Raw genomic sequence first — 114,195 nt, forward strand, 5'->3', positions numbered from 1 at the left:
CGAACTCGGCCGTCAAACGCACCAGCGCCCATGGTACTGTGTCTCAAGACACGGGAGAGTCGGTCGCCGCCAGGCCTGCCCAGCGCACGACGCGTCACACCTCACCGCCCATAGCGGTGCCCCCCACATTCCCTCGATCGATCCGATCCGGCCCCGACGCTCACGCCGACCCGGCCCGACCCTACACATACCTTCCGCGGGGTGGAGCAGCCCGGTAGCTCGTCAGGCTCATAACCTGAAGGTCGCTGGTTCAAATCCAGCCCCCGCAACCAAACACATCACAACCACCGAACCGATCCGCCAAGGCCCGCGCCCCCAACAGCGCGGGCCTTGGCGCGTTCAGGGGCATGGATCGTCATGCCAGGGCGTTAAGGTGCTGTGGTGAGCAGTTCGGCGGGCTTTCGCCGATCCAGCGCCGGCGATGCGGTGCGGCGATCCGAGAGGGCAGGGGAGGGCGCTCGGCGGCCCACGAACGACTCCGTTCGCTTGCAGACGCCCGGGTTGTCAGATCATGTTCGGCGACCGGCCTCGTTCCCACCGCCCCTGTGGCCACCGAAGGCAGGGCCGCACCGAGATGAGCCCGGATGGGCTGCTTCGCTTCGTCAGGATACGGACCGGCATCGCGTCGACATGAGAAAGCCCTGCCAACATGTCGGCAGGGCTCGAAGCATTCCAGTTTCCATCGAAACGGGCCGTGATGGTACTGAACCACTGCCCGCTGTGCCGCGGAGCGACGGAACCCGGAGCGGCTCGACCGCTCCGGGCGATCTCCGTCAGCGGGCTCGAGCCAGCCACGTCATCATCGGGCGGGATTGCCAGCGCATCGCCGCCGCGAGGTAGATGAGCGAGGCGATATGGCCGGCGGTGACGGCCGCGGCCGCGCCCGTGACGCCGGCATGGTTCATCAGCGGCACCACGACGGCGAGCGAAACCACCATGCTCACCCCGAGGGATTCGAAGATGACGCGGGTGTTGTGTTTGGCTCGGAAGTAATGGGCCGCGAGGTCTCGCACGAGGATCACCAGCACCCCGACCGAGAGGATCCGCAGGCAACCGGCATAGGCCGCGAATTCCGATCCGAAGATCAGGGTCAGCCACAACTCGGCGGGGCCAGCGAGAAGCGCCAGGATGGCCACGATCGGTGCGCCGAGACGGATGCCGGCGCTCACCAGATAGGAACGCAGCGCTTCCTCACCGCCGTCGCTGTGCGCACGGGCGGCGCGGACCGGCAGGACGTTCTCGGTGGCGCTGAGCAGGATCAGCACCGTGCCGACGAGGTACTGCGCCGCCCGCAAACCCCCGAGGGCGTCGAGGCCGAGGGTGGAGCCCGCCACCATCCACACCACCTGCTCCTGGGCGAAGGTGACGAACACGATCGGCAGAAGCCAGCGCGCGATGGGAGTGTGGCGCCGGCTGACCGCTCCGAGTTGCACCGAGGACGGCGCGCGCAGGAGGGGGCGCCCGACCGCGATGATGAAGGGCAGGCTCGTGACGAGCGAGGTGAGCGCCAGCATCCCGACATAGCCGTTGACCCCGACGGCTCCGTGCTGGAGCCAGATGAACCCGGCCGCGAGCGGGAAACTCGCCGCCCGGGCGAGATCCATGAACAGCGCCCGCACGCCCTTGCCCCGTGCGAACAGGAGACGGCGCAGGGTGAATTGCAGGTTCTGCGTGAACATCAGCGCGCAGGCGGCGGTCAGGGCCGCGGGGGCCATCTGACCGCTCAGCATCAGGGCGAAGACCACGAAGACCGCGCCGGGAACCGAGAGCAGAAAGGCGGCGATCAGGATATTGGCGCCGTAGACGCGGGAGATCGAACCGCGGGCACCGGCCAGCGTCATCATCGGTGCCGTGATGAGGGCGTTGTGCAGCCCCTGGGCAAAGGAGATCACGATCAGGATCATCGCGAAATGCCCGAACTCGACGATGCCGAGAAGGCGCGCGGCGGCGATGCCGCTGATGAATCCGAAGCCGCTGACGAGGCCTTGATCGGCGAGCGAGACGAGGGCGGCCGGCGGTCGGCGGGCGAATTGGGCGGCGCGTTGGCGCAGGCGCAGACTGAGCGGAAGGATCGCGGTGTCGTGCATGGGATGCGCCCCGCTCAGAGGGAAACTGGGGGGGATGCGGCCGTGACGGTTGAGACCCTTGGCCATCCGGCTGTCCGTGGCCGGGTCGGTCTGTGCCATCCGGGTTCGACGCCCGGGGGCGAGATCGTCCAATGACCCGTCATGAACATCGCTTCTCTTCGCCTGTCCCGGTGAGGGACAGATGCTGCGTACGTGGCCGATCCGGGGCAATCTACGGGCCAACGGATACAATCATCCAGAGCCAAAGAGATCAATGCAGACGTTTATTGCTGAGTTAACCACTCGAGGTTAAACCGGCTTGCGGCTGTCTGCAGAAATGAACCGAAACAATGTAAGGGAGATGGTACGGCGAGGTGAGCATGTATCACTGGGTCAAAACCACATTGCGCGATACGCCGGGCCTGCGTGAATTGGCCCTCCGTGGCGGCTCTCTACTGCGGTCGCTCGCTTGCGCGGAGCCTGGACTCTATACGCTCTGCTATCATCAGATACCGGCATCGCTTCAGGGGCGTTTCGCCGATCAACTCCGTCACCTCTCCGCGCACGGCGATTTCATCGATGCCGATACGGCTTGCGAGCGGCTTGCTGCCGGTTGGCCCGCCCGCGACCGGGCCTTCCTGATCTCGTTCGACGACGGCTATGCCGACAATCGCGATGTGGCGATGCCGGTGCTGACCGCCTTGGGCGTGCCGGCCATCGTCTTCCTCGTCAGCGACTGGATCGATGCGCCGCCTCAGCAGCCCGGCGAGCGTCTTTATATGAATCGCGCCGACGTGGCGGCGTGGCTGGAAGCTGGGCTCCAGATCGGCTCGCACGGTTCGCGTCATCTGCGCCTGAGTGGCCTCAATGCGGAGGAGATTGCCGCCGACCTGGCCCGCTCCCGCCACCAACTCTCCGCCTTGGCCGGTCGGCCGATCGATCACTTCGCCTGCCCATGGGGCGTGGCGGTGCATGATTTCGATCCCTCGCGCGATCCGGCCCTGGTGCGGGAGGCGGGTTTCCGCACCTTCTTCACCACCCGCCGGGGCCATACCCGCAGCGCCGAGGATCTTTTCCTGATGCCGCGCCACGTCGTGGAGCCGCATTGGTCGCTGTTCGAGTTCGAAGCCCTGCTGGGCGGGGCGAAATGGGGAAGGTCGATCGATGGGACGGCCTGAGCGCGTGCCCGTTCTTCCGCCGGCAGGAGCGCGCGACGGACGACCCGTCGTGATCGTGACCGGGGCGCTCGCGCCCTATACCCATGTCCTCTACGAGCGTCTGGCCGAACGGCTCGACCGGCCGCTCCATGTCCTGTCCTGCACCAAGCGGGAAAGTGCCCGGCAATGGGTGGTGGAGGCGCCGCGCCTGTTCCGGCACGAGGTGCTGCCGGGCCTGCGCTGGCACCGGGACGCGGTGCGCAACCTCTATGTGAACCCCGCCGTAGTGACGCGGCTCGCCGCGCTTCGCCCGGCGGCGCTGGTGCTCAACGATTTCTCGCCGACGATGCTGATGGCGGCGGGCTTCGCCCGGCTCCGGCGCATCCCGTATCTGATCCGGACCGACGGCGTGCCGGAGACCGATCCGGGGCAGCGCTCGGCTCCGCATCGCTGGCTGCGCCGGGCCATCGTGGCCGGCGCCCGCGCCGGCATCGGCCCGAGCCTGGGCAGCGCCCGGCTCCTCGCCCTCTACGGCGTTGCGCCGGAGCGTTTTGCCACGAGCCCGCTCTTTCCGGCCTGGTCGCCGGCGGGGCCGCCGCCGCCGGATGCCGAGCGGCCCTACGATGTCCTGTTCTGCGGCATCCTCAACGAAGAGGTGAAGGGCGCGCGCTTCTTCACCGACGTCATCCTCGCTTGCGCCGCGCGGGGCCGACGCCTTCGGGTGCGGGTGGCCGGAGACGGCCCCCTGCGGGCGGAGATGGAAGCGCGCTTGGCCGCAGCCGAGATCGAGGCGCAGTTCGACGGCTACCTGACGCAGGCCGCGCTGCCGGCGGTCTACGCCTCGTCCCGCCTGTTCCTGTTTCCGAGCCGCGGCGATGTCTGGGGCATCGTCGTGCACGAGGCTTTGCAGAGTGGAACGCCGGTGCTGGCCTCGCCCCATTCCGGCATCGCCCGCGAGCTTCTGGAAGGACATCTTTGCGGCGAGGTGCGCCCCCTCGATATCGAGGCCTGGGTCACGGGCACCCTCGACCTGCTCGATAACACCGAACGACGCGCGGCCCTGCGCGAGGCGGCCCGCAGCGCGCTGCCGCGCTTTACCGCGGATGTGGCGGCGCAGGGATATGTTGAAGCTTTGGGCGCCATCCTGAAAGCCTGACGCCGTCTCGACGCGACCGCCTCGGCCGTCAGTCGCGCGTCGGCTGAGACGGCTGGGTGGGGCCGGACGCGCGGGCCATCGCCTCGATCGACAGGGGAACGGACACCCGACGCGCCTTGAGGAAGGCAGCCAGTGTGCGCGGGTCGCCCGTGACCGCCCGCGTCAGATCGGGTTGGGTGGCCTCGCTGTTGAGCATGATCGTCTGCCGGCGCGGATCGGCTTCCTGCTCGGTGAAGAGCGGCCGGCTGTTGAGAGAGACATTGCCGACGATCTGATTGTCGCGGGCCACCGTGGGTTCGTTGGTCAAAAGAGGCGCGAGGCGCGGAAAGCGCTCGCGCCAGCGCGGTGAGGTGACGGGCATCGCCGCGTAGGCCGTGCGGATCTCCGATTGCGGATCGTTGACCGCGACTTCCATCCACGTTTGACCCCGCGAGTCGAGGCTGATCGCGGGGCTCGAATTCACGAACACATTATTGGACACGATGTTGTCGCTGCCGCCGCCGATGAAGATCGGCTTCTGAACGTTGACGAACAGGTTGCGCTCCACCGTGAAGCCGCTCGCCATGTCGTCGAGATAGACACCCTTCACCTCGAAACCGGGTGCGGGTTCGATGTCGTGGACGTAATTGTCTCGGATTGAAGTCCCGCGGGCCGTCCAGTCACGCCCCGCATAGATTGCGCCGGAATCGCTCAGGCCGTTCATCAGGCGGGCGACTTCGTTTCGCGCGAAGAGATGATCGTTGCCGCGGAAATGGATCGCGTAGCCGATCGCATCGTGGAACAGGTTGCCGGTCACCTGAACACCGACGCCCTCCGCCTGCACCGCCGGGTTTTGGGTCTGCGACAGGCGGGCGAAGCGCGTGAGTTGGGTGTTGCGCAGGAACAGTCCGCTGGGCAGGAGCCGGACCCGGTCCCCCCCGGACAAGCGCACAGCCGTCGCGCCGATATCGCGGATCACGCTCTCCGTGATGCCACCTCCGGCCACGTTCTCGAAGACGGCGGCCCGTCCTGCGCCCCAGGCGAAGGTGCTGCGGCTGATCGTGATGTCGGAACCGCCGGTCACCGTCACGAGGTCGCGCCGTGCCCGCTCGAATTGCAGGTTCTCCACGCGCAGATGTCGCGCGTTCTCGATCCGCAGCAGCGTCTCGGCCAGGCCGATTTCGAGATCGACCTTGCCCTCGCGGGGCCATACGAGCAGCAGGCCCCGCTTGCGATCCCGCCACCACTCGCCCGGTGCATCGAGTTCGCACAGGGCATGCAGCAAGGCCGCGCGACCGCCGGGGCGCTCGCCCTCGTAGGGAATTTGGGCGAGCCCGATCCGGCCACCGCGTGGGCCCGCTCGCTCGACCGGGATCGTCTCCAGCAACCAGTCCCATTGCCAGAAGCCCTCGGCCCAGAGCTCGGGCTCCTGGTCCCAGGCGCATCCGGACGGGGCCTTGAAGACGAAGCCGGTGCGGTCCGAACGGCCGCCGAGCATGACATCGGCATAGCCCTGGTTCGGCCATCGCGCCGGCTGCAGGGCCCCGATCCCATCGAACACCTCGGTCACCAGGGGGGCCGGATCGTTCAGCATCTTCGGTTCGCGGAACTGCGGTTCGCCGGCGATCCGGTCGGGCAGTCGATAGGCCCGCACCTTGTCGCGGGCGGCCGGCGGGAGGCGGGCCAGAAGATCCTGCGGAAGTGACGCGGAACGCAGCGCGCGACTGCCGGTGAGCCGGGACGAGCCGTCGGCGGCGCCGCGGATCACGAGCGGTCGGTCGGCCGTCCCGGACAATTCGGGGCCGATCCGAACCGGTTGATCGAGCCGATGGAGGCCGGACTCGAGTTCGACCACGATCGTCGAGCCGTCCCGACGCCGCCATTCGGCGGCCTTGGCGAGGGCTGCGGCCAAGGTCGAGAAGCGGCCTTCGCCGGTTGCCGGAGCACCGTCCGGGACGACCTTGAGGATGCGGGTTCGCGCGGCGTCATCGGTCGATGCCGCTTCTGCCGGCCATGCGAGACTGGCCAAGCCGACGAGAAGACTGACGCGCATCACGTCAATGCCGGCGCTCCATTTGGCCCGCATGAACCCGTTCCGAAACGATGGCTCGACAATGCGAGGCTTCATGCGATGAGCATTAGGCCGAAAGGTTGCCGCTGGCTTTCAATGAAAGCCGATACAGCACAGTCCCGTCCGGAAATTCCAGGGCCGCGTCCGGATACCGCATCCAAAAGGCGTGCGGTCTAAAAGGAGTGGAGAACACCCGTAATCCACAACTTGCGGCGAAGTCAGATTTGCGGATTTATGAGACACGTAATTGGGCTCCGCTATCCGTAGAAAGACACGAGTCCGTGCGCGCAACGGGAAGGACATTCTCTCCGCTGGTTCGGCTCTTGCTGCCATTCCGGTCGAGAAGGCCCGATCGGAGGCCGATGTCGCGAAACGGGACGCCTTCGTGCGGATCCTGGGACGAACGACACGGAAGCCGGTTCCATTCCTCTCTTTCTGGACGGCGGAGACGATAGTGACAGCGCATACTCCGAGACCGATGTTTCATCAGAGCTCGGGTTCGTTCGAGGCGACTGCGCCGTTCGGTCCCTCCGCCCCCGTGCTCGATCTGCGCGCCCTGTTCACCAATCTCAGGCGGCAGAAAGTCTGGATCCTGCTGCCGGCGATCTCGGCCGTCCTGCTCGTCCTGATGGTCTACCCGCTCATCCCCCTGCGCTTCCAGGCGAGCACGCAGCTGCTGATCGATCCGCGCGGGCTCCAGATCATCGACAAGGAACTTTCGCCGGGCGCGCAGAGCGGCGAGGCGAGCCTCCCGCTCGTCGAGAGCCAGTTGCGGGTCATCACCTCCGAGCGGGTCCTGCGCGATCTGATCGCCCGGGAGAACCTGCAGAACGATCCGGAATTCATCGAGCCGTCCGGCCTCGTCTCTCAGGTCCTCGGCGGCATCAATCGGATGCTCGGCGTCACCGAGACCCGCGAGGATCCGATGCTGCGCGCCTTGCGGACCGTTCAGCGCCGCGTCAGCGTCCGCCGCACGGAGCGTTCCTACATCATCGATATCTTCTTCGAGGCCTCGACGGCGGCGAAGGCGGCTCATCTCGCCAACGCCCTCGCCACCGCGTATCTCGAGAGCGACCTGGCCGCCCGCAACGACGTCGCCAAGCGCGTCGAGCAGTCCCTGTCGGGCCGCCTCGCCGAACTGCGCAATCAGGTTCGCGGCGCGGAAGAGAAGGTCGAGACCTACAAGGCCGAGAACAACATCATCGGCGCGTCCGGCCGTCTCATCAACGAGCAGCAGCTTCTCGAACTGAACACGCAGCTCGGCGCCGCCCGCGGCCGTTCGGCCGAGCTGAAGGCCCGCACCGATCTCATCGAGAGCGCCCGCCGCAGAGGCGCCGATCCGGCGGCGATCAGCGAGGCGGTTCAATCGCCGACGATCGGCCAGATGCGGGGTCAGTATCTCGAGCTCAAGCGTCGCCAATCCGACGTGATGACGCTGCTCGGCGCACGCCATCCCGACGTCATCACCCTGGAGGCGCAGGCCCGCACGGTCCGCACCCAGATCAAGGAGGAACTCGACCGGATCGCCCGCGCCGCATGGGTCGATTACCAGCGATCCAAGTCGAAGGAGATCGCGCTGGCGCGCGATGTCGAGTCCCTGAAGGGCGAAGCCCTCACGACGAACCGGGCCTTCGTGCGGTTGCGCGAATTGGAGCGCGAGGCGGAAAGCAGCCGCGGCGTCTACGAATCCTTCCTGCGTCGGACCAAGGAGGTCGGCGAACAGCAGGCGATCGACAGCGCCAACCTGCGCGTCATCTCCCGCGCGGTCCCGCCCCGCGAGGCCATGAACCTGCCCCTGGCCTTCCTCCTGGTCGGTGCGATCGTGGCCGGCCTCGGCCTCGGTGTCCTGTTCGTCTGGCTGCGGGACATGCTCTCTACCCCCGCACTGCTGAGAGAGCCCAACCGTCGGGCGTCGACGTTCCAGTCGGCCTGAGAACAGGGTGCCCGCGTGAGCGCAATTCAGAATCCGGCCCTTCAAAATCGGGCCCTGCCCGACGACCCTCGGATCGGTTTCTGGACCGCGCTCCTCATCGCGGTCGTTCTCGTGGTGTGGCGGTTCAGCAGCATCGACGCCGAGGGCGGCGGTCAGATGAAGTACATCCTCTACCTGCTGCCGTTCTTCTGCATCGCGTTTCAGGCGCTGCTGCGGAACCTCGTCGTGCCGTTCCATCCGCCCGGCGCGCAGGCCGTCGGCCTGTACGTGCTGGCTGCGGGCGCCGCGATCCTGGCCGGCCGCAGCAGCAATCCCTTCCTCGTCCGCGACCTCCTGATCATCGGCACGTACCTGATGATGTTCTCGGTGGCGTGGTCCGCCACGCATCGTGAGGTGATGATCGTCGCCGCCACCTGCTTCGCCTGCATGCTGATCGAGGCCCTTCAAGAAGGGATTAGCCTGAACGTCGATATCCTCGCCTCCGACGGCATTCTCGAATCGGTAATGGCGTTCCCGCTCGGGGTCATCGTCCTCTACGCCTTCCGCACGCGGCGTCTCGTCTTCGGGCTGGTGACGGGGATCCTGTTCTTCGCGGCCTACAAGCGCATCGCGATCATGGCGGTGATCGCCGTGCTGGCCTTCGAGTGGGCGATCGTCACCTTCGGACTCGCCCGGCGGCGTCGGGCGCTGGCGATCCTACTGGTGATCCTGCTCTCGCTCAGCTCCCTGTTCTCGATGCAGCTGTTCGAGTACGGCGCAAAATTCGTCGGCGGCGAGAATGTCTCCGCCAACAGCCTGTCGCTCGGGCGGTTCGAGTTCTCCGTCGCGATCTGGCGCGAGGTCGAGGCCGCGCCGATGGCCAAGCTGCTGTTCGGGCACGGGCCCGGCTCGGCCGATACCATCGTGCAGACCGCTGACGACCATGCGAGCAATCCGCACAACGACTGGCTCAAGATCTTCGTCGATTACGGCGCGTTCGGCTTCGTGCTGTTCCACCTCATCCTGCTGCGGATGTTTGCGGGTAGCCCGTTCGGGATTCTGATCTACCTCTACACCGCCATCGTGATGACCACGGACAACTCGCTGATCTACACCTTCCACCACGTCATCGTGTTGGTCGTGCTGCGCGCCGCCGCGTCCATGCCGCTTGCGGCCACCGCGCCGCCGCGCTGGTCCACCCGGCGCCACGCGCCTGTCGCGGCACCGAATTAGGGAATCGACGCTTACCGGAGGCGATCCCTCCGCGCCTCATGCGCGGCGACTTCTCTCGGCATTCGAGCAGCCGCCCCCGGTGGAACGAGGCGTCGATGGCGAGCGCAGGGGCGCCCGTCGCGTCCCTTCTCGCCGCAGCCCGGTTCGACGAAAAACCCCTCCCTCGCCGAGCGAAGGAGGGGTTCGAGCCGATCGAGCAGAGGGCGCTCCGCCTCATGCCCCGAACAGAACGATCTCCGTGTAGGACAGGTCGCCCGCCACCGGCGGGTTGGGGCCTCGGGCGAATTTCGGGGCGCGGCCGGGGAAGTAGCGGCCGGGAATGTCGGCGCACCGCTCCAGCGCGTCGAGGACGAACCACGGCATGGCCCGGCGCAGCAACAGGTGCCGACCGACCGCCCCGAGGCAGGCGGCGAGATCGAGGTTCGGCGAGTGGTAGACGAGCTGAAGCCCGGGGAAGCGCAGCCACGCGAACCGGCCCGGCAGCACCTTGATGGCGCGTCGCTGGAACAGCAGCGCGCCGGCCACCGACCCGTGCGACCAGACGAGTCCGAGGCATCCGTAAGACACGTGATCGGCGACGAGCCGCGCCTCCGCCGGGGGGAGCAGCGCCAGGGTCGCGGGCGAGACGGCGCGTGCCCGGCCCCGGTGCCGGCCGAGCAGCGGCAGGGCCAGCATCTGGCCGGCGCAGATCGTCTTGAATCCGCGCGCCTTGTGCATCGCCCAGGTCTGCGGAGCGGGCGAAACGTTGACGTAGGTCACCGAGCGGTCGCGCATGGCGAAGCCGTCGAGCAGGGTGCCGAGCGATCGGTATTCCGGCTTCACGTACCAGCTCGACAGATTGCAGCGCAGATGCGTCCCGGCTTCGTCCTCGATCACCCGATAGAGCGCGAGCAGCACGCCGACGGCCTCGCCGTCCCGTTCCATCAGGTAGCCGTAGCGCGGCACGCCGTCCGGCAGGGGCTGGGCGCGGTGATGGGCGAGCCCGTTGCGCCAGTAAGCCTCCGAGCGGTCGGGGAAGCCGGCCCGCAGCAGCCCGATCACCGCATCGAGATCGCTCTCCTCGATGATCCGGCAGCGGGTCTTGGCGCGTTCGGGCTTCGGCGCGGCCGGGGCCGGATCGGATCCAGAGAAGACGGGGACTTCGTGGGATTCGGACAGGGCTAACATCGGCGACACTCTCGGAGCTTCGCTGAGCTTGGGACCCAGGGCCGGATGCGGGGCGGCGTCCGTTCGGATCGGGGGTCAGGTCGGCGGGTGGGCTGGGTCTTGGCGAAGGGCGGGAGAGGGGGGATCGGACCGGATCAAGCCGTGCTGCCGGCGTCGATCGTCAGCACGGTGCCGGTGATGTTGCGGGCCTTGTCCGACATCAGATACGCGACGGCGTCGGCCACATCCTGCGGTTCGGCGAGGCGCTTGAGGGCGCTGCGATTGGCCACCCGGCCGCGCTCGGCCTCGTCCATGCCGTCGGTCAGGGCCGTCTCGATGAAGCCCGGCGCCACCGCGTTCACCGTGACGCCGAGACGTCCGACCTCGCGGGCGAGGGATTTCGTGAAGCCGATCATCGACGCCTTGGTGGCGGCGTAGACCGAGAGCGCGTTGTAGCCGGTGAAGGCGATGATCGAGCTCACATTCACGATGCGGCCCGCGCCCGCCGTCATCATCCCGCGGGCGAGGTACTTGGTCAGCACCATCGGGGCCACGGTGTTAAGGTGGACGAGTTCGGTGATCTTGCTCGCCGGCATGGTGGTCAGCAGGCCGGGCGTGCCGATGGCGGCGTTGTTCACGAGGCCGTAGACCGGTCCGTGCTCCGCCTTGATCCGCTGGACGAGGGCCTGGAGCGCGTCGATCTCGCCGAGATCGGCGGGCATGAATTGGATCGCGCCGAACGGGGCGGCCTCGCAGGCTGCTTCCAGAGCTTCGCTCGGGCGCCGGGCCAAACCGACCACGCGATAGCCTTCCGCCGCGAGCGTCGAGGCCATGGCGAGCCCCAATCCCCGGCTCGCCCCGGTGACGACGACGAGGCGGCCTTCTCGGATCTCGCTCACGGCATCCTCCGCACCAGCTTGCCGCCCGAGGTGAGCGGCAGATCGTCGACGAAGCGCACGCTCGCCGGCACCTTGTGGCCGGAGAGGCGCGGGCGGCAATGGGCGATGATCGCCTTCTTCAGGGCGGCCGGGTCGGCGGCGTCGGTGCCGGCGCGCAGAACCACTTCGGCCTCGACCACCGCCCCCAGGATGGGGTTGGGCCGCGCCCGCACCCGGGACATCGACACGCTGGCATGCAGGTTGACGACGGCCTCGACCTCTTCGGGCTGCACCTTGGCACCGCCGACATTGATGACGCCGCTGCGCCGTCCGAGGAAGTGGAAGCGGTCGCCCCGCCGCTCGACGAGGTCGCCGGTATCCACGAATCCGTCCTCGGCCATCAGGGGCTCGGGCGCGGCGCCGAGATAGCGCCGGCCGGTGCGGCTCGAGCGCACGTAGAGGGCGTCGTCCCGCACCGCGATCTCGATGCCGGCGCGCGTGCCGATCAGCGAGGCCGGGAAGCCTTCGCATCCGTCCTCGACGGTGAATCCGACGCCGCCCTCGGTCGAGGCATAGGCGTGGGCCATCCGCGCGTCGGGGAAAGCGGCGCGCAGGAGGTCGAGAACGGTCTGGTCGGCGATTTCGCCGGAGAGGCGCACGTAGCGCGGCGAGAGCCGGCTCAGGGCGTTGCTCATCAGGGCGAGCCGCCAGTGCGAGGGCGTACCCAGGATGTGGGTGACGCCCGCATCCCCTGCGCGAACCAGAAAGTCGCGCACGGTCTCGTGCCGGTCGGACAGCACGAGCGAGGCCGGAGCCAGCATCGCGCGCAGGAAGACTTGGAGGCCGCCGTAGCGGCGGATGTCGTAGAAGGTCGACCAGACCGTGCCCGGCTCCGGCGTGGCGGCGGTGTTGATGCCGCCGGCCAGCCCTTCAAGGGTGTGGGCGACGAGCTTCGGGGCGCCGGTGGTGCCGGAGGTGGCGAGCGCCCACTCCGTCTCCCGTCCCGTCCCGACCGTAGCCTCGAAGGAGGCCCTGGACGCGGTCTCGACGTCGATGCGGGGCAGACCCGGCAGGGCGTCGTCGGGCAGTCCCTCGGCATCGCAGACGGCGATCTCGGCGTCCGAATCCGTCGCGATGCGCGCGACGTGTTCCGGCGCGAGGCCCGGGGGCACCAGGGCGAGGCGCGCGACGAGGCCGTCGAGGGCCAGCATGGCGCGGGCCGCCGCCATCTGCCCACCGACCGCGAGCAGCACGCGCTTGCCGGCGAGCGGCTCGCTCACCGATGTGTCCCGCGGGCCGCCGATGATCCCGGCGAGATGTCTGTGCTCGTGATGGTCGGACAGGAACAGGCCTTCCAGCCCGCCACTCCGAAAGAGTCTCTCGCGCAGGATCATGGCGGTCAGGCCGCCAGCTTGGCCGCCGCGCGGTCGTAGAGGGCGACGAGGTCGCCGACCGTCACGGGCAGGTCGTCCGCCTCCATCTCGGAGAACGGATCGGCGCCTGTCAGGTCCTCCATCCGGGCGACCAGGAGGGCGAAGCAGAGCGAATCGAACTCGGTCTCCAGCATCACGAGATCGTCGGTGATCGGCGGCATCCGCTTCTCCTGCTCGGCAGCGACGGCGGCGATCTCGGCGTGGATGGTGGAACGCAGGGACATGGGGAACTCCACGGGTCGAACGGTCAGGTGTTTGGAAGGGGCGCGCGCAGCACATCCGAAAAACCGCGCGCGATGTCGGAGAGGATCGGCCGGGAGCGGGGTACGAGGCGCCCGAGGCCGTAGAAGAAGTGGATCATGCCGTCATGCCGGGCATGGACGACGGGCACGCCCGCGCGGGTCAGGCGCTCGGCGTACGCTTCGCCGTCGTCGCGCACCGGATCGTACTCGGCGGTGTGGAGATGAGCCGGCGGCAGGCCCGTCAGATCCGCTTCGCGCAGCGGGCAGAATCGCGCGTTCGGCAGGGCCTCCGGTCCGCAGGCGAGGAGATCGCCCTGGATTGTCGCCTCGTCGAGAAAATAGCCGCGGGCGAAATCCCGGCGCGAGGCGCCCATGCCGTGCACGTCGAGGACCGGGCAGATCAGCAGCTGCGCCGCCGGACGTTGCCCGGTTTCGCGCAGCTCCTGACAGATGCGGGCGGCGAGTCCCGCCCCGGCGGATTCACCGCCGACGGCGAGCTGGGCCGGATCGATGCCGACCTCCTCCGCATGCTCCGTCACCCAGCGGGTCGCGGCGAGCGCGTCGTCGAGCGCCGCCGGAAACGGGTGTTCCGGGGCGAGCCGATAATCGACGGCCACCACCCGCATCCGGCCGGCATCGCACAGGGTACGGCACAGGGCGTCGTGGGTGTCGAGATCGCCGGTGACGAGGCCGCCGCCGTGCAGGAAGACGAGGCCGGGGCCCGGCTTCTCGCCCTCCGGCGTGTAGAGGCGAAGGGACAGGGCGCCGCCGGGACCCGGCATGGTGAGGTTGCGGGTCGCAATCGGCCCCGTCGCGAGGCCTGCGGCGGCGAGCCGCGAGAGCCCGCGCAGGCCCTCGCGACGGGCGGCGAGATCGATGCCGTTCGAGCCCCCGAGCGCCATCATGTCGAGGAAACGGCTGACATGGGGGTCGAGGGCCATCGCGATCGCTCAGAGCTTCAGCGCGGCACGAATCGAGGCCGGCCACTCGGCAATAGTCTCGCCATGGGTGGCGAACATCGCGACCGCCAAGCGGTCCATGCCGAAGGCGACGCAGCCGGTATGGGCGGGCTCGCCGTCGGCGAGATGGAGGCCCCAAGTCGTGCCGAAATGCTCGCGGTGATAGTTGAAGCTCATGCAGGCGGTGCCGGCGGCGGCACCCCGCAGCGGAATCAGCAGCTCGAACTTGAGCGCCTGCTCCAGCTGGCTGAAGGCCATGATCTGGCCGAGGCGTCCGAAGAACGGATCGCTCGCGGTCTCGACCGTGTAGGTCAGGCCGAGTTCGTCGGCCATGGCGGTGGCGGTCTTGATCCAACTCTCGCGGAAGGCGACGATCTGCTCCGGCGTGCCGATGCGGACGTATTCGCGCATCCGGAAGGATTGCAGCCGGTCGAGATGGCGCGAGGGCTCGCGGCGGAAGCAGTCGCAGGCGACGTCGAAGCGGTAGCCGCCCTCCGGCACCGGTCCGCGCGCGGCGGCGATCGGGTAGACGGGATAGCAGGCGGCCGGCGTCAGCACGAGATCGGCGGTCTCGAGACCTTCGGTCCAGTCGCCACCCGCGAGATGACGGTCGGCATAGCCGCGGATCTCGGTTTCCGAGCCTTCCAGGCAGGAGACGCAGCCCAGGAGATTCGGAAAGCTCTTGAGGTAGCCGTGGCGCTCGAGATGGGCGCGGCTCATCACCGGCGGGAAGCGGAACACCTCCGTGCCCTCGTCGCGGCGGGCCGAGATGAAGGCGGCGAGCGCCTCGACCACCGACTCGTAGGCGCCGGTGCGGGCATAGACGCCCAGCGCGTTCATCGGCTTGAACATCGCGTCGAACAGGGAATCGAGCGGATCGGTCGCGGGCGGGGCGGCCGGCGCGTTCATCACGGGCATGTTCATGGCGGGAAACTCTCGGGCAGAGGGCGAGGGTGGCGGGTTCAGGCGCTGAGCGAGGCGGCGACCGGGGACATCAGGGTCGCGGTGGCGAGGTTGGCCACGATCCGGTCGTTGTGGATCATGATCGGCGCCGAGAGAATGTCGCGCAGCGCGCGACCGATGCTGAAGGCGCCGTCCTGGCGGTAGCCCGCGAGCCCGTTGGCCCGCATCGCACTCGACACCGTGGCGACCGCGAGTTCCGAGACCTCGACCTTCAGCATCGTGATCGCGGTCTGGAAATCGAGGGCGGCGAGCGCCGCCGCGTCGTCGCCCGCGGCCTCGAACCGGTCGAGCCCCTGCACGATCAGGGCGCGGGCCTGCTTCAGGCTGGAGACCGCGCGGGCATAGTGGAGCGCACCGGGCGGTGCGACGCCGCCGGCCCCGCGCATGGCGGTGCGGGTGAAGGCCTGGGCCCGATCCACGGCCGAGGCCGCGATGCCGGCCCAGGCACTCGACCAGAGGATGTGGGAGACCGGCGTCATGGTCTGGTTGTGGACGTCGCCGTAGCGGGCGGAGAGCACCTGTTCGGGGCGCCCCTTCGCCACGAGGCGGAAGCCGCTGCTGCAGGTGCCGCGCATCCCCAGCGTTTCCCAGCCGCTCAGGCGTTCCAGGGTGTAGTCCTCCTTCAGGAAGACGCAGAGCACCTGATCGGAGGCGGCGGCCTCGGCGTTGCGGCGGGCCACGGTGACGACACCGTCGGCCTGGGCGCCGTACGAGATCACGGTGGCTGCCCGCTCCAGGCTCACACTCTCGCCGTCGCTCTCTACCGCGGCCGCCGAGGAGCGGACATTGCCGCCGCCCTGACCTTCCGTGGTCGAGGACGCCATGAGCAACTGCTCGTCGGCGATGCGCCGGATCAGGCCGTCCCGCCACGGGTCGCCGCGGCCGTGCCGGATCAGGCAGGCGACCTTGGTCTGATGCATGGCGAAGATCATGGCGGTCGAGGCGCAGGCCCGGCCGAGTGCGTAGGCGATGTCGGCGAGCGCCCGGATCGCGGCGCTTTCCCCGCCGAGTTCGATCGGCACCATCGCGCCCAGCAGGCGCTGCGACTTGAGGGCGGCCAAAGCCTCCTCCGGGAAGCGCCCGTCGCGATCCACCGCCTCGGCGTGGAGGGCGGCGATCGCGGCGACCGCCGCCGCGCGGGCAGCGAGGTCGGTGGCCTCGGCGGTCTCATCGGGACCGGACATCGACTGCATGGTCATGGCTGGGCTCGGCGTGTGAGGCCGGCCATGCCGGCGGTCGGGCTGGGGTGAGATCAGGCGGACGGCGCCGCGCGCACGGTCTCGACCATGTGGGCGATGGTTTCGATCGAGTAGAAGTTCTTCGGCGTCAGCGCCGTCGGCGGAATCATGATGTCGAACTCTGCCTCGACGGCGATCATCAGATCGACCAAGTCCAGGGAGGATAGGCCGACATCGACCAATGCATCGCCCGGTCCGAATTCTGGTTTGATCGCGTGCCGACTGGCGATCTCGTAGGCTAGGCCCATCGTGCGGTTCGCTACGGTCTGCGTCATCGTCTCTGACATGGTGGCTCGCGCTGGTTCGACTGTTCTAGGTTGTCTGATTTGCGCTGCGATCTGATGGGTCGCAATATCATCATGATCTCAATAAATACCCTTCTTAGTTTTCGAATCAATTCGTTTGAGATCATTAATGACTTGATAGGTTAATCGAGTGGTGACGGTACGTATTGAAAAATCTTAAGGTTCGGCTCGTCCGTCGGGGCTGGGCAAATCATGAAATCTGCCGCGACCGTAGACCAGTGCGCCGGACTCCGCGCCGAGCCGCACCTCGCGCACGGCACCGAGCAGGATGGCGTGACTGTGCCGCTCGATGACCTCTTCCAGGTCGCAATCGATGATCGCCTGTGCGCCGGTCAGGCCGGACGCGCCCGAGGCCATGGTGGTCCATTCGGAGCCAAGGTAGCGGGCCGGACCGCGCAGGGAGCCGATTCCGGCAAAGCGCTCGGCGATGGAACGGTGCCCGTCGGCCAGGATGCTGACGCAGAAATGTCGGCGCTGGACGATCACCGGCCAGGTCGCGGAGGCGCGATTGACGCAGACCAGCATGGTCGGGGGATCGACGGAGAGCGACACGGCCGAGGTAGCGGTGAGCCCGACCCGATCCTCGCCGCTGCCCGCCGTCACCACGACGACGCCGCCGACGAGGCGGCGCATCGCCTGCTTCAGGAGGCCGGCATCGGCGATCGGCGGGGGGACGCGATCGGCGGCCAGGCTCATCGCCCCCTCGGGCGGGGTGAGCCGGAGATTCGCTGCGAGGGAACTCCGAACCGCATCCATGGCATCGACCACTCGAAGGGCAGTGAATTCAGATCAATCCGGATCGATCGAGGCCCGCCGCGATCCGTTTCGAAACCGGACGTTATGGGTTCTGGCCTATGACGGCTCCGGTCTTCGGAGGCTCTTCTGCAAGTGAAGGGCCCAGCCAGAAGGGCCGATTTCTGTCCGGACGTGGCACGATTCCCATCCGAGGCGGGGGGACGTCCTGATCCGGGACAATGTGTTGAGTGGATCTTCCCGAAGAGGTTCGAGTGATGTCTGAAGAGGCCGCGAGACCGCTCCCCCGAACCGCCGCCCAGGCCCTGGTCGATCAACTGGTCGCCAATGGCGTCGAGCATGTCTTCGCGGTGCCCGGCGAGAGCTACCTGCCGGTGCTCGATGCCCTCCACGATTCCGGCATCGCCATCACCGTCTGCCGTCAGGAAGGCGGCGCGGCGATGATGGCGGAGGCGCATGGCAAGGCGACGGGCCGGCCCGGCATCTGCTTCGTGACCCGCGGTCCTGGCGCCACCAACGCCTCGGCCGGCATCCACATCGCCCAGCAGGATTCGACGCCGATGATCCTGTTCGTCGGTCAGATCGAGCGGGGCTTGCGCGACCGCGAAGCGTGGCAGGAGGTCGATTACCGCGCCGCCTTCGGGCCGATCTCGAAATGGGCGACCGAAATCGAGACGGGCGTGCGGGTGCCCGAATACGTCTCACGCGCCTTCCACACCGCCTGCGGGGGGCGGCCCGGTCCGGTGGTGATGGCGCTGCCGAAGGACATGCTGAAGGATCCGGCGCCGGGGCCTATCGCGCCGGCCTTCGCGCCGGTCGAGGCCGCGCCCGGGATCGAGGACATGGAGCGCTTGGCCGCCCTCCTTTCGGAGGCCCAAAACCCCTTCCTGCTGCTCGGCGGCAGCCGCTGGGACGAGCGGGCCTACGCCGATCTGCGCGCCTTCGCGGAACGCTTCGATCTGCCGGTCGCCACCAGCTATCGCCGCCTGCCCCTGTTCGACCCGCTCCACCCGAATTACGCGGGCGATCTCGGCCTTGCCGCCAATCTCAAGCTGGTGGCACGGGTCAAGGCGGCCGATCTGTTGATCGTGCTCGGCGGGCGCCTCGGCGAGGTGGCGAGCCAGATGTACGCGCTCCTCGATATTCCGGCGCCGCGCACGCGCCTCGTCCACATCCATCCGGGGCCGGAGGAACTCGGCCGGGTCTACGTCCCGCATCTCGCGATCAACGCTGCGCCAACGCGCATGGCCGCCGCCCTCGCACGGCTGCCCGCGCCCGCGTCGACGCCCTGGTCGGAAGCAACGCGTGCGGGTCACGCCGAGTATCTGGCCTGGAGCGAGACGGCCACGCCGCAGCCCGGCGCGGTCAATTTCGGCGCGGTGATGATCCAGCTGCGCGAGGCGCTGCCCACGGACGCGATCCTGTGCAACGGCGCGGGCAATTACGCCGCCTGGATCCACCGCTTCTACCGCTTCCGCCGGCTCGCCACCCACATGGCGCCGACCTCCGGCTCGATGGGCTACGGCGTGCCGTCCGCGGTGGCGATGAAGCGTCTTTATCCCGAGCGGATCGTCATCTCGCTCAACGGCGACGGTGATTTCCTGATGAACGGCCAGGAATTCGCGACGGCCGTGCAGTACGGACTGAACATCGTCTGCATCGTTGCCGACAATGCCAGCTACGGCACGATCCGGATGCATCAGGAGCGCGATTTTCCAGGCCGCGTCTGTGCCACCGACCTCGTGAATCCGGATTTTGCCGCCTATGCCCGCGCCTTCGGCGGCGTCGGCTTCACGGTCGAGCGGACCGAGGATTTCCCGGCGGCGCTCGACGCGGCGCTCGCGGCCCATCGGCCGGCGATCATCCACGTGAAGATCGCCGTCGACGCGATCGCGCCGGGCGCGACGCTGACGGCCATCCGCGAGAAGGCGCTGGCGGGACAGTAAGAAGATCCTCCGCCCCTGCGGAGGGCAGGGGACCCGCGAGTACGACGCGGGGGGAAGGCCGAGCGCTCAGCTAAGCCATCCGCCCGTGCGCGAAGTCCCAGTACAATTGCCGCGCCATGCGGAACATCGGACCCGGCTCGAACCGCACGTCGTCGAGCCCCGTCACCGGTGCCACCTTGGCGAAGTTACCGGCGGTGAACACCTCGTCGGCCTTGAGGAAATCGTCGTAGCGCAGCGTCTTCTCGATCACTGCGACGCCGGCCTTCCGCAGAAGCGCGATGACCCGCGCGCGGGTGATGCCGGCCAGGAACACCCCGTTCGGCACCGGCGTGTAGACGATTCCGTCGCGGGCGAGGAACGCGTTGGCATTGGCGAATTCGGCGACGTTGCCGAGGCCGTCGAGCATCAGGCAATTGCCGAAGCCGCGCGAGAGCGCCTCCGTCAGCGCGCGGGCGCCGTTCGGGTAGAGGCAGCCCGCCTTGGCATCGACCGGGGCGACCTCGATCGAGGGGCGGCGGAAGGGGGAGAGCGTCGCCCGCACGCCGGACGGCAGCGGCATCGGCGCGTGATAGATCGAGAGGCACCAATTGGTGGAGGCGGGATCGAAACGCACGCCGCCGGCGAAGCCGCTCTCCGCCCAGTACATCGGTCGGATGTAGAGTTCGGCGTCGGGCGCGAAGCGCGACAGGCCCTGCGCGACGAGATCGCTCCAGGCTTCGACCGTCACTTTCGGTTCCAGGCCCAATGCGACGGCCGACCGGTTGACCCGGGCGAGATGAAGATCGAGGTCGGGCGTCACGCCCTCGAAGGCGCGGGCGCCGTCGAACACCGTGGAGCCGAGCCACGCGCCGTGGCTGCGCGGCCCCATGATCCGGACGTTTCCGGGGTGCCATGCACCCTCGAAGAACGTCCAAGTGTCGATCGTCGCGTCGATCTCCGGCGTCGTCATGGCGTGTGCCTCGAAGAGGAGATGCCTCGAAGGGGGAGAAGCGGGGCCGGCGTGGCGGCCCCGAGGCTGGGCGTGCCGATCAGGCCGCTTCGAACAGGCCGCCGCCGACGGTCGGCGAGGACTTGCGGCGCAGCATCTTCTTGACCTTGTTGAGCGCCCGCAGCGCCAGTGCGAGATATTTCGGCTGGGTCTGGCGGCAGAAGGCGACCTTCCGCACGTAGTTCTCGACATGCCAGTGGCACACGGCGCCGCGGGGAATGAACAGCACGTCGCCCGCCACGAAGGTCTTGGCCGGATTGATGCCGTCGCTGATCGTGGCCGATCCCTCGAGGAAGTGGATCGTCTCGTCGATGTCGTAGTGCCACTCGAACTTGCCGGCGGTGCAGTCCCAGACGAGCGTCCAGGCCAGCCGGTCGGCGCTGCGCGACAGCATGGTGTTGCGCGCGATCGGCATCCCCTCGTGAATCCAGCTCGGCTCGATCGGAGCCGACCGCAGATCGCCCGTCGTCACGGACGGAATCATCGGGGTGGTAGACACGTCTTCCTCGCTTCGGGTCGTCGGGCGTCCAGGACCACTCCGGAGGCGCCTCAATCAAGCAGCACCACAAACGTCTTGTTCTTGCAAGAAACTCTATCTGATATGGCTAACGCCGATACGGTGAAGATTGAAATTGAGGCTCAACGGTGACTTGGCTCTGAAGTAGAGTGATCGAAACGGCACGGTTGCTTCACGGAGAGACGCTGAATCTACGCAGAATTCCGCAACCATGCGGCTCGAAAATGCCTCGATGACCAGTGCGTTCAGAGGCCATCTCACTGATCTTTCGGAAAAATCAACCGGCGAGCGGGACAGTATCGGCCTCGCCGGGCGCCGCGGATCGCGTGCCGTTTCGGCACATCTCGGCGTGGTCCCGGCCTTGCGGCTGGCCCGCCGACCCTCGGGTTCCAGGGACGACACGTCACCATGCGCAGCGAAACGATCGCGGTCCACGCCGGCTTCGAGCACGATCCGACCACCCACGCGGTCGCCGTGCCGATCTATCAGAGCGTCGCCTACGCCTTCGACAGCGCCGATCACGGCGCCGCCCTGTTCAACCTTGAGGAGGAGGGCTTCCGCTACAGCCGCATCGCGAATCCGACCGTCGCGGTTCTGGAGCGGCGCGTGGCGGAACTGGAAGGCGGCCATGCGGCGCTCGCCGTCGCCACCGGTCAGGCCGCGCTCCACTACGCCATCGCGACGCTCGCCGATCACGGCGGCAACATCGTCTGCGTGCCCCAGCTCTACGGCACGACCCACACGCTGCTCGCCCACGTGCTGCCGCGCCAGGGCATCACCACCCGCTTCGCCGCGAGCGACCGCCCCGAGGACATCGAGAAGCTGATCGATCGCCAGACCCGCGCGGTCTACTGCGAGTCGATCGGCAACCCGGCCGGCAACATCTGCGATATCGAGGCTCTGGCGAAAGTGGCGCACGCCCACGGTGTGCCGCTCGTCGTCGACAACACCGTTCCGACCCCGATCCTGATGCGGCCGATCGATTACGGGGCCGACATCGTCATCGCCTCGCTCACCAAGTTCATGGGCGGGCACGGCACCACGCTCGGCGGCATCATCGTCGATTCCGGTCGTTTCGACTGGAAGGCCGAGCCCGAGCGCTTCCCGCAATTCTCGACGCCGGACGTGTCCTATCACGGCCTCGTCTACGCCGATCATTTCGGCCGCGGCGCCTTCGCCGCCCGGGCCCGCAGCGTCTACCAGCGCACCACCGGTGCAGTGCTTCCGGCGATGTCCGCCTTCCTGCTGCTTCAGGGCATCGAGACGGTGGCGCTCCGCGTCGAGCGCCACGTCCAGAACGCCCGCAAGGTCGCCGAGTACCTCCGCGCCCATCCCGGCATCGACTGGGTGAACTATGCCGGCTTTCCCGACAGCCCCCACCACGCCATGGCGACCAAGTATCTCGGCGGCGAGGGCTCCTCGCTTCTCACCTTCGGCGTGAAGGGTGGGTTCGAGGCCGGCAAGACCTTCTACGATGCGCTCAAGCTGGTGAAGCGCTTGGTCAATATCGGCGACGCCAAGTCGCTCGCCTGCCACCCGGCCTCGACCACCCATCGCCAGATGACGCCCGACGAGCAACGGGTGGCGGGCGTGCTGCCCGAGACCATCCGCATCAGCGTCGGCATCGAGCATATCGACGACATTGTCGCCGATCTCGATCAGGCGCTGGCCGCCGCCCGGCCCCTCGCCCGCGCCGCCTGAGGCGTCAGCCGGGCGCGCCCGGTCCATCCCGTCCCGTTTCGAGAGGAGAGACCCATGCTGGAACACGGTGGCTCCGGTGCGGCCTACGGCGAAACCGGTCTCGTCGACACCGTTCCGCCATTTCTGAGCGAGGCGGCGGCCCCGGCGCCGCGCCTGCGGATCGGCCTCCTCAACAACATGCCGGACACCGCCCTGGTCCAGACCGAGCGTCAATTCCGGCGCCTGATCGGTCCCGAGGTCGAGTTGCGCTTCTTCAGCCTCGCCTCGGTGCCGCGCGGACCGCTCGCCCGCGCGCATCTCGATCGGTTCTACGCACCGCACACCGCCCTGCCGACGGCGGGCCTCGACGCCCTCGTGATCACCGGCTCCGAACCGAAGGCCGCCCGCCTCGATGCCGAGCCCTATTACGCGGATTTCACCGCCGTGGTGGACTGGGCCGCCCAGGCCACCACCTCGACGCTGTTCTCCTGCCTCGCGGCGCATGCCGCCGTGTTGCATCTCGACGGAATCGAGCGTCGTCCGCTGCCGGCCAAGCATTCGGGCGTCTATCCCTGCGCGGCGTCCCAGCCTCACCCGCTGCTCTCCGGCATGGCGCCGGTGATGCCGGTGCCGCATTCCCGCTGGAACGATCTGCCCGAGGGCGAACTCGCGGCGAAGGGCTATACGGTGCTGCGCCGCTCGGAGGCCGTGGGCGTCGATCTGTTCGTGCGTGAGGGCGCGAGCCTGATGGTGTTCCTCCAGGGGCATCCGGAATACGAGATCGATACCCTCGCCCGCGAATACCGCCGGGACATCGGCCGCTTCCTCGAGGGTAGCCGCGACACCTGCCCGGGAATTCCTGAGAATTACTACAGCGACGACGCGATCGAGCGCCTCGAAACCTTCGCGGAACTCGCCCGGATCAAGCGTGCGCTCTCGCTTCACGCCGATTTCCCCGACATGGCGGCGACGCCGCCCCGCCCCGCCGCCTGGCAGGACGGGGCCGCGCGCCTCTTCCGCAACTGGCTGTCCCTGGTCGCCGCAAACCGCGCCCTGCGCGCGACCGCCGAGGCGGTCGCCTGAGGCGGGCAATATCCCCGCGAGGGGAGAAGCGCGGCCGCCTTCGGCGCGATCGATTGGACATCGCATGACGACCCTGCAGACCGATCTCTCCCCCACCGCGATCCCGCCGCGTGTCTCCTCCACGGCGGGTTGGATCGGGGCGCTGGCGCGCACCGCCCGCATCGACGCGCATCCGGAGCGGATCTTCCCCCTCGTCCTCGATGCCATTGCCGCCGAGCGGGCGGGCGCGCCCGCCCTGATCGGCACCGACGAGACATTGTCCCACGGCGATCTCGCGGCGCGGCGGCATCGCTACGCCCGCTGGGCCCTGGCGCAGGGGTTCTCCAAGGGCGACACGGTCGCGCTGCTGATGCCAAACCGGCCCGATTATCTCGCGATCTGGCTCGGCCTGACCCGCATCGGCCTGCGCGTGGCGTTGCTCAACATCCATCTGCGCGAGCGGGGCCTTGCCCATTGCATCGATGCGGCCGCGCCGCGCCTCGTCATCGCGGCGACCGATCTCGCCGAGGCGCTCGAGGGCGCGTGGCCGCACCTCGTCTCGCAGCCTGCCTTGTGCTGGCAGGGCGAGGGGGCCGAGACCTCGCTCGCGACCCAGAGCGCCGGTTTCAGCGGCGAGCCGCTCGGCCCCGAGGAAGCGCCGACGGTGACCCTGCGCGATCCCGCGCTCCTGATCTACACCTCCGGCACCACCGGCCTGCCGAAGGCCGCCCATGTGAGCCACCACCGCATCATGATGTGGACCCACTGGTTCGCCGGCCTCGTCGATCCGGGGCCGGACGACCGGATGTACGATTGTCTGCCGCTCTATCACAGCGTCGGCGGTGTCGTGGCCCCCGGCAGCGTGCTCCTGGGCGGCGGCTCCGTCGTCATCCGCGAAAAATTCTCGGCGCGCCGGTTCTGGTCGGATGTCGCCGAAACCGGCGCGACCCTTTTCCAGTATATCGGCGAGCTGTGCCGCTACCTGACCCTGGCCCCGCCCGACCCGCAGGAGCGGGCGCATTCCCTCCGCCTCTGCACCGGCAACGGCCTGCGCCCGGAGGTCTGGGAACGCTTCCAGGCGCGGTTCGCCATTCCCCGCATCCTCGAATTCTACGCGGCGACCGAGGGCACGCTCTCGCTCTACAATGTCGAGGGTCGGGTCGGGGCGGTCGGCCGGGTGCCGAGCTTTATGGCCCGCCGCTCGCCCGCCCTCATCGTCCGGCACGACGTGACGACCGGCCTGCCCCTGCGCGACGCCGAGGGCCGCTGCGTCCCGGCCGCGTTCGGCGAGGCCGGCGAATTGCTCGGCCGTTTGTCGGACAAGGCCGAGTACACGTTCGAGGGCTACACCAACGCCGCCGAGAGCGACCGCAAGGTGCTGCGCGACGTGCTGAAGCCGGGCGATGCCTGGATGCGCACCGGCGACCTGATGCGGCGCGACGCGCAGGGCTATTTCTACTTCGTCGACCGCATCGGCGACACCTTCCGCTGGAAGGGCGAGAACGTCGCCACCACCGAGGTCGCGGAGGCGCTGGCCCGCAGCGAGGGCGTCGCGGAGGCCTGCGTCTACGGCGTCGCGGTGCCGGGCGCCGACGGGCGCGCCGGCATGGCCGCCCTCACGGTCGGGCCCGGCTTCGATCTCGAACGGCTCCACGCGGACTTGGTCGAACGGCTGCCGTCCTACGCCCGGCCGCTGTTCCTCCGCCTTACGGAAGAGCTCGGCCATACCGAGACCTTCAAGCAGAAGAAGGCGGTCCTTGCCGAGGAGGGCTACGATCCCGCCCGCACCGGCGATCCGCTCTTCCTCGATCGCGACGGTGCTTACTGCGCGATCGATCCGGCCCTCTACGCTCGGATCGCGGCCGGCACCCTGCGGCTCTAGGCTTGGGGGGCGCCCATAACGCTGTCGTCAATCCGCCACATCTCCACCGCTTCCTGAGTCCCGGACGCCCGCGGCACCGCCAGCAAGCTGGACGGGCCGCGCACGTTCGCGCTTCTTGGATCGGCCGGGCGCCTCAGCGCCAAAGCGGAAAGCGACAGTGCAGGCAGGGGCGCACAGCACGGACGAGGGCGGGGGTGGCGACCTCCTCGCCTTCCTGCGCGCCCGCCACGGCGCCGAATCCGGTGAGGCGAGGGGCACGCGGGCCGGTGCGGGCGCGGCGGAAGCGATCTGGCGCGAGGGCCGGCTGCCGCCGGGCGATCTGGCCGACGCCATCGCGGCCTTTCACCGTCTGACGCGGGCGGACGCCCGGCGCATCGCCGAATGGCCCCATCTGCTCGACGGGCTGTCGCGGCGCTTCCTGCGCGAGGCCTTCCTCTACCCGGTTTCGGAAGCCGGCCGCCCCCTCCTATGCGTGGCCGATCCGTCGCTCGTCGAGCCGATCCAGGCGGCCAGCCTCGCCCTCGGCGGATCGGTGGCGCTGGCCGTCCTCTCCTTCGAGGAGATCGAAGCTCTGTTCGAGCGCGGCGGCGGAGAGGCCGCGGCCGAGCCGGAGGAGATCCCGGCCGAGATCGCCTTCTCCGACGATGTCGAGACGCTTCAGGACCTCGCCCGCGGCGCCCCGATCGTGCGCGCCATCGACGCGATGCTGGAGCGCGCCGTCGAGCAGGGTGCCACCGATATCCATATCGAGACCGGCCGCGAGGATTTGCGCGTCCGCTTCCGCATCGACGGCCACCTGCGGGCGCAGCAGACCCTGGCCAAGCACATGGCCCCGGCCATCCTGTCGCGCGTGAAGATTCTGGCGGGGCTCGACATCGCCGAGCGGCGCCTGCCGCAGGACGGGCGCACCAACGTCAAGGTCGGCTCGCAGGAGGCCGATCTGCGCGTCGCGGTGATGCCGACGCTCTACGGCGAGACCGCCGTCCTGCGCATCCTGCTCAAGGACACGCGGCTCCTCGAATTCAAGCGCATCGGCATGTCCGGGCGCGACCAGTGCGCGATGGAGAGCCTGCTCGCCGAGCCGCACGGCATCCTGATCGTCACGGGTCCGACCGGGTCGGGCAAGACGACGACTTTGGCTACCGCCATCTCGATGCTGAACGATCCCTCGCGCAAGATCGTCACCGTCGAGGATCCGGTCGAGTACCAGTTGCCGGGCATCCATCAGACCCAGGTGAAGCCGCAGATCGGCCTGACCTTCGCGACCGCGCTGCGCTCGTTCCTGCGCCACGACCCCGACGTCATCATGGTCGGCGAGATGCGCGATCGCGAGACCGCGGCGATCGGCATCCAGGCCGCGCTCACCGGCCACCTCGTGCTGACCACGTTGCACACCAACACCGCCGCCGACGCCGTGGTGCGGCTCGCCGATATGGGCGTCGAACCGTACCTGATCGCCGCCTCGCTCCGCGGGGTGCTCGGTCAGCGGCTGGTCCGCCGGCTGTGCGAGAAGTGCAAGGTGCCCGACCCCCGCGCCGCGGAGGCGGCCGTCGAGATCTGCGCCCGGCGGGGCACGCCGGCACCGGAGCGGCGCGACTTCTTCAAGGCGGCCGGCTGCCCGCATTGCGGCGGCACCGGCTATCGCGGCCGGGTCGGCGTGTTCGAGGTTCTGACGATCGACGCCGAGATCGAGCCGCTGGTGCGGCGCGAGCCCGACCCCTCGCGCATCGTCGAGGCGGCGCGGGCGCGCGGCATGACCACCATGCTGGACGACGGCATCACCAAGGCGGGGCAGGGTCTCACCTCCCTCGACGAGGTGATGCGGATCACCGGTTAGCGGGGTGGCGATGGCGGCCTCGGCCCGAACGGCGGCACGAATCACCGCGCAGATGGCGGCCGTGCGAGGGCGCCTCGGTGCCTCTGCGCCCATCGCGCGGATCGGCGGCGTCGTCTCGCTCCTGCTCGACGCCTTCGTGGCCACCGTCGAGCCGCGGCTCGGCCGCTTCCTCGATCGCAGCCGCCGCATCGCCGTGGCCGAGGGGGACGGGCTCGTCCTCTACGAAGTGCGCGACGGGCGGATCGACCCGCGTGGGCGTTTCGATGGTACGGCGCCGCAGAATTTCGCTGGGCGCGGCCTTGAGCTCCGCCTGCCGCCTGAAGTGTTTCTTTCCCGCACCCTGCGCCTGCCGGATGCCGGCCGCGACTATCTCGGCCCGATCCTGTCCCATCGCCTGGAGCGCCTGACGCCCTGGAGGCCCGATCGGGTGCTTTACGGCTACGACGTGCCCGAACCGGCCGGGGCCGACGGCACCATCGCGGTCGATCTTCTGGCGACCTCCGCCGACCTCGTCGCTCCCCATCTCGACGCACTCGCTTCTGCCGGGCTCAAGGTCACGGCCCTCGGCAGCTCGGCCGCTCCTCTCGAGGCACCGCTGGCGATCGACCTCTACCGGGGCCGCCCCGGCACCGGCGGGACGAGCCCGTTGCGCCGGCCGGTCGCCCTCGCCGCCGCGCTCGCGCTCGGCATCCTCGCCCCGGCTTGCCTCGCGAGCGCGCTGCTGGCCGCTTCCGCCGAGACGGAGCAGGTCGAGACCGAGGCGCACCTGTCCGCCCTCCGCTCCCGACTTGCCGCCCGTACCGGGATGGGCGGAACGCGGGAGGCGGGCCTGCTCGCCGCCAAACGCCCGGAGGCGAGCGCTCTCGTGCTGATCGATCGCCTCAGCGCGGCGCTTCCCGACGGAACCGTCCTGCGCGAACTCGATGCCGACGGCGCGAAGGTGCGCCTCGTCGGCCGCTCGGACGACGCCGCCGCCCTGATCGGGCTGCTCGAAGGGCAGGGCGGCCTGAGCGCGGTGCGCTTCGCCGCCCCGGTCATCCGCGATGCCGAGCGCCGAGAGGCCTTCGACATCGTGGCGAGCCGGGCTCCAGGCCCGCGCGCGGAGGCCGGGCGATGAGCGCCGATCCGCAGCCTCTCGCGCCCCTGCCGCCGAGCTTGCGTCGCTGGCTCGGTCCGATCTCCGTCGCGGTCTTCGTCGGGCTGCCGCTGCTGCTCGCCGCTCTCACCTTCGACCGCCTCGCCGCATGGTGGGAGGCGGGATCGACCGCGGACGACCATCGCGTCCGCATCGGCCAGATCGAGGCGCGGATCCGCCGCCTCGCGGCAGAGCAGGCCAAGGCGCGCGCGGGCGACGCGTCCGAGGGCGGGGAAGCGCCGGCCCGCTCGGTCTTCCTCGACGCCGTCGCGCCGGGCCTTGCCCGCGCCGAGATGCAGCGCCGTCTGAGCGCCATGGTCGATGCCGCCGGTGGCCGGCTCATCGAGGTCCGCGGCGAGGACGAGGCCGATGACGGCCGCAGCGTTCTCCTGCGGGCGAGCCTCGACATCGCCAATGACGGCCTGTTCGACCTGCTCGCCGCCATCGAGGCCGGGATGCCGCTCCTCACGGTCGAGTCGATCAACATCCGCACACAGGCCGGCCGGGGCGCGGTGGTGGACGATCCGCAGCCGACCCTGCGGGTTGCCCTCGCGATCCGTGGGCATCGCCGGGAGGGCCGCTCGTGACCGTCCCGGGATTGGCGCGCGCGCTGCTCGTGCTCATTGGGCTGGCGGGCCCCTGCCTGGCCGGCAGCCCGTTCGGTTCGCCTGCCTGGGTCCGTGAGCAGGAGGCCCTGCGGCAGGCTGAGGACGCGCGCCAGCGGGCACGCAAGACCGGGCCGCTTCCGGCGGCCGGATCGGTCCCGTCCGATTCGTCCAGAGCCGTGCCGGCACCGGAAACGGGGGCGCCGGGGCTCGTCGAAGCCATACCGGCCGAAGCGCCCGAGCTTCCGATCCCCTCGCTCGTACCCTCCGCCAATCCCCTGAGCCGGATGGCGTTCAAGGATCTCGGCGCCTTCCGGCAGCGCCCGCTCTTTGCGCCCTCGCGCCGCCGCCCGGATCAACCCCTGGCGATCACGGCCCCACCGCCCGCCGACATACCCGCGAGTCCGCCGCCCGAATTGCGCCTCGTCGGTATCGTCGCCGGCGTCGACCGGGCCGTGGCTTTGGTCAGCCGGCAGGAGGGCGGCTCGTTGAGTCTGCGGGTGGGCGATCAAGTCGATTCCTGGCGGGTCGACCGAATCGCGCCCGACCGGGTCGTGCTGCGCGAGGGCGAACGGGAGCAGACCTACCGCCTTTTCGCGCTGCCCCACGGTTCGACGCCCGGCGCGCAGCTCCCCGCCGGAGCCATCGTTCGCGTCCCTTGAGCGAAGTGCTCGCGATTCCGTGACTGCATTGGCCGCCGGCCTTTCTGGAATACGCTGCGGTTAACGAGTGCTTTAAGGCCTCGCCGAGCTTTGCCGAATTGTGTGTCATATCGAGCACTCGGTGATTGAAACCGGTGATCTGGACGAATGCCGTCTTGGGTAGGAGCGGGCCCCGCCGGTAAGCTTCGCGTCGGCTTCATCAAGAGAACCCGATGCATCCGCTCCGGCGCGCCTTGATTCCCTCCCTACTGCTCGTGCTGGCCTCGCTCGCGCCGGCTCTGGGTCAGACCATGCCGCGCACGGGCCTGACCGGGCCGGAGGTCGGCATGGATCTCTCTGCCAAGCCGATGCGCGGAGGCGGTGCCGCCCGCCCGGCGTCCGACGCCGTCACCCGCCCGGCCAAGGGCGTGGGGCGCAGCCGCTATTTCGGGCCCGACGATGTCGACGGCACGGCGGGGACCGGCCTCGGCGGCCTGTCCGAGCAGGCCGAGGCGATCGAGATCGGCGGCGGTCCGGCGCAGGATGCCACCAATGGCGGCGGCTTCCGGCTCAATTTCGAGCGGGCCGAGATCAAGGACGTCGTCCACGCCATTCTCTCCGATACCCTCGGACTCAACTACACCATGGGTGCGGACGTCTCGGGGCAGATCACGATCTCCTCGCCCCGTCCGCTCTCGCGCACCGAACTTCTCGCCTCGCTGGAGAGCGTGCTCGCCGGCCAGGGTTTCTCGATGAGCAAGGCCGGCACCGGCTACCGCATCGTGCCGGCGGCGGCGGGCCTCGGCACGGTCAATCTCGGCGCGGGTGGCCCCGGCTACGGCGTCTCGGTCGTTCCCCTGCGCTACGTGTCCGCCGCGACGATGTCGAAGCTCGTCTCCGGCTTCGTCGCCGATGCCGATGGCCTGCGGTTCGATGCGACCCGTAACACCATGATCGTCAAGGGGCCCGGCCCCAAGCGTCAGGAGGCGGTCAGCGCGATCCTTGCCTTTGATGCCGACTGGATGCGCGGCCAGACGGTGAGCCTGTTCGAGCTGAAGCGGGCGCGGCCCGAAGCGGTGGTGGCGGAACTGACCCAGCTGTTCGACACCGGGGAGAACGGGTCGGGCCAGGGGCTGATCCAGTTCAAGCCGATCGGGCGGCTGCGCGCGGTGCTGGCGACCTCGAAGAACGCGGGCCTCCTGCGCCGCGCGGAAGGGTTCGTGCGCGAGCTCGACGGCACGGCGGAGGCCGCCGAGGAAACGGTGTTCGTCTACAAGGCGCGCTACCGCAATGCGGTGGAGCTCGCCCGCGTCGTCAACGGCCTGTTCGGTGGTGGCGGTTCCGGGCTGATGAGCGGCCTCGGTTCCGGACTGCCCGGCGGCGGCGGCCTCGGCGGCGCGCGGTCCGGCCTGTCGAACCAGGCCGGTTCCGGGCTCGGCGGGACCGATGGCGGAATGGCCTCGGGCGGGATGTCCTCGGGCAATTCGGGTCTCGGCGGCACGAGCGGCGGCGGTCTCGGGGCGGGATCCGGCGGCGGGCTGAACCAGAACGGCGGCAACGGTGCCGACCTGCTCAAGGCCCGCTTCGCCTCGGCCTTCGGCGATCAGGCGGGGCAGGGCGGCCAGGGAGGCGGCGCCTACGGCGAGAGCGGCGCAATGATGGGCGGGGGCAGCCTCGACCTGACGCAGCGGTCAAGCGCCAAGCGCGTCAACATCAGCGCCGACCCGGCCCAGAACGCGGTCGTGACCTATACCGACGGCGAGACCTACCGGAAGATCCACGCGGCGCTCCAGCGCCTCGACGCGACCCCGGTTCAGGTCGCCATCAACGTCACCATCGCCGAGGTGCGGCTGACCGATCAGCTGAAATACGGTGTGCAGTACTTCCTCGATTCGACCCGTGTCGGTATCGGTAGCAACAAGGGCTCGATCGGCTTGCTCAGCGCCGCAGCGGGCGCCTCCGGCGGCGTGGTGAACAAGCTGACGCCGGGCGGGGCCGGCTTCAACTTCCTCGTCGGCGGCTATTCGGGGCCCGATATCGTGATCTCGGCGCTCGACGGCTTCACCGATGTGAAGATCCTGTCCTCGCCCTCGCTCGTCGTGCTGGAGAACCAGCCGGCGACCCTGCAGGTAGGTGATTCCGTGCCGATCACCACGACTCAGGCGACCAGCGTCACCGTGCCCGGTGCGCCGCTCGTCAATCAGGTCGAGATGCGTGACACCGGCATCATCCTCAACGTCATCCCGCGCATCGGCCAGAACGGCGCCGTGACGATGCAGATCGAGCAGGAGATCTCCGCGGTCGTCGATGCGCAGAAGACGCTCACGCCGACGATCTCCAAGCGGCGGGTCGCCAGCATGATCTCGGTGCCCAACGGCCAGACCGTGCTGCTCGCGGGCCTGATCCAGGAAAAGAACCTGCGCGGGCGCGACGGCATTCCGTTCCTGAGCCGACTGGCGAATGTCGGCGAGCTGTTCTCCTCCACCGACAACGCCGCCGACCGGACCGAGCTCGTCGTGTTCATCCGCCCCGTCGTCGTGCGCTCGGGCCGGGATGCGCAGCGCGTGGCCGAGGATTACCGGGGCCAGCTCTACGACGCCGCCGCCCGCCGGGGCGGTCGCGTCCCTGCCGCGGCGCGGCCCGTGGTCGTGAAGCCGTGAGGCCCGGATGGCTCGGCCCGTCACCGCCGACGATTACGGACCGGCCTGCCTGCTCCTGACGGGCGTAGGCGCGCTCGCCGTCCAAGTTTGGGGAACAGGATCCCTCGGGCTCACGGCGGCCGGGACGGTGCTCGCCCTGCTGGTCGCCCGCATCGCGTGGCAGGATCTGACCGATTTCACCATTCCCGACAGCGCCACGTTGGCGCTCGCAATCCTCGGGGCGATCTGGCGGATGGCGACCGCTGGCGCGTCCGGGGAGAGCGTGACGGAGGAACTCACGCTCCTCGCCCTCGACGGGCCCCTCTGCTTCGGTGCGCTCCTGATCCTGCGGGAGGTGTACTTCCGCCGGCGCGGATATGACGGGATCGGGCTCGGTGACGTGAAGCTCGCCGCCGCCGGAGGCATTCTCGTCGGAACCGGTGGCTTCGCGTGGTGCCTGTTCGGCGCGAGCCTCGTCGGCATCGGTCTGCTCGTGGGACGCCGGGCCCTGGCCGTGTCCGGGGGCGGAGGCTCTGAGGAACGCTTGGCCTTCGGTGCGGTCCTGGCGCCGGCCCTGGCGCTGGGCTGGCTCGCCGCCGCGATCCCGGCCGGCTGATGCCCGCCTTCGAGTATCAGGCGCTGGACGCGGCCGGGAAGCTGCTGTCCGGGACCATGGAGGCGGAGACGCGCGCCGAGGTGATGGCGCAGCTCGACCGCAGCGGTTGGACGCCGATCGCCGCGAAGCCGAAGGCCGTGAGCGCCGGCCGGTCCTGGCGCGACCTCCTCACCCCGGAGCCGCGGCCGGAGGACATCACCGCCATGACTCTCGATCTCGCCATGCTGCTGAAGGGCGGCGTGGCGCTGAACGAGGCGCTGGCGATCCTGATCCAGATGGAGGGCAAGGGCTGGCTCGTGGCGGTTCTGCGCGAACTCAACGTCGCCCTCTCCCACGGCAAGAGCTTCTCCCAGGCGCTCGGGGGGCACCCGAGGCTGTTCCCGCCGATCTACGTGAAGATGGTGGAGGTCGCCGAGACGGCGGGCCGTCTAGAAGAGGCGTTGACGGCCCTCGCCGCCGAGCGCCAGCGCGGCGAGCGGCTGAAGAAGCGCTTCGTCTCGGCGATCTCCTACCCGCTCTTCCTCGTCGGCGCCGCGATCGCCGTGCTGTTCTTCGTCCTGATCTACCTGATCCCGAAATTCGAGGTGGCGCTTCAGGGCTTCCGTGAGCGGATCGAGCCGAGCGCGCTCGTCGTGTTCAACATGTCGGCCTTCCTCAACCGCAACCTCGACGCGGTGGTGATCGGCATGGCGGCGCTCCTCGGCGCCGCGATGGTGGCGAACCGGCTCGGGCGCGAGCGGGGCCTGTGGCTGCGGCTCGTGGCGGCTCTGCCGCTCTCCCGCTCGGTGCTGGCGCACGAACTCACCGTCACCTTCTGCCGCACGCTCGCCATCCTGGTGCGCAACGGAGTCGACATCTCGACGGCGTTGCGCCTCATCCGCGGGGTCGTGCGTCTGCCGGGTGCGGCCGTCGAGATCGACCGGGTGACCGCCGACGTCCGCCAGGGCAAGCGCCTGTCCGAAGCGTTGACGCGGGGCAAGCTGTTCCCCCGCCACGTCGTGCAGATGCTGCGCGTCGGGGAGGAGGCGGGCGACCTGGCCGACAGCGCCGGCCGGGTCGCGGTGTTCTACGAGGCCAAGCTCGACACCGCCCTCGGCCGGGTGATCGCGGTGGTGGGCCCGGCGGTGATGGTGGTGGTGAGCGTGCTGATCGCGTGGCTGATCATCTCGGTGATGACCGCGCTGATGAGCATCAACGACATGCTGATGTGATGAGTGATCGCCCGATGCCCCTCTCCCGCTTCCTCACGGCGCTCCGTCGCGACCGGTGCGGCGCCCGCGATGTCCGCGGCGGCTTCACCCTCGTCGAGCTGCTGGTCGTGCTGGTCATCCTCGGCCTCGTCATGGGGCTCGCGGGACCTCGGGTGCTCGGCTATCTCGGCAGCTCGCGGGAGAAGACCGCGCGGCTCCAGATCGAGTCGTTCTCCTCGGCGCTCGACCTCTACTTCCTCGACAACGGTCGCTACCCCTCCACCAGCGAGGGGCTCGACGCTCTGGTCAAGCGTCCCCCCGCCGCGGAGGCCTGGAGCGGGCCCTATCTCAAGCAGAGCAACGTCCCGGCCGATCCCTGGGGCCGCCCCTACGAGTACCGTGCCCCGGGCAAGGCCGGCCCCTACGCCATCGTCTCCCTGGGGGCCGACGGTCAGCGCGGCGCCGGGATGATCGGCAAGGAATAGGGTTTCGGAAGGGAGGGCGGCTGCGGCATGAGACGCGCCGGCCGCGAGGGTTTCACCCTGATCGAGGCGCTCGTCGCCTTCGCGATCGTGGCGGCGCTGAGCCTCGTGGTGCAGCGCGGTCTTATTCAGTCGCGGGTCGGCTGGGCTGCGGTGGAGGATCGCACCGGTGCCGAACGGCTCGCCCGCTCCTTGCTGGAAGAACCGCTGACGCCAGTGGCCGTCGCCGCCGGCGGTCGCGAGGGCGTCACCGACGGACGCCGCTGGCGCATCGGCCTGCAGAGTCTCGACCTGCCGAGCCCGCCCGCTCCGGAGAACGGCGTCGGCGGAGCGCCGCAGACGGCGCAGGACGGCCCCCGCTGGCTGCCCCTGCGCCTGCGGATCGAGGTCGCGACCGCGCGCGGCCGGCCGGTCGAGGTCGAGACGGTGCGGCTCGCCCCGTTCCCGGCTCAGGCACCCTGACGCTTCGGCTCCCGGCGGAAACGTCGGACGATGCGTGGGCCGCTCGGGTCAGCCCGACAGCCGGGCATGGGCGATGCCGATCTCGTGCTGGGTATGCGAGAGAAGGTAGGCCACGCGCTCCGCATCGAGATTGGCATCCATCAGCTTGCGGCGCAGTTCGCTGTCGTAGACATGCGCCTCGCCGCGCAGCGGCGCGGGCAGAAGACGCTGCAGCATCGGGCTGGTGATTTCCTTGCGGACGAGGCCGCGATGGTTGGCGAGCCGCTTGAGCTGGATCGCGAGATCTTCCAGCTTCGCCTCGGGTAAATAATGACGGGCCGCGCTGCGCTCACCGGTGCGAGACATGGGGTCGGCTTTCCTGCGATCGAAGGCTGCAGGATGCGCGAAATGCGTCAGCACTTCGTTTCGCAAATTTGGAATCCGCGTAATTCTTGCCCGACGCGCCGAACACTTTCTCGATAGGCTCAGGCGCGAGGGTATTGGGTGGGCCATGCGCCGGAGTCGCGGTTCCTGTTCCCCGCGCTTCCGACACGCCTGCAGCCGCTCGGCCCACTAAGCCTCACAGGTTTGGTGCAGAGAACTGGTCCGCCCCACCCCGTCACTGCCGGCCCCGCTGCCACGCCGGCCCGAGAGGGCTCGCGAAACCATCGGGCGCATCGGCCGCGGGGACGGCCGATGTAGAGGGCCGCGCCGCCGTGGGCAACCGCCCGCGCGGCGACGTTTCGCCCATCGCCGGATAGGGAACACAGCACAGGATGAGCCGTGGGCCTGTTGCGAGCGCGGCCCTTCGGTCGTTGCTCCCGCTCTCACCCTCATCCTGGGGCGCGGAGCGAAGCGAAGCCTCGAAGGAGGCCTTCAGTCGCCGTTGTGGTCCCTGGAGCCCTCCTTCGAGGCCGCTGCCGTGGGATCTCAGGATGAGGGAATCGGTGGGTACAAGCCGGTTAGCCGGCTTCGATCATGCGTGTCGCGGGCGCTTCTCGCGCCCGCGACGAAGCGATTTACCGGAGCGAGCCGCAGAAGCGCTGGATGCGCCGGCAGGCCTCTTCCAAAGCCTTGTTGGAGGTGGCGTAGGAGATGCGCAGGTTGGGGCCGAGGCCGAAGGCCGAACCGTGGACCGCCGCGACCCCTTCCGCCTGAAGCAGTTCGGTCACGAAGTCCTCGTCGGTCTCGATGGTTTTGCCGGTCTCGGTCTTGCGGCCGATCAGCTCGGCGCAGGACGGGTAGACGTAGAAGGCGCCCTCCGGGGTCGGGCATTTCAGGCCGCTCGTCTGGTTCAGCATCGAGACGACGAGATCGCGCCGCTCTTGGAATGCCGCCTTGAACCGGGCGAGGTGCTCCTGGGTGCCGTCGAGCGCGGCCACCGCCGCCCATTGCGAGATCGAGGAGGCGCCCGAGGTCTGCTGGCCCTGGACGAAATCCATCGCCTTGATCAGCTGCTCAGGGCCTGCGGCGTAGCCGATCCGCCAGCCGGTCATGGCATAGGCCTTCGAGACACCGTTCATGGTGAGCGTGCGCTCGTACAGGCCGGGCTCGACCTGGGCCGGGGTGACGAATTCGAAATCGCCGTAGGTCAGGTGCTCGTACATGTCGTCGGTCAGCACCCAGACATGCGGGTGCCGCATCAGCACGTCGGTGACCTTCTTCAACTCGTCACGGCTATAGGCCGCGCCCGAGGGGTTCGAGGGCGAGTTGAGGATGATCCACTTGGTCTTCGGGGTGATCGCCCGCTCGAGATCCTCGGGCTGGAGCTTGAAGTCGTGGGCCATGTCGGTCTCGACGAAGACCGGGGTGCCGCCGCACAGGACCACCATCTCCGGGTAGGACACCCAGTAGGGGCGGGGGATCACCACCTCGTCGCCGGGATTCAGGGTGGCGAGCAGGGCGTTGTAGATGACGTGCTTGCCGCCGGTGCCGACGATGGTCTGCGAGGCCTTGTAGTCGAGGCCGTTCTCGCGCTTGAACTTCGTCACGATCGCCTCGCGCAGCGGCACGATGCCGGAGACGGGCGGGTACTTGGTCTCACCACGGCGGATCGCCTCGATCGCCGCTTCCTTGATGTGGTCGGGCGTGTCGAAATCCGGCTCGCCGACGGACAGGCTGATCACGTCGACGCCCTTGGCTTTCAGCTCGCGGGCCTTCTGCGTCATCGCGATGGTCGCGGAGGGTTTGACGCGCGAGAGGGCGTCGGCGAGAAAGCCCATGGGAATGCTCCGAAAAATCTGAATCTGCGTGCCGGGGCCCAGGTGTCGGCTTGGAGGTGTCGGCTTGGAACCCGCGGCCCTCGTAATCCCGCCCTGCCGGAGCGACAAGACCGGGGAGGGGGTACCCGTCCCACGAATCTGGCATTCATCACACCAGCCTGTCGGCATCGGCCGCCGCATCCGATCGAGACCGGACACGATAAAAGCCGACTTCCCACCGCATCCCGAGCTTCCGCAATTTTTCTGATCGGTGGCAGAAGAGTTTTTCAGGCGTGCGCCAACAGAGTTTTGCGGTATTGTCCTAAGCAAGCAGTGCATTTTCTTGCAGCGCCGAAGTTCTTCGATGCGCCGCAACAGCGAATGCATTCAAAATCCAGCCGATCGCGCGGGCCGGAAGCTTCCGGGTCGCGGGGTCGGCCTGCATCGTTTCGGGTGGAACGGCGAGAGGTGGAGAACCACCCGCCGGGCCGGAAGACGCGGAGGAATGCGGTTTCCATGAAGAAGAACAAGGTCATCACGGCGGAGGAGGCGATCGCGCTGATCCGCGAGAACGACGTCGTGACCACCACGGGCTTCGTCCAGAGCTGCATCCCGGAGGCGTTGCACGCCGCCCTGGAAAAGCGTTTCGTCGAAACCGGCTCGCCGCGGGGGCTGACCCTGATCATGACCGCGGGGGCGGGCGATTCGAAGGGACTCGGCACCGGGCGCCTGCACCATGACGGGCTCCTGTCGCGCGTCATCGCCGCCAATTTCGGGCGCATGCCCAAGGTCGCCCAGGCCGCGCAGAACAACTTGATCCGCGGCTACAACCTGCCGCAAGGCGTCATCTCGCAACTCTACCGCGCCTGCGCCGCGGGCCAGCCCGGTCTGTTCTCGAAGGTCGGCCTCAAGACCTATGTCGATCCGCGCCACGGCGGCGCCAAGGTCAACGATCTGACCACCGAGGATATCGTCAAGCTCGTCGAGGTCGATGGCGAGGAATGGCTGTTCTACACCGCGACCAAGATCGACGTGGCCTTCATCCGCGCCACCTCCGCCGACCCGTCGGGCAACCTTTCCTTCGAGAAGGAAGCGCTCACGCTCGACTGTCTCGCCCAGGCGATGGCGGCCCGCAACAACGGCGGCATCGTCATCGCCCAGGTCGAGCGCATCGTCGATGACGGCTACCTGCTGCCCAAGGACGTCCGCGTCCCCGGCATCCTCGTCGATTGCGTCGTGGTCGCCGAGCCCGAGATGCACCGCATGAATTACGGCGTCGTGTACGACGCCGCGCTCGCGGGCGAGATCCGCGTGCCCGTCACCGGCATCAAGCGGATGGCGCTCAACGAGCGCAAGATCATCGCCCGCCGTGCCGCGTTCGAGCTGCCGCCCAACGGCGTGGTCAATCTCGGCGTCGGCGCGCCGGAGGGCATTTCCTCCGTCGCGAACGAGGAGAAGATCACCCCCTACATCACCTTGACGACGGAAGCGGGCGCCGTCGGCGGCGTGCTGGCCTCGGGATCGAGCTTCGGCGCGGCGACCAACGCCGATTGCATCATCGACCAGAACCAGATGTTCGATTTCTACGACGGCGGCGGCCTCGACATGACCTGTCTCGGCATGGCCGAGTGCGACGAGGCCGGCAACGTCAACACCTCGAAGTTCGGCGGCAAGCTCAACGGCTGCGGCGGCTTCATCAACATCTCGCAGAATGCCCGCTCCGTCGTCTTCGCCGGGACCTTCACCGCGGGCGGGCTGGAGATCGCCGTGCAGGACGGCGTCGTGAAGATCATCAAGGAGGGCAAGGCCCGCAAATTCGTCACCGCGGTCCAGCAGAACACCTTCTCGGGACCCTACGCGGTCGAGCGCTCGCAGCCGGTCATCTACGTGACCGAGCGCTGCGTGTTCCAGCTGACCCGGGAGGGGTTGGAGCTGATCGAGGTGGCGCCCGGCATCGACATCGAGCGCGACATCCTCGCTCATATGGATTTCGCGCCGGTGGTGCGGAATCCCGTGCCGATGGATGCCCGCATCTTCCGCGAGGAGCCGATGGAGCTAATCTCCGATCTGCTCAACCTCGATCTAAAGTCCCGCGTCAGCTACGACGGCGAACGCAACATTCTCTTCATCAACTTGGAAGGCTGGTATTGCCGGGTGAAGAGCGACATGGACGAGTTGCGCATGACCATCGTCGAGGCCTGCCGCAAGGCCGGGCAGCGGGTCAATGCAGTGATCAACCACGACGGGTTCCGCCTCAACGAGAACCTCTACGATGATTACGCCGGGATGGTGCAGTATCTCCAGGCGAACTACTACGCGACGACCACCCGCTACGCGACCAGCGCCTTCCTGCGTCTCAAAATGGAGGAGGCCCTGACCAAGCGTGGCGTCGCCCCCCACGTCTTCGAGCGCAAGGAGGAAGCGCAGGCCTTCGTCGGCACCACCGAAGACAAGCGCGCCCGCAAGAAGATCTCGCCGGCGGTGGCCTCCGCCGCCTGAGCGCCATGGATGTCGCCCCCGTCCCCAGGGGCGGCGATCCCAGGATGCGTGAAGACGGCTGTCACCTCAAAAGGTCGCATCTCCGCCCGTATAGACCCTGTCGGCGCGTTCGAGCCGCTCGCGCAGCAGGGTGAGCAGCTTGCGCGTCGCTTGGATGTCGTCCGGATTCAGTCCGTCCGACAGCGCGTTCACCCACGGCGCCTGTAGACGCATCGCATCGTCGTAAGCCTGCTGCCCGTGCTCCGTCAGAACGACGAGATGCGCCCGCCGGTGATGAGGTTGGGCGAGAACTGCAGGTGACCGTCCGGCTCTAGATCATGGACGATGTGCCGTACGTTCGGGCGGTTCGCTCCCACGTCGCGGGCGAGCCAGGCGAGGGGGCTGGGCGTCCACCATCGTGCCGAGCACCTGTCATCGCGCGCTCGTCAGGCCGATCCCGGCCACAAGCCTGTCGCCTGCAGCGAGCAAACGGCTGTTGAGTCCAGTGAGGGAGACCAATGCGGCCTTCCGCGTCGCTTTCGAGCGTCCCGAGTTTCGCGCCAAAATAGGGAGATGCCCGTCCTCCTGCGTGGTCCGGCCCTACCTGTTCGAGAAGCTCGCCGTCGCCGAATCTGCACGGCCTGATCGGCGGATCGTCTCCAGGCCATCGGTGCCGCGTACGCCGTCCGAACGCGCGCCGGCCGGATCAAGGGAGCGGTCGGAGCTTTCGCCCCGCCTTGCGCTTCCCGCCCACCTCTGGTAACGCCCCCGCCCATTCCACACGCGGAGCCGGCCTCATGCCTGAATGAGGCGTTTCCGGTGGCCGGTCACGAGCCGGCTGCACCCTCCGCGGCGGTATAACCGGAGAGTACAAAGATCATGGCCGTCGATTTCTCTATGCGTCAGCTCCTCGAAGCCGGCGCCCATTTCGGACACCAGTCGCACCGCTGGAACCCGAAGATGCAGCCCTACATCTTCGGCACCCGCAACAACATCCACATCATCGACCTCGCCCAGACGGTGCCGGCGCTCCACGCCGCCCTCCAGGCGGTGAGCGACACCGTCGCCCGCGGCGGTCGCGTGCTGTTCGTCGGCACCAAGCGCCAGGCGGCCGATTCCATCGCCGAAGCCGCCAAGCGCTCGGCCCAGTACTACGTCAATTCCCGCTGGCTCGGCGGCATGCTGACCAACTGGAAGACCATCTCCGGCTCGATCCAGCGCCTGCGCAAGGTCGATGAGACGCTCGAGGGCGGGGCCGTCGGCCTCACCAAGAAGGAGCGCCTCATGCTGACCCGCGAGAAGGACAAGCTCGAGAAGGCGCTGGGCGGCATCAAGGATATGGGCGGCGTGCCCGACCTCCTGTTCGTGATCGACACCAACAAGGAGCAGCTCGCCATCAAGGAGGCCCAGCGCCTCGGCATCCCGGTCGCCGCCATTGTCGACACGAACTGCAACCCGGACGGCATCTCCTACATCGTCCCGGCCAACGACGATGCCGGCCGCGCCATCGCGCTCTACTGTGACCTGATCGCCCGTGCGGCGATCGAGGGCATCGGCCGCGGCCAGGGCGCGCTCGGCATCGATGCCGGCGCCTCCGAGGAGCCGACCGCCGAGGAGCTCCCGGCCAACGACGACGTCGCCGCTTCCGTGGCGTCCGACGCGATCGCCCCGGCGGACGTGGCGGCGCTGGCCGAGTCGACCGAGCATTTCGAGCAGCTCGCCGCCCCCCGCGGCGCGCCGGACGACCTCACCAAGCTCAGCGGCGTCGGCCCGCAGCTTGTGCAGAAGCTCAACGATGCCGGCGTGTGGCATTACTGGCAGATCGCCGCCATGCAGCCCGAGGACGTGTCCAAGCTCGACGCGGACCTGAAGCTCAACGGCCGCATCGCCCGCGATGGCTGGATCGAGCAGTCCCGCGCCTTCGTCGACGCCGCTGCGGCGTAAGCCCCATCGCTCGGCCGCCGGGCTCTGTCCCGGCGGCGCGATCGTCATCGTCCTGCAAAGCCCGGTGCTTTCAACGAGCGCCGGGCTCGCTCACTTCAAGACCTGCACTTCAGCCTCAAGAGGATCGCCATGGCCAACATCACCGCCGCTCTCGTGAAGGAGCTTCGCGAAAAGACCGGCGCCGGCATGATGGATTGCAAGGGCGCGCTCAACGAGACGAACGGCGACCTTGAGGCTGCGGTCGACTGGCTGCGCAAGAAGGGTCTTGCCAAGGCCGCCAAGAAGGCCGGCCGTGTCGCCGCCGAAGGCCTCGTCGCCGTCGAGTCCGCCGGCCGCCATGCCGCGATCGTCGAGGTGAATTCCGAGACCGACTTCGTCGCCCGCAACGATGGCTTCCAGTCCTTCGCCCGCGAAGCCGCCAAGCTCGCCCTCAACACCGACGGCACCCTGGAGGGCCTGGAGGCTGCGACCTTCCCCGGCTCGTCCGCGACCGTGAAGGACACGCTTTCGAACCTCATCGCTACCATCGGCGAGAACATGACGCTGCGCCGCGTCGCCAAGCTCGAGGTGAGCAAGGGCGTGATCGCCTCCTACGTCCACGGTCAGATCAGCGAAGGCCTCGGCAAGATCGGCGTGCTCGTCGCGCTCGAGTCCGAGGGCGACGTGGAGGCCCTCTCCACCCTCGGCCGCCAGATCGCCATGCACATCGCCGCGACCAACCCGGTGGCGCTCGATGCCTCGGGCATCGATCAGGCCGTGGTGGAGCGCGAGAGCAACATCCTGCGCGAGAAGAACGCCGGCAAGCCGGACCACGTGATGGCCAAGATCGTCGAGAGCGGTCTGAAGAGCTACTACAAGGAGGTCACCCTCCTGGAGCAGCCCTTCGTCCATGATGGCTCCAAGACCATCAGCCAGGTGCTCAAGGAAGCCGCCGGCAAGGCCGGTGGCGAGGTGACGATCAAGAGCTTCGTCCGCTACGCCCTCGGCGAGGGCATCGAGAAGGAAGAGGCCCCGGACTTCGCCGCGGAAGTGGCCAGCATGTCGCGCTGAGCGCGGCAGAGACGCGACGGACGGAACAGGGGGCGGTGGCAGCGATGCCGCCGCCCCTCGACGTTTGGCCCCCCGTCTTGCTAGAAGCCGGCGCCGCACCCCCGAGCCGAGCGAGGATCCGATGCCGGAGACGACGCCCTACCGCCGTGTCCTCGTCAAATTGTCGGGTGAGGCGCTGGCCGCCCCCGACGGCTACTGGCTGCATCCACCGATGCTGGCCGCGCTTGCCGAAGATATCCGCGAGGCCATCGCCCACGGAATCGAGATCGCGATCGTCGTCGGCGGCGGCAACCTGATCCGTGGGGCACGCATCTCGCAGGCCGGCTGGATCGACCGGGCGACCGGCGATTCGCTCGGCATGATGGCGACGGTGATGAATTCCCTCGCGATCGAGACGGCGCTCAACGCCGCGGGCGTGCAGGCCCGGACCATGTCGGCGGTGTCCATGCCGACGATCTGCGAAACCTATGCCCGCCAGCCGGCCCTGCATCACCTCGACAAGGGGCAGGTGGTGGTTCTCGCGGGCGGTACCGGCAATCCCTACTTCACCACCGACACCGCCGCAGTGCTGCGCGCGGCGGAATTGCGCTGCGACGCCGTCCTCAAGGCGACGCAGGTCGACGGGGTCTACTCGGCCGATCCGAAGCGCGATCCGGAGGCGATCCGCTACGACAGCATCACCCATGACGAGGCCATCGCCCGCGATCTCAAGGTGATGGACACCGCCGCTTTCGCGCTCGCCCGCGAGAGCCGCCTGACCATCGTCGTCGGCTCGGTCCATGCCCCGAGTTCGGTCACGGCGATTCTCACCGGTCGATCGGTCTCGACCCGCGTGGTGCCGTAGGCGGAACGCACGCGGCCTCTATTTGCGGCCCCAGGATTTTTCGTTCATGTAGCGCCACCGCGACGGGGGCCCCGCGCCCTCGTGCCGATCTGCCACCCGAACGCGTCGGGATTTTTGCACCTATGGCCACACCGGATTTCGATCTCGGCGACATCAAGCGCCGCATGCAGGGCGCCGTCTCCTCGCTCAGCAAGGATCTCGGCTCGCTGCGCACGGGGCGCGCGACGCCGAGCCTCGTCGAACCGATCAATGTCGAGGCCTACGGCGCGTCGATGCCGATGGCGCAGGTCGCGACCGTGAGCGTGCCCGAACCGCGGCTGCTGTCGATCTCGGTCTGGGACCGCTCGATGGTCACCGCCGTCGAGAAGGCGATCCGCGAGTCCGATCTCGGCCTCAACCCGATGACGGAGGGTCAGACCATCCGCCTGCGCGTGCCGGAGATGAACGAGCAGCGCCGCAAGGAGATGGTCAAGGTCGCCCATAAATACGCCGAGGAGGCTCGGGTCGCCGTGCGCCACGTGCGCCGTGACGGCCTCGACATCCTCAAGAAGCTCGAGAAGGACGGGGCCATCAGCCAGGACGACGAGAAGCGTCAGGCCGGCGATGTGCAGAAGGCCACCGACGACGCCATCGCCGAGGTGGATCAGGTGCTGGCGTCCAAGGAAAAGGAAATCATGCAGGTCTGAGAACCTGTTCGATCGCTGGGACGGGGTTCCCGAAGGGCAAATCCTTCGGAGATGTGCCGGGGCGGAGCCCCGGCTGGACGGGGGAGAGACGAGTGGTTCGCTCGGAAGGCGCGCGGCAGATCGGGGAGGCCGCGGACGCCGCCCCCGCCGGGACGGCGCGTTCCGCAGCGCCTCCTGCGCCCCGTCACGTCGCCATCATCATGGACGGCAACGGGCGCTGGGCCGCCCGCAAGGGGCTGCCCCGCTTCGAGGGGCATCGCCGCGGCGTCGAGGCGGTGCGCCGCGCGGTCCGTTCGGCGATCAGCCTGGGCATCCAGTACCTCACCGTCTACAGCTTCTCCTCCGAGAATTGGCGCCGCCCGCCCGCTGAGGTCACCGAGCTGATGGGCCTGCTGCGCCTGTTCGTGCGCGGCGATCTGGCCGATCTCCACGCCGCCAATGTGCGCGTGAAGGTGATCGGGGCCCGCGACGATCTCTCCCACGACATCGCGGCCCTGCTCGACGAGGCCGAGGCGCGCACCCGTGGCAACACCGGCCTGACGCTCGTCGTCGCCTTCAATTACGGCGGTCGCCAGGAAATACTTCGTGCGGTTCGCAGGATCGCCGATGCGGTCGCGGAGGGCCGGTTGCGGCCGGAGGAGATCGACCTCCCGACAATCACGGAGGCCCTCGACACCGCCGGGATCCCCGATCCCGATCTCGTGATTCGCACGTCCGGTGAGCAGCGCCTGTCGAACTTCCTGACATGGCAGACGGCCTACGCCGAATACGTGATCGAGCCAGGCTTCTGGCCGGATTTCGATCACGATGCCTTCGCGGCGGCGCTCGCCGAATATCACCGCCGCGACCGTCGCTTCGGCGGCCTCGGTCCTGGAGCCGGCCCATGAGCGCTCCCGACCTCGCCCGCCCGGCGCGCTCGCCCTTCGCCACCCGCGAGTTCCGGCTGCGTACGGTCTCCGCTCTGGTCCTCGGCACGGCGGTGATCGGCACGCTGGTGATCGGCGGCTGGGCCTTCGCCCTGGTCTGGCTGATCGCCGGCATCGTCGGCGCCGCCGAATGGCTCGCCATGACGCGCTCGGAGCCGCTGGTGCCGCTCCTCGGCGTCACCGGCGTCACGCTCGCGGCGTTGGCCGCCGCCGCACTTCTCGATGCGCCGGCCTATGTCTTCCTCCTCGTGCTGCTCGTCGGTATCGCCGGTCTGGTCGCCCTCGGTCGCGGGATCACCCGTCGCAAGGCGGTGTGCGGCCTCCTCGGGGGCGCCGTGGTCGCGCTCGTGCCGACGCTGCTGCGGATCGACCCCGCCATCGGCCTCGTCGGACCGGCCTGGATGTTCGCCGTGGTCTGGTCCACCGACATCCTCGCCTACATCACCGGCCGCCTCGTCGGGGGCCCCAAGCTGATGCCGCGGGTCAGCCCGAACAAGACGTGGTCGGGAGCGCTCGGCGGCCTGACCGCCGGTATCGTCGCCGGTACCCTGACCGCCTATACCGCCCGCCATCACGGCTGGGACGCCCTGCCCGCCGTCTCGCTGCCCGTGGTCGCCCTGTTCAGCGGCATCGCCTCGATCCTGTCCCAGGGCGGCGATCTCGTCGAATCCTCTCTGAAGCGCCGCTACGGCGTGAAGGATTCCGGCCGCTCGATCCCCGGTCATGGCGGTGTCATGGACCGGCTCGACGGCTTCTTCGCCGTCGCGCTGCTGGCCGGCTTCTGTCTCGCCCTGCTGCGGCTCACCGCCTGATTGCCGGACGCCTGTAAGGAACTTTCGTCGTGAGCCTCACCGTCACCGTCCTCGGCGCCACCGGATCGATCGGTTGCTCGACCACCGACCTGCTCGCCCAGCATGCCGGCCGCTTCCGTGTCGGTGCGCTGGTCGGCGGTAAGGATGCGGCGGCGCTCGCCAAGCTCGCCCTGGAAATGCGGCCCGACTTCGCCGCGCTCGCCGACGCGAGCGCCGGGCCGGCTCTGGCCGAGGCTCTGTCCGGCTCCGGCATTCCCAACGGGGCGGGGGAGGGCGCTGTCCTGGAGGCGGTGGCCCGCGAGGCCGACATCGTCGTCGCCGCGGTGAGCGGGGCGGCGGGCCTCAAGCCCACCCATGCGGCGCTCCGCCTCGGCCGCACCATCGCGCTCGCCAACAAGGAGAGCCTCGTCTGCGCCGGCGACGCCTTCATGCGCGATGCCGCCCGCTACGGTGCCAAGATCCTGCCGGTCGATTCCGAGCACAACGCGTTGGCTCAGGCCATGGGCGACGGGCGTGTCTCCGACATCGCCAAGATGACGCTGACGGCGTCGGGCGGTCCGTTCCGCACCTGGGCGCGGGAGCGCATCGCCGCCGCGAGCCCGGCCGAGGCCGCCGCCCATCCGACTTGGTCGATGGGAATGAAGATCAACATCGATTCCGCCTCCCTGATGAACAAGGGGCTGGAACTGATCGAGGCCCATCACCTCTTCGCCATCGAGGCGGAGAGACTCGACGTGATCGTCCATCCGCAATCGATCGTGCACGGGCTGATCGCGTGGCGCGACGGGGCGGTGACCGCCGGCCTCGCCATGCCGGACATGCGGGTGCCGATCGCCCATTGCCTCGGTCTGGGCGACCGGCTGGAGATCGCCCGCGGTCGCCCGCTCGATCTGGCCGCCACCGGAAGCCTCACCTTCGAGCCGGCCGACGAGGCGCGCTTCCCGTGCCTGCGCGTCGCCCGCGCGGCGCTCCGGGAGGGCGGGGCGGCCCCGACGGTGATGAACGCCGCCAACGAGATCGCGGTGGCGGCCTTCATCCGCGGCGCCATCCCGTTCTACGGCATCGCCGACCTCGTCGAGCGGGCTTGCGAGCGGTTCGCGACGGTCCATACCCGCGCCCCCGAAGATGTGGAGGAAGCCCTCGCCATCGACGCCGAGGTGCGGGCCTGGAGCCTCGAGGCCGTGCCGGCCGCCCGGGCGGTGGGCTGATCCTCGGCATTAACCCTGGCACGGGCTTGCCGGGGACCGGCTGGACCGACACGAATCGGATTTGTCGAAAAGTCTCGCGCCGAGGCCCGCGGCATGCGACGATCCGCGGCTTGCGGCTCGTGGGGTCGCCCTGTCAGGGCGAGGGTGAGTCGATCGCGGCCAGAAAGGTGCCGGAATGGATTTCCTCAGCAGCATGGGCGGTAACGCGGCCGGTTTCTTCGGCGCGGTGATCCCGTTCCTGTTCGTGCTGACCATCGTGGTCTTCGTCCACGAGATGGGGCACTTTCTCGTCGGTCGCTGGTGCGGCGTCGGCGTCAACGCCTTCTCGATCGGCTTCGGTCCGGAACTCATCGGGTTCAACGATCGGCGCGGCACGCGCTGGAAGCTCTGCGCGATCCCGCTCGGCGGATACGTGAAGTTCGTCGGCGATGCCAACGGCGCCAGCGTTCCCGATCCCGAGGCGGTCGCCCGGATGAACCCGCAGGAGCGGGCGATCAGCTTCCCGGCCCAGCCGGTGGCCAAGCGCGCGGCCATCGTGGCCGCGGGCCCCATCGCCAACTTCATCCTGGCCATCGCGGTGTTCGCCGGCGCGATCTATGTCAGCGGCCGCTACGAAACCCCCGCCCGCGTCGAGGCGGTGCAGCCCGGCAGCGCCGCCGAGCGCGCGGGATTCCAGTCCGGCGACGTGATCCGCTCGATCGACGGGCAGACCATCGCGACCTTCGGCGAGATGCAGCGCGTGGTCTCGGGGGCGGCCGGCTCCTCCCTCTCGATCGTCGTCGATCGCGGCGGCGAGGCGAAGACGTTGACCGCGGTGCCCGACCGCATCGAGGATCGCACCCCGTTCGGCCGCCATCGCTTCGGACGGCTCGGCATCAACGGTCCGCGTGCCGACGCGGCCAAGCTCGTGCATTACGGTCCCTACGAGTCGCTCAAGCTCGGCGTCCACGAGACCTATTTCGTGGTCGAGCGCACCTTCGACTACATCGGCAAGCTGGTGACGGGCCGCGAATCCGCCGACCAGCTCTCGGGGCCGATCGGTATCGCCCGGGTCTCCGGCGAGGTTGCCCGTGTCGGCGGTGTCGGTGGATTGATCGGGCTCATCGCGCTCCTGTCGGTCTCGATCGGTTTGCTCAACCTCTTCCCGATCCCGCTTCTCGATGGGGGGCACCTGCTGTTCTACGCCTTCGAGGTGATCCGTGGGCGGCCCTTGAGCGAACGGGCGCAGGAGATCGGGTTCCGTATCGGCTTGGCCTTCGTGCTGATGTTGATGTTGTTCGCGGCCTGGAACGATATCCTCAATCTCGGTGCTTCGTTGAGCCGAGGGACCTGAAAACGGTTAGCCTGACGTGCCTCGAGGCCCGGCCCTTCGGCCGGGCCTTTTGCGTGGATGAGGGCCATGATTTCGATTCGAAGACATGGTTAACGAGGCCTTAGGACGATCGAGTCCCGTTCCGAAAAACCCTTCTGTGGGCCGCATTTACGCCTCATTCACCTTAATTTGCGATCCTGTGGGCAAGCGCTGCGCCGTTAAGTGGCGCGAAGGCCACGACCCCCCAAAATCCCTTAACGACGAACCTCCCCCGCGTTGCGTCGCAGGGGAATCCCGATACAAGCGTGGCTGGGACCAGAGGGCGGTCCGTCTCACAAGGACGGCTGCCTGCGGGTGCGAACCCGTGCTGAGATAAAAAGAGACGGGCGATTACATGATGTCGATGACGGGTAAGCGCCGGCGTAAGTCGGCGGAGCGGGCCATCGTTCTGGTCGCGACCGCCGCCGGCGTGATCCTCGGCGGCGAGGTCGCGCAGGCCCAGCAGATCGTCGTTGAAGGCAACAAGCGCGTCGATGCGGGCACAATCCGCTCCTACGTCACTGGCACCGCCTCCGGCTCGCCCGAAGAAGCGCGCCGCAATCTCCTCTCCACCGGCCTCTTCTCCGACGTGCAGGTTTCGGCGCGCGGCGGCACCACCGTGGTGCGCGTGCGCGAGAACAGCGTGGTCGGCCGCGTCTTCTTCGAGGGCAACAAGAAGGTCGAGAAGGCGACGCTCGAAGGCATCGTCGAGTCGAAGGAGCGCGGCGCTCTGAGCCAGGCGGTGATCGCTGCGGACGTCGAGCGCATCCGCGACGTCTACAAGCGCTCCGGCCGCGGCACCGCCAAGGTCAGCTACCGTCTCGTCGACCTGCCGAACGGCCGCTCCGACGTGGTCTTCACCATCGACGAGGGTGACAAGACCGGCATTCGCGCCATCAACTTCGTCGGCAACCGCGCCTACTCGGAATCGACCCTGCGCGGTCTGATGACCTCGACGGAGATGAACTTCCTCTCCTTCATCAAGACGTCCGACGTCTACGATCCGGATCGCATCGCGGCGGATGTGGACCTCGTACGCCGCTACTACCTCAAGAACGGCTACGCCGATTTCCGCGTCGTCAACGCCGATGCCCGCTACGTCGAGAGCGGTGACGACAACACCGGCTGGGTCGTCACCATCACGGTGGACGAGGGTGAGCAATACACCGTCGGCGCCGTGGCGGTGGATCCGCGCATTCCCGGTGTCGATCGCGAGGCCCTCGACGGCCAGATCCGCGCCCGCGTCGGCGACGTGTACAACGCCGAGGATGTGGAGAAGTCCCTCGTCGGCGTGACCAACGAGGTCAATCGCCAGGGCCATCCCTTTGCCCAGGTCCGCCCGACCGGTCAGCGCGACCGCGCCTCCCGCCAGGTCTCCCTCGGTTTCGTGGTCGAGGACGGCCCCCGCGTCTACGTCGAGCGCATCAACATCCGCGGCAACACCCGCACCCGCGACTACGTCATCCGCCGCGAGCTCGACCTCACCGAGGGCGACGCCTACAACCGCGTGCTGGTGGACCGCGCCGAGCGCCGCCTCAACGGTCTCGGCTTCTTCAAGAAGGTGCGCTTCTCCAACGAGCCCGGCTCGTCGCCGGACCGCGTGGTCGTGAACATCGACGTTGAGGATCAGCCCACGGGCTCGTTCTCGGTGGCGGGCGGCTACTCCACCCAGGACGGCATCATCGGCGAAGTCTCGGTCTCCGAGTCCAACTTCCTCGGCCGCGGCCAGTACGTGCGCGTCGCCGCCCAGGGTGGCCAGTACGCCAAGGGCTTCGACTTCTCGTTCACCGAGCCGTACTTCCTCGGCTACCGCATGGCGGCCGGCTTCGACGCCTTCTACAAGTACTCGGATCTGACCCGCTACTCGCGTTACGAGACGACCGTCTATGGCGGCCAGCTCCGCGTCGGCCTGCCGATCACCGAGGATTTCGGCGTCACGTTCCGCTACTCGCTGTACAACACCGAGCTGACGATCCCGAACAACATCAAGCGGCCGTACAACGACTGCTCGGCACCGATCCCCGGCTATACGCTCGGTCAGGACGGCAAGCCGATCACGCAGCCGGGTCAGTTGGCGCTCTATCCGAACTGCGCCTATGACGGCGAAGCGTCGATCGCGCTCAAGGGCTCGACGGGCTCGACCCTCACCTCGCTCGCGGGTGTGACCCTGGCCTACTCGACCCTCGACAATCTGCAGCGCCCGACCAACGGCTTCTACGGTGAAGTGAAGCCCGACGTAGCCGGTCTCGGCGGCGACTCCAAGTTCTTCCGCGTGACGGGCGATGCCCGCTACTACAAGGAATTGTTCTTCGAGGACGTGATCGGGTTCGTCCGCCTCCAGGGCGGTCACATCTCGGCGCTCGACGGCAACCCGCTGCGCATCACCGACCAGTTCTTCCTCGGCCCATCGCTGGTCCGCGGCTTCGCCCCGAACGGTCTCGGCCCACGCGACGTCGGCATCGCCGATGCCCGCTCCAACGCCATCGGCGGCACGACCTATATCGGCGGTACGCTCGAAGTTCAGTTCCCGATCCCGGGCATCCCGAAGGATCTCGGTCTGAAGGGCGCCGTGTTCGCCGATGCCGGTACGCTGTTCGGCTATTCGGGGCGTCGCAACTTCGACGTGAACCGCGACGGTTTCATCAACGGTACGCCTGACGGCCGCGGCGCGACCTGCAACTACAACAGCTTCGGCGCCGGCGCGATCACCGTCGAGCCGGAATGCGTGAACGTCCGCGACAGCGCCAAGATCCGGTCCTCGGTCGGTGCCTCGATCCTGTGGAACTCGCCGCTCGGTCCGATCCGCTTCGACTACGCCTATGCCCTCACCAAGGACGAGGGTGTGAACAACGGCTTCGGCCGGGTCGGCAAGGATCAGCTCCAGGCCTTCCGCTTCTCCGGCGGCTCGCGCTTCTGACCCTATGACGCGCCGACCCTTCGCGGGTCGGCGCGTTGTTGCCTCATGTCCGATCCCGTTTTCATCACACCGCAGACTGGCCTGAGCCTCGGCGATATCGCCGAGGCTTGCGGCGTTTCCCTGCCCGAGGGCGCCGATCCGGCCCGCCCCGTCACCGGCGCGGCCCCCCTCGAATCGGCGGGGCCGACCGAAATCGCCTATATGGACAACGCCCGCTACGCCGAGGCGCTCTCCACCACCCGCGCGCTCGCCTGCCTCGTCTCGCCGCGCTTCGCCGCCCGCGTCCCGGAAGGGACGGTCGCTCTGGTGCTGCGCGACCCCTACCGCTTCTATGCCGGATTGCTCGCGCGCCTCTACGGCGAGGCGATGCGGCCGGGATCGCTGTTCGCGGCGAGCGGTGTCTCCCCCGGCGCCCACGTTCATCCGCAGGCCCGGCTTGAGGACGGCGTGCGGATCGATCCCGGTGCCGTGGTCGGGCCGGGTGCCGAGATCGGCTCAGGTACGGTGATCGGCCCGAATGCCGTGATCGGACCGAATGTGCGGATCGGGCGCGACTGCTCGATCGGCGCGGGCTCAACCTTGACCCATGCCCTGGTGGGTAATCGCGTGATCGTTCATCCCGGTGCCCGTCTCGGGCAGGACGGGTTCGGCTTCGCCATGGGGCCCGGCGGCCATCTCAAGGTTCCGCAGATCGGCCGCGTCATCGTTCAGGACGATGTCGAGATCGGCGCCAACACCACGATCGACCGGGGCGCGTCCCGCGACACGGTGATCGGGGAGGGGACCAAGATCGACAACCTCGTGCAGATTGCCCACAACGTGGTGATCGGCCGCCACTGCGTCATCGTCTCGGGCGTCGGCATCTCCGGATCGACCACGCTGGAGGACTACGTCGTCCTGGGCGGTCAGGTCGGCGTCGTGGGACACCTGCGCATCGGGATGGGATCGCAGATCGCCGGTTCGTCCAACGTCAATCGTGACGTACCGCCCGGATCGCGCTGGGGCGGTACCCCGGCAAAGCCGGTGCGGGCATGGTTCCGCGAATTGACGACGCTCGCCCGTCTGGCCGAACGCTCCGGCAGCGATCCGAAAAGCGACGGTTAGGGTTCCTCGAAGGGCGAGCCCCTCGGTAGGAAAACGCGGCGGGGTCCCTGCTCACTCCCGCCGCAACAGCCGATCGACCGCGAGATCGGACCAGAAGCCCGCCCGAAAATCCCGCTTCAGCGCCTCCGGGTCGTAGCTCGTCTCGACCCATTCCGTGAAGCTCTGGCCGCGCGGTTCGCCCTCGCGCAGATAGGTCGCGAAGAACGCGTCGAGGATGCCGGTCTTGGCGAAGCGGAAATGGCCGTAGCGCGGCGAGAGCTGGCGCAGGGCTTCCCGCACCGGCCGGCCCTCGTGCAGGATCAGGAACAGGGTGGCGGCCAATCCGGCCCGGTCCGCGCCGGACTTGCAATGCATCACCGCCGGGTACTCGATCCCGCCGAAGAAATCCTTGGCAGCCAGGAGCGTCTCCCGCGACGGGGCCTCGCGGGAGCGCAGCACGAATTCCACGAGGCGCAATCCCTGCCGCTCGCAGGCTTCCCGCTGCAGCGGCCACGACCCGTGCTCGCGCCCGCCGCGGAGCGAGACCACGGTGCGCACGCCCTGGCGCTTGAACCACGCCAATTGATGCGGACTCGGCTGGGCCGAACGCCAGACCAGTCCGGTGCCGATGCGATGGCGGTTGAGATACGCGAGCCGGAACACGCCGTGATCCACGAGCAGCATGTTCGCCCAGGCTTGGGCGCGCGCGACGGGCCCGGCGATCGGCTGCTCGAACTTCGCGAGGCGGGCCCTGCGTCGGGCGAGGCGCGTCTCGGGGGAAAAGAGGCGGTTGAACACGGGGCGCCGGAATGGCCGGAGGGAACGCTCCTCTAACAGCCGGTGATTTGAGCGACAACGCGCGCCGCTCCCGCTCCCCTTTCGTCGTTGCCGAAGTGCGGCCTTTGCCGGCATCATGGCCGGCGATCCCCTCAGCGGAGCCGGCTATGGCGACGAACACGGTGAGCATCCGTCGAGCCCGAATGGCGGATGCGGCGGGGCTCGCGGACGTGTTCGACGCGTCCTGGCGGGAAGCCTATCAGGGCGTGATTCCCGGCGTGGCCCTGGAGCGCTTCCTGGCACGGCGCGGGGGCGCTGTTTGGCGGGGCATGATCGGGGGCGGGCGGGGGCTCGCGGTGGTCGAGTTCGGGGAGCGGATCGCGGGCTACGCCGCCTATGGTCGCGCGCGCGAGCGGACGATGCGGGCCGAGGGCGAGATCGATGAGCTCTACATCGCCCCCGAGTTTCAGGGGCTCGGCTTCGGCACACGTCTGTTCCGGGCGGTGCGCAACGATCTGATCGACCGCGGGATGAGCCGCATCGGCGTCTGGGCGCTTGCCGACAACGCCCGCGCCTGCGCCTTCTACGAGGGACTCGGGGGCGTTCCGGGGCCGGAGGGATTCGAGCGTGTCTCGGGCTTCAGCCTGCCCAAGATCGTCTACCTTTTCACCTGAAAGTCCATGCGCGGCAGCAACACTCGCGGCTTCCTGTCCGAACGGCCGATTTTCTTTCGCCGCGTCGCGCCCTAAGACAGCGACCGGGTGCCGCGCCCCGACAGGATCGGTCTCGCGCGGCCAAACTCAAGAAAGCGGACGCCATGGACATCAACGCCATCTCGATCGGCAAGACACCGCCGCACGACGTCAATGTCATCGTCGAGGTGCCGATCGGCGGTGAGCCGATCAAGTACGAGATGGACAAGGAGGCCGGCGCCCTCGTCGTCGACCGGTTCCTCTATACGGCGATGCATTACCCGGGCAATTACGGCTTCATCCCGCACACCCTGTCCGGTGACGGCGATCCCTGCGACGTGCTGGTGGCCAATACGCGCGCCATCGCGCCGGGCGCGATCATCAGCGTACGCCCGGTCGGCGTGCTGGTGATGGAGGACAATGCCGGTGAGGACGAGAAGATTATCGCCGTCCCCTCGCGTCACCTGACCAAGCGCTACGACCGGATCGAGAACTACACCGATCTGCCGGACATCACGCTGCATCAGATTCAGCACTTCTTCGAGCACTACAAGGATCTGGAGCCCGGCAAGTGGGTCAAGGTCGTCCGCTGGGGCGACAAGGAGGAGGCCCACCGCCTGATCCTCGAAGGAATCGAGCGCGAGAAGGCCAACAAGGCCAAGGCGTAAGTCCAGGTTTCGAAAGGACGAAGTCCATTCGCGGGTCCAGGGCGGGGCCCTGAAGAGATGCCGGGGCCTCGCCCCGGCACCCCGCCAGAGGGATGATCCCTTCGGGAGCCCGATCTCAGAGCGCTTCGCCGCGGAGCAGGCGCGGGCCTTGTGCCCGCCGGCCCGCGGCCTGGCCGATGAAGAAGGTCTTCAACCCCGGCAGCCGATCGACCAGGCCGAGCCCCAAATCGCGGCTGAGGCGCAGGGTCATGCTGCCGTTCGAGAACAGCCTATTGAGCCCATCCGTCGCGGCGGCCATCGCCACCGTGTCGAAGCGGCGCGCCCGCTCATAGGTCTTCAGCACATCGTCCGTGCCGGGATCGAGGCCGAGCCGCAGGGCCTCCGTGACCGCCTCGGCGAGCGCCGCCGCACCGGCAAGCCCGAGATTGAGCCCCTGTCCCGCCACCGGATGGATGACGTGGGCGGCATCGCCCAGCAGGGCGAGGCGCTGCGCCCTGAAGCTGCGCGCGATGCCGAAGGCGAGCGGATGGGCCGAGGGGCCGTGCTCGAGGTCGATCCGGCCGAGTTCCGCCCCGAAACGCCGCTCGATCTCGCCGAGCGTCTCGGCCGCATCCCCTCCCAACAAGGCCGGCACATCGGCGCTGCGCTCGGTCCAGACGATCGAGGAGCGATGGCCAAGCTCACCCCCCGCCCGGAGCGGGAGGATCGCGAAAGGGCCGCTCGGCAGGAAATGTTCGAAGGCCCGGCCCTCATGGTCGCGGCTATGCCGAACCGTCGCGACGATGCCGGATTGCGGGTAGGACCAGCCGACCCAGCCGATTTGCGCCGCCTCGCGCAGGGCCGAGCGCGCCCCGTCCGCGGCCACCACGAGCGATACCTTCTCGGACGTCTCGTCGCCGAACATCGCGCGGATGCCCCCGGCTTCCGGCACCGCCGCGCGCAGGCCCTTCGGTACGAGCCGCACGCCGGCGTCGCGGGCGGCATCGAGCAGGGCCGCCGCCATGGGCTCCGCCTCGACCATATGGGCGAAGGGTTCGCCCTCGATGGGGGCCGCGTCGGTGCCGTCGCCGAAGGTGAGGAAGACCGGTCGCACCGGATCGCCGACCCGGCTGTCGGTGATGACGAGGCGGCGCATCGGCTCCGCCGCGGGGGCAATGCGCGCCCAGAGGCCGAGCCGTTCCAGCATCCGCCGCGGGCCTGCCGCGACCGCGTAGGCCCGCCCGCGGTGGCGCGTCGCACCGGCGGGAAGGCCGGGGTCGCAGACCGCGAGGTCGAGGGCCGGTCCATGCGCCTGCTTGAGGGCCACCGCGAGCGTCAGGCCCGGCAAGCCCGCACCGGCGACCACCAACCTGCGGCTTCCGGAACGGCGATCCATCTCGCCCATCGGCGACTTCTCCCTGGCGGCGTTCCGGTCTCATGCCCTTGCCGTGCGCCCGCGTCGAGTGATAGCCGCGCCGCGGCCCATCCCCCGCGCGTCGTTCCACCGCTTGAGAGCCGCCATGTCCGATCCCGTCGACACCCTCCTCGCGATCCTCGACCTGGAACGACTGGAGACCGACCTGTTCCGCGGTGTCAGCCCGCCGATCGGCTGGCCGCGGGTGTTCGGCGGGCAGGTGGTGGCTCAGAGCTTGGTGGCGGCCTCACGCACCGTGGTCTCCACGCGCGCGCCCCACTCGTTGCACGCCTATTTCCTGCTCGGCGGCGATCCCGCGGTGCCGATCGTCTACGAGGTGGAGCGCATCCGTGACGGCGGCAGCTTCACCACACGCCGGGTCAAGGCGATCCAGAAGGGCCGCGCGATCTTCGCGATGTCGGTCTCGTTCCACCAGATGGAGGCCGGCTTCGATCACGCCGCCGAGCGTCCGGACGTTCCCGGACCCGAGGCGCTCCGCGACGCCCGCACCCTCGCGCGGAGCGAGGGCAGCATCGTTCCTCCGCCGATGCTCGCCTACTTCACCCAGGCTTGGCCGATCGAGTTGCGCCCGGTCGAGACGGACAGGTACCGCGACCGCACGCCGAAGCCGGGCCGCTATCATGTCTGGATGCGGACAACGAAGGCGCTGCCGGAGGATCCGGCGATCCACCGGGCCGTGCTGGCCTACGCCTCGGACATGACGCTGCTCGATGCCGCCCTGATTCCGCACGGGCGCACCGTGTTCGATTCCGACATTCAATCGGCGAGCCTCGACCACGCTTTGTGGTTCCACCGACCGTTCCGGGCCGATACGTGGCTGCTCTATTCGCAGGATACCCCGACGGCCGTGGGCGCCCGGGGTTTCACCCGTGGAACCCTGCACAACGAGGCCGGCGAGCTCATCGCCTCGGTCGCCCAGGAAGGGCTGATCCGCGCCCGTCACTAGGTGATCATTCGGACGCCAATCTTCGAGCTGTTACAGTCTCAGATGCAGCTTGGCAGCAAAATTAAGCAGAAATCTGCTGCTAAAGTCAGCTTATTGCATATTTTATGATCATTTTGTCCGTCGGTGCTGCCCGTCTTGCGCGCGGCCGACGCTTACCCCTTGGGCAGAAACGCGGCTCCGCAAAAGGTTCCGCTTGGCATGGTCCTTGAATGAGGGCGCTCGGTCGCAGGGTCATTCCGATCCTCGCGAGCCGCTGGGTCTCGGCCGGTGCGCGGCCGGATGAACGAACAATCAGGGGGCGCCGCCCATGAAAATCGTGATGGCGATCATCAAGCCGTTCAAATTGGAGGAGGTTCGCGACGCCCTGACCGGCATCGGCGTCCACGGTCTGACCGTGACGGAGGTCAAGGGTTATGGCCGGCAGAAGGGGCATACCGAGATCTATCGCGGTGCCGAATATGCCGTGAGCTTCCTGCCCAAGCTGAAGATCGAGGTGGCGGTCGCGGCCGACCTCGTCACCAGCGTCATCGACGCCATCGCGGGTGCCGCCCGCACGGGCCAGATCGGCGACGGGAAGATCTTCGTCATGCCGTTGGAGAAGGCCGTCCGCATCCGCACCGGCGAGACCGACGTCGACGCTCTCTAACGCCACACCGTTTCGGCGGCCGGGTTCGGCTGCACGATTTCATTTCGCAACGCTCTCGCACAACGCGATCAGGAGCTTCCCGTCCCATGAAACTTCGTAACCTTCTCGCGCTCGGGCTGGGAGGTGCCGCACTCGGCCTCCTCCTGGTCGAGCCGTCGCTGGCCCAGACCCCCGCACCCGAAGCCGCGCCGGCCGCCGCAGCCGCCGCGCCCGTCCCGAACAAGGGCGATACCGCCTGGATGCTGCTCTCCTCGGTGCTGGTCCTGCTGATGACGGTGCCGGGCCTCGCCCTGTTCTACGGTGGCCTCGTGCGCACCAAGAACATGCTCTCGGTCCTGACCCAAGTCTTCGCCATCGCCTCCATCGTGTGCCTGCTGTGGGTCACCTACGGCTACAGCCTCGCCTTCACCAACGGCGGCGGCCTCAACGATTTCATCGGCGGTTTCGGCAAGGCCTTCCTCAAAGGCGTCGACGCCAATTCGGTGGCCGCGACCTTCTCCAACGGCGTCGTGATCCCCGAATACGTCTATATCTGCTTCCAGATGACGTTCGCGATGATCACGCCCGGTCTCATCGTCGGCGCCTTCGCCGAGCGGATGAAGTTCTCGGCCCTGATCGTGTTCTCCATCCTGTGGGTCACGCTGATCTACTTCCCGATGGCCCACATGGTTTGGTACTGGGGCGGCCCGGACGTCTTCGCCGACGCGGCGCGCAAGCTCGCGGATGCCACCGACAAGGCTGCGGCCCAGGGTGATTACGACGCCGTGCTGGGTGATGCCGGCATGCTGTTCAAGTGGGGCGCTCTCGACTTCGCGGGCGGCACCGTCGTGCACATCAACGCGGGTATCGCCGGCCTCGTCGGCTGCCTGATGCTCGGCAAGCGCATCGGCTACGGCCGCGATCTGCTCGCCCCGCACTCGCTGACCATGACCACGATCGGCGCCTCGCTGCTCTGGGTCGGCTGGTTCGGCTTCAACGCCGGCTCGAACCTCGAAGCCAACGGCACCACCACCCTCGCCATGATCAACACCTTCGTGGCCACCGCCGCGGCGGCCGTGTCCTGGCTCTTCGTCGAGTGGGCCGCCAAGGGTAAGCCGTCGCTCCTCGGCATGCTGTCGGGCGCCATCGCCGGTCTCGTCGCCGTGACGCCGGCCGCGGGCTTCGCCGGCCCGATGGGCTCGATCGTGCTCGGCCTCGTCGCGGGCGCCGCCTGCTTCGTGATGTGCTCGACCGTCAAGAACGCCCTCGGCTACGACGACTCGCTCGACGTGTTCGGCGTCCACTGCGTCGGCGGCATCATCGGCGCGCTGGCCACCGGCATCCTGGTCTCCCCCGATCTCGGCGGCGCCGGCATCCCGGACTATACCACGAAGCCCGGCGAGCTGGTTCTCGGCGCCTATGACATGACCGCCCAGCTCATCACCCAGGCCAAGGCGGTCGGCTTCACCATCCTGTGGTCGGGTATCGGCTCGGCGATCCTCTACAAGCTCGTCGATCTGACGATCGGCCTGCGCGTCACGCAGGAAGAGGAGCGCGAGGGTCTGGACATCGCTGATCACGGCGAGCGCGCCTACAACTACTGATCTGACGATCGAACATATCACCCTGGATCATGCATCCAGGGTGATATTCTGATGATACAACAAGGGTCCCGGTGCATTGCGCCGGGACCCTTGTTGATTCGGTCAGTCTGAATTCATGACCAGTGATAGCAGGGGACGGCTCCTCTACGTCACCCTGAGCCCCGTTGGAACGCAGTATAGGCTCGGACCTGCAGTCCCGGAGGTGAGTGCGAATGTGGTGGTTCGGCAACAGTTCCATGTGATCGCCCAAGCTCGGCCGTATTTGCCTATGTTTTAGGCTATTGCCTCAAACTTCATTTTGCGATGCGGGGCGCTCTTCGGCACCTTGGCCGTATCAACGAACTTGGGGCTCGACCGATGACCATCCGACTGAATCTGAAGGCCTCTGTGGCCGCTTTGGCCGCCGTGGCGGCGGGCCCGGCGCTCGCCGCCGACCTTCCGATGAAAGCGGCTCCGATCATTGCCGTCGAGCACTGCAAGGCCGCGATCTCCACCCCGGCCTTCGGTGGCCTGATCAAGGCGAACCCGAACCCGGCCTGCTTCACCACCGGCATCGGCGACATCTATGTCGGCGGCGCGGTCACGGGCTTCGCCTACACCCAGACCAACGCCTTCGGCATCCTCTCCCCCGGTGGTGAGGTGGACCGCTACGGACGGGTCGACTTCACGAACCTCCAGGCGTGGATCCAGAAGGCGGACGGCCCGTTCCAGTTCTACGTCCATACCGGCCTGTACTCGATCCCGGCGCTCGGCCTGCCGCTCTACTCGTCCTTCGAGCAGACGGAATCGCTCTTCGGCCCGGTGCCGGTCGCCTACGGCAAGTGGCAGATCAACGATGAGTGGTCGTTCCAGGCCGGCCGTATGTTCACCAATATCGGCTCCGAGCTCCTGTTCTCGTACCAGAACCTGAACATCTCCCGCGGCCTGGTGTTCAACCAGGAGAACTTCATCAACCAGGGCGTCCAGGTGAACTACGCCAGCGGTCCGTGGGCGGCCTCGCTGTCAGTCAACGACGGCTTCTATTCCGGCCAGCTCAACTGGGTCACGGGCCTCATCACCTACAAGCTCGACGACTTCAACACGATCGGTGTCAACGGCGGCACGCATTTCAGCGACTTCGACGCCTCGACCCGCAGCCCGCGGTTCCAGTTCGCGACGATCAACTCGCTTCAGAACAGCAGCATCATCAGCGTCAACTATACTTACGCCAACGGTCCGTGGATCGTGACGCCGTACTTCCAGTACACCAACGTCGCGACCAAAGCGAACTACGCCACCCCGATCGTCGGCGCCGAGACCTACGGCGGCGCGCTGCTCGCCGGTTACTCGTTCACCGAGAACTTCGGCCTCGCCGGCCGCGTCGAGTACATCAAGCAGTCGGGCACCCGCGGCGACTTCGCCGGCCTGAGCGCCACCAACGTGCTCTACGGCCCGGGCAGCTCGGCCTTCTCGTTCGCCATCACCCCGACCTTCACCTGGGACCGCTACTTCATCCGCGGCGAGTTCGCGACGGTGCAGGCCTACGACGTCGCCAAGGATTTCGGGCTCGGCGTCGGCGCGGGCTTCGGCCGCACGGGTCTCAAAAATTCGCAGGAGCGCTACCTGCTCGAGACCGGCTTCACCTTCTGAGGAAGCCCTGCACGACACCCCGCGCCGCCCGGCGCGGGGATGGTGTCACGAAAGAAGCCCCGGATGGTCTCCGGGGCTTCTTTCGTTTCAGAGCCCCGATGCTTAGCCCCCCGTTAACGGGGTCGCGTTAGCCTTACCGCACCGTTGCCATCGGTCCGGTATCCCATGCGTTCCCTTCGCCGCTCCGCGTCGCCCTACGACACGTTCGTCGACAGCCTGCGGCCATTTCTGGCCAAACGGCTGACGGAATGTGGCGGCCTCATTCTCTTTGCCGGCGCGATCGCGCTCACCGTCGCGCTGGCAACGTGGTCGATCGACGATCCGAGTCTCAATCACGCCACCGACCACCGGGCGCACAACGTGCTCGGGCGGCCCGGCGCGGTGGTGGCCGATCTCGCCATGCAGCTCTTCGGCCTCGGCTCGATCGCGCTCGCCCTGCCGCCGGCCCTCTGGGGTATGCGCCTCATGCGGGAACGCGACCTGCCGCATGGGGGGCTTCGCCTCGTGCTGTGGATCGTCGGCGTCCTCTGCGTCTCTGCGGTGGCCAGCGCCCTGCCGCCGACGGCACGTTGGCCCCTGCCGACCGGGCTCGGTGGTGTCACGGGTGACGCCTTGCTGGCGGGCACGCGGAGGGTCATCGGCCCGTTCGCGGCTTTGGCCGGTTTCGTCTTCGCCGGGATCGCGATCCTGAGCCTCACCGCCGCTTGCCGCGTCGCCAAGCCGGAACCTGAGGACGAGGAGGAGGTGTCCTACACCCCTTCACGGGCATCGGCGGGGCCCTCGCGTGCTTACGACGAGCGGCACGATGCCGACGAGCCGAGCCTCGGCATCCTGTCGCTCGGCGCGCTCGCCCATGCGGTGATGCGCGGCCGTGCTTCGCTGCGCGACCGGGTCGAGGCCTGGAAGTCGCCCGCCGACGAGCGGGACGGCCTCGCCTATGCCGGCGCTTCGCCCGCGCTCGCCGCCCGCCGCGCCTTCGAGGCCGAAGAGGCCCCCTGGGCGTCGCATGCCCCGGCCCAGACCCCCGGCCATTCCCATGCCGGCCGCCGCGAACCGGTCTTCGAGAGCGGAGAATCCGACGAGGACGAGGAGCGCCTCGCGCCCCGTACCGCCGCGGCACCGCCGCGCCCGGCCGCTCCGATCGAGGACGATGAGGCGGACGACGACGCGATGCCGGTTTCCCGCGTTGCACGGCCCGCGCCCCAGGCGCCGCCGGCCCGGCCGCGTCCGATGCCGGAGTTTCGCCCCGAGCCCGGCGCCTATCAGCCCCCGGCCCTCGAATTGCTCGCCCGACCGCGCGAGGCGGCGCCGGGCTCCGAGGTCTCGGCCGAGGCCCTGGAGCAGAACGCCACCATGCTGGAAGCGACGCTGCAGGATTTCGGCGTTCGCGGCGACATCCTCGCCGTCCGCCCCGGCCCGGTCGTTACCCTCTACGAACTGGAGCCCGCGCCCGGCACCAAATCGAGCCGCGTCATCGCGCTCGCCGACGACATCGCCCGCTCGATGGCGGCCGTCTCCGCCCGCGTCGCCGTCGTCCCCGGCCGCAACGCCATCGGCATCGAGCTGCCCAACATGAAGCGGGAAACGGTGTTCCTGCGCGAACTTCTGGCCTCGGCGGATTTCGTCGAGACCAAGCACAAGCTCGCCCTGTGCCTGGGCAAGAATATCGGCGGCGAGCCGATCATCGCCGACCTCGCCCGCATGCCGCATCTGCTGGTGGCCGGCACCACCGGCTCGGGCAAGTCGGTCGCCATCAACACCATGATCCTGTCGCTGCTCTACCGGCTGAAGCCGGAGGAGTGCCGCCTGATCATGGTCGATCCCAAGATGCTGGAACTGTCCGTCTATGACGGCATCCCGCACTTGCTCTCCCCCGTCGTCACCGACCCGAAGAAGGCGGTCATCGCCCTCAAATGGGCTGTGCGCGAGATGGAGGAGCGCTACAAGAAGATGTCCAAGGTCGGTGTGCGCAACATCGACGGCTTCAATGCCCGCCTCGAAGAGGCTCGTACCCGCGGCGAGACCCTGACCCGGACCGTGCAGACCGGCTTCGACCGCTCGACCGGCGAGGCGGTCTACGAGGATGAGGTCATGGACCTTAATCCGCTGCCCTACATCGTGATCGTGGTCGACGAGATGGCCGACCTGATGATGGTGGCGGGCAAGGACATCGAGGGGGCGATCCAGCGTCTGGCGCAGATGGCGCGGGCGGCGGGCATCCACCTGATCATGGCGACGCAGCGTCCGAGCGTGGACGTGATCACCGGCACGATCAAGGCGAACTTCCCGACCCGGATCTCCTTCCAGGTGACGAGCAAGATCGACAGCCGCACGATCCTGGGCGAGATGGGCGCGGAGCAGCTGCTGGGCCAGGGCGACATGCTGTTCATGGCCGGCGGTGGGCGCACGACCCGCGTGCACGGGCCGTTCTGCTCGGACAGCGAGGTCGAGAGCGTGGTGGCGCATCTGAAGCGCCAGGGCCGGCCCGCCTATCTCGAGGCGGTCACGGCGGAGGAGGGCGAGTTGCCCTCCGGCGGCGCTCCGGCCGGCGATGGCCCGGTCTTCGATGCCGGCCAGTTCGGCGGTGGCGAGAGCGGCGATCTCTACGAGCAGGCGGTCGCCGTCGTCATGCGGGACAAGAAGGCGTCCACCTCCTACATCCAGCGGCGCCTGCAGATCGGCTACAACCGGGCCGCCTCGCTGATGGAGCGCATGGAGACCGAAGGTCTCGTCGGCCCTGCCAACCACGCGGGCAAGCGCGAGATCTTGGTGGAGGCGGAGGCGCAGGCCTACTGAAACCCGATCATCGGGGGCTCCGGCCGCCCCTGGCCGCGGCGATCAGGAACACCAGGGCAACCCCGCAGGCGGTGACGGTCGGGGTCGCCCAGCGCTCGACGAGGCCGGCCATCGATGCGCCGGCCACGTCCCCGAGATTCATCGCGGCCATGAAGATCTGGAACTGCGTGGCCGACACGCCCTCTGCGCGACTCGCCAGCACGACAGCCGGCAGCAGCGCGACGTAGAGCAGGGCCGGGACGACATTCGCGAGGCCGAGAATCACCGGGCCGCCCCGCGCGTCCAATCCGCCGAGGATGAGCAGCGCGATGAGGGCGAAGGCGGCTGCGCAGGCGAGGCAGAGCCGTTGCAGGGCACGGGCCGGTCCGATCCGGTCGACGGCGAAGCCGACGAGCCCAGCGCCCACGGTGCCGCTGAGGAAGGCCAGCAGCGCCTGCAACTGCGACAGCGCTCCGGCCTCCCAGCCATGATCCCGCACCATCGCCACCGCGATGGGGACCTGGAACAGCGCCAGGGCGAAATCGATCCCGAAGCACATCGCCAGCAGCAGGGCCGCGTCCCGATGGCGGAACGAGGCGAGGACGCTCACGACGCCGCTCCAATGGGATGCGAGCGCCGCCGGCGCTGCGGAGACGAGATCCGACGCCGATGGCGGACGCGGCCCGATTCGCAGCAGCGCGTCGGTGGGTCGCTCGCGCACGAGGAGCGCGACCATCGCGAGGAGGGTGGTTGCGGCGAGCAGCATCGATGCGGCGCCGGGAAGTCCGATGACCGGGATCAGCCAGCCGAATGACGCGGCGCCGAGCGCGGAGCCGGTGACGAATCCGGCGCGGGTGCAGGCACTGACGCGGCCGAGTTCCTCCTCCGGCACGCTCGCCACGATCATGCGATCCGTCGCCGTGTCCGCGAGGGAGGCGCAGAGGCTGTGCAGCAGGAGGACAGCCCCGATCGTCACCGGCTCCGGCCGGAGGCCGAGGAGCGGGAGGAGGCACAGGGCGATCTGACCCCCGAGCAAGGCGCGCACGAGCCAGACCCGGCGAGCGCCCATCGGATGAGGCGCCGCACCGTCGAGGAGCGGCCCCCACAAGAGCGGCTGCAACACCCAGGGCAGGCCGATCAGGGCGAGGAGCGAGCCGACCGCGCCCGTATCGTGCCCGGTCGCAGCGAGGTGGTTGGCGAGCGCGAGGGTCGCGAAGCCCGCGATCAATCCCTGATAGAGATAGAGCCCCGTGAACAGCCCGACGCGCCAGCGCCGGGACAACAGGCTGGGCGGGCCCGCCTCCGCGCGCGCAGGATCGTCGGGCGCTTCACGGGACGACATCCGGTACCTCCACCCGACCAGGGTGGCGCCCGCCCGAACGGCCCGCAATGGGGCAGGTTCGCCCAAGACGAGGCCAAGGAGGATCGTCGGCGATTTCAGATCCCGGACGAGCTTCCGTCTTCTCGTATCACGTCGGCTTTGTTCGAAAGCGGGTGACCCACCGTTCGGGCCGAAGCGCTAGGCGGCGAGCGCTGCCAGCACATCCAGCCCGGCCTCGCTCGCGACGTAGCGGCTGCGCTGCGTGCGCGGATCCCGGGCGGTCACCCCGATGAGCGCTGCGCCCGAGAGGCTGTCCACTGCCCGCAGCACCAGGGCATGCTCGATGCCGAAGACGCGGGCGAAGCTGCGGCTGTCGGCGGCGAGCCCGAGATGAAGACCGGCGAGAATGCCGGCCTCCAGCAGGCTCAGTTCGGGCCGCAACGCCGCGATGGTGTCGGTCGTCGCCAGGAAGGTTTCCGCATCGGCGGGCGGCTCGCTCATGCCGCCTTCGCTGCGGCCCCGCGGGCGCGCACCTGAACCAGAACCGATTTCGAGGTCGGCGTTTCCGAGAATTCACCGAAGGCCGAGAGCGGCACCAGCACGTTGAGTTCGGGGTAGTAGCCGGCCAGCGAACCGCGCGGCATGTCGAACGGCACGAGACGGAAATCTTCCGCCACCCGCTCGATCCCGTCCTCGGTGCCCACGCCGACGAGATCTACCCACTCGCCGAACTGCGCCTTCAGAACCGCGAGATCGTCCGGATGGGCGAAGACCACGCGGCGCTCGCCGTAGACGCCGCGATAGCGGTCGTCGAGGCCGTAGATGGTGGTGTTGTACTGATCGTGACTGCGGAAGGTCTGGAGCACGAAGGTCTCGCCGAGCGCCGTCGCGCGCTGGTGTGCCGTCGCCACGGGCAGCGGCCCGCTGGAGAAATTGGCCCGTCCCGTCGCCGTGGCGAACACGCGTTCCGAAGCGAGATTGCGCAGCATGAAGCCACGGGGGCGCCGCACCCGGTTGTTGAAGCCGGAAAAGCCCGGAATCGTGCGCTCGATCAGGTCGCGGATCCGGTCGTGGTCGTCGGCGAGACCGGCCCAGTCGATCCGCTCGGAGCCGACGGTCGCCGCCGCCATGCCGGCGATGATGGCGACCTCGGAGCGCAGATGCGCCGAGGCCGGCTTGTTGATGCCGCCGGATCCGTGGACCATGCTCATCGAATCTTCGACGGTCACGATCTGGACCTTACCCCGGCTGTTGCGGTCGACCTCGGTGCGGCCGAGGCAGGGCAGAACATAGGAGACCCGCCCCGGCACGAGATGGGAGTGGTTGAGCTTCGTGGCGATGTGGACGGTGAGTTCGCAGCCGGCGAGCGCCTTCGCGACCAGCGGCGTGTCCGGCGTCGCCCGCAGGAAGTTTCCGCCGAGGCCGATGAAGGCCTTCGACGCGCCGTCGAGCATGGCGCCGATGGCGCCGAGGACGTTGTGGCCGTGCTTGCGCGGGGCGCTGAAGCCGAACTCGCGCTCCAGCGCTTCGAGCAGGGCGAGGGGCGGCTTCTCGTTGATGCCGACGGTGCGGTCGCCCTGGACGTTCGAGTGGCCGCGCACCGGGCACAGGCCGGCGCCGGGCCGCCCGATATGACCACGGAGGAACAGCACGTTGGCGATCTCGCGGATCGTCGCCACCGAGTGGCGGTGCTGGGTCACCCCCATCGCCCAGGTGGCGATGACCTTGTCGGCGCCGAGATAGACCTCCGCGGCCGCCTCGATCTCCTCGCGCGTCAGCCCCGATTGATCGAGGATCGCGGACCATTCCGTCGCCTCGACGGCGGCACGGTAATCCTCGAGCGCCAGCGTGTGGGTCGTCAGGAAGGCGTGGTCGAGGAGCGAGGGACGCCCCTCCGCAAGGGCCGCCGCGTCGCGGGCGAACACGACCTTGGCGATGCCGCGGAAGGCGGCCATGTCGCCGCCGGGCTTCGGCTGGAGATAATGGCTGGCGATGGGATGGCTCGCCCCGCGCAGCATCTCCACGCTGTTCTGCGGATCGGCGAAGCGCTCCAGGCCGCGCTCCCGCACGGGATTGAGCACGACGATGCGCGCGCCCCGCTCGGCGGCACGACGCAGGTCGCCCAGCATGCGGGGATGGTTGGTGCCGGGATTCTGGCCGACGACGAAGACCGCGTCCGCCTTCTCGAAATCCTCGAGCAGCACCGTCCCCTTGCCGATGCCGATGGCCTGGATCAGCGCGATGCCGCTGGCCTCGTGGCACATATTCGAGCAATCGGGGAAATTGTTGGTGCCGTAGGCCCGGGCGAACAGCTGGTAGAGATAGGCGGCCTCGTTCGAGGCACGGCCGGAAGTGTAGAATTCGGCGCGATCCGCATGGTCGAGGCCGCGCAGGACCGTACCGATCTCGGCGAAGGCCTCGTCCCACGTCACCGGGCGATAGGTGTCGGTGCCCGCGTCGTAGCGCATCGGATGCGTCAGACGGCCCTCGCTCTCCAGGGCGTAATCGGTCCAGCCGCGCAATTCGGTGACCGTGTGCTTGGCGAAGAAGCGCGGCGCGGCGCGCTTGTCGGTGGCTTCCCAGGAGACCGCCTTCACGCCGTTCTCGCAAAACTCGAACGAGGAACCGTGGGCCGGGTCGCCCCAGGCGCAGCCGGGGCAGTCGAAGCCGTCGGGCTGGTTGGCCGACAGCAGCGCCCGGGCGTTGGAGAACGGGGCGCGGCTGCCGAGCAGGTGCTTGCCGCAACTCTTCAACGCCCCCCAGCCGCCCGCGGCGGAGGAGCGCTTGGGGAGGGATTGCGAACGGTCCATCGAGAGCCCGGTCTTCGCGGTGTCAGGAGGTTGCATCGCCCATCCCGGTCCGCCGCCTCCTCGTACGGGGCAGGGCGATTCCGGTTGTCGATAACCTCAAGCTATCATCTCGCAACTGCGACGGGATGAGCGTCGGATGCCGGGGGAGGCATTCCTTGTACGCGGTCTCATCCGGCTTGCGTGGCTGGTATATTCCTAATTCGAATAGCTAAAGAGTATGCGGCGCCGGAAGAAGGCCGAAAACTCGGCACTTTGCTGCAATGCAGGAAATTGCCGGCGATCCTCGCAGAGGGGAACGGCATTGCGCGACGCGTTCGGCGCAGGGCAAACACCACCAAGCGACGGTTGCATCGGCTCGCTCGCCGCCCTCCTCACCGCGATCCGAGGTCCCGCGCGATCACCGCCGCATCGCGGCCGACGACCGGCGCAAGGTTCGTCAGGCCCTCGGCCCGAACCCGCTCGATGAGCCCCCGCTTGATCGTCCCGACGAGCCCCGGTCCCTCGTAGACGAGGGCGGAATAGAGCTGGAGCAGTCGGGCGCCGGCGCGGATCTTGGTCCAGGCGGTCTCGGCCGAATCAATACCGCCGACCCCGATGAGCGGGATGCGATCCCCCACCCGCAGGAAGGTCTCGGCCAGGAGCCGCGTCGATGCAGCGAAGAGCGGTCGTCCCGAGAGGCCGCCGGTTTCGGCCGCCAGCGCGGATTCGGTGAGCGTGACGGGGCGCGCCACCGTCGTGTTCGAGACGACGAGGCCGTCGATGCCGCGCCGCAGGGCCGTGCCCGTCATGGCATCGAGGCCGTCGAGGGCGATGTCGGGGGCGATCTTGAGCAGCACCGCCGGCCGGGCGCCGGACGCGTCGCGGGCCGCGACGACGCGTGCCAGCAGATCGTCGAGGAAGGCCTCGCCCTGCAGATCGCGCAGGCCCGGCGTGTTGGGCGAGGAGACGTTGACGGTCAGGAAGGCGACATGCGGGGCCAGCCGTTCGGTGCAGGCGACGTAATCGGCGAGCCGATCCTGCGAATCCTTGTTGGCCCCGATATTGACGCCGACGATGCCGGACCGTCCGCTCCGGGCCTTCAGCCGGTCGGCGACGGGGTCGAGACCCTCGCTGTTGAGGCCGAAGCGGTTGATGACCGCTCGGTCGCGGGTGAGCCGGAACACCCGCGGCCGCGGATTGCCGGGCTGCGGCCGAGGCACCACGCCGCCGACCTCGACGAAACCGAAGCCGAGGCCGAGCATCGCGTCCGCGACCCGCGCGCCCTTGTCGAACCCCGCGGCGAGCCCGACCGGGTTGGGAAAACGCTGCCCGAACAGATCGACCGCCAGGGCCGGATCGTCCGGCTCCGGGCGGCGTGGGGGCAGCACGCTCAGGCCGCGCAAGGTCACATCGTGGGCGGTCTCGGCATCGAGGCCGTGCAGGATCGGCCGCGCCAGGGGGAAGGCGGCCTGAATCAGGGTCTCAATCATGCGCGAGCGATCCCCGTCGGGAAGACGTGGCGCCCGTCGGCGCCCAGAGGCAATTCGGCGACCGAGCGCACGGCGTTCAGGGGCAGGGCGCCGTAGAGATGCGGAAACAGGGCGCCGCCCCGGGACGGCTCGAAGCGCAGGGCCTCGCCGAGATCGTCGGCCTCGACCGCGATCAGGAGCAGATCGTCCTGGGCCGCGAAATGGCGCGCGGCGGTCTCGGCCACCTGATCGGCCGTCGAGAAGTGGATGAATCCGTCGGCGAGATCGACCGGAGCGCCGAGGAAGCGACCTTGGGTCTCCGCCTCCCGCCAGAGCGGGCGCGGACAGATCTTGTAGACGAGGGGCATGCGGCTCCTGCCGAACTCTGACGGACGCGTGCGATCGATAGGGCTGGCCTCGGCCTGCTGCAACCGCGGGGCTTCGCTCGCACCGATCGCTTACCCGGCGACCCGGCGCAGATTCGGTGCCGATGCCGCACGGAGGCCGCCGCCGCGGGGAGCTGCTCCGGCGCGGAAGGCGCCCCCTTCGGTGGCAATCTTCCGCCGAAGGTCAGGCGATGCGACAGTGCCGGGCGTTCGGCGCCATGTTTGCATTCGTCTCGTTTGCATTCGCCTGGGGCTGGTTCTAGTTTCCTAGCACTAGGCGGCTTGTCCCATCGGCGGGCGCGCCGGGCCGAGGCCGTCATGCTGTCGCACGAGCAGATCTGGGCTGCCATCGATCGTCTGGCCGAGCGCTACGGCTACTCCGCCTCGGGGCTCGCCCGCCGCGCGGGCCTCGACGCCACGAGCTTCAACCGCTCAAAGCGGATCGGGCCGGACGGGCGCAAGCGCTGGCCCTCCACCGAATCGGTCTCGAAAGTTCTGGCCGCCACGGGGGCCAGCCTCGACGACTTCCTGCGCCTGGTCGAATCCCGCGAGGGGCCGGCGCGCACGATGGTGCCGTTGATCGGACTGACGCAGGCCGGCGCCGGCCGCTTGTTCACCGACGAGGGCATGCCGGCAGGCGGCCCCGGCTGGGATGAGATCGAGTTTCCCGATCTCGGCGGGGAGCGAGCCTTCGCCCTGGAAGTCCAGGGCGATTCGATGAAGCCGCTCTACCGGGACGGCGACGTGCTGATCGTGTCGCCGACCGCGAGCATCCGCAAGGGCGACCGCGTGGTGGCGCGCCTCGCCAACGGCGAAGTCGTCGCCAAGGAACTGCGCCGCCGTACCGCCCGCACCGTCGAGCTCATCTCGCTGAACCCGGACCACGAGGATCGCACGGTGCCGCTCGCCGAAATCGCCTGGATGGCGCGGGTGATGTGGGTTCGCCAGTAGGACCGCGATTCCGTCATCGCCACCGTTCGCGTCGGTTCGGAGGGATCTGCGCCTCGCTGCCCCGCTCGGGCGCCGTTTCAGATGCCCGCGATCCGGTGCGCCACATCGAGGGCCACGTGGCCCGAGAGCAGGCCCCAGCCGCAGGCGATCATCGTGGCGATCATCACGAAGGGGATCGGTCGGCGCTCCAGTTTCCGTCCGCGCAGGGTGTTGCGCAGGATGATGAAGGGCGCGACGAACGCGATCATCGGCAGGGCCGCGAGGGTCGAAACGCCGCCGGCCTCCAACAGCCGGAAACTCGCCCGGCGGTTGGTGGCGCACTCGAAGGCGCTCGCCAGAAGGCCCGACAGTGCCAGACCGATGATCAGCGCCTGAAGGGATTCGAGGGAGGAAGGGCTCAGGGCCATGACGCGACGCTCCTTTTCAGGATGAGACGCGCAGTCTGACCGATCGTTTACGCCTTGTTAAGGAAGACCTTTCCTCAACGTTAACGCCGCCCACAGGGATCGCGGCGGCAGGGCCGCGGGCCGTGAAGGGCCGAGGCCGGTAGGCGCGAGGAGCCCTCTCGCCGGCCCCTCCCTCGGCGGCCCATCGAACCGATCCTAGCGTGGTGCAGGATCGGCGTTGTTCGAGATCAGGCGTCTTCTTCCAGGTCGATGTCGAGGATCGCCATCCGGAACGTGAAGGAATCGTCGCCGTCTTCCTTGTCGTCGGCCAGCACACCGATCGACTCGTCACCGATGAACACCTCGGCGGAATCGCCGGTCTTCATCGCCACCACGCGGATATTGGTGTTGGCGAACTTGCGGCGCAGATAGCCCTGCAGCTTGGTGACCTCAGTCTTGTTCACGCGGGTTTCCCTTTTGGTGCGATGCCACGCATCCAGACCTTCACGGCCTCGGAAACGTCGGCGACAACGGTTTATTCGGTGGTCGTGGGCGGCTTGCCATGCCACGCAGGCCCAAGCAAGCGCCCGAAGCTCCGGCGAGGATCCGTTCAGATCCCGCCGGCGATGTCGACGAATTCGCTCATCGCGACGAGCTGATCCATGGAGCGGGCGGGCTCGGCACAGCCGGCGGCGCCGACCACGCGGGCCGGAACGCCGACGACGGTGGTGTGGGGCGGCACCGGGCGCAGGACCACCGAGCCGGCGGCGACCCGCGCGCAGGCGCCCACCTCGATATTGCCGAGGATCTTGGCGCCCGCGCCGATCATGACCCCGCGGCGGATCTTCGGGTGACGGTCGCCGCCATGCTTGCCGGTGCCACCGAGGGTCACGGCATGCAGGATCGACACATCGTCCTCGATCACGGCGGTCGATCCCACCACGACACCCGTGGCGTGATCGAAGAACACGCCGCGCCCGATGCGGGCTGCGGGATGGATGTCGGTCTGGAACACCTCCGACGACCGGCTTTGCAGGTAGAGGGCGAGATCGCGCCGTCCCTGATGCCAGTACCAATGGGCGAGGCGATGCGCCTGCAGGGCGTGGAAGCCCTTGAAATAGAGCAGTGGCTCGATTGCCCGCGTGGTCGCGGGGTCGCGATCCATCACGGCGAGGATGTCGGCGCGCATGCTCTGGCCGATGGTGGGATCGTCGTTCACCGCCTCGTAGAAGCCGTGCGCCACGAGGTCGGTGGGCAGCGAGGCATGACCGAGGCGCGCGGCGACGCGATGGCCCACCGCCGCCTCGAGGGTCGGATGGTTGAGGATGGTCGCCACGAAGAAGGAGGCGAGCTGCGGCTCGTCCCGCAAGACCGTCTCGGCCTCGCCCCGTATCCGCGTCCAAAGCGGATCGACGATGCCGGCGATCGCCTCGCGCCCGATCGGGCTGAGCGAAGGACTGGCGGACATGCATTCCTCCTCGACGGAAACGCTCCCGACCGCATATCGCGGTGGTCCGTAGGGCGAGATGAATTCGGCTGCTCGATGGCCTGCGCGGGAACGACCGATCTCGTCCAAGCGGCGCCGGCGCGAGAACCATCCCTACCGCGGCGCGGCATGGCCGTACAGCTTGGGTCCGAACCCGCCCGCATCAAGGGGGCGGCGTGGGGACCGCGCACCCATGGCGCGTCAATCGCCGACGATCGTCACTGGCTTCAGGACCGAAGAGACCGGGATATCGGTCCCTCCGACGTGAGATCGACGGGGCGATCAGGCCGCCGGGCGCCTGCCGCCGTTATCGGTACCGTTGAACCGATCTTCGATGACGCCGATCACCCGCTCGGCCATGACCTCGACCGGAACGTCGGACGTGTCGACCACCGCCGAGGCGCGGGCGTAGAGCGGCTCGCGGCTCAGCAGAACGGCGCGCAGATCCTCCAGCACCGAGGTCGGATCGCCCTTGCCCTCGACATGCCCCTGATCGCGCACCCGCTGCAGGTGCTCCTCCGGCCGTGCCCGCAGCCAGATCGTGTAGAACGAGGACAGGAGCAGGTCGTAGGTCAGCGGCTCGGCGACGATGGAGCCGCCGGTGGCGAGAACCATCGGCCCCGGATGTTCCGCGAGTTGGCGCAGGGCCTTCTGTTCCAGGCGGCGATAGCCCTCCTGCCCGTAGATCGCGAAGATCTCGCCCACGGACAAGCCGTTCTCGCGCTCGATTTCAGTGTTGAGCTCAACGAATCGCCAGCCGAGATGGGCTGCCGCCATGCGTCCGAGCGTCGACTTGCCGGCGCCGCGCAGACCCACGACCGCCACGCGGCGACGAACCACACGACTTTCGGCGGTGGCCGATCCCGCCAGCGCCGATTTCGCGAGGGCGATCTGCTCGGGGTTCGCCTGCTCGACGAGATCGCGGACGACCCGCCAATCCGATGAGGTTTCCTGTGCGGCCACGAGGTCGTCAAGGCGCATGCCCATGGCATTGGCCACGCGGCGCAGCAGGATGATGGACACATTGCCCTGGCCACCTTCGAGCTGGGCGATGTAGCGCTCCGACAGGCCGGATGCCTGCGAGAGCAGCTTGCGCGAGAGTCCGCGAACGGTCCGGGCGTGCCGCACGCGCCGGCCCAGCTCGTTCAGGAAATCCGCTTCTTGTTGGGCCGCGTCGGTCATGGCCTCAACTCACCTCTCGTCCGGTTCCGACGCACGTTCCGCATCACTTGTCCAAAGGCCGTTACCCGTTCAGCTCGGCCTGCTGCAACGCACGGGCCACATCTCGCGACTGCGAGAGAACGGGATTCGTCATCTGGCGCGTGAATGGCTCACGCGCAACCCATAGCGCGGGCGCGGCATCCATGCGATCTCGGCGGTGGATAAAATATTTGTTGTTTTCCTTTTTGAGTTCTGTTGCGCTCAACAAGACATCTTCTGGTTGTTAGAGCGTTCGGTTGATCGCTCTGCGAAAGAGGCCCGTTCAACAGGGAGCGCCTCAGGGGCGGTCCAAAGGCCGATGAAGCTACGCTGGCTCGCCCCTCGACCACGGTATGGGTGAGGGGCGCCGAGGGCAACGCCGCACGATAGCGATCCGACGTTTCGCGGAAAGAGCTGTAAGCCCATGTCCGAATCATCGGTTCGCGAGGCCGCTCGGGCGGCCGCGTCGTCGGCGCTGCCGCACCGGCGGGCGGGGCCGGACGTCTCACGGGGCGGCTCCCGCCGTCGCCCGCGCCATCGGCCGATCGCCGCCCGCAGGCTCGCGGGGGAACTCGACCCGCACGGTGGTGCCCATGCCGGGTTCGCTCTCCACGGCGATGCGCCCCTGGAGTTTCACCGTGACGAGGTTGTGGACGATGTGCATGCCGAGCCCGGTGCTGCCGCGGGATCGGGCGGTGGTGAAGAACGGATCGAAGATCCGGGCGAGATTCTCGGATACGATGCCGGCACCGTCATCGGCGACCTCGATTCGTGCATAGGCACCCGAGGATTGGACCCGCACCACGATGGTTCCGTGGCTGCCCTGCGGCCGCTGGGCGAAGCCGTGCACCACCGCGTTGGTGATCAGGTTGGTGACGACCTGCGCCAGCACCCCCGGATAGGTGTCGACGGTGATCCCCGGAGGACAATCCGGTTGAATTCGGTGCCCGCCCTTGCGCAGCATCGGCTGGAGGCTCGCCAGGAGCTCGTCGAGCCACACATCGAGCGTGAAGCTGCGGCGCTCATCACTCGCCCGATCGACCGCGACTTGCTTGAAACCGTGGACGAGGTCCGCCGCCCGGGTCAGGTTGGACGCGAGCAGATGCGCGCCCTCGCCGACGCGATCGACGAAGTGATTCAGGCGCGACCGTGACAGCTGGCCCGAGGCCACCACCGATTGGAAGGTTCGCGTCTCGTCGCGCACCAGCGTTGCGGTGGTCAGGGCGATGCCGAGCGGCGTGTTGATCTCGTGGGCCACGCCCGCCACCAACTGACCCAGGGAAGCGAGTTTTTCCGCGCGGATCAGGTCGTCCTGGGCTTGGCGCAGATCGTGGAGCGCCGCATCGGCCTGATCCTTGGCCCGGCGCAGGGCGCGCTCGCGGCGTCCGATCTCCGTGACGAAGAAGCTCGTGGCCCGGGCAATGTCGCCCAGTTCGTCCGTCCGTTGCGTGCCCGAGAGCCCGGTCGCTCTTGGGTCGGCGGCGAGCGCGATCATATCGCCCTGAAGCTGGCGCAGCGGCACCAGAATCGAGCGGGCGACGGCGAGCGCCGCGAGGGCGCCGAGCAGCAGGCCGCCCGCCGCTCCGACGAGAAGGAGTTGGCGAAGGAATGCGCCGAAGCGATCGGCATCTTCCAAGGCGGCGTCGTTGAGGGCATTGGCGCTCTGGCCCATCGCGGCGGCGAGCGTGTCCATCTCGGCGATCATCGCGTTCTGGCGCTTCAGGCCCTCGATGGTCGTGGCGAGGCGGTGACGCCAACCGTCGATGGCGTCGATCATGTCGCCCTGGATCAGCGGCGCGATCGGCAGCTCCGCCGTGGTGGCCGAGAGCTGTTCACCCTCCGTCAGCATCGCGCTCGCTCCTACAGGATCACGGCGCGCCAGGGCGTCGGCGGTGCGCTGTCCGAGTTTGAGGGCCGTGATGCTGATGTTCTGGGTCGCCTGCTGCGTTTCGTTGGCGGTGATTGCGTAGGCGAGAAGCTGCGTCACCTCGTCGTGCAGGGCGCGCTGTTCCGAGGAAACGAGCTTGAGCAGCCGCTCGAGTGCCTCGGCGAGTCGCCCGTTCTCATCCGGTCCGGTCCGGCGAGCGGCGAGCAGGGGGGCGAGTTCTGCGGCCTGCCTGTCCCGGCCCGAGCCGCGCAGGGACGCGGCAAGGTTGTCGCCGGCCTCTGACAGGCCCGCAGAGTCAGGAGAGGGTGCGCTGGCCGAATCGCTCGCTGCGGGCCGCGCCTCGGCCAGATCGAGACGGGCGAGAGCGGCCGATAAGGCGTTGATGCGGGCCACCACGTCGCGGGTGGTGCGGAGCCGTTCCACCTTCAGGGCCAGCGTCCGGGCGATGTCGGCGTTCGACCCCTGCTGGCGCAAGCGCGCCTGATCCGCCAGTTCGATCAGCCGGCTCGCCCGCCGGTTCATTTCGGCGACGAGTCCGTCGTTCTCGCGGGTCAGCGCCGACAGTGCACGCATCCGCTCGATCGAACGGTCGAGCGTCCGCAGCGCCGAGGCGACGCGCTCGGCCTGGCCCTTGGTGCGGACATCGATCTGCAGGGCATCGAGGCCGCGACGGGCATCGCCGGTGAGCGTCAGGAAGCGCTCCTCGCGCGCCGCGCGGTCGGCTGGATGCGCCGCGATAAAGGCTTCGCGCTCGGTCCGGGCGACGGTCAGATCGTGAAAGACGCGGGCAGCGAGCAGGGCGCCGGAGCGGGCGCGCTGCTCCTGGGCCAGCAAGACCCAGCCCGCCGCCGCGATGGCCGCAGCCACCAGGATCGGGACGCCGCCGACGAGGGCAATCTTTCGCCCGACCCGCATCCTCAACCCGCGCCGCGCTCCGGAGAGCAGAAGTGGCCAACGGGGCCGATCGTCGCCGGAATTCCCCGGGGCGACAAGGCTTTCACGCACCGTGTCCCGGCTGTCCTTCATCAACGGACGCGTCCGCCCGGATTCACGCTCCGATCAGTGAGGCGGGTCGACGCCGCCGGACCGGTGCCGTGCGGCCGGGATTGCCACCGACCGTGCTGCCGCTCGTATTGGTGACCGAATCGCCCATGCGACGTCCGAGGAGGCGTTCCTCCCTGGTAACCGTCATCGCGGCTGGTTGGCTGCTCCGCCCACGCTTCGTCGATTGGCCCGAGCCGGAGCCGTGCAGAACTTCGCGCAGGAAGTCGAGGCTCTCGGGCGCGGCGTCGAGGAGCTCCTTCGAGAAATGCGGCATCGCCCCCTCCTCAACGCTGGGTCAGGGCGATGATGCGCACCGGGCGGCCCCGGGCGTCGCAGCCCGACGGCAGCGGAGCCCAAGCCTGGGCCGTGCAGGCCGGTGCGGGGCGCGCCTCGGTTCGACGCTCGACGGCGACCGGCGCCGTGACGGCGGACCGGGCCGGCGGGTCGCTCCAGGTCGCCGTCGAGGGGGGCGCGGCCGGGGCCGCCGTCGCATCCGCGGCCGCGCGTCCGGCCACGAGACCGGCCGAGAGCACCGCACTCACGGCCACGATCGAAATCCATCCCTGCATGACATCCCCCGCGGCTTCGCCGTCGTCGATGGGAGCCTTGTAGGGAGACCGCATGTCCGGGGTTTTGCGTCGCCCGTCACAGGATCACCGGATCCGGGGCTTCTGTTACGTCGGCTCAGCAAGCGACGAAACAATTGGGTCATCCGCCCTGCGGCCGAACGCGATCAGTCCCCGTCGGGGCGGAAGACGTAGCCCAGGCCGCGCACCGTGCGGATGAATCGCGGATGGGCCGGGTCGGGTTCGACCTTCTTGCGGATACGGTTGATCCGCACGTCGATCGCCCGATCGAAGGCATCGGGATCGCGGGCATCGGCGAGGTCGAGCAGGCGCTCGCGCGAGAGCGCCCGCTTGGGATGATCGGCGAAGGCTTTGAGCAGCTCGAATTCCGAGCGTGTCAGCGGCTGCTCCACGCCCTGGTCGTCGCGCAGGCGCACGGCGTCGAGTTCGAGCCATTTCGTCCCGAACCGGATCCGGCGCGCGGGCACGTCCGGCGTCTCGGGCTTGGCCTGCACCGGGGCGGGCGCGCCCTGCGCCCGACGCAGCACCGAGCGCACACGGGCGACCAGTTCGCGCAGCTCGCAGGGCTTGGGCAGGTAATCGTCGGCACCGAGTTCGAGCCCGACCACCCGGTCGATCGGACTGGCGGTCGCCGTGAGCATGATGATCGGAATCCGGCTGCGCGCCTTCAGATCGCGGACGATCGACAGGCCGTCTTCCTGCGGCATGTTGAGGTCGAGCACGATCAGGTCGGGTGCGCGTCCGGCGAGATGCGCCCGAAGCGCCTGTCCACCGTCGCAGAGCGCCACGTCGAAGCCGTGCAAGCGAAGATAATCACCGACCATCGCTCGGGCATCGGGCTCGTCGTCCACGACGACGATATGAGGGCCGGAGCCGGATGATTCCGTCATCGCGGCACGATCCCGCATGGTGAAGCGATGTCGCGCGTCATCGGGCTGAAGGTTTCCCTGCTCGCAATGCTTCGCATGCTCGGTCTCGGTGTGGATAGACCATTTGCTTTTCGAACGATGCCCGAACCCTCACCGTATGGCGACCTGTTCGGTTCCGCATTGCACAGAAGATCGTTGTTTCTTCGATGCATCGTCTGGAGCCGCTGTCAGTGATCGAGCACGCTACGTACACAGGAAACGGATCAACACGGCCTATCTTTCACCACGATTTCTTCGCCTGTTCGAACTCTCCCGCTGCATGCGGTATCGAACTGCATGGAAGACGCGCATCGATCAAGACACGGCCGATGTCCGGGGGGCTCACGAGGCTGAAAGCAACGATGGACGACGATCTGCTCCACCTCGTGCCTGACGAGGACCCCGCCGTCGGGCCCCGCGTCGGTGCATGGACCATCGCTCTGGTCGACGACGATCCGGCGGTGCACGAGGGCACCCGCTACGCGCTGTCGGGCTACGAACTCGATGGGCGGGGGCTCGAGATCCTGTCCGCCTATTCCGCCGCGGAGGCGCGCCTCCTGCTGGCCGAGCGGCGGGACGTCGCCATCGTCCTGCTCGATGTGGTGATGGAGACCGACGATGCGGGTCTGAAGCTCGTCGATTACATCCGCCGGGAATTACGGGAGGAGACGACCCGCATCATCCTGCGCACCGGGCAGCCGGGACAGGCCCCGGAGCGGCGGGTGATCGTCGATTACGACATCAACGACTACAAGGCGAAGACCGAACTGACCGCCGACCGGCTGTTCACCAGTCTGACGGCGGCCTTGCGGGCCTATCAGCAGCTGAAGCGCCTCGATGAGACGAGGCGCGGGCTCGAAATCATCATCGATGCCGCCCCGATGCTGCTCGATCAGAAATCGATGCAGCGCTTGGCCGAGGGCGTGCTGACCCAGGTCGCCTCGCTGCTCAATGCCGATTGCGCGGGTATCCTGGTGCTGCGCGAGGGCAATGAGGCGGATCATTCCGCGAGCCGCTTCAGTGTGCTGGCCGGATCCGGCCTCTATGGCGGCTATGTCGGGCGGGCGCCGGACGCGCTCGCACCCGATATCCGGCCGGTGGTCGAAGAGGCATTCGCCGCCCGCCGTCACAGCTTCGGCGAGCATTGGTCGACGCTCTATGTCCATACCGCGAGCGGCAGCGAGATCGTGGCGCTGATCGACACCGATCGCCCGCTCTCCGACACCGACCGGGCCCTGATCACGCTCCTGACCGGCCGGCTGTCGATCGCCTTCGACAACGTGATCCTCTACGAGCGGCTGCAGCGGGCCAACGTCACCCTGGAGCAGCGGGTGCTGGAACGGACCGCGGAGCTGATCCGGGCCAACCGGCGCCTCGCCCTGCAACGCTCGGACCTGCGCCGCGCCAACAATCTCAAGACCGAGATTCTCGGCACCATCGCCCACGATCTCAAGAACCCGCTCGCGGTGATCCTGGGACGGTCCGAGATGCTGACCGACCTGATCGGGATGGAGCCCGAAGCGGGCCAGCCGGCTCCGCCCCCGGCGCGGGCCGCGATGGCGACCCAGGTCGAGCATGTGCGCGCCTCCGCGACCCGGCTGATCGACATGATCGACAGCTTGATGGCGGACGCGATGAACGATGCCCTCGACATCACCCTGCGGCGTGAGCCCGTGGACCTCGCCGGCCTGGCGCGGGAGGTCTGCGAAGCCAACCGTCCGCTGGCCGAAGCCAAGGGGCAGTGCCTGACCACCGCGTTGCCGGCCGAATTGTTCGTGTGCGGCGATGCCGAGCGCCTCCGGGAGGCCGTCGACAATCTCGTGTCCAACGCGATCAAGTATTCGCATCCCGGCGGCGCCATCGCGGTCGCGGTGCGCCAGGAGACCGGGGCGACCGTCTGCGCCGTCACCGACGAGGGGCCCGGCCTGTCCCCGGAGGACGCCGCCCGCCTGTTCGGCCGCTTCCAGCGCTTGTCCGCGAAGCCCACCGGCGGCGAGGGCTCGACCGGCCTGGGCCTCTCCATCGTCAAGCGCATCGCCGAACTGCATGGGGGCCGAGCCGAGGCGTTCTCGGACGGGCCAGGCCAGGGGGCGACGTTCCTGGTGCGGCTGCCGGACGAGGCAATGTGATGTTATAAGTCGGGCTTCAGCAAGAATTTTTATTTTTGCAAATACACTTAGAATTGCTATATCCTCTATTAAGTGCGGAACGAATGTGTATTGGCGGAAAAATTTTCACGATCGCATCAAGCTTCCCGGTCGTTTCTCGACAAATGTATTTCTGATTGCTCAATGGCACGAGGCGCGAAGTCCCTCACTGGCCACACCGACGCTTTCCCGACGACGATGCAAGAGCGACGCATTCGGAGTCGCTGAGAAGTCGTGCACGCGTTGGATGCGACCGGATCGTTGCGGTGCCATCGAGCGAACCGTGGTCCATCGCTGTGCGGAACTCGTCGAGGGCTTCGCCGACCCGATCCAGTTCAGCCCGGGCGCAGCTTTCTGCCATCGATCGGGCGACGTGCAGAATTGATGGAGCGGCGAAAGCCTTTGACCGCCGCATGCTCCAGCGTGCGATCGAGCACGCCCCATGCGCGCCGACGGGATCGGCGTGCGCCATCCCGTCTTTGTCATTCGAGACGCCAATCCGGCGCGAACGATCGGAGAGAGGGATGCGGGGAGCGGCGCGGATCATCGACGGAATCCGGAGGGGAGGTCTCAGGGGCCTCGTCCTGGGGAGTCTTGCGCTCGCGCCCGCCGGGGCGGTGGCGGCACCTTATACCGGGACCGGCGGCGGGCCGGAGACCACGGTCAATGCGCCCTATCGCGCGGGCACGGGACAGACCGTGCCCCCCGGCCGTGCCGCCGCGCCCGAGGCCGATCCGACCGAGCGCACGGCGCGCCAGAAGCGTCTCGACGGCGTGCTGGACAGCATCTGTCAAGACTGCCGCGACGCGCGCTGAAGCCAGCGGCGATGCACAAGGTTGGACGGTCCTTGGGAGACCTGGGGCGCGAGTCCCCCATCCTGCCGAGGGCCGCAGCCCCCTCGAAGAATGCCCGACAATCCGAAGGCCGTCGGCCGTGAACGGTATGGTCGGGCATCGCTCTAGCGGTGGGCGCGCTCGCGGGTTAGACCGTGCGGGGACCGCCCTGAGAGCGCGAGACGGGGCGAGAGCAGGAATCCGAGATGGCCGACAAGGGCGTTCCGCACTTCCACAATCAACCCGGCTTGCGGGTGGTCGCGGTGGGCTCGAAGGAATTCATGTGCATCGGTGCGCTGCCGCCGTTCGACCATCCGCACGTCTTCCTCGATATGGGGGCGGACACGGAGATCATCTGCCAGTACTGCTCCACCCTGTTCCGTTACGACGCTCAATTGAAGCCCGGCACGGCGGAGCCCGCCTCCTGCGTCTGGACCGAGGCGGCGGACGGGATCGGCAAGAGAGAGAAGGTGGCCTGAGCGGGCCGTGACGGGCCGTACCATCGCCATCGTCGGGGCCGGCATTGGCGGGTTGACCGCGGCGCTGGCACTCGCCGGTGCGGGACACACGGTCACGCTGATCGAGCGCCGCACCGGCTTTTCCGAGGTGGGGGCGGGGCTGCAACTCTCGCCCAATGCCAGCGCTGTCCTGATCGGGCTCGGTCTCGGCGCCGCCTTGCGACGGGCGGCCGACGAGCCGCCGGGGGTGCGGGTGCGATCGCTCGCGACGGGGCGGACCATTGGCGGGATCCGCCTCGGCGCCTCGATCCGGCAACGGCACGGCGCGCCCTACTACGTCATCCACCGGGCCGACCTGCAGACGCTGCTTCTCGATGCCGTGCGCGGGCGCCCCGGCATCCGACTCTGCGTCGGTCGCGAGGTGACCGCCCTGAGCGAGACGGCGGATGGGGTCGCGCTCACCATGTCGGGGATCGACGGCGGCAAGAGCGAATCCTGGCGCGCCGATCTGCTGATCGGCGCCGACGGGGTCCGTTCGTCGCTCCGCGCCCGGTTCGACGCGCGTCCCCTACGGCTGCACCGGCAGGCGGCGTGGCGCGCCCTGATCCCGCGAGAAGCCGCACCCGAGGCGTTCCAGGGGGAAGAGACGGGTCTGTGGCTCGGCCCGGGCCGGCACGTGGTCCATTATCCCGTCGGCGGCGGCAAGCGGCTCAATGTCGTCGCCATCGCCCCGGAGCGCGACGGCGACGAGGATTGGGGCCGCATCGGCGATCCGGCAGCCCTGCGCGACCATTTCCCCGACGCCGCCGCCCCCTTGGCGGAGTTGCTCGGCACCCCCGATGCCTGGGTGGTATGGTCCCTCGTCGACCGTCCCGCCGCCCGGCCCATGGCACGGGGCCGGATCGCGCTTTTGGGCGATGCCGCTCATCCGGTCCTGCCGTTCCTGGCTCAGGGCGCGGCGCTCGCCATTGAGGATGCGGCGGTGCTGACCGCGCAACTCTCCGCCCATGCGGAGGTGCCCGCCGCGCTGGACGCCTACGCCGCCGCCCGGTCGGACCGCGTCGCGGCGGTGCAGCGAGCGGCCCGCGGCAATGGCCGTGTCTACCATGCCGGTCGCCTGGTGGGGTTCGCCCGCGACAGGGTGATGGCCCGCCTCGGCCCCGAAGGCATGGCTGCTCGCTATGCGTGGCTCTACGGCTGGAACCCCTCTGCCGCTTGATCTGACCCCGGTGCCCCGCTACCGCTAAGCCGGCGCGGACGTGGCGGAACCGGTAGACGCACGAGACTTAAAATCTTGCGGCCCCACGGCCATGCGGGTTCGAGTCCCGCCGTCCGCACCAATCCCTCGAAGATGCAAGAAGCTGTCCTGAGGCGCGTCCCATGTGGCGCTTGTCGCGCTCGTCAGGGCATCCAGGAGGAACATGCGCGAGACCGAACACGCGGCCTTTTGCGACTTAGGAGCCCGTATATCCCAATGCGGCAGCGGCATCCCTCAGGCGCGGCATGGACGCGGCGTAACGTGCCGTTAGCCCCTCTTTGTTCGAAAGCGCGCGCTCGATGCTCGCGTTGTCCTCATTGTCGGATAATTTGATAAGAATGGCCCCGAGGCTTCTCGTTTCGATGAGGGCACTGATACGCTCGGCGTAGTTCATGGGTTCGTCCGTCTTCGTGAGGAGGCGAACCATCTCGATCACGGCGGGGGCATAGCCTGCACGGACCAAATCATCGGCTGATGTCGGTGTATCTTCGAGCACGTCGTGAAGGTAGGCCGCCTGTAGCACGTGCTCAGGATTGATCCTGAGGCCATCGACTTCGAGGGCATGGCGAGCGCGCTTGTCAGCAGCGGCAGCGACGCGATTGATGTGCCTTATGTAGGGTTTGCCGCGTTTGTCCACTTGGCCAGCGTGCGCCTGAGCCGCGAACTGATGTGTGTCGAAATTCGTCGGCGGCACTGAACCTCTCCGCTTACGATGGCAGGTCTCTCTCCCATCCGTTGGCTGCCAACGTACCCTGATAATTACTTATTTTCTGTGCGCACTCGGGCGCATACATCCATGTCACCAAGGATAGCGCGTAGACAGCGGCACTCTGCTCTCGAATAATTGATGATGACGCTGGTGCACGGTGAGCATCACCAGAGTGATGCTTCGCGCTGAGGGGCGGCCAACGCGTTTCCCGTCCTCCGCCAGCCGCTCCGAGACCCCCGGTTTGAGGTCTTGCGGGTATTTCGAACGACGCTTCGAGCGATACCAACCGCTTGCGATGTATCCCCCGCGCCCTGCGACGGTTTGGGGACGCGTTGTCCCGTTCACCCGAAGGGCGTGCAAGCCGTTGGAATTGCACGCCCTGCCTTGCCTTTCTCCACAACCTGTCCACATACTGGAACGAAACACGAACACTTATCTCGGTCGATTCGGTGAGGAGGGACAGGCTCGCAATGGCTCGCTACCGTTTTCATGCGACGAACGGCACCGAATGCGTCTTCGATTCCACGGGGAAGGACATTCGTCTTCCCGAGCGCGTGGTGCGGCGCGCCGATGAAGTGGCGCGCGAGGTCATGCGGAGCCTCGACGACCGGGAAGATTGGGAGGAATGGCACGTCAGCGTCCATGATCTCACTGGCCGACGCGTCTTGGTGCAGCCTTTCCTGAGAGCCACGGAAGACCGCGTCTGACGGGATTGGCCGGAGATCTGGCTGTCTGCGGGTTTTCGCTCGGCAGATCGCGGTAGCCGCACCGGCCAATCGCAGCCGCCGAAGTTTTCGGGGGCGCCCGGATCCGTCCTGCTGTCACCGAAATCAGAACGTTTGGTCCTTTGCTGAACGGATCCCGCCCGGTTTCGTTGAACCGGTGGAGATCTCAGCATGAAGAACCCTGCGCTCGGCCTATGGCTGTCGTCGGTCAATCAGGTGGCCGGCTTCTGGATGGGGCACGGCGCCAACACGCTCCGGCGCCAGCAGCGCCTGATGCTCGCCGAGATGACGAAGGCTGCGGCTGGCCAGGCTGCGAAGCCCAAACGAACGAAACGGCGTTCGACGGCCAAGCGCAAAATTTCCTGAAGTCAGTTCAGGGGATGCGGAACGATGTGCGGCCAATCTGCCGCACGGCACAGACCATGGTATGGCACTGTTGACCTCCAAACAGCCATCCGAAGCGTCTCGCGAGCCTTTCGGGCAAGGCGCCGTCTTCAACGATGAACGGCGCGACCCCACGAGGACAGCGTGTTCGGCGCTCCGGCTGCCGTGCGGAGGGGAGCTGACGTGACGCTTGCCGCTGTCATCATGATCACCGGTGCGATCGGCGCGATCGCCCTGACGATTGCGGCACGCCCGAGTGCCGACCGTTTCATCAAATGGTGAGGGGCCCGCCTGAACTTATGGCGCCCTGCGACGTTCAGTCTGCCGAGACTGTAGAGGAGTGTCGCGTGGCGGTGGCGGTGATGATGGCGGGCCTTGTCGGGGCCGCGGCGACCCTGGCGTGCCTGTTGCCCGGTCTCGACTCGTTCTTCGAGTGGTAGCCGCCCTGACGTGACGGCTTCGGCCGTGATCGTGAAACCGCTGGGGCGCCCGTGGTTTGGGACCAACCGCGCGTCACGCACTTACGTTGCTCTACCGGAATAGACCCTTGATTGCCGACTCTGGTGAGGCCGTTTCAGCCGCTCGCCGATATCTGGATCAGGCATGTTCGGGGACACGGTACTCTGAATGCCCGAAAGCCCGGCCGCATCTTAGTTCGATGCGAGGGCCGGATCGGTGAAGGGCCGGCAGCACGCGTATCGCGCATCGATCCCTCGCCTGTGATGACAAGTCCAGGATTCGAGGCAACTGATTTATAAAAAAACGGAAAGATGATCGATGCGCCTCGGTTTCGAGGCTGCGTCCCCATCGTATCGGTCGTCGAGCCAATATCCCCTGGGGCGGGACAATTTTAGCCAAAACAGCGGCCCGGACCCTCATTTTAATCGAGCGTCCGGACGGGAGCGGCAACCAACGCTGAGCCCTCCTCGTCCCGTGCTGGGGACCGGGAAGATGGTGTCCTCCCGGTCCGCTCGATTACATGCGGTGCATCATGCGATGGCGCATCATCCGGTGGTGGTGATGGCGGTGCATCATCCGCTTCCGCATCATATGCCGACGCATCATCATCCGCTCACCGGGGCTCATCCGCACGGGCGTCACACCGGTCTCAGCCTGAAGGCCAGCCGGGGCGAGGGGAGCCGCCGAAGCCGAACCGGAAGCGAAAGCGAGGCCGCCCAGCAGGACCGCCAGCGCGAGCGTGGTCTTCTTCATCTCTGTCTCCCAGGGAACGTATTGCCGTCCCAGGCCCGATAGGAAGATGGATTTTGCGGTCAAGGTTCCCGGTAGAGCGTAGAATTCTTCTGTCGGCGCCGGCCTCGGCGAACGATCTATTCCCCGAACCGCTCGGTGCGGATCGTGGCCGGCCGCACGCCGGCATCGACCAGCAGATCGGCCACGGTGCCGACGAAGGCGTTGCTGCCACAAACGAAGCTGTGGCGCGGCATCCCGAGACACTCGATCGCCGTATCAATCATCACGCGGTCGATGCGTCGGCCCGTCGTCGGGCCCTCGCGGGTCAGGAGGAGCGTCAGGTCGAACCCGGTCTCGTCGCGGGAGCGTGCGGTCAACTCGCCGCGGGCGATGGCCTCGGCCGCCGTTCGTACCGAATAGAGCAACAGCATCGGCACCTGCGGTGCGCGCAGCGCCCGCTCACGCACCATGGCCAGCAACGGCACCACGCCCGAACCGCCGCCGATCAGCAGCACCGGGCCACCGTCACCGGCCTCCCAGGCAAAGGACCCGATGGGACCACGGATCTCGATTGTGTCGCCGACCTCCGCGATTGCGTCGAAGAAGCCGGAGACCTCACCGCCTTCGAGCCGTTCGATCATCAGCTCCAGGCCGCGCGGATCGCCCGGTGCGGAGGCAATGGAGTAGCTCCGCTGCGCTTGGTAGCCATCCGGCGCTGTCAGCCGAACGTCGACATGCTGACCGGCGCGGTGCGGCGCACCGAGGGCGTCGAACCGGAAGCTCTTGACCCGCGGCGTCGCGGGCGTGATCGCCCGGATCGTCGCGTCGCGCCAGCGGGACGGGGCGGCCTCGGCCACGGGATCCTCTAATCGTCGGTGAAGCGCTGCTCGCGCCAGGGATCGCCGTACATATGGTAGCCGCGCAATTCCCAGAAGCCGGCCTCGTCGCGCTCGGTGAATCGCAGGCCCTTCACCCACTTCGCGCTCTTCCAGAAATACAGGTGCGGCACCAGCAGGCGCGCCGGGCCGCCATGTTCGGGCTCGATCGGCTTGCCGTCGTAGAGCGTCGCCACCATCGCCTTGCCGCCGACGAGATCCGCCACCGGCACGTTAGTGGTGTAATCGTCGTGGCCCTCGGCCAGGACGAAGCCGGTCGGCGCATCGAGTCCGGCAGCGGCCAGCAGGTCGTCGATGCTGACGCCCTCCCAAGCGGTGTCGAACTTGGACCACTTGGTGACGCAATGGATGTCGCCGCCCCAGCGGGTGCGGGGCAGGGCCTGAAACTCCTCCCAGGTCCAGCTCACCAGGGGCCGGGATCCGTGACGCAGGGTGAAGCGCCAGCCATCGGTCGAGACCCTCGGCGTCGGCCCGAGCTGAAGCACGGGAAAATCGTCGGTGAGATACTGGCCCGGCGGCAGTCGCTCGCGGATCTCCGCCGCCGGTGGGCGCCCCGTGAAGCCGCGCGTCGCCATGTCATCCTCCGCTTTGGCCGGGAACACCGCCCGTTAACACCATCGGCGGGCCTGCCGATCCCAACGTCGTCTGGCACGGGCGGGTCTGCGCCGCAACGATGCCCGCCTGCCATTCAGCCGGGTTGGCGCCGCCTTGGGCGCGGCGTAGAACGGTCGCAACGCCAGTCACGCACGAAATTCACGAGCCGAGCCCAGTGAGCCGAGACCAGACCGCCGAGGCCGGGCGCCGTGCGCCCGAGCCGCCGATCCACGGCCCCGAGGGGTTCGAGGGCATGCGCCGGGCCGGGCGCCTCACGGCGGAGGCGCTCGACCTGTTGATGGAGGCGGCGCAGCCCGGCGTGACGACGGACGAGCTCGACAAGCTCGCCTACGAGTTCGGCATGGATCACGGCGCCTATCCGGCGTCCCTGTTCTATCGCGGCTACCGCAAGTCGATCTGCACCTCGATCAATCACGTGGTCTGCCACGGGATTCCCAACGACAAGCCGCTGCGCGAGGGCGACATCGTCAACCTCGACATCTGCCTGATCCTCGATGGGTGGCACGGGGATTCGAGCCGGATGGCCTATATCGGCGAGGTGCCGCGCAAGGCGCAGCGCCTGTGCGAGATCACCTACGAGGCGTTGATGCGCGGCATCCACGCGGTGAAGCCCGGCGGCTCGACCAACGACATCGGCCGGGCCATCCAGAGCTATGCGGAGGCCGAGCGCTGCTCGGTGGTGCGTGATTTCTGCGGCCACGGGCTCGGCCGGGTCTATCACGATGCGCCGACCATCCTGCATTACGTCGAGGCGAGCTACGACGTGCCGCTGAAGGCCGGGCAATTCTTCACGGTCGAGCCGATGATCAATCTCGGGCGCCCGGCGGTGAAGGTGCTCGCCGATGGATGGACCGCGGTGACCCGCGACCGTTCGCTCTCCGCCCAGTTCGAGCACACCGTGGCCGTGACCGAGACCGGTTTCGAGATCTTCACCCTCTCGCCCAAGGGGCTCGATCAGCCCAAGCCCCAGTTCTGACGGAGCGGACCGGGGAATAGCCGTCCGCGATGGCCCGTCGGCCGCCCGATCCCGCCGCAACACTGCCGGGGCTCGCCGAGGCTGCACCCGCGGAGGCGCCGCATTATCACGGCCACCGCGAGCGCCTGCGGGCACGTTTCGCTGAGGCCGGCGCCGACGCCCTGCCGGACTACGAACTGCTCGAACTCGCCCTGTTTCGGGCCATTCCCCGGCGGGATGTGAAGCCGCTGGCCAAGGCGTTGATCCGCCGGTTCGGCTCGTTCGCCGAAGTGCTCTCCGCCGAGCCGGCGCGATTGGCCGAGATCGAGGGCGTCAGCGCGGGCGTGATCGCCGATCTCAAGCTGATGGAGGCCGCCGGTCGCCGGCTGGCCCGGGGCGCGATCGCGGCCCGTCCGCTGCTGGCCTCCTGGAGCGCGCTGCTCGAATACCTGCGAGCCACCATGGCGTTCTCGGCGCGGGAAGAATTCCGGGTCTTGTTCCTCGATCGGCGCAATCACCTCATCGCCGACGAGGTGCAAGGCCGCGGCACCGTCGATCACACACCGGTCTATCCCCGCGAGGTGGCGCGGCGGGCGCTGGAACTGTCCTCCACCGCGATCATCTTGGCCCACAATCATCCCTCGGGCGATCCGACGCCGTCGGGCCCCGATATCCGCATGACCCGCGAGATCGTCACGGTCCTCGATCCGCTCGGCATCGTGGTCCACGACCACGTCATCCTCGGCCGGGATGGCCATGCCAGCCTGAAGGGCCTCAAGCTGATCTGAGCGATGGTCGTAGGTTTCGAAAGGACAAGTTCTTTCGTGGGTCCAGGGCGAAGCCCTGTTTTGAAGGAATACCGGGGCTCGGCCCCGGCGCCCCGCCCGAGGACTCGGCCCTTTGGGCTCCTCTGACTAGCGCTGGCGGGCCGGATTGCCGACGACGGTGGCGCCCGCAGGCACGTCGCGGGTGACGACGCTGCCGGCGCCGATGATGGCGTCGTCGCCGATGGTGACACCCGGCAGGATCAGGGCACCGCCGCCGATCCAGACATTCGCCCCGATGCGGATCGGGCGGCCGAATTCGAGCATCTGGCGCCGCTGAGCCGGATCACGCGGATGGTCGGCGGTCAGGATCTGCACACCGGGGCCAATCTGGGTCATGTCCCCGATGGAGACTGCGACGACGTCGAGGATGCAGCAATTGAAGTTCATGAATACGCCGCGGCCGAGGCGGATGTTGTAGCCGTAATCGCAGGTGAAGGGTGGTCGGATGTTGCAGCCCTCGCCGACATCGGCGAACGCCTCTTCCAGCAGGGCCTGCCGCTCGGGCTGGCTCAGGGTGTTGGAGGCATTGTAGCGGTCCATCCATTCCGAGATGCGCCGGATATCGGCGGCGAGCTCGGGGTCGTCGGCGACGTAGAGTTCGCCCGCCAGCATCCGCTGCTTCTGCGTCTTGATCGTCATTGTTGATGGTCCGAGCCCGCGAGAAGGGGAGGGCTTCCGTTGCCGGAAGCGATGCGTACATATGTACGCATCCTCCCCGGATGCCAATCGCCGGTCTCGCTTGCCCGCTGCCCGCCGTTACGACCCGGATCGCCGCGCCCGTATCCTGCGGGCGACCCTCGACGTCGTCGCCGAGCACGGCGTCGCCGGTGCAACGCATCGCCGGATCGCGGCGGCGGCCGGCGTGCCGCTCGGCTCGATGACCTATCATTTCGAGGGGATGGAGTTGCTCCTGACGGAGGCGTTCACGCTGCTCGCCGACACGGTGGCGGCCCGGTTCACCGAACGGCTCGCGGCAGCCTCGAACCGTGACGAGGCCCTCGAGGCGGTCGTCGATCTCGTGGTCGATGAGAGCTGGGCCACGCCGCAGACCATGCTCCTGAGCTACGAACTCTACGCCTTCGCCGCGCGCCGTCCGGCGCTCCAATCGGTCATGCGAGACTGGATGGACAAGAGCCGCGCGGCGCTCGGCCGCCACTTCGCACCGGAGACGGCGAAGGCGCTCGACGCCATGATCGAGGGATTGTCGATCCACCGCTCGGTCGATCGTGACCCAGCCGACCGGGCCGCAGTGCGGTCCATCGTCGAGCGGCTGGTGGGGGAGGGCGCTGCCGGGCGGAGTTCTGTTGGTTCGTCCATCCCCACCTCACCCTGAGGTGCGAAGCGGAGCAGCGAAGAAGAGATCCAGCGAAACGCGCAATTCACTGAAGCCCTCCTTCAACGCTGCTGACGCGGTACCGCAGGATGAGGGGATGGGGACCGGCGACGGCTACCGCTGTGGCCCGTAGGGCGGGCGCGGGATCGCCCGGTGCGCCGCGCGCAAAGCCGCCGACCAGCGCTCGCGCAGATCGTGAAAATAGCTCTCGCCGGCCTCGATCCGGTAATTCACCTCGAGGTCAAGGGCCTCGCGGCGCAGGACCGCGATATCGATCGGCAGCCCCACGCCGAGATTGGACCGCATGGTCGAGTCCATCGAGACAAGACCGACCTTGAGGGCGTCGTAGAGATCGGTCTCGAAGGTGACCGCGCGGTCGAGGATCGGCTTGCCGTATTTGTGCTCGCCGATCTGCAGGAACGGCGCGTCGCGGCTGCACTCGATGAAGTTGCCCGCGGAGTAGATCATGAACAGCCGCATCGGCTCGCTGCCGATCTGGCCGCCGAACAGGAACGAGACCTCCATGCGCAGGTTGGCCGCCTCGGCTCCTGCCTTCTCGATCTCGCGCACCCGCCGGATCGCCCGACCGACGAGCTGAGCCGCCTTGAACATGGTCGGCGCGTCGCGAAGCCGCGGGGGCGGACCGTCGGTCTCCTCGTCATCAACGCCCTCGTGCAACATGGAGAGGACGGATTGCGTCATCGAGAGATTGCCGGCCGAAGCCAGCATCATCACCCGCTCGCCGGGGGCATTGAACATGTGGAGCTTGCGGTAGGTCGAGATGTTGTCGAGACCCGCATTGGTGCGGGTGTCGGCGATCATCACGAGCCCGTCCTCGACGAGCACTCCGACGCAATAGGTCATGGCGGCGCTGGGCCTCGAAACAGAAGAGCGCGCCGGATGGCACGGCACGGGTTCGGCCCGCAAGCCGATCTTTCGAGCAGGTGTGCCGGGCCGTGCCCGAAACAGCGGATCCCGGACCCTCGGTCTATCCGCCCTGGGACTGGCTCTGCGCCTGGATGGGGAGGTTGGGACGATGCACCGGAACCGTGCTCTCGCCGACCTGTAACGTCACCGTGAGCGTCTCGGTGCCGCCGCCGGTGCGGCTGCCCCGGATCGGCGCGGCGCCCAGATAGTCGAGGCCGGTGGCGACCCTCACATGCGCCTCGGTGGTCGAGAGTCCGTAGGCCGGGTCGAACCCGACCCAGCCGAGATCGGGGACCAGAGCCTCGGCCCAGCCATGGGCCGCATCCTCCTCCTCGTCGCTGCGACGGACATAGCCGGAGACGTAACGGGCGGGGATGTCGAGATGCCGCGCGGCGGCGAGGAAGACATGCGCGAGGTCCTGACAGACACCGCTGCCCGCCTCGAAGGCTTGCGACGCCGTCGTGCTGGCGCTGGCGGGGCCGGGGGCGAAGGCCACCGCCTCGGGCACCGCGCTGAGCAGGCGATGCAGCACGGGGAGCGGGCCGGCGTCACCCGCGTCTGCGATCCGCCGGGCAAACACCTGAAGCTCGGGGCTCGCCTCCGTGAGCGGCGTATCGCGCAGATAGAACAGATCGGGCAGTCGTTCGACCGCGCCGCGCACGATGCCGTCGGTCTCGAAGGTCTCGACTTCGCCAGTGACCCGCACGGTGAGCGCGTCGGTCGGATCGTCCGCCGAGAACCAATGGATCAGGTTGCCGAAGCCGTCCTCCCGCGCGGTCAGCCGTCCATTGACCGAAGGCTCGATGCGCCACTCCCGCACGTGTTGCCCATCGTGATCGCGGGGCGTGAGCCGCATCAGCTGGATCAGGCCGCGGGCCGGCTGCTCGTAGGTGTAGACGGTGTCATGGACGATGCGGATACGCATGTCGGGAATCCTGCCTCGGCGCCTCGGCGCACGCTAGGGCCACGCTGGCGATTCGGGAATCGGGTCGAATGCCCAAAGGCTTGGCAGTCGGTTGCCGCCTCGCCGCCCGCACGGCAAACCGGCGCCGCGCGGATGGAGAGGGTCTAGCGATCCGTCATCGCGACCGGAAGCCATGGATCGCATCGTGCGGCGCTCGCGATTGCCCCATCGTGCATCGGCCGCGTCACACGAGATATTGCTCGCTGATCGCCGCACCGAGGGCGTTGTTCTCGCCGATGAAGCCCTGGATGAATTCGTGCAGGCCGGAGGCGAAGATGCGCTCGATATCGGCGCTGCCGAGCTTCGCCCGCATCTTGCTCGCCAAGCGCTGGCTCTCGCCACGACGCCCATAGGCGTCGGCAATCAGATCGAGATGCTCCACCAGCATCCGGTAACAGCTCGCCAGCGAGCGCGGCATCTCGGGGTTCAGGATGAGCAAGTCGGCGACCAAGAGCGGCTTGATGCTCTCGCGGTAGACCCAGTGATAGGCGTTGAAGGCCGAGACCTCGCGCAGGATTGTGGTCCATTGAAAGTAATCGAGCGAGCCGCCGACGCGCTCGGAGGCCGGCAACAGGATCTGGTACTTCACGTCGAGGATACGGGCGGTGTTGTCGGCCCGCTCGATCGCCGTGCCGGCGCGGGTGAACCAGTAGGCGTCGTTACGCAGCATCGTCCGGTAGGCCGAGCCGTCGAAGGTCAGGGAGACGCGCTTCACCCAATCGAGGAACTGGGTGAACTCCTCCCGCGACAGGTCGCGGCCTTCGTAGGAGCGCAACTCCAGCCAGGCCCCGTTGATCGTGTCCCACATCTCCGTGGTGAGTGCTGTGCGGATCGAGCGGGCGTTCTCGCGGGCGGTGGCGATGCAGGAGCGGATCGAGGACGGATTCTGGGCCGAGAACGCCAGAAAGTTGCAGACCGTGTGCTCGTTGACCGTGTCGTAGAGCGTGCGGAACAGTTCCGGATCGCCCGCCGAGGACAGGGCGGAGGCCCATTCGTTCGATTCGCGCCCGCCATAGCTCGACGGGAGGGCGGCCAGTCGATGGGCCGCATCGAGGATGCGCGCGAGGAAATCGGCACGCTCGGCGTAACGCGAGAGCCAGTAGAGATTGTCGGCAGTCCGGGACAGCATGGGGGTTCAGCTCGCAGGCCAGCTCTTAGACATTTCGGCGATCGGCGCGGCATCTGCCCGGTTACGAGGCAGAGCCCTGCGACACCCCGCGGAAAAATTGCTCAACAGGTGATCGAGATGCCTAGGCATCCAGCACCCAAGTGTCCTTGGTGCCGCCGCCCTGGCTGGAATTGACCACCAGGGAGCCTTCCTTGAGGGCGACGCGGGTCAAGCCGCCCGGCACGATGCGGATCTCGTCGGCGCCTGCCAGCACGAATGGGCGCAGATCGACGTGACGCGGTGCGACGCCCGAGGCGACGAAGGTCGGGCAGGTGGAGAGCGAAAGCGTCGGCTGGGCGATGAAGTTGTCCGGCGCGTGCCGCAACTTCTTGGCGAACTCGTCGATTTCGCGCTTCGTCGCGTGCGGCCCCACCAGCATGCCGTATCCCCCCGAACCGTTGACCTCCTTCACGACGAGATCCTTGAGGTTGTCCGTGACGTAGGACAGGGCCTCCCGCTCGCGGCAGCGATAGGTCGGCACGTTGTGCAGGATCGGCTCCTCGCCGGTAAAGAACTTCACGATCTCCGGCATGTAGCTGTAGACGGCCTTGTCGTCCGAGATGCCGGTGCCGACGGCGTTGGACAGGGTCACGTTCCCACGCTCATAGGCGTTCATAAGTCCGGGCACGCCCAGGACCGAGTCCGGGCGGAAAACCAGTGGATCGAGGAAATCGTCGTCGAGGCGACGGTAGATCACGTCGACCCGGCGCGGCCCTTCCGTCGTGCGCATGTAGACGACGTCATCCTTGGTGAAGAGGTCGCCCGCCTCCACGAGTTCGACGCCCAGTTTGTCGGCCAAGAACGAGTGTTCGTAGAAGGCCGAATTGTAGCGCCCCGGGGTCAGCAGCACGACGGTGGGGTCGCGCGTCGCCGATTGTGGCGCGAGGCTGCGTAGGGTCGCCAGCAGCGCGTCCGGATAGTTCTCGACCGGGGCGACGCGGTGGCGCGAGAACAATTCGGGGAAGAGCCGCATCATCACCTCGCGGTTCTCCAGCATGTAGGAGACGCCGGACGGGGTGCGGGCATTGTCCTCCAGCACGAAGAAGTCGTTCTCACCAGTGCGGACGATGTCGATGCCGGCGATGTGGACGTAGAGATCGTGCGGCACATCGAAGGCCCGCATCTCCATCCGGTAATGCGGGTTGCGGTAGACGAGGTCGGGCGGGATGATGCCGGCCTTGATGCACTCCTCGGCGCCGTAGATATCGTTGATGAAGGCGTTGAGGGCCGTGACCCGCTGCTTCAGCCCACGCTCCAGAAAGTCCCATTCCGGTTTGGTGAGGACGCGGGGAATGATGTCGAACGGGATGAGCCGCTCGGTGGATTCGTTGGCGCCGTAGACCGCGAAGGTGATGCCGATGCGCCGGAACAGCATCTCGGCCTGGCTGCGGCGGGTGTTGAAATGCTCGGGGGAAGTTTTGTCGAGCCAGGCCTTGAGGATGTCGTAGGCCTGCCGCACGGCGGCCGGATCGGGCTGACCGGCCCCGCCCCCGTTCATTTCGTCGAACGCCGTGTGCGCCATCCGCGCCACCCCTCCCATCATTGTCGGTCTGCCGGAGCAAGAGGCAGGCCACGGCGACGGTTCGGGGTCCAGCCCCGTCCCGTCGCCCGCGCTCCGTGCGGCGACGTTTCCGGGAAATAGGGGATCGCGCGGGGCGGCCCATCCCCGCGACGGCGATCTGCACCTGTCGGTTCAGCCCGATCCGTCGGCGCCGGCCAGAATGTCGGCGACGAAGGCCGGCACGGTCGCGCTTGCCAGCCCGAGCCGCGTGCGCGCGAACATGCCGGCATTGTCGGCGGCTTCCAGATTAAGCGCGAGCGTCGGGATGCCGAAGGCCTGCGCCTGTGCGACGTAGCCCGCCGCCGGATAGACCGCCCCCGACGTGCCAATGGCCACGAAGAGATCGGATTTGATGAGGGCATCCTCGATGGCGTCGAGATGCTTCGGCATCTCGCCGAACCAGACCACGTCCGGCCGCATCCGACCGGCGACGCCACAGCTCGGACACGGCGTCTCCACCGTCAGATCCTCCCGCCAGGGCCGGCCATCCCCACAGGCGAGGCAGCGCACCCGCGACAACTCGCCGTGCATGTGCACGACGGCGCGTGAGCCTGCCCGCTCATGCAGATCATCGACGTTCTGGGTGCACAGGAACAGGTTTCTGCCCTGCGCCGCGAGCCCGGATTCGAGTTCTGCGAGCGCCGTATGGGCTGCGTTGGGCTGCGCATTCAGGGCATCGCGGCGCCGCATGTTGTAGAAGTCGTGCACGAGTACGGGATCGGCGGCAAAGGCTTCCGGTGTCGCAAGCTTCATCGGATCGAAGCGACTCCACACGCCGCCGCGGTCGCGGAACGTCCCAAGACCGCTCTCGGCGGAAATGCCGGCTCCTGTCAGTACGAAGACGTTCTGGATGTCCATCCTGCCCCGGCAACGGCAATCTGCATTCGGCCAGAGGCCGTACCCGTCAGGAGGCTGACGGAGATGACAAGGACCTGCAAGACTTCGGCCGCCGGTTTCGCCCGTTTGTAGTCTCCGCCCACAAGACGGAGAACGTAGCCTTAATTCGTGTACCGTTGGCCGAGCTCTGGCTGGTCCATTGGATCCACGGTTCAACGCTGTGAAGTGGGCCTTCCGCGTCCGGCCTCGGCGCGAGAACGGTACTCCGTGAACGATCGAGCTGCGCCGCGGACGAGCGGCCCGGCTCTTCCGCAGCCCATAGAAACGGTCGCGGACGCAAAAGCCTCGATGCCGGGTCGGAGGTTCGATCGGGTCTGTGCAGGGCGCGCCGATGCCATAATCGGGTGCCGGATCGGCATGCCCCTGAACTGTAAGCCTGCGGATCGTGCCCGGCCCGAACGGGGCCGGCGACCATCGCCGGTTCCCGGTCGCGAAAGGTCGTCAGACCTCCTCCAGCCGCTGCGCCAGAACCTTGTCGATGCGGCGTCCGTCCATGTCGACCACTTCGATGCGCCACCCCTGCGCCTCGATGAAATCACCTTCGGTGGGGATGCGGCCGAGTTGAACGATGAAGAAGCCGGCGAGCGTCGAGAAATCGTCCGAGCGCGGCTTGTCGGTGAAGCCCAGGCGGTCGAAGGCATCCGTCGCCGACATCATGCCGTCGATGAGAAGCGAGCCGTCCTCGCGCTCCGTCACCATCTTCTCCTCGCCCGGTTCCGGGATCTCGCCGGCCATGGCCTCCAGAAGATCGGTCTGGGTGATGATGCCCTCGAGGCTGCCGTACTCGTCGACCACGATCGCCATGCGCACGGGCTTGGTCTGGAACATCTCCAGCACCTTCAGGATCGCCAGCCCCTCATGGACCACGATGGGTTCGCGGGTCGCCGCCTTCACGTCCAGCGGCTTCCCGTCGAGGAATTGATCGAGAAGATCCTGCTTGCGCAGAACGCCGACCACATCGTCGATCTGGCCGCGGCTCACCACGATCTGCTCGTGGCGGCAGGCGCGCACGGCCTCGATCATCTCCTCCTGAGAATCGTCGAGATCGACCCAGTCGACCTCGTTGCGCGGCGTCATGATTTCGCGGATGCGCCGCTCGCCGATGGCGAGAATGCGCGCCACCGCATCTTCCTGGGCTTCGTGCAGCAGGCCGGCCTCGTGACTTGCCGTGACGAGGAGACTGAGTTCGGCCGGTGAGGGCAGGTTGCCATCGCCCTCGCCGGGGCGCAGGCCGAGCAAACGCAGCACGCCGTTGCCGAGCCCGTTGAGGAAGTGGATGGCGGGCCCGAACACCAGCAGGAAGAGGCTGAGCGGGCGCACGATGACGAGCGCGGTCCGCTCGCTGCGCTGGAGCGCCAGGCTCTTCGGAGCCAGCTCGCCCAGCACGATGTGCAGCGTGGTGATGATCGCGAAGGCCAGCACGACCGCCAGCGTATGGGCGGTGAAGCCGGAGGCCATCGGCGGCATCCAGGTGAATGCCGGCTCGATCAAATGGGCGAGAGCCGGCTCGCCGACCCATCCGAGCGCGAGCGACGAGAGGGTGATGCCGAGCTGGGTCGCGGCGAGATGCGCGTCGAGGCGGTCTGTCGCCCGCTGCAGCGCCTTGGCGTTGAGGCGGCCCTCGTTGACGAGCTCGGCAATCCGGCTGCGCCGCACCGCGACCAGTGAGAACTCCGCCGCGACGAAGAAGCCGTTGGCGAGGACGAGGGCGACGACGGCGAGCAGGCCGAGCGCCGAAGACCAGAGACCGTCGGAAATCGTGCCCTCCCGGGGCGATGCCGCTTCAACGACCGCACGTATCGGCGGCAGGCAGCATTAAGGCCGAACCTAGGGGCGGGGGAAGGGGGCGGACCGGAGCAATCGCGCGAAGTGCGCTGCCCCTTAGGGTCCCTGCGACGCGGCATCCGCTCGCATAAAAAGCCCCGATCTTGTCCGGTCGGCCAACGGGTATTCGCCCGAGAATGTGTATCGGCCGTCGCACGCCAACCTGTGCGGGGCGCGAACTACGAAAAAAATCGCCTCGCGCGATGGCTTCGGTCAGCGATGGCCATCACCGAGGGATGCGCCGCGCCGAAGCCATTTTTCGCTCCCAGATTCGCCTACCGACAATGTAGGAAACGGGCCGATGCAAGCCGCTTCACAGGATAGGTCGTGATCAGACTGCCGAGGATACTTCGGCGCAATCGCCGCGATGCCGATGCGGTGCGATCCTTCTTCGATCCTCAGTTCTATCGAGCGGAATATCCCGACGTCGCCGCCGGCGGGATGGACCTGCTGCTGCATTACCTCGACCATGGCTGGCGCGAGGGCCGCAATCCGTCGGCGGTATTCTCGACGCTTTACTACGCCGACCGCTACCTGTCCGAGGGTGCACCCCAGAACCCGCTGCTGCATTACGCGCGGCTGTCGCCCGCCGAACGGCTGCGCAGGCCGACGCATCCGGGCGCTGATTTCCCTGCATTGCAGGCGGAGGTCGTCGCACCGTATTTCGACGCCCGCCACTATGCGGGAGCGGCCGGCCTGGAGGCGGGCGGGGAGGATCCCCTCCTCCACTACCTTACGACGGGCTGGCGGCGCGGGCTTGCACCCAACGACAGCTTCGACGGCGCGGGCTATCTGTTGCGCCACGCCCATGTCCGCCGCCTCGACGTCAGCCCGTTCTACCACTTCGTCTCCACCCAACGCCTGACCGCTTCGGACGGCCAGCCGCTGCGGCCGGCGGCAGAACGGGCGACCCGGCTCCCGTCCGACCCGTCACAGGCGACTGATCGACAGATTTACGATGCGGTCGCCGCCGCGTTCGACCAAGCGTATTACCTCGATCGCAACGCCGATATCCGGGATTCCGGCATCGATCCGATCCGGCATTTCCTCGACCACGGCGCGCGTGAAAATCGCGATCCGAACCCGCATTTCTCGATGCGCTTCTATCGCGCGCATTACCGTAGCGAGATCGCCCCCGGGCTGAACCCGTTCTTCCATTACCTTACTATCGGTCGAGAGCGAGGCTTCAAGCCCGACCCCTACGGACGCGGACAATGGCCCCCACAAGTCGCGCCGCGGCCCGACGAGTGGGATCAGGCGCGCCCCGCCGCCGATCTCGAATTCGCCAGCGTGGTCCTGATCATGCCGGTCTACAAGGGCATCGACGACACGCTGCGGGCGATCCACTCGGTTCTGACGACGCGTCAGCTCACGCCCTTCGCCCTGTTGGTCCTCGACGATTGTAGCCCCGAGCCAGCCCTCTCCGCCGCGCTGGCGGAGCTCGCTGGCCGCGGCCTCTTCAGGCTGGAGCGCAACGCCGAGAATCTCGGCTTCGTCCGGACTTGCAATCGCGGCCTCGATCTCGCGGCGGGCCGGGATGTCGTGCTGCTGAACGCCGACATCGTCGTTTTCGGGGATTGGCTCGACCGGCTGCTCTGGCACGCTGCCGACGACCCGAAGGTCGCGACGGTCACCCCGTTCTCCAACAATGCCACGATCTGTAGCTACCCGGTCTTCTGCGTCGACAACCAGGCTCAGCTGGAAGTCGGCCCGGCCGAGATCGATGCCTTTGCCAGCCGCTGCAACAGCCGGACCAGTTCACCGGTGCCGACGGGGGTCGGGTTCTGCCTCTACATGCGCCGGGACGTCATCGACTCGGTCGGCCCCCTCGATGCCGAGACTTTCGGGCGCGGCTACGGGGAAGAGAACGATTTCTGCCTACGCGCACTCAAGGCAGGATACGCCAACATCCTCGCCCATGACGTGTTCGTCTTCCATTCGGGCAGCGTCTCCTTCGGGGCGCTGTTGGCCACCAAGGGGGCGGACATCTTTCGCACCGTGCTGACCAAGCACCCCGACTATCAGCGCCGGGTCGAGACCCACATCCAGGTCGATCCCGCCCGCTCGGCCCGACAGCGCCTCGATTATTATCGCTTCGCTCAGCGGGCAACGGCCAAGCCGGAGCGCCGCACCGCCCTCATCGTCACCCACGATCTGGGTGGCGGCATCGAAACCCATATCGAGGGGCTGAGCGCACGCTTGGCCCCAGTCGGGCTCGATGTCGTCTATCTGCGCACCGACGCGCTGTCCCAGATCCGTGTCGATTTGCCGGAAACGAGCGCCATCGATTTTCCGGCCCTGGTGCTCTCCCCGATCGCGCTGGCACACGAGGTCGACTTCGTGGCCGAGTTGATCTCGTGGCTGGATCCGGCCCTCGTCCATGTCCACTCGCTGGCCGGCCTCGACGAGCGCTCGACGCGCGCCCTGATGGATCTGATCGCCGGCCTGCCCACCGGCTACGACGTGACGTTGCACGACTATTCCGCCGTCTGCCACCGCAACAACCTCGTGCGACCCGAGGGTTTCTATTGCGGTCTGCCCGAGCCGTCGGCCTGCCACACGTGCATCCGCCTCGACCGCGACAAGGAGAGTTCACCGCCGGATCCGGCGGAGCGGCGCCGTGCCTGGGCCGGTTTCCTCTCCGGTGCCCGGCGGGTCTACGCGCCGTCGCGTGATCTCGCCGAGCGCATCGGTTCGGCACTCGGCCTCTCGGGACTGACGCTCCGCCCGCATGAGGAAGTCGTGCCTAAGGTTCCGCCGCGACCGGCCCAGCGTCGGGACGGGCCGATGCGCGTGGCGCTGATCGGTTCGATCGGAATCCATAAGGGCTTCGACGTCGTCCACGATTTGGCCTTGGACGCACAGCTGCGCGATCTGCCGATCAGCTACACCATCATCGGGCATAGCTACGCCACCAAAACCCTGGAGGCCGTGGGCGTACGCGAGAGCGGCCCCTATGCCAGCGATGCGGCGGCGCTCGCCGAGTTGGCGCGGCTCGATCCCGATGTCGTCCTACTGCCCTCGCTGTGGCCGGAAACCTATTGCTACACCCTCTCCCTGGCGCTCGCCGCAGGCGTGCCGCCGGTCGTGTTCGATCTCGGGGCGCAGGCCGAGCGGCTGGCAGAGATTGGGTGCGGCTACCGCCTCGACCCGACGTTGGCCCGCGATCCGCAGCGGCTCAACGCGGCGTTGCTGGCGCTGCCTCTGGACGCGCTCAGAGCCGAGCTGCCCGCCTTCCGGCCCGCTGTCTACCCGCGCATCCTCGAAGATTACTACGAGCTTCCGGCCGCCAGTCGCGGGCGGGCGGACCGGGTTCCGGCTTGATCGGGATCGGCAACCTTAACATCCGTTCATGGACGGACCTCGTATCCCGGGGTTACAACGGTCAAGCTTGGCGAGTCGCGCGCGGCCTCGCCCAGCCGTTCGTTGCAAGCCAAGGGGACTCCCATGACGACGCAGAACATCACCGTGACCGCTCGCGAGCGTGACACGCTCCTGGCGGCGTTGCGCTATTACCAGTTCTACCGAATGCAGGGTCACCCGTTCGACCCTCGGAAGGACGACCTGATCGACACCATCGCGGCGACGAGCGGCGATGCCCTCGATCAGGCGGAGGTCGACGACCTCTGTGCCGGCTTGCGCGGCAACATGCATGCACTCGCCGCGACGGGATGAGGGACGCGAGGCTCGCCCGCTAGAGCCGGGGCCCGTCAGCTCTTCCGACGCCTGAAGGAAGGGTCAGGCGAACAGGGCGTTCACGATCACGGCCGCACCGAGGCCTGCAAGAAACACCGCGGCGAGAAGGGGCGCGTCCGCGGTGGTCAACGGGAGGCTCCGCCCGCCGAGAAGCCGACGAGGATCGGCCGGCGGGCGTCGAACAGGCGATCGCCCGCATCCGCCGTCTCGATCCGGACGCTGACCGGGGTCGCGCCGCCGGCCTGGGGCAGACGATGGGTGAAGGTCTTGGCCTCGCCCTGGGCGGGCGCCGCCTCGATCATCGAGGGCACCAGGGCCGCGTAGGCGCTCAGCACCGCTCCGGCTGCCGCGATCTTGAACAGGTCCCGCATGATGTCCACCCCTCGCTTCGGAGCCTTGTCGGCCCTCGTGTGCGTTCGGGTTTAGACCGCTCAGGTTGCCGGTGCATTGCGCGAGCGCACATGGCGACGGTGCGGAGCGGCTGCCACGCAACATTCAAGAAACAGGTTGAATGAAACCTTGCTCCGGGCATGTCGGGCCCGACCGTCGGGATGATGCGGAACGGTCGGAGGTCCCTATCCCGGTCGAGCAAGTTCCGATTTTCGAAGCCCCTAGAGCACGATGCGGAAAAGTGGAATCCGGTTTTCCGGAATCATCGTGCGACCACAAAGAGATAGAGCGTGCCGCTGTTTCCGTAGAAATGCAGCACGCTCTAGGCTGCATCGGTTCATTCCGGAAGCTGGCATCCACCTCCCGTGCCGATACTCTCCTCCTGGACGATCAGGCGTCCGAAGCCACTCCGACTGTCTGATCCGATTCCGGGCCGGCCTGCGCCAGCTCAGCGCCGAAGCGTTCGGCGGCGTATGCGTCCAAGTCGAAGCGATCGTCGGGCAGCTGGAACATGAAGCGCTCGGCCACCTGCCCGATCACGAGGTCCGGCCGCACGCGCGTCAGGTAGCCCCAATCGAGGGACGACGACCACACGAAGTGCACCTCGGCGAAGGTCTCGGCGATGAAGGCGGTCAGCATGATCGGCGCGAAATGCGCGTAGGAATCACCGAACAGGACCACCCGCCGCGGGTCGATCCCCGGCGCTTCGTTCCGGAAGACCACATGCGCGCCGACATGGAGCGTGTCGGCCCGGCCGGTCTGCTCCCGCAGGCGTACGATCGGACTCGCATGGATCCGCTCCGCATGGTGTTGGATGCTGCGGATCGACCACAGCTCGGTTTGCGGCGGCGTCAGCTTGCTGCCGAGATCGCCCGACATCTCCCGCCGCTCCTGCGGCTCGCTCGATAGATCCCTCGGTTCCGCGCCGCAGGCCGCGCAGATCAGGCGGTAGGCGGCCGCACAGCCCTCGAACGACCAATGACTGTCGGTCCGGTAGTAGAGGTCGCGGGCATCCCGGAGCGAACGGAAGGTGCCGACGAGGTCGAGGCAGGCGCGGCGGGCGCGCCGATGCCAGAACAGGGAGCGGCGCAGGCGCCAAGCCGGCGAGAGGCGTACCTTCACGGCGAGCCCCTCGGAGAGCTTATGATCGTAGACCGTCAGCTTTTCCGGCACGATCACGTGGAGGTATTGCGCGCCGAGGGCGTCGCAGCCGCGCAGGCGGGACAGCAACAGACGCTTCCACCCCCGCACGCGCCGCGCCATCAGCCGCGAGCGGCTGAACTGCCCGACGACGTTGTTGCTGCCCGCCGTCAGGAACAGCCAGCCGTCTCGGCCGACATGGACGTGCTCCGTCCCGAGGCTTTCCATGCGAGCGGGCTCAGCCCCCGAACACGGAGGTGAGCACCTCGCCGCCGCGATTGATCGAGACTTCCCACAGGCCGAAGCTGCGCTGGGTCAGGCGATCGAGATCCTTGGTCGAAGCCACCGGGATGCCGTTGATCGCCACGATCACGTCGCCCTTCTTGAAGCCGGCGCGGTTGGCGAGCGAGCCGTCCTCGACCGCGCTCACCGCCACGCCTTCCTCCGGCAGATCCGCCTGCAACTCCTCGCCGACCGCGGGCGAGGTGTTGACCAGGGTCGCCCCCGCGAAGGGCGTGCGGGCCCGGACCTTGAGGGCGTCGCGCGGACGCGTCTCGGGCGCCGGGCTGAGCTTGACGGCGAGGGTCTGCCGCCGCGTGCCGCGCAGAATGCCGAATTGCGTGGTGCCGGAGATGCCCTTGAGGGCGAAGCGGTACCCGAAAGCCTCCGGATCATCGACCGATTGCCCGTCGATCGACAGGACCACGTCGCCACGCTTGAGGCCGGCCTCTTCCGCCGGACTCTTGGCCTGCATGCTGGCCACCAGCACGCCGGTCGGCCGATCGAGCCCGACGCTCTCGGCGATATCCGGCGTCACGCTCTGCACCCGTGCCCCGAGCCAGGGCCGCCGCACGAGGCTGCCGCCGGTCTTGGCGGCCTCGACCACAGCACGGATCATGCTGGCCGGAATGGCGAAGCCGATGCCGTGGCTGCCGCCGGATTGCGAGTAGATCGCGGTGTTGACGCCGACGAGCCGGCCCTGGAGATCGACTAGGGCACCGCCGGAATTGCCTGGATTGATCGCCGCATCGGTCTGGATGAAGAACTGGTAGTCCGACGAGCCGACCTGCGTGCGGGCAAGAGCCGAGACGATGCCCTGCGTCACCGTCTGGCCGACGCCGAAGGGGTTGCCGATCGCCAGCACCACGTCACCGACCTCGAGATGGTCGGAATCGCCGATCGGCATCGGTGCGATGTCGGCAGGCGTCTTGATCTTGAGGACGGCCAAGTCCGTGCGGGGGTCGCGCAGCACGATCTGCGCCTCGAACTCGCGCTTGTCGGCGAGCGAGACCTTCACCTCGTTCATCTCGGCGATGACGTGGTTGTTGGTGATGACGAGCCCGGATCCGTCGACGATCACCCCCGAACCCAGCGAGCGCTGGGCCCGCTCGCCCGGCATGCCGCCGGGGCTGCGCCCGCCGCCGGGGCGGTCCTCGCCGAAGAAGCGGCGCATGAACTCGTCCATGGCGCTCGAGCGGGCGGTGCGCTTCTCGACATGGGTCGCATAGACGTTGACCACCGAGGGCGCCGCCCGTTTCACCACGGGGGCGAAGGAGAGTTGAATCTCGCCCTTGGAGAGCGGCACCGTCTTCTCGGGTGTCTGCGCCATCTGTGCCGCGACCGGCGTCGCGGCGAGCAACAGCACGGACAGAAGGCCGGCCGGCCGAAGCGGCGAGAAGGGCATGGTTGAGTCTCCCGGAGAAGGCTGAAGTCCGGGCTATGTAGCCCCGGCGGCCGCCGCGGGCGAGGGGCCGGCGATCCGAGTGGGACGGTGTTCCGCGCTGGGCGGTGACGGGACGGAACGCCATGACGACGACCCGAACGCGTCAATTCGACGTCGCCGAGCGGAACCGCGAACCCGTTTTCAGAGCCAAGCGATGCGGCGGTTGTTCGCTGCCCGCTTCGATGTCAGCCCCGGGCTGATGGACGCGAAGCGAGACTCAGTGCCGGAAATCCTGGCCCCTCAGATCGAGCATGAACCCCTTGCCGCGCACCGTGGTGATGATGGGGCCGCCCAACCGCACGAAATCCGACAGCTTCGAGCGCAGATAGCCGACATAGACATCGACGACGTTGAGCGAGAGGCCCCCCTGACTCGCCCAGAGGCGGTCGAAGATCTCGCCGCGCGAGACCGGACGGTTCACCTCCTGCATCAGCAGGGCGAGGAGCTCGGCCTCGCGCGGGGTCAGCCGGGCCGAGGCCTCGCCGAAGCTCACCTGGCGGATGTTCACGTCGAGGGTCAGACGGCCCGCCGTGAAGACCGTGCGCGGCGTGTCGGCCTCCCGGCGGCGCAGCAGGTGGACCTGCAACCGGGCCAGCAGCTCATCGAACACGAACGGCTTGACGATGTAATCGTCGGCGCCGAGCGCGAGGCCCTCGGCCCGGTCACGCACCTCGTCGCGGGCGCTCAGAAACAGGATCGCCCCGGGATAACCCCCTTCGCGCAGCGAGCGGCAGACGTCGTGGCCCGAACCGTCGGGGAGGGTGATGTCCAGCACCACCGCTTCCGGCGCCGCCTCGCGGGCGGCGCTCAGGGCATCCTCGACGCGGCCGGCGACGCCCACGTCGAACCCCTCGGCTTCCAGACCGCGGGCCAGCATGCCGCGGATGTCGATGTCGTCCTCGACGATCAGAACGCGCGTCGTCATACGGCGTCGATCCTCTCCCGTGCCGCCCCGTGTCTCTCCGGCCCGGCCGCCAGATCGAACGCGGGCAGGTCTAAGACCACCCGCGCGCCCGCGCCGTGCCCGGCTTTGCCGAGGCTGATCGTTCCATCATGACGCTCAACGACCCAGCGCGCCAGAGCCAAACCGATGCCGAAGCCGGGCTCCCCCGAATGATTGTCGCGGCGAAATCGTTCGAACAGCGCATCGGCGTTCTCGGGGAAGCCGGGCCCGTCATCCTCGACCAGGATGAGCGCCCGCTCGCCCTCGGCGGTGACGCGCTCGCCGACCGAGACGACGACGCGCGTCAGTCCGCTGGCGTGACGGAAAGCGTTGTCGATCAGGCTCTCGATGACTTGGCGCAGCCATTCGGGGTCGGCGGAGAGTTCGAGATCGCGATGCCCGGGCTCCAGCACCAGTTCGATCCGGCGGCGCGCCGCCTCGGAGGCGAGATCGTCCACGGCATCGCTCGCGATGGCGACCGCCGAAACCGGGCGCCGGTCCAGCTCGATCTGCCCGGATTCCGAGCGCGCGACCCGCAGCAGATCCTCCACCCGCCGCTTCAGGCGCTGCGCCCGCTTCCGGATGGTGCCGAAGACGGGGGTGAAATCGCTGGGGCGCGGCGTCCCTCGCTCGATCGAGCGTTGGGAGAGATCGCACTCGCCCAGGATGACGGTCAACGGCGTGCGCAGCTCGTGGCTCACATCGGCGAAGAAGCGGCGCCGCGAGCGATCGACCATCTCCAAGCGTTGATTGGCAGCGCGCAGATCGGCGGTACGGGCCTGGACCGTGTCCTCCAGGGCGGCGCGGTCGGCGGCGAGCCGGCCCTCGCGCCGCGACAGGCGGGCGACCATGCGGTTGAAGTTCGCCACCAGCACGCCGAGCTCGTCGCGGGTCTCGACCGAGAGGCGTGTGTCCAGCGCTCCGCTGCCGACGGCTCCCGCCGCGCGGCGGATCTCGGCAATCCGCGCCAGGGTCGGGCGGGTGACCGTCCGGTAGAGCAGGCCGACGAAGGCGAGCGCCAAGGCCATGGCGGCCAGCGACGCGGCGGTGAGGCGGTGCGACAGGGTGCGAGCATCCTCCGAGCCCACCTGCATGCTGCGACGCTCGGCCTCGATCAGGAGCGAGAGGGGCGGACCGGTCATCGCGCCGAAGCCGTTGAGCGCACCCTGCATCGCCGTGCGGCGGCGCTCCGGCTCGTTCTCGCGCTGGGCGATCAGCACTTGGCGGTCGAGCATCGCGCGGGCGGCGCGCACGCTCGCGAGCGGCCGGGTCCGGGCGAGATACTGGATGCGGTCTTGGGGATCGCTGCTCGAACCGAGCCCCCGACCGAGGGCGTCGTCGACGGTCGTCAAAGCCTGATCGACCCGGTCACGGGTCACCGAAAGAGCCTCGGGCGGGGCTTCCGGATTGTTCACGCTCTCGATGGCTGCCAACCCGTACTGCGCGAGCCGACCCGACAACTCGGCCATCAGCTCCAGCCGATGCTGGGCGGCCAGCGTCCGCTCGATCACGTGCTCGGACAAGCGCGTCGACCACAGCACGCCGGCCGCGGCCATCAGCGCGATCAGCGCCGTTCCGCCGAGCAACAGGGCGAACCGAACCTTGAGCGAACGCATGGACTTGCTTGTTCCCACCGCTTGAGGCGGCCGGTGGACCCTGCCACCGCGGAGCGGGGGGCTCAAGCGCGCGTAAGCCCACAAGTTCGGTTGTTCGCCCCATCCCCGCCTCACGCCGACGTCGCGAAGCGGAGCCGAAGTGATCCGAGGTGGGACCATTTCGGACAGAGCGAGACTACGCCGACGAGGGGGTTGCCCCGAAGAATGCTCTGGTCAGCGCAGAGCGCCGGATTGCATCAATCTCGCCTCGCAATGATGGGAAGGCGGCCGGACCGTCTCACGTCTTGTCCGGCACGCTGCCCTTCGGCGCGCAGCGCCAGCTCTTCACGTGCAGGTCGGGATGCTCCTCCTGCCACGCGGCCAGCGTCGCCTGCGAATTGCGCAGGCAGAGAAACGGGTTCGGATTGTCGAAAGTCAGGTTGATCCGCTCGTCGTGGCACTTCGTCGGCTCGGCGATGAGACAGACGGACAGGAGCAGGAACATGCCGCAGACCTCGTAGGGTGAACGCGGCATGAGGCTTCCATCCGCACGCCGCCTCGAAGCAAAGTGGGAGGAAGCGGCAGGGCGGCAAGTGATTTTATGCAATGGGTGATGGGTGTTGCTGCAGGATCGTGCCGCGTCCGAAAGCCCCAGGCGTCATGCCGGGCCGCCGCAAGCGAACCCGCAATCGACCTGTGATGCACGATTGCGGACGTTGTCGCGGCCCGTCGTGGATTCCGGGTTCCGCTGCGCGGACCCGGAATCACGGCCTTGGAAGACGCCTGAGACTTCCGGCCTCAAGCCGGTACGAACATCTCGCCCTTGCCGAGCGTGGCGAGGTCGCCCGAATAGCGCCGCAGCGCCCCGCCAAGCAGTCCGGTTTGCGCCGCGCCGAGGCGCTTGAGCGTCTGGGCCAGCAGCCGCACGTAGACGAGGTCGGGCGTGCCGGTCTCGACGAAGGTGGGAAGCAGGGCACCGTGGCCGCCCGCGATTAGGGTGCCCCGCCGCATGCCGTAACCCGGATGGTCGCCGATGCTGCCCGAGACCACGATGGTGCCCGCGATCATGCGGGAGGCGGTCTGTGCACCGGCCGAGCCGGCCAGGATGATCCCGCGGCGCATGCGGTCGCCGAGTTGGTCGCCCGCCTTGCCCTTGATGATCAGGATCGCACCGTCGAGCCCGGCTTTGGCGGCGTAGACGGCGCCGCCGGCGTGATCGCCCGCATCACCCTCGATGGTGATCGTGCCGCCGGTGGCGCCGGTGGCGGCGAATGGGCCGGCCGAGCCGGAGACGGTGAGCGTGCCGCCGGCCATGCCTTCGCCGAGGCGTTGACCGACATCGCCCTCCACGCGGATCGCACCCTCCGAGAGGGCCGCGCCGACCCGGTCGAGCCGGTCCGAGCCGCCCTCGATCACGAGCGTATCGGATCCGTCGAGGGAGATGTCGAACAGGTCGCCGAGGCTCACGCCGCGACGGCTGGTGCCCACGGTGAGCTTCCCGGCCTCCGCCTCCGACAGACCCTTGAGCGCCAAAGGCGTGACGTTGAGGAGGTCGATCCGCTCCGGCGGCGCCCCGCGCAGTCTCAGCGTGCTCATGCGGCGGGTTTCTCCAACAGGTCGCGGAGGTGATAGTGGTGCCGGCCGAGATTGCCGCCGTAATTGCCGGCGGTGACCGCGACGAGCCCGTATTTGGCGCCGATCTCGGTGGAGGCGTGGAGCGCCGCGCGCATCGACTCGGCGACGCCCTGCGAGGTCAGGGCGTCGATGACGATTTCCAGCACCACGCCGCATTCGGGCGGCAGCGCCGACCCGGCTCGGCCCTTGAGGGTCGGGCAATAGGCGTCGTTGGTCGAGGCCATCATGCCCTTGGTACGGCCGCCGACCTTCGAGCCGGAGCGGACGATGCCGCCGGGGAAGGGCAGGATCGCGCCGGGGACGGCTTTGGCCGCCTCGACCGCGATCTCGGCGACGATGAGCGTGTCCGCGTGCTTGCGGCCGAGGAAAAGGAGGTTGCCGCCGCCGACCGCACCATCGACGGCGCGGGTCGAGTCCTCGCACAGGAACTCGCCGTCCATGACCGGGATGCGCCAGTAGCGGCGCATCTTGCCGGTCGCGTCCGGCAGCCGCTTGGCGACCGCGAAGCCGTCGCCGAAATAGCGGATGGCGCCGCCGAGCTTGATCTTGTGGGGGCCCTCGACACCCGCGTAGCAGGCGGTGCCGGGGCAGGTCAGGATGCACTGGCCGACGCGCTTCAGGAGCTGGTCCTTGAGCCCGTTCGGCTCGAAGCCGAACAGCAGGATCCGCACGCCGGGGCGTCCGTCCGGGGTCTCCTCCGGGGAGAGCTCGGCATCGATGCCGGCCTCGGCGCCGCAGCCGATCACCGAGGTGGCGAAGCCGGTCATCACCGTGGCCGCGATCATCGCCCATTTCGGGGTGTCGTTGGTCACGATGATCGCGGTGCCCGCGACGTCGAAGGCCTCGGCGAAGGTGTCCTCGACCTTGATGCCGTTGAGGGTGAGGTCAGCCATCAGTTCAGTTCCCTCACGCCCGGCATGCCACGTCTTCGAACGTCCCGGTGTTTTCCGGGAACGCAGCGTCCGGCACCGCGAAGGTGTCGAGTCCGGCGCCGAAGCGGTCCTGCAGGTAGCTCTCGGCGCGCTTTTCCATGCCGGCATCGGCCTCGACATCGAGCGACAGCGTCTTGCCGGAGATCCAGGCCACGACCTCGCCGTCCTCGACGATGCGACGGCCGTCCTTGAGCACCAGTTTGGCGTGGGAGAACATCGCCGTGCGATCCTTCTGATCGCGATAGACGGCGATATCCGCCTTGGCGCCCTCGCGCAGATGGCCACGGTCGGTCAGCCCGAGGAGCTTGGCCGGGCCCGAGCGGGTCAGCTGGGCGATCTCGCTCAAGCTGTACTCGCGCTCGATCTTGGGCAGGCCGGAGCGCTCGCCGACGACGGCCGGCAGCGTCGCGATCTCCTTCGCCCGCTCCTCGGCATCCATCAGCAGGTGGATGATGCGCGGATACTCGGTGAAGACGCCGCCATTCGGGTGGTCGGTCGTCAGGATGGTGCGCTCGGGGTTCGACGACAGGAGCATCAGCTCCAGGCCGATCGCCCATTGCAGCGACGAAACCGGGCCGCGCGGCCGGTAGAGGAACGGCACCACGCCGCCGCCCTCGGCATCGCCCGCCGTGAGCACCCACTTCTTCGGCTTGGCGCCTTTGCGGCCGCCGAACTGGCGCAGGATGTCGAGGGAGATCGTCACGGTCTGGCCGAACACCACCTGACCGACGTCGTAGGTCGCGTTCGGGTGGGCCTCCATCGCCGCGTTGATCCGCTCGGCCGCCGAGCGGAAGCCGCCGGTCATCGGGTTTTCGGGATCGGCGACGCCGTAGGCGTAGAATTGGGCATGGGCGAAGTGGATGCGCCGGCCCTCCGCCGCCTCCAGCGTCGCGACGAGCGAGTCGTCGGCACCGGGAAGGCCGAGATTGTTGCAGTGGACATGCAGCGGATGCGGCACGCCGATCTCCTCGACCGCATCGAGCAGCGCCGACATGATCTTGCGCGTCGAGAGACCGTAGCAGGGGATCTCGTCGTCCAGGCTAAGCTTGAGGACGCCGTCCTTGAAGGCCGAGGCGCCGCCCGCATTGATGCACTTGACCCCCAGGCCCCGGGAATGGGCCAGCGTCTGCTGCACCAGATCGCGCACCGCCGCCTTGCCCTCGCCGTCGCGCAGGAGTTGGAGCAGGTGGTCGTCGTTGCCGAGCACCGCGAGGCCGCCGCGGTCGAGCAGCGGAATGTCGGCGAGTTCCAGATGGGTCGCCAGCGCGTTCGAGGGCGGAAGCGCCGGCTCGACCGCGGTGGTGTAGCCCATCCGGGCGTAGTTCGCACCGACCCAGCTGCCCGAGCCGCCGGCATGGGCGAAGGGATGGCCGTTGGGCGCGGATTCGCTGACGTAGAGGTCGGGCAGGAGCAGGCGGCTCATCACCACGTTGCCGCCCGCGATGTGGGAGTGAACCTCGACGCCGCCGGCCATCACGACGCAGCCGGTGGCATCGATGGTCTCGTCGGGCGCGCGGTCCGAGGGGGCGACGATGCGGCCATCCTCGATCCACACGTCGCCGACGCCGTCGCGCCCGGCGGTCGGATCGACCACCCGTCCGCCATGGATACGGGTCAGCATGAGACACCCTTCTCGATGAGGCGGTCGCGGATGCGGGCGAGCACGCCCGCGGCGGTCTCGGCCTCGGATGGGGCGGTCGCGTCCGCGTAGGCGATGACGCCGCGCCGCTGGTTCCAGAGCGCGCCGCCGACGGTCTCGCCCGGCACGCCGACGGTGATGACGATCTCCGCGGTCTCGCCCGCGGCCTCCGTCGAACCTTCGCCGACGATGGCGATCGTGGGGAGCTTGCCGAGCCAGTCGGGGCGCGGCGCGGGAAGGGCTGCGAGCCAGAGCGCGGCATCCGCCTCGCCGGAGGCGATCTGGCGGGCGCTGTCGAAGCGCCAGGGATCGTGCTCGGGCAGAGAGCGGCCGAAGCCGACCCGGGGCGCCTGACCTGTGGTCCAGGCGGAGAGCTGCACCGCGGCGCGGCCCTGGAACGGGTCGGCGAGGGGCAGGCTGAAGAAGCGGGTGCTCTCGTTGAGATCGCGGATCAGGCCCTGGAGCATCTCCACGCCGATCTCGCCGACCTCTTCCGCATCGTAGATCACGACGCCGTACTGGGCCGTGAACAGGCGCCGGGCGAGGTCGGCGAAGGCAGCCTCGCCGGCGAGATGCCCCTTGGCGAAGGCGCGCAGATGTCCGAGCGAGACGGCGAGGCCACCCTCGTCGGCGCCGTAGGCGACGTGGCGGATCGCCCCGTTCTGCGGACCACCCAACGAGAGCAGGGCGCGCTCCGAGCCGGCCGCCCGGCCGCGGCGGATCGGAGCGGCGGCGATCTCGGCGATCAGGTCGCCGTCCCAGGGGCGATTGCCCAGGATCAGCACCACGTCCGCGCGGGCCTCGGTCTCGGCACGGGTCGTCGTCATGGCGCCGCCCGCACTGAGCGCACCGAGCTCGGCATAGATGCTGTTGCCGGCGACCGGATCGAGCGAGGCGCCGAGCGTCTCGGCGAGCCGATAGGCCGCCCGCAGGCCCGCGACATCCGCGTTCAGGCCGGCCAGCACCGGCACGCGTGCGGCGGCCAGCAGGTCGGCAGCGGCCGCCACCGCCGCGTCCACATCCGCCGCGCCCCCCTTCACCCAGGCTGCCATGATTCCTCACCGTCGTTTCTTCGGGCATCCCCGCGATACCCGAAGGACGGGCGGCGGGGCGAAAGACGGCCGTGTCCGAGGGACGCCGGAGAGGACGCCCTTGGTGGAGCCTCGATGTCCCGTGCCTGCGACAGGCGATGGGCAGATGCTCGGACCGGCTCCGGGAAGGAGCGAGGTGGTTTTGCATCCCTGAAACCGAGCCCGCAAGTCCCGTCGCGGTTCCGGCCCAGGATTTCCGGCCCATCCCGCACCATTCCTACCCTGCGCGCATGACGCGGGCGGCGCGGCCCAACCCCGACGCCGCATTCTCGGCACTCGGACGTCCCGCGCCTTCGAGGTTGTCGCGGGCCCCGCAGCATGGGACAAGCCGCCCGCCGGGACAGGCCGCCCGCCGCCGCCGCATCGCGGAAGGCTCGTTTTCCGGCCCGATATCTTCAGAGGGGAAAGCGACGGTGGCCGAGGTCCCTCAACGCACGGGTGAGACCGCGACCCGAACCGCCACGGGTGTCCGCGTCCGCGCTCCGGCGCGCCTGCATTTCGGCTTCCTCGACCTCAATGGCGGCCTCGGGCGCCGCTTCGGCAGCATCGGCCTCGCCCTCGACGCGCCCGCGATCCAGCTCGTGGCGCGTCCGGCCAAGCGCGTCGCCGCGAGCGGTCCCGAGGCCGAGCGGGTTCGGGCCAATCTGCTGGCGGCCTCCGCCTATCTCGACGTGCCGGACACGGTGGCGGTGGAAGTCGAGGAGGCGATTCCGCCCCATGCCGGGTTCGGCTCGGGCACGCAGCTCGCCCTCGCGGTCGCCGCCGCGCTCGCGCGCCTCAACGGGAAGCCCTTCGCCCCGGCCGATTTCGCCGACGTGCTCGACCGCGGCAATCGCTCCGGTGTCGGACTCGCCGCTTTCACCGAGGGGGGGCTAATCGTCGATGGCGGTCGCGACGGGTCCGGCGCGCCGCCTCCGGTCATCGCGCGGTTGCCCTATCCCGAGGCTTGGCGTGTGGTGCTGATGCTCGACGAAGCCATGACGGGTGTGCATGGCTCGCACGAGACGGAAGCATTCCGCGACCTCCCCCCCTTCGACGCGGCTCAGGCGGCGGAGATCTGCCGGATCGTGCTGATGCAGATCCTGCCCGCCGCGGCGACGGCGGAGCCGGACGGGTTCGGCGCCGGAATCACCGAGATTCAGAAGCGCGTCGGCGATCATTTCGCCCCCCATCAGGGCGGCCGCTACGCCAGCCCCGCCGTGGCCGAGGCGCTGGCGGCGGTCGCGCAGAGCGGCGTGCGGGGCTACGGCCAGAGTTCCTGGGGGCCCACCGGCTTCGCGCTGATGCCGTCGCAGGCCGAGGCGGAACGGCTGGTCGGGGCCCTGGAACGCCCGGGTCGCTTGCGCTTCGTCATCGCCTCCGGGCGCAACGGTGGCGCCTCGGTGACCGATCTTTAGATTTTTTTCGCTAAGACCGGTTTCGATAAACCTGCGCTTGACCAGCACGGGTCCGATCGGCTTTGCACCTGAGGCGGTCCCGCGGGACCGCGATCACGGGAGACGAACACCATGACCCGCTCGATCCTGCACATGCTGACGCCGC

The 114,195-nt window shown here is 68.3% G+C and carries 102 protein-coding genes and 2 tRNA genes (1 of these 104 only partly in view); 51 read left to right on the forward strand and 53 right to left on the reverse strand.

Translation table 11 applies throughout. The features are described 5' to 3' along the window. The first annotated feature begins 195 nt into the window (after positions 1-195). Positions 196-272, forward strand: a tRNA-Met gene (locus MFF26_RS16190). Positions 273-773: 501 nt separating this feature from the next. Here MFF26_RS16190 and MFF26_RS16195 read toward each other — a convergent pair. Further along, the gene (locus MFF26_RS16195) at positions 774-2,186 is read right to left on the reverse strand and encodes a lipopolysaccharide biosynthesis protein (RefSeq protein ID WP_238308206.1); all 1,413 of its coding nucleotides are present in this window, start codon (positions 2,184-2,186) and stop codon (positions 774-776) included. Between the two features lie 260 nt (positions 2,187-2,446). On the opposite strand from MFF26_RS16195, the gene MFF26_RS16200 reads away from it, so the two are divergent. After that, positions 2,447-3,244, forward strand: coding sequence for a polysaccharide deacetylase family protein (locus tag MFF26_RS16200; RefSeq protein ID WP_137831728.1), 798 nt, complete (start codon positions 2,447-2,449; stop codon positions 3,242-3,244). 4 nt (positions 3,245-3,248) lie between these two features. Continuing rightward, positions 3,249-4,379, forward strand: a complete 1,131-nt coding sequence (locus MFF26_RS16205; protein WP_238308207.1) for a glycosyltransferase — start codon at positions 3,249-3,251, stop codon at positions 4,377-4,379. Positions 4,380-4,407: 28 nt separating this feature from the next. Here the strand turns inward: MFF26_RS16205 and MFF26_RS16210 are convergent, their stop codons facing one another. Further along, a complete protein-coding gene (locus tag MFF26_RS16210) occupies positions 4,408-6,444 on the reverse strand; it encodes a right-handed parallel beta-helix repeat-containing protein (protein ID WP_137831726.1) in 2,037 nt (678 codons plus the stop codon). Between the two features lie 463 nt (positions 6,445-6,907). Here MFF26_RS16210 and MFF26_RS16215 point away from each other — a divergent pair, with 463 nt between their 5' ends. Beyond that, the gene (locus tag MFF26_RS16215; RefSeq protein WP_137831725.1) at positions 6,908-8,362 is read left to right on the forward strand and encodes a GumC family protein; all 1,455 of its coding nucleotides are present in this window, start codon (positions 6,908-6,910) and stop codon (positions 8,360-8,362) included. 15 nt (positions 8,363-8,377) lie between these two features. After that, entirely contained in the window at positions 8,378-9,574 is a 1,197-nt protein-coding gene (locus tag MFF26_RS16220; RefSeq protein ID WP_137831724.1) for an O-antigen ligase family protein, read from the forward strand. 213 nt (positions 9,575-9,787) lie between these two features. Here MFF26_RS16220 and MFF26_RS16225 read toward each other — a convergent pair whose 3' ends face one another. The 9 genes from MFF26_RS16225 to MFF26_RS16265 form a co-directional block, all read right to left on the reverse strand. Further along, the gene (locus tag MFF26_RS16225) at positions 9,788-10,741 is read right to left on the reverse strand and encodes a GNAT family protein (protein ID WP_137831723.1); all 954 of its coding nucleotides are present in this window, start codon (positions 10,739-10,741) and stop codon (positions 9,788-9,790) included. A 134-nt stretch (positions 10,742-10,875) separates the two neighbouring features. Further along, entirely contained in the window at positions 10,876-11,619 is a 744-nt protein-coding gene (locus MFF26_RS16230; RefSeq protein ID WP_137830733.1) for an SDR family NAD(P)-dependent oxidoreductase, read from the reverse strand. After that, entirely contained in the window at positions 11,616-12,878 is a 1,263-nt protein-coding gene (locus MFF26_RS16235; RefSeq protein ID WP_238308208.1) for a class I adenylate-forming enzyme family protein, read from the reverse strand. Before MFF26_RS16235 ends, MFF26_RS16230 begins: the two co-directional genes overlap by 4 nt. A gap of 119 nt (positions 12,879-12,997) precedes the next feature. Next, positions 12,998-13,255, reverse strand: a complete 258-nt coding sequence (locus MFF26_RS16240) for an acyl carrier protein (protein ID WP_137830731.1) — start codon at positions 13,253-13,255, stop codon at positions 12,998-13,000. A 23-nt stretch (positions 13,256-13,278) separates the two neighbouring features. Beyond that, positions 13,279-14,214 carry an alpha/beta hydrolase gene (locus MFF26_RS16245; RefSeq protein ID WP_137830730.1) on the reverse strand — a complete coding sequence of 312 codons (936 nt, stop codon included), beginning with the start codon at positions 14,212-14,214 and terminating at the stop codon, positions 13,279-13,281. 9 nt (positions 14,215-14,223) lie between these two features. Further along, the gene (locus tag MFF26_RS16250; protein ID WP_238308209.1) at positions 14,224-15,156 is read right to left on the reverse strand and encodes an amino acid--[acyl-carrier-protein] ligase; all 933 of its coding nucleotides are present in this window, start codon (positions 15,154-15,156) and stop codon (positions 14,224-14,226) included. Between the two features lie 38 nt (positions 15,157-15,194). Continuing rightward, positions 15,195-16,394, reverse strand: a complete 1,200-nt coding sequence (locus MFF26_RS16255) for an acyl-CoA dehydrogenase family protein (RefSeq protein WP_137830728.1) — start codon at positions 16,392-16,394, stop codon at positions 15,195-15,197. Between the two features lie 53 nt (positions 16,395-16,447). After that, positions 16,448-16,720: a phosphopantetheine-binding protein gene (locus MFF26_RS16260; RefSeq protein ID WP_238308210.1), complete on the reverse strand. Its 273-nt coding sequence runs from the start codon at positions 16,718-16,720 to the stop codon at positions 16,448-16,450. A gap of 174 nt (positions 16,721-16,894) precedes the next feature. Then, on the reverse strand, positions 16,895-17,434 hold the full coding sequence (locus MFF26_RS16265; protein WP_137830726.1) for a flavin reductase family protein: 540 nt from the start codon (positions 17,432-17,434) through the stop codon (positions 16,895-16,897). A gap of 314 nt (positions 17,435-17,748) precedes the next feature. Between MFF26_RS16265 and MFF26_RS16270 the strand changes: the two genes are divergently transcribed. Beyond that, positions 17,749-19,437, forward strand: coding sequence for a thiamine pyrophosphate-binding protein (locus tag MFF26_RS16270; RefSeq protein ID WP_137830725.1), 1,689 nt, complete (start codon positions 17,749-17,751; stop codon positions 19,435-19,437). 70 nt (positions 19,438-19,507) lie between these two features. Here the strand turns inward: MFF26_RS16270 and MFF26_RS16275 are convergent, their stop codons facing one another. Both MFF26_RS16275 and MFF26_RS16280 read right to left on the reverse strand, forming a co-directional pair. Then, a complete protein-coding gene (locus MFF26_RS16275) occupies positions 19,508-20,386 on the reverse strand; it encodes a branched-chain amino acid aminotransferase (RefSeq protein WP_137830724.1) in 879 nt (292 codons plus the stop codon). Between the two features lie 79 nt (positions 20,387-20,465). After that, positions 20,466-20,909 carry a cupin domain-containing protein gene (locus MFF26_RS16280; protein WP_137830739.1) on the reverse strand — a complete coding sequence of 148 codons (444 nt, stop codon included), beginning with the start codon at positions 20,907-20,909 and terminating at the stop codon, positions 20,466-20,468. A gap of 441 nt (positions 20,910-21,350) precedes the next feature. On the opposite strand from MFF26_RS16280, the gene MFF26_RS16285 reads away from it, so the two are divergent. The 12 genes from MFF26_RS16285 to MFF26_RS16340 all read left to right on the forward strand — a co-directional run bounded on the left by MFF26_RS16285 (position 21,351) and on the right by MFF26_RS16340 (position 35,173). Next, the gene (locus MFF26_RS16285; protein ID WP_137830723.1) at positions 21,351-22,643 is read left to right on the forward strand and encodes an O-acetylhomoserine aminocarboxypropyltransferase/cysteine synthase family protein; all 1,293 of its coding nucleotides are present in this window, start codon (positions 21,351-21,353) and stop codon (positions 22,641-22,643) included. 54 nt (positions 22,644-22,697) lie between these two features. Next, on the forward strand, positions 22,698-23,705 hold the full coding sequence (gene metA, locus MFF26_RS16290; RefSeq protein WP_137830722.1) for a homoserine O-succinyltransferase MetA: 1,008 nt from the start codon (positions 22,698-22,700) through the stop codon (positions 23,703-23,705). A gap of 64 nt (positions 23,706-23,769) precedes the next feature. Continuing rightward, complete coding sequence (locus MFF26_RS16295; protein WP_137830721.1) at positions 23,770-25,566, forward strand: long-chain-acyl-CoA synthetase; 1,797 nt, start codon at positions 23,770-23,772, stop codon at positions 25,564-25,566. Between the two features lie 157 nt (positions 25,567-25,723). Continuing rightward, the gene (locus MFF26_RS16300) at positions 25,724-27,403 is read left to right on the forward strand and encodes a GspE/PulE family protein (RefSeq protein ID WP_238308211.1); all 1,680 of its coding nucleotides are present in this window, start codon (positions 25,724-25,726) and stop codon (positions 27,401-27,403) included. A 52-nt stretch (positions 27,404-27,455) separates the two neighbouring features. After that, a complete protein-coding gene (locus MFF26_RS16305) occupies positions 27,456-28,520 on the forward strand; it encodes a PilN domain-containing protein (protein ID WP_137830720.1) in 1,065 nt (354 codons plus the stop codon). Then, complete coding sequence (gene gspM / locus MFF26_RS16310) at positions 28,517-29,125, forward strand: type II secretion system protein GspM (protein ID WP_137830719.1); 609 nt, start codon at positions 28,517-28,519, stop codon at positions 29,123-29,125. Before MFF26_RS16305 ends, gspM begins: the two co-directional genes overlap by 4 nt. Continuing rightward, positions 29,122-29,805: a type II secretion system protein N gene (locus MFF26_RS16315; RefSeq protein ID WP_210236217.1), complete on the forward strand. Its 684-nt coding sequence runs from the start codon at positions 29,122-29,124 to the stop codon at positions 29,803-29,805. Before gspM ends, MFF26_RS16315 begins: the two co-directional genes overlap by 4 nt. Before the next feature lie 212 nt (positions 29,806-30,017). Further along, the gene (gene gspD, locus MFF26_RS16320) at positions 30,018-32,444 is read left to right on the forward strand and encodes a type II secretion system secretin GspD (protein ID WP_238308212.1); all 2,427 of its coding nucleotides are present in this window, start codon (positions 30,018-30,020) and stop codon (positions 32,442-32,444) included. A 7-nt stretch (positions 32,445-32,451) separates the two neighbouring features. After that, positions 32,452-33,039, forward strand: a complete 588-nt coding sequence (locus tag MFF26_RS16325) for a prepilin peptidase (RefSeq protein ID WP_137830718.1) — start codon at positions 32,452-32,454, stop codon at positions 33,037-33,039. Beyond that, positions 33,039-34,250 (forward strand): type II secretion system F family protein, encoded by a 1,212-nt coding sequence (locus MFF26_RS16330; RefSeq protein ID WP_238308213.1) that lies wholly within the window; start codon positions 33,039-33,041, stop codon positions 34,248-34,250. Before MFF26_RS16325 ends, MFF26_RS16330 begins: the two co-directional genes overlap by 1 nt. A 14-nt stretch (positions 34,251-34,264) precedes the next feature. Beyond that, positions 34,265-34,714 (forward strand): type II secretion system major pseudopilin GspG, encoded by a 450-nt coding sequence (gene gspG / locus MFF26_RS16335; protein ID WP_137830735.1) that lies wholly within the window; start codon positions 34,265-34,267, stop codon positions 34,712-34,714. Positions 34,715-34,741: 27 nt separating this feature from the next. Then, the gene (locus tag MFF26_RS16340; protein ID WP_137830716.1) at positions 34,742-35,173 is read left to right on the forward strand and encodes a type II secretion system protein; all 432 of its coding nucleotides are present in this window, start codon (positions 34,742-34,744) and stop codon (positions 35,171-35,173) included. 48 nt (positions 35,174-35,221) lie between these two features. Here MFF26_RS16340 and MFF26_RS16345 read toward each other — a convergent pair whose 3' ends face one another. After that, complete coding sequence (locus tag MFF26_RS16345) at positions 35,222-35,572, reverse strand: hypothetical protein (protein ID WP_238308214.1); 351 nt, start codon at positions 35,570-35,572, stop codon at positions 35,222-35,224. Positions 35,573-36,171: 599 nt separating this feature from the next. Then, positions 36,172-37,374 carry a pyridoxal phosphate-dependent aminotransferase gene (locus tag MFF26_RS16350; RefSeq protein WP_137830715.1) on the reverse strand — a complete coding sequence of 401 codons (1,203 nt, stop codon included), beginning with the start codon at positions 37,372-37,374 and terminating at the stop codon, positions 36,172-36,174. A gap of 495 nt (positions 37,375-37,869) precedes the next feature. Between MFF26_RS16350 and MFF26_RS16355 the strand changes: the two genes are divergently transcribed. After that, positions 37,870-39,852, forward strand: a complete 1,983-nt coding sequence (locus MFF26_RS16355) for an acyl CoA:acetate/3-ketoacid CoA transferase (protein WP_137830714.1) — start codon at positions 37,870-37,872, stop codon at positions 39,850-39,852. A gap of 66 nt (positions 39,853-39,918) precedes the next feature. On the opposite strand, the gene MFF26_RS26575 is transcribed toward MFF26_RS16355, so the two are convergent. Beyond that, positions 39,919-40,044, reverse strand: coding sequence for a hypothetical protein (locus MFF26_RS26575; RefSeq protein WP_308447740.1), 126 nt, complete (start codon positions 40,042-40,044; stop codon positions 39,919-39,921). 666 nt (positions 40,045-40,710) lie between these two features. On the opposite strand from MFF26_RS26575, the gene MFF26_RS16365 reads away from it, so the two are divergent. The 10 genes from MFF26_RS16365 to lpxD all read left to right on the forward strand — a co-directional run bounded on the left by MFF26_RS16365 (position 40,711) and on the right by lpxD (position 52,673). Beyond that, entirely contained in the window at positions 40,711-41,775 is a 1,065-nt protein-coding gene (locus MFF26_RS16365) for a 30S ribosomal protein S2 (protein WP_137830713.1), read from the forward strand. A 129-nt stretch (positions 41,776-41,904) separates the two neighbouring features. Beyond that, complete coding sequence (gene tsf / locus MFF26_RS16370; RefSeq protein ID WP_137830712.1) at positions 41,905-42,825, forward strand: translation elongation factor Ts; 921 nt, start codon at positions 41,905-41,907, stop codon at positions 42,823-42,825. 121 nt (positions 42,826-42,946) lie between these two features. Further along, a complete protein-coding gene (pyrH, locus tag MFF26_RS16375) occupies positions 42,947-43,669 on the forward strand; it encodes a UMP kinase (RefSeq protein WP_137830711.1) in 723 nt (240 codons plus the stop codon). Between the two features lie 122 nt (positions 43,670-43,791). Continuing rightward, positions 43,792-44,355 (forward strand): ribosome recycling factor, encoded by a 564-nt coding sequence (frr, locus tag MFF26_RS16380; protein WP_137830710.1) that lies wholly within the window; start codon positions 43,792-43,794, stop codon positions 44,353-44,355. Positions 44,356-44,447: 92 nt separating this feature from the next. Continuing rightward, positions 44,448-45,242 (forward strand): isoprenyl transferase, encoded by a 795-nt coding sequence (locus tag MFF26_RS16385; RefSeq protein ID WP_137830709.1) that lies wholly within the window; start codon positions 44,448-44,450, stop codon positions 45,240-45,242. Further along, positions 45,239-46,093: a phosphatidate cytidylyltransferase gene (locus tag MFF26_RS16390; protein WP_137830708.1), complete on the forward strand. Its 855-nt coding sequence runs from the start codon at positions 45,239-45,241 to the stop codon at positions 46,091-46,093. Before MFF26_RS16385 ends, MFF26_RS16390 begins: the two co-directional genes overlap by 4 nt. Before the next feature lie 29 nt (positions 46,094-46,122). Beyond that, a complete protein-coding gene (dxr, locus tag MFF26_RS16395) occupies positions 46,123-47,301 on the forward strand; it encodes a 1-deoxy-D-xylulose-5-phosphate reductoisomerase (protein WP_137830707.1) in 1,179 nt (392 codons plus the stop codon). Positions 47,302-47,476: 175 nt separating this feature from the next. Then, positions 47,477-48,634: an RIP metalloprotease RseP gene (gene rseP / locus MFF26_RS16400; RefSeq protein ID WP_137830706.1), complete on the forward strand. Its 1,158-nt coding sequence runs from the start codon at positions 47,477-47,479 to the stop codon at positions 48,632-48,634. A gap of 373 nt (positions 48,635-49,007) precedes the next feature. Further along, entirely contained in the window at positions 49,008-51,569 is a 2,562-nt protein-coding gene (gene bamA / locus MFF26_RS16405) for an outer membrane protein assembly factor BamA (RefSeq protein WP_137830705.1), read from the forward strand. A 45-nt stretch (positions 51,570-51,614) separates the two neighbouring features. Beyond that, positions 51,615-52,673, forward strand: coding sequence for a UDP-3-O-(3-hydroxymyristoyl)glucosamine N-acyltransferase (gene lpxD / locus MFF26_RS16410; protein ID WP_137830704.1), 1,059 nt, complete (start codon positions 51,615-51,617; stop codon positions 52,671-52,673). 51 nt (positions 52,674-52,724) lie between these two features. On the opposite strand, the gene MFF26_RS16415 is transcribed toward lpxD, so the two are convergent. Beyond that, a complete protein-coding gene (locus MFF26_RS16415; RefSeq protein ID WP_137830703.1) occupies positions 52,725-53,450 on the reverse strand; it encodes a fused DSP-PTPase phosphatase/NAD kinase-like protein in 726 nt (241 codons plus the stop codon). A 146-nt stretch (positions 53,451-53,596) separates the two neighbouring features. Between MFF26_RS16415 and MFF26_RS16420 the strand changes: the two genes are divergently transcribed. Further along, on the forward strand, positions 53,597-54,103 hold the full coding sequence (locus tag MFF26_RS16420; RefSeq protein WP_238308215.1) for a GNAT family N-acetyltransferase: 507 nt from the start codon (positions 53,597-53,599) through the stop codon (positions 54,101-54,103). A 143-nt stretch (positions 54,104-54,246) separates the two neighbouring features. Next, positions 54,247-54,789 carry an inorganic diphosphatase gene (gene ppa, locus MFF26_RS16425; protein WP_137828379.1) on the forward strand — a complete coding sequence of 181 codons (543 nt, stop codon included), beginning with the start codon at positions 54,247-54,249 and terminating at the stop codon, positions 54,787-54,789. 115 nt (positions 54,790-54,904) lie between these two features. Here the strand turns inward: ppa and MFF26_RS16430 are convergent, their stop codons facing one another. Further along, positions 54,905-56,164, reverse strand: a complete 1,260-nt coding sequence (locus MFF26_RS16430; RefSeq protein WP_238308216.1) for an FAD-dependent monooxygenase — start codon at positions 56,162-56,164, stop codon at positions 54,905-54,907. Between the two features lie 124 nt (positions 56,165-56,288). On the opposite strand from MFF26_RS16430, the gene tesB reads away from it, so the two are divergent. The 5 genes from tesB to MFF26_RS16455 all read left to right on the forward strand — a co-directional run bounded on the left by tesB (position 56,289) and on the right by MFF26_RS16455 (position 63,803). Further along, positions 56,289-57,149 (forward strand): acyl-CoA thioesterase II, encoded by an 861-nt coding sequence (gene tesB, locus MFF26_RS16435; protein WP_137828381.1) that lies wholly within the window; start codon positions 56,289-56,291, stop codon positions 57,147-57,149. A gap of 307 nt (positions 57,150-57,456) precedes the next feature. Beyond that, on the forward strand, positions 57,457-57,795 hold the full coding sequence (locus tag MFF26_RS16440; RefSeq protein WP_056247188.1) for a P-II family nitrogen regulator: 339 nt from the start codon (positions 57,457-57,459) through the stop codon (positions 57,793-57,795). A gap of 86 nt (positions 57,796-57,881) precedes the next feature. After that, positions 57,882-59,378, forward strand: coding sequence for an ammonium transporter (locus tag MFF26_RS16445; protein ID WP_137828382.1), 1,497 nt, complete (start codon positions 57,882-57,884; stop codon positions 59,376-59,378). Positions 59,379-59,735: 357 nt separating this feature from the next. After that, positions 59,736-61,007, forward strand: coding sequence for an outer membrane beta-barrel protein (locus MFF26_RS16450; protein ID WP_137828383.1), 1,272 nt, complete (start codon positions 59,736-59,738; stop codon positions 61,005-61,007). Positions 61,008-61,172: 165 nt separating this feature from the next. Continuing rightward, a complete protein-coding gene (locus MFF26_RS16455) occupies positions 61,173-63,803 on the forward strand; it encodes a DNA translocase FtsK (RefSeq protein ID WP_137828384.1) in 2,631 nt (876 codons plus the stop codon). Between the two features lie 7 nt (positions 63,804-63,810). Here the strand turns inward: MFF26_RS16455 and MFF26_RS16460 are convergent, their stop codons facing one another. From MFF26_RS16460 to MFF26_RS16480, 5 genes are all read right to left on the reverse strand, one after another. Beyond that, complete coding sequence (locus MFF26_RS16460; protein ID WP_137828385.1) at positions 63,811-65,124, reverse strand: MFS transporter; 1,314 nt, start codon at positions 65,122-65,124, stop codon at positions 63,811-63,813. Positions 65,125-65,301: 177 nt separating this feature from the next. Beyond that, positions 65,302-65,604 carry a hypothetical protein gene (locus MFF26_RS16465; protein WP_137828386.1) on the reverse strand — a complete coding sequence of 101 codons (303 nt, stop codon included), beginning with the start codon at positions 65,602-65,604 and terminating at the stop codon, positions 65,302-65,304. After that, on the reverse strand, positions 65,601-67,913 hold the full coding sequence (locus tag MFF26_RS16470) for an FdhF/YdeP family oxidoreductase (protein ID WP_137828492.1): 2,313 nt from the start codon (positions 67,911-67,913) through the stop codon (positions 65,601-65,603). Before MFF26_RS16470 ends, MFF26_RS16465 begins: the two co-directional genes overlap by 4 nt. A gap of 371 nt (positions 67,914-68,284) precedes the next feature. Continuing rightward, positions 68,285-69,370, reverse strand: coding sequence for a quinone-dependent dihydroorotate dehydrogenase (locus MFF26_RS16475; RefSeq protein ID WP_137828493.1), 1,086 nt, complete (start codon positions 69,368-69,370; stop codon positions 68,285-68,287). Positions 69,371-69,378: 8 nt separating this feature from the next. Continuing rightward, positions 69,379-69,729, reverse strand: a complete 351-nt coding sequence (locus tag MFF26_RS16480) for a DUF952 domain-containing protein (RefSeq protein ID WP_137828387.1) — start codon at positions 69,727-69,729, stop codon at positions 69,379-69,381. Positions 69,730-70,065: 336 nt separating this feature from the next. Between MFF26_RS16480 and MFF26_RS16485 the strand changes: the two genes are divergently transcribed. Further along, positions 70,066-70,698 carry a S24 family peptidase gene (locus tag MFF26_RS16485; RefSeq protein WP_137828388.1) on the forward strand — a complete coding sequence of 211 codons (633 nt, stop codon included), beginning with the start codon at positions 70,066-70,068 and terminating at the stop codon, positions 70,696-70,698. A 77-nt stretch (positions 70,699-70,775) separates the two neighbouring features. On the opposite strand, the gene MFF26_RS16490 is transcribed toward MFF26_RS16485, so the two are convergent. The 9 genes from MFF26_RS16490 to MFF26_RS16530 all read right to left on the reverse strand — a co-directional run bounded on the left by MFF26_RS16490 (position 70,776) and on the right by MFF26_RS16530 (position 78,179). Next, positions 70,776-71,105, reverse strand: a complete 330-nt coding sequence (locus MFF26_RS16490) for a DUF6949 family protein (protein ID WP_137828389.1) — start codon at positions 71,103-71,105, stop codon at positions 70,776-70,778. Positions 71,106-71,332: 227 nt separating this feature from the next. Beyond that, positions 71,333-71,548 carry a DUF3126 family protein gene (locus MFF26_RS16495; protein WP_137828390.1) on the reverse strand — a complete coding sequence of 72 codons (216 nt, stop codon included), beginning with the start codon at positions 71,546-71,548 and terminating at the stop codon, positions 71,333-71,335. A gap of 146 nt (positions 71,549-71,694) precedes the next feature. Beyond that, complete coding sequence (gene cysE / locus MFF26_RS16500) at positions 71,695-72,552, reverse strand: serine O-acetyltransferase (RefSeq protein ID WP_137828391.1); 858 nt, start codon at positions 72,550-72,552, stop codon at positions 71,695-71,697. A 300-nt stretch (positions 72,553-72,852) separates the two neighbouring features. Continuing rightward, positions 72,853-73,752 carry a helix-turn-helix transcriptional regulator gene (locus MFF26_RS16505; RefSeq protein WP_137828392.1) on the reverse strand — a complete coding sequence of 300 codons (900 nt, stop codon included), beginning with the start codon at positions 73,750-73,752 and terminating at the stop codon, positions 72,853-72,855. A 61-nt stretch (positions 73,753-73,813) separates the two neighbouring features. Then, positions 73,814-73,996: a hypothetical protein gene (locus tag MFF26_RS16510; RefSeq protein ID WP_137828393.1), complete on the reverse strand. Its 183-nt coding sequence runs from the start codon at positions 73,994-73,996 to the stop codon at positions 73,814-73,816. Between the two features lie 279 nt (positions 73,997-74,275). After that, complete coding sequence (locus tag MFF26_RS16515) at positions 74,276-76,573, reverse strand: sensor histidine kinase (RefSeq protein WP_137828494.1); 2,298 nt, start codon at positions 76,571-76,573, stop codon at positions 74,276-74,278. A gap of 133 nt (positions 76,574-76,706) precedes the next feature. Then, positions 76,707-76,976, reverse strand: coding sequence for a hypothetical protein (locus tag MFF26_RS16520; protein WP_137828394.1), 270 nt, complete (start codon positions 76,974-76,976; stop codon positions 76,707-76,709). Between the two features lie 10 nt (positions 76,977-76,986). After that, complete coding sequence (locus MFF26_RS16525; protein WP_171015423.1) at positions 76,987-77,325, reverse strand: hypothetical protein; 339 nt, start codon at positions 77,323-77,325, stop codon at positions 76,987-76,989. A 110-nt stretch (positions 77,326-77,435) separates the two neighbouring features. Beyond that, complete coding sequence (locus MFF26_RS16530; protein WP_137828395.1) at positions 77,436-78,179, reverse strand: response regulator; 744 nt, start codon at positions 78,177-78,179, stop codon at positions 77,436-77,438. A 380-nt stretch (positions 78,180-78,559) separates the two neighbouring features. Here MFF26_RS16530 and MFF26_RS16535 point away from each other — a divergent pair, with 380 nt between their 5' ends. The 5 genes from MFF26_RS16535 (at position 78,560) to MFF26_RS16555 (ending at position 82,975) form a co-directional block, all read left to right on the forward strand. Continuing rightward, the gene (locus MFF26_RS16535) at positions 78,560-80,326 is read left to right on the forward strand and encodes an ATP-binding response regulator (protein ID WP_137828396.1); all 1,767 of its coding nucleotides are present in this window, start codon (positions 78,560-78,562) and stop codon (positions 80,324-80,326) included. Between the two features lie 542 nt (positions 80,327-80,868). After that, positions 80,869-81,159, forward strand: a complete 291-nt coding sequence (locus tag MFF26_RS16540) for a hypothetical protein (RefSeq protein WP_137828397.1) — start codon at positions 80,869-80,871, stop codon at positions 81,157-81,159. 224 nt (positions 81,160-81,383) lie between these two features. Then, the gene (locus tag MFF26_RS16545) at positions 81,384-81,656 is read left to right on the forward strand and encodes a zinc-finger domain-containing protein (RefSeq protein ID WP_137828398.1); all 273 of its coding nucleotides are present in this window, start codon (positions 81,384-81,386) and stop codon (positions 81,654-81,656) included. A 7-nt stretch (positions 81,657-81,663) separates the two neighbouring features. Further along, positions 81,664-82,854, forward strand: a complete 1,191-nt coding sequence (locus MFF26_RS16550) for an FAD-dependent monooxygenase (protein WP_137828399.1) — start codon at positions 81,664-81,666, stop codon at positions 82,852-82,854. Between the two features lie 34 nt (positions 82,855-82,888). Beyond that, positions 82,889-82,975, forward strand: a tRNA-Leu gene (locus MFF26_RS16555). 114 nt (positions 82,976-83,089) lie between these two features. Here the strand turns inward: MFF26_RS16555 and MFF26_RS16560 are convergent. Continuing rightward, the gene (locus MFF26_RS16560; RefSeq protein WP_137828400.1) at positions 83,090-83,587 is read right to left on the reverse strand and encodes an HD domain-containing protein; all 498 of its coding nucleotides are present in this window, start codon (positions 83,585-83,587) and stop codon (positions 83,090-83,092) included. A 485-nt stretch (positions 83,588-84,072) separates the two neighbouring features. Here MFF26_RS16560 and MFF26_RS16565 point away from each other — a divergent pair, with 485 nt between their 5' ends. Further along, complete coding sequence (locus MFF26_RS16565) at positions 84,073-84,309, forward strand: DUF6894 family protein (protein WP_137828401.1); 237 nt, start codon at positions 84,073-84,075, stop codon at positions 84,307-84,309. Positions 84,310-84,498: 189 nt separating this feature from the next. Next, positions 84,499-84,693 (forward strand): hypothetical protein, encoded by a 195-nt coding sequence (locus MFF26_RS16570; protein ID WP_137828402.1) that lies wholly within the window; start codon positions 84,499-84,501, stop codon positions 84,691-84,693. 993 nt (positions 84,694-85,686) lie between these two features. Here MFF26_RS16570 and MFF26_RS16575 read toward each other — a convergent pair. From MFF26_RS16575 to MFF26_RS16585, 3 genes are all read right to left on the reverse strand, one after another. Continuing rightward, a complete protein-coding gene (locus tag MFF26_RS16575) occupies positions 85,687-85,923 on the reverse strand; it encodes a hypothetical protein (protein WP_137828403.1) in 237 nt (78 codons plus the stop codon). Between the two features lie 116 nt (positions 85,924-86,039). Next, on the reverse strand, positions 86,040-86,759 hold the full coding sequence (locus MFF26_RS16580; RefSeq protein ID WP_137828404.1) for a ferredoxin reductase: 720 nt from the start codon (positions 86,757-86,759) through the stop codon (positions 86,040-86,042). 8 nt (positions 86,760-86,767) lie between these two features. Beyond that, positions 86,768-87,373: a sulfite oxidase-like oxidoreductase gene (locus MFF26_RS16585; protein ID WP_137828405.1), complete on the reverse strand. Its 606-nt coding sequence runs from the start codon at positions 87,371-87,373 to the stop codon at positions 86,768-86,770. 194 nt (positions 87,374-87,567) lie between these two features. Here MFF26_RS16585 and map point away from each other — a divergent pair, with 194 nt between their 5' ends. Continuing rightward, positions 87,568-88,389 carry a type I methionyl aminopeptidase gene (map, locus tag MFF26_RS16590; RefSeq protein WP_137828406.1) on the forward strand — a complete coding sequence of 274 codons (822 nt, stop codon included), beginning with the start codon at positions 87,568-87,570 and terminating at the stop codon, positions 88,387-88,389. Positions 88,390-88,418: 29 nt separating this feature from the next. Then, a complete protein-coding gene (radC, locus tag MFF26_RS16595) occupies positions 88,419-89,156 on the forward strand; it encodes a RadC family protein (protein WP_137828407.1) in 738 nt (245 codons plus the stop codon). Positions 89,157-89,282: 126 nt separating this feature from the next. Here the strand turns inward: radC and MFF26_RS16600 are convergent, their stop codons facing one another. After that, complete coding sequence (locus tag MFF26_RS16600; protein WP_171015424.1) at positions 89,283-89,834, reverse strand: sugar O-acetyltransferase; 552 nt, start codon at positions 89,832-89,834, stop codon at positions 89,283-89,285. A gap of 61 nt (positions 89,835-89,895) precedes the next feature. Between MFF26_RS16600 and MFF26_RS16605 the strand changes: the two genes are divergently transcribed. After that, a complete protein-coding gene (locus MFF26_RS16605; protein ID WP_171015425.1) occupies positions 89,896-90,528 on the forward strand; it encodes a TetR/AcrR family transcriptional regulator in 633 nt (210 codons plus the stop codon). Between the two features lie 114 nt (positions 90,529-90,642). Here MFF26_RS16605 and MFF26_RS16610 read toward each other — a convergent pair whose 3' ends face one another. From MFF26_RS16610 to MFF26_RS16635, 6 genes are all read right to left on the reverse strand, one after another. Next, positions 90,643-91,392 carry a proteasome-type protease gene (locus MFF26_RS16610; protein ID WP_137828408.1) on the reverse strand — a complete coding sequence of 250 codons (750 nt, stop codon included), beginning with the start codon at positions 91,390-91,392 and terminating at the stop codon, positions 90,643-90,645. Positions 91,393-91,516: 124 nt separating this feature from the next. Continuing rightward, positions 91,517-92,380, reverse strand: coding sequence for a transglutaminase family protein (locus MFF26_RS16615; protein WP_137828409.1), 864 nt, complete (start codon positions 92,378-92,380; stop codon positions 91,517-91,519). 223 nt (positions 92,381-92,603) lie between these two features. Continuing rightward, positions 92,604-93,548, reverse strand: a complete 945-nt coding sequence (locus MFF26_RS16620; protein WP_137828410.1) for an alpha-E domain-containing protein — start codon at positions 93,546-93,548, stop codon at positions 92,604-92,606. Positions 93,549-93,669: 121 nt separating this feature from the next. After that, positions 93,670-95,109, reverse strand: coding sequence for a circularly permuted type 2 ATP-grasp protein (locus MFF26_RS16625; RefSeq protein WP_137828411.1), 1,440 nt, complete (start codon positions 95,107-95,109; stop codon positions 93,670-93,672). A gap of 171 nt (positions 95,110-95,280) precedes the next feature. Continuing rightward, the gene (locus tag MFF26_RS16630; protein WP_137828412.1) at positions 95,281-96,006 is read right to left on the reverse strand and encodes an SIR2 family NAD-dependent protein deacylase; all 726 of its coding nucleotides are present in this window, start codon (positions 96,004-96,006) and stop codon (positions 95,281-95,283) included. Positions 96,007-96,486: 480 nt separating this feature from the next. Then, positions 96,487-97,803 carry a hemolysin family protein gene (locus MFF26_RS16635; protein WP_171015427.1) on the reverse strand — a complete coding sequence of 439 codons (1,317 nt, stop codon included), beginning with the start codon at positions 97,801-97,803 and terminating at the stop codon, positions 96,487-96,489. Positions 97,804-98,196: 393 nt separating this feature from the next. Between MFF26_RS16635 and MFF26_RS16640 the strand changes: the two genes are divergently transcribed. Both MFF26_RS16640 and MFF26_RS16645 read left to right on the forward strand, forming a co-directional pair. Beyond that, positions 98,197-101,193 (forward strand): glycosyltransferase family 2 protein, encoded by a 2,997-nt coding sequence (locus tag MFF26_RS16640; RefSeq protein ID WP_137828414.1) that lies wholly within the window; start codon positions 98,197-98,199, stop codon positions 101,191-101,193. 123 nt (positions 101,194-101,316) lie between these two features. Continuing rightward, entirely contained in the window at positions 101,317-101,544 is a 228-nt protein-coding gene (locus MFF26_RS16645) for a hypothetical protein (protein ID WP_137828415.1), read from the forward strand. Between the two features lie 146 nt (positions 101,545-101,690). Here the strand turns inward: MFF26_RS16645 and MFF26_RS16650 are convergent, their stop codons facing one another. The 10 genes from MFF26_RS16650 to MFF26_RS16695 form a co-directional block, all read right to left on the reverse strand. Beyond that, complete coding sequence (locus MFF26_RS16650; protein ID WP_137828416.1) at positions 101,691-101,936, reverse strand: hypothetical protein; 246 nt, start codon at positions 101,934-101,936, stop codon at positions 101,691-101,693. A 409-nt stretch (positions 101,937-102,345) separates the two neighbouring features. Further along, positions 102,346-103,323, reverse strand: a complete 978-nt coding sequence (locus MFF26_RS16655) for an alginate O-acetyltransferase AlgX-related protein (protein WP_137828417.1) — start codon at positions 103,321-103,323, stop codon at positions 102,346-102,348. A 10-nt stretch (positions 103,324-103,333) separates the two neighbouring features. Beyond that, positions 103,334-104,779, reverse strand: a complete 1,446-nt coding sequence (locus tag MFF26_RS16660) for a Do family serine endopeptidase (protein ID WP_137828418.1) — start codon at positions 104,777-104,779, stop codon at positions 103,334-103,336. A gap of 256 nt (positions 104,780-105,035) precedes the next feature. Then, positions 105,036-105,743 (reverse strand): response regulator transcription factor, encoded by a 708-nt coding sequence (locus MFF26_RS16665; RefSeq protein ID WP_137828419.1) that lies wholly within the window; start codon positions 105,741-105,743, stop codon positions 105,036-105,038. Next, the gene (locus tag MFF26_RS16670) at positions 105,740-107,377 is read right to left on the reverse strand and encodes a sensor histidine kinase (RefSeq protein WP_137828420.1); all 1,638 of its coding nucleotides are present in this window, start codon (positions 107,375-107,377) and stop codon (positions 105,740-105,742) included. Before MFF26_RS16670 ends, MFF26_RS16665 begins: the two co-directional genes overlap by 4 nt. Positions 107,378-107,654: 277 nt before the next feature. After that, positions 107,655-107,861, reverse strand: a complete 207-nt coding sequence (locus MFF26_RS16675) for a hypothetical protein (RefSeq protein ID WP_137828498.1) — start codon at positions 107,859-107,861, stop codon at positions 107,655-107,657. Positions 107,862-108,154: 293 nt separating this feature from the next. Beyond that, positions 108,155-108,952 (reverse strand): formylmethanofuran dehydrogenase subunit C, encoded by a 798-nt coding sequence (locus MFF26_RS16680; protein ID WP_137828421.1) that lies wholly within the window; start codon positions 108,950-108,952, stop codon positions 108,155-108,157. After that, positions 108,949-109,884: a formylmethanofuran--tetrahydromethanopterin N-formyltransferase gene (fhcD, locus tag MFF26_RS16685; protein ID WP_137828422.1), complete on the reverse strand. Its 936-nt coding sequence runs from the start codon at positions 109,882-109,884 to the stop codon at positions 108,949-108,951. The genes MFF26_RS16680 and fhcD overlap by 4 nt, the downstream gene beginning before the upstream one ends. Before the next feature lie 13 nt (positions 109,885-109,897). Continuing rightward, the gene (locus MFF26_RS16690; protein ID WP_238308218.1) at positions 109,898-111,544 is read right to left on the reverse strand and encodes a formylmethanofuran dehydrogenase subunit A; all 1,647 of its coding nucleotides are present in this window, start codon (positions 111,542-111,544) and stop codon (positions 109,898-109,900) included. Further along, entirely contained in the window at positions 111,538-112,614 is a 1,077-nt protein-coding gene (locus MFF26_RS16695) for a molybdopterin-binding domain-containing protein (RefSeq protein ID WP_137828424.1), read from the reverse strand. Before MFF26_RS16695 ends, MFF26_RS16690 begins: the two co-directional genes overlap by 7 nt. Positions 112,615-113,066: 452 nt before the next feature. Here MFF26_RS16695 and MFF26_RS16700 point away from each other — a divergent pair, with 452 nt between their 5' ends. Both MFF26_RS16700 and mtdB read left to right on the forward strand, forming a co-directional pair. Next, on the forward strand, positions 113,067-114,050 hold the full coding sequence (locus MFF26_RS16700; protein WP_238308219.1) for a beta-ribofuranosylaminobenzene 5'-phosphate synthase family protein: 984 nt from the start codon (positions 113,067-113,069) through the stop codon (positions 114,048-114,050). Positions 114,051-114,161: 111 nt separating this feature from the next. Then, positions 114,162-114,195 carry the 5' portion of an NAD(P)-dependent methylenetetrahydromethanopterin dehydrogenase gene (mtdB, locus tag MFF26_RS16705; RefSeq protein WP_137828425.1) on the forward strand. It continues 860 nt past the right edge of the window, so the window shows 34 of its 894 coding nt (coding positions 1-34); the start codon lies at positions 114,162-114,164; its stop codon lies off the right edge, out of view.

Origin of the sequence: Methylorubrum suomiense (assembly GCF_022179765.1) — a bacterium.
Taxonomy (GTDB): Bacteria; Pseudomonadota; Alphaproteobacteria; order Rhizobiales; family Beijerinckiaceae; genus Methylobacterium; species Methylobacterium suomiense.

Excerpts from the sequence above, each read along its gene's own strand:
- MFF26_RS16280 (WP_137830739.1), bottom strand. The coding sequence starts at position 20,909 with ATGATTCCGTCCGTGACGACGGGCGATCTGCGGTCGGCTCCGATCGAG.
- MFF26_RS16200 (WP_137831728.1), top strand. The coding sequence starts at position 2,447 with ATGTATCACTGGGTCAAAACCACATTGCGCGATACGCCGGGCCTGCGT.
- MFF26_RS16210 (WP_137831726.1), bottom strand. The coding sequence starts at position 6,444 with ATGCGGGCCAAATGGAGCGCCGGCATTGACGTGATGCGCGTCAGTCTT.
- MFF26_RS16615 (WP_137828409.1), bottom strand. The coding sequence starts at position 92,380 with ATGCGTATCCGCATCGTCCATGACACCGTCTACACCTACGAGCAGCCG.
- tsf (WP_137830712.1), top strand. The coding sequence starts at position 41,905 with ATGGCCAACATCACCGCCGCTCTCGTGAAGGAGCTTCGCGAAAAGACC.
- MFF26_RS16665 (WP_137828419.1), bottom strand. The coding sequence starts at position 105,743 with ATGACGACGCGCGTTCTGATCGTCGAGGACGACATCGACATCCGCGGC.
- MFF26_RS16625 (WP_137828411.1), bottom strand. The coding sequence starts at position 95,109 with ATGGCGCACACGGCGTTCGACGAAATGAACGGGGGCGGGGCCGGTCAG.
- MFF26_RS16600 (WP_171015424.1), bottom strand. The coding sequence starts at position 89,834 with ATGACGATCAAGACGCAGAAGCAGCGGATGCTGGCGGGCGAACTCTAC.
- MFF26_RS16265 (WP_137830726.1), bottom strand. The coding sequence starts at position 17,434 with ATGAGCCTGGCCGCCGATCGCGTCCCCCCGCCGATCGCCGATGCCGGC.
- MFF26_RS16460 (WP_137828385.1), bottom strand. The coding sequence starts at position 65,124 with ATGTCGTCCCGTGAAGCGCCCGACGATCCTGCGCGCGCGGAGGCGGGC.
- MFF26_RS16215 (WP_137831725.1), top strand. The coding sequence starts at position 6,908 with ATGTTTCATCAGAGCTCGGGTTCGTTCGAGGCGACTGCGCCGTTCGGT.
- MFF26_RS16330 (WP_238308213.1), top strand. The coding sequence starts at position 33,039 with ATGCCCGCCTTCGAGTATCAGGCGCTGGACGCGGCCGGGAAGCTGCTG.
- MFF26_RS16365 (WP_137830713.1), top strand. The coding sequence starts at position 40,711 with ATGGCCGTCGATTTCTCTATGCGTCAGCTCCTCGAAGCCGGCGCCCAT.
- MFF26_RS16420 (WP_238308215.1), top strand. The coding sequence starts at position 53,597 with ATGGCGACGAACACGGTGAGCATCCGTCGAGCCCGAATGGCGGATGCG.
- MFF26_RS16650 (WP_137828416.1), bottom strand. The coding sequence starts at position 101,936 with ATGCGGGACCTGTTCAAGATCGCGGCAGCCGGAGCGGTGCTGAGCGCC.
- radC (WP_137828407.1), top strand. The coding sequence starts at position 88,419 with ATGGCCCGTCGGCCGCCCGATCCCGCCGCAACACTGCCGGGGCTCGCC.
- MFF26_RS16270 (WP_137830725.1), top strand. The coding sequence starts at position 17,749 with ATGTCTGAAGAGGCCGCGAGACCGCTCCCCCGAACCGCCGCCCAGGCC.
- MFF26_RS16695 (WP_137828424.1), bottom strand. The coding sequence starts at position 112,614 with ATGGCAGCCTGGGTGAAGGGGGGCGCGGCGGATGTGGACGCGGCGGTG.
- fhcD (WP_137828422.1), bottom strand. The coding sequence starts at position 109,884 with ATGGCTGACCTCACCCTCAACGGCATCAAGGTCGAGGACACCTTCGCC.
- cysE (WP_137828391.1), bottom strand. The coding sequence starts at position 72,552 with ATGTCCGCCAGTCCTTCGCTCAGCCCGATCGGGCGCGAGGCGATCGCC.
- MFF26_RS16690 (WP_238308218.1), bottom strand. The coding sequence starts at position 111,544 with ATGCTGACCCGTATCCATGGCGGACGGGTGGTCGATCCGACCGCCGGG.
- MFF26_RS16670 (WP_137828420.1), bottom strand. The coding sequence starts at position 107,377 with ATGCGTTCGCTCAAGGTTCGGTTCGCCCTGTTGCTCGGCGGAACGGCG.
- MFF26_RS16505 (WP_137828392.1), bottom strand. The coding sequence starts at position 73,752 with ATGACCGACGCGGCCCAACAAGAAGCGGATTTCCTGAACGAGCTGGGC.
- gspM (WP_137830719.1), top strand. The coding sequence starts at position 28,517 with ATGAGCGCCGATCCGCAGCCTCTCGCGCCCCTGCCGCCGAGCTTGCGT.
- MFF26_RS16565 (WP_137828401.1), top strand. The coding sequence starts at position 84,073 with ATGGCTCGCTACCGTTTTCATGCGACGAACGGCACCGAATGCGTCTTC.
- MFF26_RS16250 (WP_238308209.1), bottom strand. The coding sequence starts at position 15,156 with ATGAACATGCCCGTGATGAACGCGCCGGCCGCCCCGCCCGCGACCGAT.
- MFF26_RS16610 (WP_137828408.1), bottom strand. The coding sequence starts at position 91,392 with ATGACCTATTGCGTCGGAGTGCTCGTCGAGGACGGGCTCGTGATGATC.
- bamA (WP_137830705.1), top strand. The coding sequence starts at position 49,008 with ATGATGTCGATGACGGGTAAGCGCCGGCGTAAGTCGGCGGAGCGGGCC.
- MFF26_RS16390 (WP_137830708.1), top strand. The coding sequence starts at position 45,239 with ATGAGCGCTCCCGACCTCGCCCGCCCGGCGCGCTCGCCCTTCGCCACC.
- MFF26_RS16430 (WP_238308216.1), bottom strand. The coding sequence starts at position 56,164 with ATGGATCGCCGTTCCGGAAGCCGCAGGTTGGTGGTCGCCGGTGCGGGC.
- MFF26_RS16530 (WP_137828395.1), bottom strand. The coding sequence starts at position 78,179 with ATGACGGAATCATCCGGCTCCGGCCCTCATATCGTCGTCGTGGACGAC.
- MFF26_RS16225 (WP_137831723.1), bottom strand. The coding sequence starts at position 10,741 with ATGTTAGCCCTGTCCGAATCCCACGAAGTCCCCGTCTTCTCTGGATCC.
- MFF26_RS16675 (WP_137828498.1), bottom strand. The coding sequence starts at position 107,861 with ATGTTCCTGCTCCTGTCCGTCTGTCTCATCGCCGAGCCGACGAAGTGC.
- MFF26_RS16545 (WP_137828398.1), top strand. The coding sequence starts at position 81,384 with ATGGCCGACAAGGGCGTTCCGCACTTCCACAATCAACCCGGCTTGCGG.
- MFF26_RS16680 (WP_137828421.1), bottom strand. The coding sequence starts at position 108,952 with ATGAGCACGCTGAGACTGCGCGGGGCGCCGCCGGAGCGGATCGACCTC.
- MFF26_RS16480 (WP_137828387.1), bottom strand. The coding sequence starts at position 69,729 with ATGCCCCTCGTCTACAAGATCTGTCCGCGCCCGCTCTGGCGGGAGGCG.
- MFF26_RS16440 (WP_056247188.1), top strand. The coding sequence starts at position 57,457 with ATGAAAATCGTGATGGCGATCATCAAGCCGTTCAAATTGGAGGAGGTT.
- pyrH (WP_137830711.1), top strand. The coding sequence starts at position 42,947 with ATGCCGGAGACGACGCCCTACCGCCGTGTCCTCGTCAAATTGTCGGGT.
- lpxD (WP_137830704.1), top strand. The coding sequence starts at position 51,615 with ATGTCCGATCCCGTTTTCATCACACCGCAGACTGGCCTGAGCCTCGGC.
- MFF26_RS16465 (WP_137828386.1), bottom strand. The coding sequence starts at position 65,604 with ATGAGCGAGCCGCCCGCCGATGCGGAAACCTTCCTGGCGACGACCGAC.
- MFF26_RS16285 (WP_137830723.1), top strand. The coding sequence starts at position 21,351 with ATGCGCAGCGAAACGATCGCGGTCCACGCCGGCTTCGAGCACGATCCG.
- MFF26_RS16195 (WP_238308206.1), bottom strand. The coding sequence starts at position 2,186 with ATGGCACAGACCGACCCGGCCACGGACAGCCGGATGGCCAAGGGTCTC.
- MFF26_RS16535 (WP_137828396.1), top strand. The coding sequence starts at position 78,560 with ATGGACGACGATCTGCTCCACCTCGTGCCTGACGAGGACCCCGCCGTC.
- MFF26_RS16525 (WP_171015423.1), bottom strand. The coding sequence starts at position 77,325 with ATGCGGTCTCCCTACAAGGCTCCCATCGACGACGGCGAAGCCGCGGGG.
- tesB (WP_137828381.1), top strand. The coding sequence starts at position 56,289 with ATGTCCGATCCCGTCGACACCCTCCTCGCGATCCTCGACCTGGAACGA.
- MFF26_RS16470 (WP_137828492.1), bottom strand. The coding sequence starts at position 67,913 with ATGGACCGTTCGCAATCCCTCCCCAAGCGCTCCTCCGCCGCGGGCGGC.
- ppa (WP_137828379.1), top strand. The coding sequence starts at position 54,247 with ATGGACATCAACGCCATCTCGATCGGCAAGACACCGCCGCACGACGTC.
- MFF26_RS16540 (WP_137828397.1), top strand. The coding sequence starts at position 80,869 with ATGCGGGGAGCGGCGCGGATCATCGACGGAATCCGGAGGGGAGGTCTC.
- gspG (WP_137830735.1), top strand. The coding sequence starts at position 34,265 with ATGCCCCTCTCCCGCTTCCTCACGGCGCTCCGTCGCGACCGGTGCGGC.
- MFF26_RS16295 (WP_137830721.1), top strand. The coding sequence starts at position 23,770 with ATGACGACCCTGCAGACCGATCTCTCCCCCACCGCGATCCCGCCGCGT.
- MFF26_RS16260 (WP_238308210.1), bottom strand. The coding sequence starts at position 16,720 with ATGTCAGAGACGATGACGCAGACCGTAGCGAACCGCACGATGGGCCTA.
- MFF26_RS16620 (WP_137828410.1), bottom strand. The coding sequence starts at position 93,548 with ATGCTGTCCCGGACTGCCGACAATCTCTACTGGCTCTCGCGTTACGCC.
- MFF26_RS16660 (WP_137828418.1), bottom strand. The coding sequence starts at position 104,779 with ATGCCCTTCTCGCCGCTTCGGCCGGCCGGCCTTCTGTCCGTGCTGTTG.
- MFF26_RS16490 (WP_137828389.1), bottom strand. The coding sequence starts at position 71,105 with ATGGCCCTGAGCCCTTCCTCCCTCGAATCCCTTCAGGCGCTGATCATC.
- MFF26_RS16570 (WP_137828402.1), top strand. The coding sequence starts at position 84,499 with ATGAAGAACCCTGCGCTCGGCCTATGGCTGTCGTCGGTCAATCAGGTG.
- gspD (WP_238308212.1), top strand. The coding sequence starts at position 30,018 with ATGCATCCGCTCCGGCGCGCCTTGATTCCCTCCCTACTGCTCGTGCTG.
- MFF26_RS16355 (WP_137830714.1), top strand. The coding sequence starts at position 37,870 with ATGAAGAAGAACAAGGTCATCACGGCGGAGGAGGCGATCGCGCTGATC.
- MFF26_RS16240 (WP_137830731.1), bottom strand. The coding sequence starts at position 13,255 with ATGTCCCTGCGTTCCACCATCCACGCCGAGATCGCCGCCGTCGCTGCC.
- MFF26_RS16275 (WP_137830724.1), bottom strand. The coding sequence starts at position 20,386 with ATGACGACGCCGGAGATCGACGCGACGATCGACACTTGGACGTTCTTC.
- MFF26_RS16585 (WP_137828405.1), bottom strand. The coding sequence starts at position 87,373 with ATGGCGACGCGCGGCTTCACGGGGCGCCCACCGGCGGCGGAGATCCGC.
- rseP (WP_137830706.1), top strand. The coding sequence starts at position 47,477 with ATGGATTTCCTCAGCAGCATGGGCGGTAACGCGGCCGGTTTCTTCGGC.
- MFF26_RS16305 (WP_137830720.1), top strand. The coding sequence starts at position 27,456 with ATGGCGGCCGTGCGAGGGCGCCTCGGTGCCTCTGCGCCCATCGCGCGG.
- MFF26_RS16630 (WP_137828412.1), bottom strand. The coding sequence starts at position 96,006 with ATGGACATCCAGAACGTCTTCGTACTGACAGGAGCCGGCATTTCCGCC.
- MFF26_RS16575 (WP_137828403.1), bottom strand. The coding sequence starts at position 85,923 with ATGAAGAAGACCACGCTCGCGCTGGCGGTCCTGCTGGGCGGCCTCGCT.
- MFF26_RS16515 (WP_137828494.1), bottom strand. The coding sequence starts at position 76,573 with ATGCGGGTCGGGCGAAAGATTGCCCTCGTCGGCGGCGTCCCGATCCTG.
- MFF26_RS16605 (WP_171015425.1), top strand. The coding sequence starts at position 89,896 with ATGTACGCATCCTCCCCGGATGCCAATCGCCGGTCTCGCTTGCCCGCT.
- MFF26_RS16245 (WP_137830730.1), bottom strand. The coding sequence starts at position 14,214 with ATGGCCCTCGACCCCCATGTCAGCCGTTTCCTCGACATGATGGCGCTC.
- MFF26_RS16520 (WP_137828394.1), bottom strand. The coding sequence starts at position 76,976 with ATGCCGCATTTCTCGAAGGAGCTCCTCGACGCCGCGCCCGAGAGCCTC.
- frr (WP_137830710.1), top strand. The coding sequence starts at position 43,792 with ATGGCCACACCGGATTTCGATCTCGGCGACATCAAGCGCCGCATGCAG.
- MFF26_RS16450 (WP_137828383.1), top strand. The coding sequence starts at position 59,736 with ATGACCATCCGACTGAATCTGAAGGCCTCTGTGGCCGCTTTGGCCGCC.
- MFF26_RS16455 (WP_137828384.1), top strand. The coding sequence starts at position 61,173 with ATGCGTTCCCTTCGCCGCTCCGCGTCGCCCTACGACACGTTCGTCGAC.
- MFF26_RS16340 (WP_137830716.1), top strand. The coding sequence starts at position 34,742 with ATGAGACGCGCCGGCCGCGAGGGTTTCACCCTGATCGAGGCGCTCGTC.
- metA (WP_137830722.1), top strand. The coding sequence starts at position 22,698 with ATGCTGGAACACGGTGGCTCCGGTGCGGCCTACGGCGAAACCGGTCTC.
- MFF26_RS16255 (WP_137830728.1), bottom strand. The coding sequence starts at position 16,394 with ATGACCATGCAGTCGATGTCCGGTCCCGATGAGACCGCCGAGGCCACC.
- MFF26_RS16445 (WP_137828382.1), top strand. The coding sequence starts at position 57,882 with ATGAAACTTCGTAACCTTCTCGCGCTCGGGCTGGGAGGTGCCGCACTC.
- MFF26_RS16350 (WP_137830715.1), bottom strand. The coding sequence starts at position 37,374 with ATGGGCTTTCTCGCCGACGCCCTCTCGCGCGTCAAACCCTCCGCGACC.
- MFF26_RS16645 (WP_137828415.1), top strand. The coding sequence starts at position 101,317 with ATGACGACGCAGAACATCACCGTGACCGCTCGCGAGCGTGACACGCTC.
- MFF26_RS16485 (WP_137828388.1), top strand. The coding sequence starts at position 70,066 with ATGCTGTCGCACGAGCAGATCTGGGCTGCCATCGATCGTCTGGCCGAG.
- MFF26_RS16325 (WP_137830718.1), top strand. The coding sequence starts at position 32,452 with ATGGCTCGGCCCGTCACCGCCGACGATTACGGACCGGCCTGCCTGCTC.
- MFF26_RS16655 (WP_137828417.1), bottom strand. The coding sequence starts at position 103,323 with ATGGAAAGCCTCGGGACGGAGCACGTCCATGTCGGCCGAGACGGCTGG.